A 115343-nucleotide genomic window follows, 5' to 3' on the forward strand; every position below is an offset into this window, starting at 1 on the left:
AGGAGGCGGGCGGCATCCACGCTACCCTTGAGGCGGTGGCCGGCCACCTCGTCCAGGTGGCTCTCGAGCTCCAGGATGGGCAGGGGGGCTACGTCGATACTTCTCATGAGCTGATCCTGCACCACATGCGTGTGATGCGAGGCACTTTCGAGTGTGGTGTGTCGCGTGATCTGAGGACTTCGCCCACATCTGCCCTCAGGGGAGGGCGACCGATGTTTGCGTTGAGTGCTTTGAGGAGTAATGATGCAGTGACATCCCAGGGCCGACTCCCGAGGCCCGCTATCACTGGAGGACCTGAATGAGCACCCCATCCCCTTACGGCCAGCCCGGATACCCCGATCCCGGTCAGCAGCCCGGTTACCCCAACGCCGGCTACGGCCAGCCCGGATACGGCACCGGCGTCGCCCCCAAGTCCAAGGTAACCGCAGCGCTGCTGGCCTTCTTCCTCGGCGGAATTGGCGCCCACAACTTCTACCTCGGCCAGAAGGGCCGCGCGGTCGGGCACATTGTGCTTGCGGCCGCGGTCATTATCTTGTCGATCGTTTTCGTTGCCACGACGATGAATACGGCGATGGACGCTGCAGCTTCTGGTCGCCAGATTTCTGACTCCCAGGCCGGTGGCTTCGCCGGCGGGATGCTCCTCGTGTGGCTGATTGCCATCGTGAACAGCATCTGGGCCCTCGTCGAGTTCATCATGATCCTCGTCAACAAGGACGGCTCGCTCCAGTAAGCTCATTAATCCCAGCAAGCAAGATGTTGTTGTCGGCCCCTGGCCTGGCTCTCTGGGATTGCCGAGCCCCACGGGCCTGGCCGGTGATAATTCGATGGTAATGGCGCGTGCCCGCAGCGGAATGCCTGCGCGGGTGCGCGCCATTGCTGTGTTTCGGGGTGCCCGGGGTGCCCGGGGCGCCCGCGCCGTCTGTGGCCTCTATGCCGTCTGCGCCGTCTGCGCCATGCTCGCCGGATGAGTCGTGCCTGGCCGACGGTGCCCCGCGTCCTCGGCCCGGGTATCCTCGCGCATGGTCCCACTCCGCACCCACTCAGGAGCATCCATGGCCGTCGAGCCCACCGCGCCCACGACATCCGCGAGCTCTGCCGACAGTGCTGGCAGCACAGGTAGCGCCGGCCGGCCCCGGCCCGTCGAGCATCCAGATACCGTCGCCGACGCCGCCGCCACCCCCGAGCGTGAGATGCCCTATGCCGAGCTCGGGCTCAAGGACGACGAGTACGCCTCCATCAAGAGCTTGCTGGGTCGTCGTCCCACCAGCGCCGAACTCGCCATGTACTCCGTCATGTGGTCCGAGCACTGCTCCTACAAGTCCTCCAAGATCCACCTGCGCCAGTTCGGGGAGAAGACGACCCCCGAGATGCGTGAGCACCTGCTGGTGGGCATGGGTGAGAACGCCGGCGTCGTCGACATCGGGGACGGCTGGGCGGTCACCTACAAGGTCGAGTCCCACAACCACCCCAGTTATGTCGAGCCCTACCAGGGCGCTGCCACCGGTGTGGGCGGGATCGTGCGCGACATCATCTCCATGGGCGCGCGGCCCGTGGCCGTCATGGACCAGCTGCGCTTCGGCGCGCCCGAGCACCCGGACACCGCTCGCGTGGTCCACGGCGTCGTGGCCGGAGTGGGCGGCTACGGCAACTGCCTGGGCCTGCCCAACATCGGCGGCGAGACCGAGTTCGACCCGTCCTACCAGGAGAATCCGCTGGTCAATGCCCTGTGCGTGGGCGTGCTGCGCCACGACGACATCCACCTGGCCAACGCGAGCGGGACGGGCAACAAGGTGGTGCTCTTCGGCGCGCGCACCGGCGGGGACGGCATCGGCGGGGCCTCCATCCTGGCCTCGGAGTCCTTCGAGGACGGCATGCCCGCCAAGCGGCCGAGCGTCCAAGTGGGCGACCCCTTCATGGAGAAGGTCCTCATCGAGTGCTGCCTGGACCTGTTCGCGGGCGATCTCGTGCTCGGCATCCAGGACCTGGGGGCGGCCGGCATCTCCTGCGCCACCAGCGAGCTCGCCTCCAACGGCGACGGCGGCATGCACGTGGACCTCGAGAACGTCCTCCTGCGCGACCCCTCGCTGACGGCCGGCGAGATCCTCATGAGCGAGTCCCAGGAGCGCATGATGGCCGTCGTCGCCCCCGACAAGCTGGACGCCTTCATGGAGGTCATCGACACGTGGGACGTCGAGGCCGCCGTCATCGGGGAGGTCAACGGCTCGGGGCGCCTGACCATCGACCACTTCGGGGAGCGGATCGTCGACGTCGACCCGCGCACCGTGGCCCACGAGGGCCCCACCTACGAGCGCTCCTACGCCCGCCCCGCCTGGCAGGACGCCCTCAACGAGGACACCACGGCCTCACTGGAGCGGCCCGGCACCGCCGCCGGGCTCGATGAGCAGGTGCGCGCCGTCGTCGCCAATCCCAACCAGGCCTCGCCCGCATGGGTCACCGACCAGTACGACCGCTTCGTGCGCGGGGGGACTGCCCTGGCCCAGCCCGACGACGCCGGCGTCATCCGCGTGGATGAGGAGACCGGCCGCGGCGTGGCCATCGCCACCGACGCCAACGGGCGCTTCACCAAGCTCGACCCGGCCGCCGGTGCCGCCCAGGCGCTGGCCGAGTCCTACCGAAACGTGTGCACCGTGGGCGCCCGGCCCCTGGCCGTCACCGATTGCCTCAACTTCGGCTCGCCGGAGGACCCCGACGCCATGTGGCAGCTCGTCGAGGCCATCACCGGCCTGGCCGACGCCTGCAAGACCATGGGTGTGCCCGTCACCGGCGGCAACGTCTCCCTGTACAACTCACACGGGAAGGTCAAGGGCAGGATCGACTCCTCCATCAACCCCACGCCCGTCGTCGGGGTCCTCGGCGTCATGGAGGACGTGCGCCGCGCCAACCCGTCGGGCTGGTTCGAGGAGGGGCTGGCGATCGTCGCCCTGGGGGAGACCCGCGATGAGCTCGACGGCTCGGCCTGGGCGCGCGTCGTCCACGACCACCTCGGCGGCCAGCCCCCGCGCGTGGACCTGGAGGCCGAGATGGCGCTCGGGCGCGTACTGGTGGCCCTGAGCGAAGCCGACGGACCGGATGCGCCCGATGGCGGGCGGCTCGTGCGCGCCGCCCACGACTGCTCCGCCGGGGGGCTCATTCAGACCCTGGTGGACGCCGTCCTGCGGCACGGGGTGGGGGCCAGCATCGACCTGACTCAGCTTCAGGGGCGCGACGACGTGGACGATTTCACGGCCCTGTTCTCCGAGTCCGGGGCGCGCGCACTGGTGGCGGTGCCCGAGTGGGCCGTGGAGGCCGTCGTTGCCGCGGCCGAGGCCGAGGACGTCGCCTGGGCGCGTCTGGGCACCACCGGCGGCGACATGCTGGTCGTCTCCGGTGGGGACGTCCTGTCCGATGGCGGGGCCGGGCGGCCTCTGGTGTTGGACCTGGCCGAGCTGCGCGAGGGCGCTGAGGCGACGCTGCCCGAGCTATTCGGCTGAGCTGTTCGGCGGGGGGGGGGCATGGGGGCGTCATACTCACAATCCCACCTCCCCCGCTCGGGCTCCGATGCTGCCCGGTACGGCGGCGAGGCGCATATTGCCGTTGATTGCTGACACGGTCGCGGTGGCTATGCGGGAGCGGTTGGAGCGATCAGAGGAGATGGCAAAGGCTGGGCGCAGGTAGCCGGGTTCTGAGCCGAGTGGATCGTCGAAGTCGATCCACCAGATCTCGCCGCGGGCTACTACCCCCGCGCTCCCCGCGCTCCCTGCACTTCCCGCGCTCCCCGCGCTTCCCGCGCTTCCCGCGCTCCCGCTTGAATCAGTGCGCGCCCGGTGAGGGGTGCGTTCTCCTGGGGCGTGTCGTCCGCGAGGGCGTCGAGCACATGCTCCTGTGTTCGCTATCACTTCGCGATAGCGTGAAACTGGCGTCAATCGAAGGAGGTTCATCGAGGAGGTATTGAGGAATATTCATTATTATTATTCAGGCCACGACCATCGGAATGATCAGATCCCATCACGTGCACTCGGCATCGGAAGGAATACCTGATGAAAGCCCGAAAAAAAGGCCCGATCTCGATAGTCGCCGCTACTATTTTCTCACTGTCCGCAATTGTTGAGCCAGTTGGTGCTGCTCAGGCGAAGGATTCTGCTGACGCTAGCGTCGGAGGGCTCCCCGATAAGAGATATGATGGATTCATTGAGAGTGGGTGGAACTAATGGGGGAACAACAGGATGTCGCACTGCGTGGAGCGATCGTTGCCGTTCTAGTGGTGCTCAATATGAGTGTCGTTTGCTTCTACGTGCTGTGGGAGGTGGCGGATACGATCGCTGTCAATCGCGTTGAGGAGCACGGTTTCGATCCGCAGCAGCTGCTGCCTCACAATATTTTGTTCTGGCTCGCCGCGCAGGCTTCGCTGCTCAGCCTCCTGGCTCTTGATGTTCTTGCGATTGTCGCGTGGCGCCGACGGCGGCGTTGGCAGAAGCCGCAGACCGCCGTCAACGATTCGCCTGAGCCGGTGAGCCGGGTGGGCCAGCAGCGGGTCTCGGCGTCACCGCGGTCAGAGAGTGACCGGATCGGCAATCCTGAGCCGTCGATGCGCTGAGCCCTATCGGGGCCTACCGGGTGGCTCCCCACCAGTAGGGCCCCGCACGGACCGCCGGCGTCCGCCCCCGGCGGTCCGTGCGGTGCGCAGTCTTCGGAGTAGAGGTACGACCGGTATGCGGGGCTGCTCTTTCTGTCTGCTGGCGGTGGTGCGCTTGTGATTCTTCCTGCCGCCCGAGTCCCAGCTCTCACTCATACAGGGCTGGGGGCAATGTCACGGATTCGCTGCGGAACCGGACCGATCTCGGTGCGGATTACGACCGATCTCGGGCCGGAGTTCGACCGATCTCGCGGCGGAATGCGACCGATTTCGGCGCGGAGTTCGACCGATCTCGGTGAACGAGGAGGGCGGCTGGGACGGCTCATCGCAGCGGTCGCCTGCGGCGGACCTGTGCCTACTATGAAGTCATGTGCCCGTCGTCCTCGCGGTCGCCGCGGCGGCCCGTCCGCTCGTCGTCGGCATCGACCGGCCGCTATCGCACGGATTCAGCGGATTCAGAAGCTCGCACCACCACCCGTATGTCTGGCGGAGGTGCGCGCCGGCGTCGTCGTCTCGTGCTGACCGAGCCGTGGAAGCTAATTCGCGCTCTCGTCATTCTCGTCGCCGTCGTCGCGCTCGTCGGCCTGGGCGCGCGCATGTGGGCCGGCCGTGGTGCGGGCGACCAGGCGGTCCCCGCGTCCACTCCGGGGCAGGAGCTGGCTGCGGACGCCGAGGCCCCGGCGTCCGCCGAGTCGGATGCCGAGGCCGGCACCGGGCCGTCGCAGACCCCCGCACCGCGGGTTGATGATCAAGGCTTCGCCCACAGCGACGTCGTCGGGGATGACACCTGGACGGTCGCCGACCCGGTGGCCCCGTCCCGGCCGGGTGCCGACACGGTTTACCACTACGTTCTCCGGGCTGAGAACGGCACCGATGTCGATGCGGCCGCCGCTGCCTCCGCGGTCGAGAGCGTTCTCAACGACGACCGCGGTTGGCGCACTGCCGAGGGGGTCTCCTTCGAGCAGGTCAGCGACCCCGATTCGGCGGACTTCGTCCTGTCCATCGCCACGCCGCCAACGGCGGATGCGCTGTGCTCCCCGCTGGAGACGGCCAGCATGTGGAACTGCCGCAGCGAGGAGAACGTCGTCCTCAACTCCGACCGCTGGACTTACGGCAGCCCTACCTTCTCCAGCCTCGACGCCTATCACATCTATGTGATCAATCACGAGGTCGGGCATTTCCTCGGGCACGAGCACGAGTACTGCGCCGGCGCCGGCCTCAAGGCGCCCACCATGGCGCAGCAGAGTCGCACCCGCGATGGCGGCTGCACGGAGAACGGCTGGCCCACCGAGGATAACCAGGGCCCCTGAACGGTTGCGACGGCCGCCCCCGACACGGCCGCCCCGGCTGCTGCGGCTGCTGCCGAGATCGGTCGAGTTCCGCGTCGAGATCGGCCCGCTTCCGGCTCGAGATCGGTCCAGTTTCGCGTCGAGATCGGTAGTATTTCGGCTCGAGATCGGTCGGAGCTGCCGCGGCCATTGGCTTGATGCTCAGCATCATGAACGACATCATGATGTGCTGTTTGGTGTAGGGGGATGCTGTGCGCACGACGGTCACACTGGATGACGAGCTTGTTGACAAGGCTGCTGCTTTGACGGGGATCGAGGAGCGTTCCGCCTTGCTCCGTGAGGCGATGAAGGTGCTTGTTCGAGTCGAGAGCGCCCGTAGGCTCGCCGCTCTTGGAGGTGCGGATCCTCATGCCCAGGCGGCGCCGCGCCACCGGAATGCGCACGTGTGATCCTCGTCGACACCAACGTCTGGATCGATCACCTTCATGCGCGAGAACCGGTACTCGCCGCCATCCTTGAACAGGACGAAGCGGCGAGAGTTCCCGGGGGCGCTTGACGATATGAAGAGGTTTCGGCCTGTTGGCGACGGCGACGTGCGTTGGTTGGTCGAGAAGCGTCGGCTATGGGGGAAAGGTCTTTCTGCAGTGGATGCCCATCTGCTGGCGTCAGTCCTGAGCACGGCCGGTTCTCTGATGTGGACGCGGGAGAAGCGGCTTATGGCGGCGGCGCGTGAACTCGACGTGCTGTTCATCGAACGACCTGCGTGACCGACGACAGCCGCAGCGCGGCGGGTGAGATCTGTCCGCCGTCGGCAATTGGGGGAGTGGGACCGATCTCGTGGCGGAAGCGGACCGATCTCGGCACGAAGTACGACCGATCTCGTGGCGGAAGCGGACCGATCTCGGCGCGGAGTGCGACCGATCTCGGCGCGGAGTGGGACCGATCTCGGTGAAGGAGCGGCGAGGCTGTGAATATGCTTAGGGCGTGGGATCGAATCCCGCAGACCGGCTCCGGGTACGGCTCCCTCATCACGGGGGAGGTGTCGGCATCGGAGAACTCGTCACCTACGGCAAATCCCCATCACATCTTGAGAAGGTTGATCGTGCCTCCCATACCTCCCACGCCCGCCGAATCCGTCTCCGTCTCCTCGGAATCTCCCTCCGGCCCTCCCGCCGAAGCCCGCATGTCGCGCCTGCTCGCCTGGGCCGTGCACGCATTCACCATGTCGGGACTGGTCTTCGCGACCCTGGCGGTGCTCTCCATGGTCCACAACGAGATCGGCTGGATGTGGGTGTGGCTCGCCATCGCTCTCGTGATCGACGGCATTGACGGCACCTTCGCCCGCGGCGCCCGCGTCAAGGAGGTCATTCCGTGGTTCGACGGCAGCGTCGTCGACATCGTCATCGACTACCTCACGTGGACCTTCATTCCAGCGCTGTTCATGTACCTCTGGGTTCCGATGGGGCCGAAGCCGGTCGCCAGCACCCTGCTCGTCGTGATCCTGGTCTCCGCAATGTTCTGCTACGCCAACGAGGGCGAGAAGTCGAATGACAACTACTTCGTCGGCTTCCCCGCAGCATGGAACATCGTGGCCGTCATGGTGTGGGTGCTCCAGACCCCGGCCTGGATCAATATCGCGGCGACCATCCTCATGACCATCCTCACCCTCGTACCGACCCACTACGTCCATCCGGTCCGCGTGAAGCGCTTCCGCGCGCTCAATGTCACCGCGGTGGGCGTATGGATCGCAGCCACCGCCTGGCTCCTCGTCGTGCACCCCGTGCGCCCGCAGGTGGCCGCGGTTCTATCGGTCGGAAGCGGACTCTGGCTCGTCGGCGTCGGCGTGCTGCGCTCCGTCCAGGGGGAGGCGCCTCAGAGCCCTCAGTCGTCCCAGTCGTCGGAGGCCTCCGCCAAGCCCTGAACGATCAGCCGCTCGCGCCACCAGCGCAGCGCCTCCAGGCCGGCGCTGCCCACGATCATCGCCATGACGACCGTGATCACCCATGGCGGGTAGTCGCGCCCCGTGATCCAGAAGTAGACGTAAGGGGCCAAGAAGCTGACGAGCGTGGTCGCCAGCCCGAGGAGCCGGTAGCGGATGCGACGGCCGGCCACCATCTCCACCAGTCCCCATGTGTAGGGAATGGCGGTGAGGATATCGATCGTCCACAGCACCCACACCTGGCCGTGGAAGCCGGGGACGAAGGCCACCGGGATGGCCCGCAGGGACGAGTACACGAACACCAAGAGATAGGCCAGGGCCACGGGGTTCCACAGCAGCCGCAGCGCTCGCGAGCGCGGTACCACCTCGACACCGCTGCGCTGCAGCGCCACGATCGCCCGGGACGAGCAGCGCAGGGTGTCCACGCCCGCGAGCACGGTGCGCAGGTAGCGGCGCGAGTCGTCGTCGCCGTCGGTCAGCGCCATGAGGAGTGCGAGAGGGCTCAGGGCGATGACGACGGTGCCATCGGGCGCGGGCGAGGCCGTGGCCGGAACGTCGGGCTTGTTCTCCGGCTCGGCCTCGGGTGCGGCTGCGCCATCGGAGTCATCGGCGGCCGGCACGGCGATGGGCTCGGGCAGGGAGACGATGTGAATGAGGTCGTCGCCGATGGCGCGGCTGATCAGCGGTACCGCTTCGGCCGTGACCTCGCACAGCCACAGGCGCACGCCCTGCTCGATGGCGTGTCCGAGCGCCTGACCGATTCTCCAGCCGGCGCCGTCGGGCAGACGCAGTTGCGACGCCGTCGTCGTGGCGAGATCGGCGAGCGCGGGCAGCTCGACCACCTGTCTGACTCCCAGGTCCCCGCACCGCGTCACGCCTGCCAGCTCGCGGATCCGCGCCGCGTCGATACGGCGACGTCGGGCGAGCGGGCCGTCGAGGACGGAGCGCGCCGTCAGGGCCCGCGTCGCGACGACGCTTGGAGAGGAGACCACAGGCGCAGATTGCCAGATCAACAGCGTTCTCGGCGACTCGGGGCCGGGGTGTCGTTGTTGTGCATGGCGGGGCTCAGAGGTCCAGAGGCTCAGATGCTCCCAGGAGCTCGTGGTCCCTGATCCGGATTGTCGGCAGGGGCCCGAGCATGCGCCGACTCGATAGGACTTCAATGGGGAAGAGCTCGGAGTGATAGCGCATGATGGTGATGTGAACCCCGCGGAGTCCGACCAGCGCACCACAGACGCCAGTAGTGTCGGCGGCATGACCGATGCGACCGCCGCCGATGCCGGCAGTGCCGGTGGCGCTGGGAGTGCTGGGGGTGCTGGGGGCGCTGCCGGCGTCAGCGAGGTCAGCGACATCAGTGAGGCCAGTGAAGTCAGTGAGGTTGTCGACGTCATCGTCATCGGGGCGGGTCAGGCCGGGCTGGCCGTGGCGGGCGAGCTCGCCCGCCGTGGGCTGATTCCGGGACAGGAGCTGCTCGTGCTCGACGCCGAGGATGGTCCCGGAGGCGCCTGGCGCCACCGCTGGGACTCCCTGACGATCGGTCGGGCGCATCGGATCGCCGACCTGCCCCAGTTCCCCGCCAATGATCTGGATGAGGGATCGCCCAGCAACATCGCCGTCCCCGGGTACTACCGACGCTATGAGGAGGCGCGCGGGCTGCGCGTCCTGCGTCCGGTGCATGTCACCGCGGTGCGATCCACGGAGCTTGCCTCGCCTCCGCTGTCCACCGGGGGCGTTCACGCGGCCGTGGGGGCCGCGGCCCGCAGCGGCCGTACTCGCATGAGCCGCCGGCATGATCCCGTGCGCCGTGACACTCTTCTGGCGGTCGAGGCCCGCACGCGGGAGGGGCGGCGCACCTGGCTGGCGCGCATGGTCGTTTCCGCGACCGGCACCTGGAACCATCCCTACATCCCGCACATTCCGGGGAGGGACCGTTTCGCCGGCCAGCAGCTCCACACCGCCACCTACCGCCGGGCCGAGGAGCTGGCCGGGCAGCGCGTGCTCGTCGTCGGCGGTGGGCTCACCGCGGTGCAGATGCTCCTGGAGGTCGCCCCCTATGCCGCCGCAGTGACGTGGGCCACGCGACGTCCGCCCAGTTTCACCACCGGTCTCGATGACATCTGGGGTGCCGCGATGGAGCGGGCGGTCAGCGCGCGCACCGTCGGGCCGTTCCCGGAGAGCGTCGTGCGGTCCACGGGCGCCCCCACTCTGGCCAGGCATGTCGACGGCGTTGAGCGGGGGATCCTCGTCTCCAAGGGGATGATCAATCTCATCGGCGAGCGCGCGGTGCGCTTCTCTCCCGCGGCCACCGGTGATCATCCCGACGGGTTGGGGACCGATGCGATCACGGGTGGAGGGCTGGCGGTTCCGGACTCCTGGAATCCTTATCCTGAGCCCACCTGGGTCGAAGTCGACACCATCTTCTGGAATACGGGCTTCAGGGCGGCGCTGACGCATCTGGAGCCCCTGCGATTGCGCGATCGAGACGGCGCGGCCACGGCTGATGCCCCGACCGATGGCGGTCGTCGGTATGAATCGGGAATTCGTCTGGAGGGGCGCACCGGCGTGGCTAAGGATCCGCGCGTGCTGCTGGTCGGGTACGGGGCCAGCGCCTCGACTCTTGGCGCGTCCCGGGCCGGCGCGGAGGCGGCGCGCAGAATCTGGCGGCGTCTGCGGCATCAGGAGTGAGGGGAAGTCCGGCGGGGCCCGGCCTCAACCCCTCAATCCGGCTCCAACCTGGGCCCCTCAATCCGGCCCCAGCCTGGCCTCCCGGCGGCGCCGCACCTAATCTGATCTGGCAGTCGGTAACCGTCTTTCGAAGGAGCAGTCATGACCTCAACGACCGATGAGTCCCTCTTCATGGTCGCGAACGTATTCGGCAAGGGCGAGCCCAATACCGCCTTCGCCCAGTACTTCACCGGGAAGAGCTTCCTGAAGAATCTGGTGGCCGATCCCGAGTGCGCCGTCGGGGTGCACAACGTGACCTTCGAGCCGGGATGCCGCAATAACTGGCACATCCACCATGCCACCAGCGGCGGTGGTCAGGTGCTCATCTGCACGGCGGGCTCCGGCTGGTATCAGGAGGAGGGCAAGGACGCCATCTCGCTGAATCCCGGTGACGTCGTGTTCACGCGGGCCGGCGTCAAGCACTGGCACGGCGCCAAAGCCGATTCCTGGTTCTCTCACATCGCGCTCGCGGTTCCGGGCGATAACACGTCCAACGAATGGCTCGAACCGGTTGACGACGCCAGTTACCCGGCTGCGTGACCTTCGTGAGTCTTCGACGAGGCAGACATTTTCGGACGAGATGACGGCGCCACCGTCGATCTCGTTCGACAATGTCTGCTTCGTCGGGGCGCGTGCAGTGGGGTGTGTGTGCCGGGGGAGGCACGCGTCGGGGCGCAGGTTGCGCGGCCCGCTGCCCGGCCTACCGGCGGGCGAGGATCTCGCCGTGGACGACGACGAACCAGCCGTCGTCCGCCTCGGCCCACTCGTGCCACGCGCCGGCCATCTCCTCCAACTCGGCCGGGGTGGTCAGTCCCAACTCGACCGCTTGCGGGCCGAATGAGGAGCGGCAGCGCTCCGCCCAGGTCCCGCCCCACCAGGACCGCAGTTCCGGCGTCGCATAGCACCACGTCGATGTCGAGGCCTCCACATCGCTGAATCCAGCGGTGCGGAACCAGGACAGCAGGCGACTGCCGGCGTCGGGCTCGCCGCCATTGGCTCGCGCCGTCGCCATGTAGATCTGGCGCCAGCGCTCCAGGGCGGGCGGCTGCGGGTACCAGGCCTTGGCCGAGTACACGGCGTCGCGCGCCGCCACGATTCCGCCCGGACGCACCGCCCGGTGCATCTCGCGCAGTGCGGCCACGGGTTCGGCCACGTGCTGGAGCACCTGGTGGGCGTGGACGACGTCGAAGGAGGCGTCCGCGAAAGGCAGGGCGTGCACATCGCCGTCGACCGGCTCGACGGCATCCGTCAGCCCCCGTGCCTGAAGAGTCGCCCGCGCCGCCTCGAGCGCGGCGGGGGCGCCGTCGAGTGCGACAACGCGGCCGGGGGCGACGGCCTCGGCGAGATCGGCGGTGATGGTCGCGGGACCGCAGCCGACGTCGAGCAGATCGAGGCCCGCCCGGAGATGGGGGAGAAGATAAGCGGCGGAATCGGCGGCGGTGCGGTGAGCGTGACTGGCGAGGACGGCGGGGGAGTGCCCGTGGGTGTAGCGGGTGTGCTGGGCAGTGTTCTGGGTACCGTTCTGGGCATCGCTCATGGTCGGGAGCATACGGGCCGGGGGTGCTGGGTTGCCGAGGTGTGAGTGGCGTGAGTTCTGGTGAGAGAGCGATAGATCAGTCACAATTCAGCCATGGGGGCGAATGAGACGGCTGACCACGCGGATGCCGCGAATGTCAGCAGGAGTAAGAACGGGTCCGCGCGCGCCCCGGCGGGCGCCCGGCCGCGATTCGATGTGCGGCACCACGATCGCCTGCTGATCGTCCTGACTGCGATCCTCATTCTTATAGCGGCGGCGGGGCTGGTGCTGTTCGGCATCGGCACCGCCGATCCGAATCACCCCGCTCATCCTCAGGCGGTTGAGGACCTGCTGCCGGTGCGGACATATCTGCGCCCGGCCGCCTCATGGGCTGTCCTGGTGGTTGTTCTGCTGGCCTCGGCGTGCCTTGCCGCGATCTGGTTCATTCGCATCCTGTCGGGAGTTCGGCGTCGGATCATGAGGCTGATACTCGGCGGCCTGCTGCTCGGTGGTGCATTCGTGGCATTCCCGGTCCTGCTCTTTCCCCTGGTCATGACGCTGGACGTGGGTACTGAGGTGTCGGCGGGGCAGCCGATGTATGACGAGAGCACCGGTCCTGATGAGGTCACGGTCGCGTGGTCGACCTTTCTCAGCGATGCGCAGGAGGCGGTCGTCTTCCGAACGCACGGTCCCTGGCTCATGACTCCGGTGCGGTTGGGGCCCGTCGGGTGACTCCAGTGTGGCGGGGAGATGCCGGCGTCGTCCGTGCTGGGTTGCGACCGATTTCGGCGCGGAAGTGGACCGATCTCGATGCGGAGTGGGACCGATCTCGAGCCGGAAGCGGACCGATCTCGGCGCGGAGATGGACCGATCTCGCGGCGGAAGTGGACCGATCTCGGCGAATGTGACAGGCATGAGTCGCCGGAGGGCGAGATGTTTCGTCTCAGTTTCCGGTGCGGTGCCAGTGTTGTGTCCTGACGAGGGCGACGTGCGGCTTGCGAATGCGGCCGTGCGCCTCGCACAGTCCTCGCACAATACGGAATGAAGGAGTCCCCTATGCAGGGAGTTGTCGAGAAGGTCTACGAGCAGGTCGTGGCCCGCAACCGTGGCGAGGCCGAGTTCCACCAGGCGGTCCGTGAGGTTCTGGAGTCCCTGGAGCCCGTCATCGCCAAGCACCCCCACTACGCAGATAATGCGCTCCTGGAGCGCATCGTCGAGCCCGAGCGCCAGATCATCTTCCGCGTGCCGTGGGTCGACGACGCCGGAGCGGTTCACGTCAACCGCGGTTTCCGCGTCGAGTTCAACTCGGCCCTGGGCCCATACAAGGGCGGCCTGCGGTTCCACCCGAGCGTCAACGTCGGCATCATCAAGTTCCTCGGTTTCGAGCAGATCTTCAAGAACGCCCTGACCGCTCAGGGCATCGGCGGCGGCAAGGGCGGGTCCGACTTCGACCCGCACGGCCGGTCCGACGCCGAGGTCATGCGCTTCTGCCAGTCGTTCATGACCGAGCTCTCCCGTCACATCGGCCCGAGCACCGACGTCCCCGCCGGCGACATCGGCGTGGGCGGCCGTGAGGTCGGCTACATGTTCGGGCAGTACAAGCGCCTGCGCAACTCCTACGACGCCGGGGTGCTCACCGGAAAGGGCCTGGCCTGGGGCGGTTCGCTGGTGCGTACCGAGGCCACCGGGTACGGCACGGTGCTGTTCGCGCAGTCCATGCTCGCCACCAAGGGCGAGACCCTGGAGGGCAAGAAGGTCGCGGTCTCCGGTTCGGGGAACGTCGCCATCTACGCCATCGAGAAGGCCCAGCAGCTGGGCGCCACCCCCATCACCTTCTCCGACTCCTCCGGCTACGTCGTCGATGAGGCCGGTGTCGACCTCGACCTGCTCAAGCAGATCAAGGAGGTCGAGCGCGGTCGCGTCAAGGACTACGTCGAGCGCCGCCCGGGCGCGCGCCTGGTCGCCGAGGGCCGTCCGTGGGACGTCCCGGTCGACGTCGCCCTGCCCTGCGCCACTCAGAACGAGCTCGACGGCGATGCCGCTGCCACCCTGGTGCGCAACGGCTGTACCGTCGTCTCCGAGGGCGCCAACATGCCCTCCACCCCGGAGGCCGTCGAGGCGTTCCAGGCCGCGGGCGTCCTCTACGCCCCGGGCAAGGCCTCCAATGCCGGTGGCGTGGCCACCTCCGCCCTGGAGATGGAGCAGAACGCCGGCCGGACCCGCTGGGACTTCAAGACGGCGGACGCCAAGCTGACCGGCATCATGGCGGACATCCACGACTCGTGCGTGGCCGCGGCCGAGGAGTACGGCCGTCCCGGCGACTACGTGCTCGGCGCCAACGCCGCCGGCTTCACCCGCGTCGCCGACGTCATGATCGCCCACGGCATCGTCTGATCCTGCGGGCGCTTCAGCGCCCGCCCACGGCGACGGACGGCGCCCGAACAATCCTGCTCCGGGATTGTTCGGGCGCCGTCCGTCGCTGCTGTGGGTCGCTGTGGGTCTCAGTGTGGTGTCGAGCCGGGGACAATCGCGTTCTGCGGGCGACGCGCCCGCCGTCGCCGCCTATCCTTGGGATACCTCCCCATTCCCCCTCCCGACCAGGATCGTCATGCGACCGAATCCCTGTGTGAAGGCGATCGCCGTGCTCGCGGCGCTGACCTTCGGCGGGCTCGCCCCTGCCATCCCGCCTCCCACGGCCGCGGCCGATGACGCCGCGGCTGCTGCGACTGCGACTGCTACAACTGCGGCGACGCCGGCTGAGACTGCGATTACCGTTCTCGGCGTCACCGACCTGCACGGTCACATCGAGAGAACCACCGATCCCGCGACCGGGGCGGTCGCCGACCCCGGAGCCGTCACGCTGGCCTGCGAGATCTCCCGGGTCCGCGAGTCGAGCCCCGGTGCCGTACTCGTCTCGTCGGGTGACAACCTCGGCGACTCGCCCCCGGCCTCTGCCCTGCTCGAGGACCAGCCCGCGCTGGACGTGCTCAACGCCATGAGCACGGACGTCTCCGCCCTGGGCGCCCACGAATTCGACAAGGGCCTGGACGACCTCACCGGTCGGATCCTGCCGTCAGCCGCCTTCCCGTACCTGTCGGCCAACCTCACCGGTTCGGCCCTGGACTCCGAGGGAGAGGGCGGCGGCACCTTCATCAAGGACGTCAACGGCGTCAAGGTCGGCTTCGTCGGCATCATGACCGACGACTTCCCCGCCCTGGTCGCCCCCGCGACCGCGGGCGCCCTGTCCCCGGCGCCGGCCGCCGCCACCGCCAACGCCAAGGCCGCCGAGCTCAAGCGCACCGGCGCGGCCGACGTCGTCGTCGTGCTCGCCCATGCCGACGCCGACGGACTGGCGCCCCGGCTCACCGGGGACGTCGACGCCGTCCTGGGCGGGTACAGCGATGTCGGGCATCCCGGGGCGGGCGAGTCCGCCACCATGACCTCGACCGACGGCCAGGACATCGCCGTGGTTCAGGCCGACCGCTACGGCCGGGGGCTCGCCGAGGTCTCGCTGGCCTACAGCGCCTCCACCCATGAGGTTTCCGTGATCAGCGCGGCCGATAGGGACCTGCGGACCTCCGACTGCACCACTGACGCATACGGCGTCGAGGGGATCGTCTCTCAGGCCTCCGCCAGGGCGGCTGCGGGCGACAGTCAGCGGGCCGCCGCCCTCGGCACGGACTTCCTGCGCGGCTCCTCCGACGGCGTCACGCCCGGCACCAGCCTCGGCACCGAGTCCACCGCCTCCGACCTCATCGCCGATTCGTACGCCCACTGGGCCTCCACCAACGCGCCCCGCGGCGACGCCGCGCGCATCATCGGCCTGGCGAGTCCCGGCGATGCGCATGCCGATCTCCTCTACGCCAAGGACCCGGCCAACGGTGAGACCGGCGACGGCGCTCTGACCAAGGGCGAGGCGCGGGCTTTTGAACCCCTGGGCAATGGGATGAGCTATGCAGTGCTCACCGGCGCTCGGCTCAAGGCCGTACTCGCCCAGCAATGGCGGCCCGGCGACGATCGGGGCGTGCTGACTCTGGGAACCTCCGCGAACCTCTCGGTGCGCATCGATCAGGATGCCGCGGATGAGCTCTACGCCATTCATGACGAGGTCGCCAAGGGCACCGCCACCGCGGCTGCCAAGGCGACTCCCATCGCCGATGCTCGCAGCCGGGTCATCGCCTCGATCGTCATCGACGGCGTCCCCCTGGCCGACGACGACTCTGTTCTGGTGGCCTCGAGCTCTCCGCTCATGGCCGGTGGGGACGGCTACGCCGCTCTGTCCGAGGTCTCCGCAGTCGCCACCGACTCCGTGGACCGCGATGTTCTCATTGAGTACCTCACCAGCTTCGGGGGCGGTGGGGCGAGCGCCTCGTACCTCAAGCATCAGACCGGCCTGGCGAGCACGATCTCACAGGCGAACCCGCGTGCGGCCACCCTCAGCCTGACCGGGCTGGTCCACTCCAACGACTCCGAGAAGCCCCGGGGCGTGACGGGCGTGCGCTACTCCTATCAGGAGGCGTCCGGTGTCACGGTGACCTCCGAGGCGGTCGCCGTGGATACCACCACGGTGGCGAATCGCCCCGAGACCGGACGGGCGACCCTGCAGGTCGTCTTCGGTCAGGACGCCGCCGCTCAGAAGTGCTCCTTCGGCGACGCCCAGGACACCTCCTGCTTCCTGGCCACGATCGAGCTGCTCGACGCCTCGGGCGCTGTGCTCAGCACCTACGGCTATGAGCTGGCCATCGACGGTTCAGCCGCCATGGGCATCGATTCCAAGGCCGGTGCCGGAGGGGCCGCCTCCATGCGTGCGGAGGAGGTCGTGGTGGCTCCCACGCCCGTCGGCCGGTCCGACCGCGGTGCCGGCATGGCCCGCACCGGCGCCACCATCGGGATCGGCGTCATCGCCCTCGGGCTGCTGATCGGCGGAGCCGTCCTGCTCGTGCGCCGTCGCGGGGGCGCTGATGCTGGTGATACTGGCGATGTTGATGATGAGGGCTTCGCCGAGCCGGGCGGTCATACCGAGGCGGGCTCGCCCGAGGAGCCGCCCGAGCGCTGATGGTGGCTCGTGTCATGACGATCGCCTCGTACTCCTCGTACTCCTCGTTCGGCTCGGGGCAGTTACGGACAGGGGGCACAAAGGGCAAGACATCATGCCCGCAGCAGCTGGCCGGGCCTCGGACCAATCAGGGCCGCCGGCTGGCCGCCAACTAAGGTAACGGGCGAGGAGAGCCGATACATGTCGGAGGTACTTGGCATCCTTATATGGGCTTGGGACCGCTCGCCTGCTGTTTCGGTGACAAGGCTGGCGTTCCGATACCCTAGAGACAGATCTACCTTTCAGCGGTGACGCGAGCAGAAGGAGGAGGCGCGACGGTGACGCGTTCCAAGGAACAATCGACTGCGAAGAGTATCGAGCTTGCCGAAGAGCAGATCGTTGAGCAGTCCAAAAGAATTGAATTTTACCTCACGGAATATTCCGTCGAAATGCTGGCTCAGAAGATTCACGACGACGAATACGTCGTACCCCCGTATCAGCGTGAGTTCACCTGGGAGGAGCGTCGTAAGTCTCGTTTTATCGAGTCTTTGATTATGGGGTTGCCGATTCCGTTCATCTTCTTCTGGGAGAGGCCGGACGGGCGGCTGGAGATTGTTGATGGCTCGCAGAGATTGCGAACTATAGAAGAGTTCATTTATGGCGATTTCCGGCTCGGTGAACTCGACTCTCTGACGCGTCTGTCGGGATTCCGTTTTGATGATCTTCTCGACTCTAGAAAGCGAAAGATCAAGAACCGATCAGTTCGTGGCATCGTTTTGAATGACCGTACTGATGAGGAAGCGAGACTCGACATGTTTGATCGCATCAACACCGGCAGTAAGATCGCCAATAACGCTGAGATTCGGCGTGGCGCGCTCGCTGGTCCTTTCCTGAAAGTTGTGACTGAACTCGCAAATAATCCGCTTCTTTTTCAGCTTGCGCCGATGCCAGAGAAGACCCAAAGAGAGCGTGGTTACGAAGAGCTCGTCACACGGCTCTTCGCGTACGGGGACGGCTTGGAAGGCTATCGAGACCGACCTTCTCAATTTCTTTTCATGTACTCAAAGAAGATGAACCAAGAGTTCGCCACGAACCCTGTCTTGGCTGACGAATATCGTCGGCGGTTCGATGCTGTTCTAGATTTTGTATCACGCAACTTCCCCTTCGGCTTTCGGAAGACTGAGAAGAGCAAAACGACACCCCGGACGCGATTCGAGTCGATCGCCATCGGTGTTGATCGTGCCCTAGTGGAGATGCCGGAGCTCGCTGAGCTTTCTTCAGAACAGATCGATGTGGGTTCTTGGATCAACTTGCCGGAGTTCAAAAAGATCACCAGTTCGGACGGGGCGAATGCGATCGCTCGTCTTCGTGGACGTATTGATTTCGTCAAGCACAAGCTGGTGGAACGTGGCGACGACTGATCTTTTCTCGTTCTTTAATGAAAGGTACGCAGAGATAGAGGCGTATCTCTCGTTTCTGCAGAATGTCGACGATGCTGCCCGCGAGGGCACGCCTCGACTCCGCAGAACTGACGCTCCAATCACCGCTGAGCAAAAAAAATTCTAAACTCAAGTCTCTACTTGCAGCTCTATAACCTCGTAGAAGCGACTGTGCTCCGCTGTTTGGAAGCGGTTGTTGTCGCGGTTGAGGAGGCGGAACGACGTCCGAACGAGCTGAGCATTGATCTCCGAAAGGAGTGGGTGCGTTCCATCGCTCGGACTCATAGCGATCTGGGGCCAGACAAGCGTCTTGAAGCGGCACTCGACCTGTGTGAAAAGCTGTTACAGCAGATGCCCGTTAAGGGGTTCACGATTGAATCCGGTGGGGGTGGAAACTGGGACGATTCTTCGATTGAGAAGGTGTGCGGAAGAGTCGGTTGTGTCCTGACGTTCTCACCTAACGTCTCCCAAGCGGCAAAGCGCCACATACGGGATGATATGGGTGCCCTAAAACTTGTTAAGGATCGTCGCAACGGACTTGCTCATGGGGCGCTGTCGTTTGTTGACTGCAGTGACGGCGTGACGGTAGTCGAGCTCAAAAAACTCGCAACCGCGGTCGGCGATTATTTGAAAGAAGCGGTTGAATGTTTCGTGAAGTTCATCCAATTTGAGATTGCTAATAATGTAGAGAAGAAAGAAGCGGAAGAGGTGATAGTTTGATGGGCGAAGATAAGAATGCTCCGACGATTCGCGCCGTCGATCTTTTCTGTGGAGTTGGCGGCCTAACATGCGGTCTCGTACGGGCGGGTATTGAAGTTGTAGCAGGTATCGATATCGACCCGGCGTGCAGGTATCCTTACGAAGCTAATAACAGGGCCAAGTTCATTGAAAGCGATGTCAATGAGATCCCTGCTTCTGATGTTGCCGAGATGATTGATGGCGCGGATGTTAGCATGATTGCTGGATGTGCGCCGTGTCAACCGTTTTCAACATACAGTCGCTCAGGTAGGAGTAAGAAACGCGGAGGCGACTGGCAACTTGTTGAGACTTTCGGCAAGTTCGTGAAGGAGATCCAACCCGATCTTCTCACGATGGAGAATGTTCCTCAGTTACTCGATCATCCTGTCTTTGGGCGGTTCTTGAAGAACTTGGATGGCTATTCGGTTGAGTGGTCTGTAGTTCAAGCGGTCCGTGTTGGTATCCCTCAGACGCGTAAACGTCTGGTTCTTATCGCCTCGAGGCTGGGTTCTGAAGGCCTCACGCTGACGCAAGACGGTGAGCGAGTGAGGACCGTTCGGGAGGCCATCGGTCAGCTTCGTCCGATTAAGGCTGGCGAGTCCGACCCGAAGGATCGTCTGCACGTTGCATCAAGATTGAGCAAAACCAATCTTGAACGGATACGTCACTCGAAGCCAGGTGGCACGTGGCGTGAATGGCCCGATGAGCTCCAGGTGGCCTGTCATCAGAAGAGTACTGGCGCCACGTACCCGAGTGTGTATGGTCGGATGTCATGGGACGACGCGAGCCCGACCATTACTACTCAGTGTTTCGGGTATGGAAACGGGCGGTTCGGCCACCCCGAGCAGGATCGGGCCATCTCCTTGCGAGAGGCTGCGATTTTGCAGACCTTTCCGCCCAAGTATAAGTTCGTACCTCCGGATGAGCCTGTGCGGTTCAGCGTGCTGGGCCGTCTCATTGGCAATGCCGTGCCTGTACGTCTTGGCGAGGCCGTTGGGCAGACGATCGTCGCGCACGTTTCACGTCTCAGGCAATCTGAGAATCTGGCTGGGGCCACGTAAGGACTGGGATCGAAGCACGTGGCGCTCATCATGCGCAGCCGCAGCAGAAAGATGTCGCAACCATACGATCAAGAAGTGCGATGGACTCGCCTGCGCTGCAGAAATTACGCAGAAAACGAGGCTGAGCAACGTCTTTGGACGTCCCTGGATTATCTACGGACGGGGGCGAACCATCATGCCGGTCGCCGTCGGCCCAGTCATGGAACCATCTTCGCAATCACCAACAGGGTGACAGGGCCGGCGGGCGAGGAGAGCGCGGTTTTCCTATAACCGTGCCCAGTCGTGCCCTAGTCTTGCCCCATGCCAGCCCGACGCCGGATCGATCCCGCCGCAGGCGCTCTGGCCGTGCGCCGATGGGCTGCTGCCGGTGATCCCGCCGACGGCGGGGCTCCCGGTCCCGAGGGCGCCGAGGGCATTGAGAGCATTGAGAGCTCAGAGGGCGCCGAACGCGCCGGGGGCACTGAGTGCTCCGGGGGCGTCGGGGACGCCGAGAGTGCTGAACGCACTGGGCGCTCCGGGGGCGCCGAGCGTTCCGAGCGATCTGAGCAATCCGAGCGCGCCGGGGACGCCGAGCGCCCTCAAGACGCTGACCGCACCGATGCGCTCGATCGGCGCACGCTGGCCACCGCCGTCCGATTCGCCTTGGAGGAGCTGGCCGCCTGCGCGCCCGGTCGGGCCGTCGAGGTGCGGGTCCCGCCCTACGGCGTGACCCAGGCGGTGGCCGGGACGGTGCACCGGCGCGGGACGCCGCCCTCGGTTGTTGAAACGGATGCGGAGACCTGGCTCGCCCTGGTCACCGGACGACTCACCTGGGCGGATGCCGTAGCCGGCGGGGCACTGCGAGCCTCCGGCGAGCGCTGCGACCTGTCCGCCTACCTCCCGCTGCTGCGGACCTGACCGGTCTCTTCCCCCTCTTCCCCTCCCCGGCGATTCAGCGGCCCTTCCCTTCATGCCCGATCGGTCGTACAGTGATGCCTTGTTCGGGCGTTCTAGTGCCCGAACGGACGCTGTGGTCGAGGGGGTGCGCATGAACGTCGAGCAGCGTCAGCAGTCGATCGTCGATGCTGTCGCCCGTGACGGGCGCGTGTCCGTCACCGAGCTCGCCGCTCGTTACGACGTCACCGTCGAAACCGTCCGCCGCGACCTGACCGCGCTCGACCGTCTCGGGGCGCTGCGCAAGGTTCACGGAGGCGCGGTGCCCGCCACTGTCCTCGCCCTGCCGGAGACCGGCGTCGCCGAGCGCGAACTCGTCGGCTCCACCGCCAAGCAGGCGATCGCCCAGGCGGCGCTCCCGCGCCTCCATCTGCGTCATGACGCCACTGTCCTGCTCGACGCCGGCACCACCGTCGGCGCCCTGGCCCGGCGTCTTCCCGGCGGGCTCGACCTCACGGTCATCACCGACTCGGTTCTGACCGCCGCTCTCCTGGCCGGCCGCGACGACATGAGCGTGCGCATACTCGGCGGTCAGGTCCGCGGCATCACGCAGGCCGCCGTCGGGCCCGAGGCCCTTGCGGCGCTCGCCGTCACCCGTGTGGACGTGGCCGTCATGGGCACCAACGGCCTGACCGTCGAGCACGGCCTGTCCACGCCGGACCCGGACGAGGCCGCCGTCAAGCGCGCCATGATCCGCGCTGCCAAGCATGTGGTCGTGCTCGCCGACGCCACCAAGGTCGGGCAGGAGCACCTCGTGTCCTTCGCCGACCTGGCCGACATCGACCTCCTGGTCACCGACTCGCCACCACCCACCTCCATCGCCGCTCATCTCGCCACCCTAGGAACCGAGGTCATCACGTCATGATCGTCACCCTCACTCCGAACCCCTCCCTGGACCGCACCGTCGCCCTCCCCGGCCCCCTTATCCGCGGCGGCGTCAACCGCTTGAGCGGTGTCGTCGTCGAGCCCGGGGGCAAGGGCGTCAACGTCGCGCGTGTGCTGGCCTCCGCGGGGCAGCCGGCCACCGCCGTGCTGCCCGCCGCCGCTCACGACCCGCTCCTGCTCGCCCTGGACGCAGCTGCTTCCGCCGGTTCCGCGGGCTCTACTGGTTCCACCGGCTCGACCGGCTCATCGGTCCTGAGCACGCGTGCGGTGACCGTGGCCGCGCCCGCCCGCGTCAACACCGCGGTCACCGAGCCCGACGGCACCACCACCAAGCTCAACGAGCCCGGCGCCTCGCTGAGCCCGGAGGAGATCGACGCCGTGGAGATGGCGCTCCTCGAGGCCGTCGCCGCCGCGCGGCCGTCCGAGAGAGCTGAGAGCGCCGAGAGCGCCGGCGCCCGCCACTGGGCGGTCCTGTCCGGCTCCCTGCCCCCCGGCGCCCCCGCCGACTGGTACGCCCGGCTCGTGCGCCTCCTGCGCGGCGCCGCCCCCGACCTGCGCATCGCCGTCGACACCTCGGACGCGCCCCTGGCGGAGCTCGCGGCCGGTCTTCCCGACTCCGCCCCCGACCTGGTCAAGCCCAATGGCGAGGAGCTCGGTCAGCTCGTCGGCCTGCCGGCGGATCGCGCCATGGCTCTGGAGGAGGGCGCCGTGCGCGGAGAGCTCGCCCCCGTCGCCGACGCCGCCCGAATCCTGGTCGACCTGGGCATCGGCGCCGTCATGGCCACCCTCGGTCCCGCCGGCGCGGTCCTGGTGACCGGTGAGGGGGCCTGGCACGCCACCGCGCCCAAGGTGCCGGTCGTCTCCACGGTGGGCGCCGGCGATTCCTCCGTCGCCGGCTACGTCCTGGCCGACGTCCGCGGCGGCGATGAGGCCGAGCGGCTAAGAACCGCTATGATCTACGGCTCCGCGGCGGCTTCGCTGCCCGGCACGACCTTGCCATCACCGAGCGACTTGCCCGCCCAGGGCCCTGTCGTCACCCGGCTCGTCTGAGCCAATGTCCCTGACCATCCGGCGCCCCGGCCTTGAGCCGGCGCCCCGACCCAGATCCGCTGACGCGCCATCCGGCCCCAGCACCCATCGGACAGCGAGGTAGCATCATGTCCCCGAACGCAGCGCCCTCCGCATCGAGGAGGCTTACGCCGAGGACGGGGCACCATCATGTCCCCGAACGCAGCGCCCTCCGAGGCGTCCACACCACTGATCATCCCCGAACTCGTGCGGCTCGACGCCCTTCCCGGCTCCAGCAAGAAGGACGTCATCGAGTACCTGGCCGAGGTCGTCGCCTCCGCGGGGCGCGCCGACACCCCCGAGGGCCTGGCCGGCGACGCCATCGCCCGCGAGGAGACCGCCCCGACCGGCATCCCCGGCGGCATCGCCATCCCGCACTGCCGCAGCCCGCATGTGCTGGCGCCGTCGCTCGGCTTCGCCCGACTGGCCGAGGCGGTCGATTTCGGCGCCGCCGACGAGCAGGCGGCGGACCTGGTCTTCATGATCGCCGCTCCCGCCGGGGCCGACGACGTCCACCTTCAACTCCTGGCCAAGCTCGCGCGCGGCCTGATGAACGCCGAGTTCACCGACGCCCTGCGCAAGGCCACCACCGCTGAGGAGGTCGCCCGCCTCGTCACCGAGCAGGTCGAGCCCGACCCCGCCGACGGCGAGCAGGCGGCCGCCGAGCCCGCCGTCGCCGACGACGCCTCCGCGCCCGCCGAGGGCGGGACCGTCATCGTCGGCGTTTCCTCGTGCCCGACCGGTATCGCCCACACCTTCATGGCCGCCGAGGCCCTCGAGCAGGCCGGCAAGGAGCGCGGGGTCACGGTGAGGATCGAGGGGCAGGGATCGGGGAAGATCGACTGGCTCGACCCCGCCCTCGTCAAGCGCGCCGACGCGGTCGTCTTTGCCCACGACCTGCCCATCAAGGGGCGCGACCGCTTCGCCGGCAAGCCGATGGTCGACGTCGGCGTCAAGGCGGCCGTCAACGACGCCGGGGCGCTCGTCGACCAGGCCCTGGCGGCCATGGAGGACCCGAACGCCGCGCGCGTGCCCGAGGGCGGAGACGCGGCCGATGACGCCGAGGAGGAGAACGTCCACTGGGCCCGCCGGCTGCAGCGCTCGGTCATGACCGGTGTGTCCTACATGATCCCCTTCGTGGCGGCCGGCGGTCTGCTCATCGCCCTGGGCTTCCTCCTGGCCGGCTACGACGTCGCCAGCCTCTACGAGAAGATCTCGATCTCGGACTACTCGTTGTGGAACCTGCCCGGCAGTGAGTTCGTGCATGAGATCAAGGACTCCTCGGACACGGTCGTGGCCACGGAGACGATCTCCGTGTCCCGGTCCGGGATGCTCCTCTACCTCGGCTGGGCGCTCTTCCTGCTGGGCAAGGCGGCCATGGGCTTCCTGGTCCCGGCACTGGCCGGATACATCGCCTTCGGCCTGGCCGGGCGTCCGGGCATCGCCCCCGGATTCGTCATGGGCATCATCGCCGGCGAGGTGGGCGCCGGATTCATCGGCGGCCTGGTCGGCGGGATCCTTGCCGGATACTTCGCGGCCTGGCTCGCCGGCATGAATGTGCCCCGGTGGCTGCGCGGGCTCATGCCCGTGGTGGTCATTCCGCTGGGAACCACGCTGGTGGTCGGATCCCTGATGTACATGCTTCTGGGCAAGCCGCTGGCCGCCCTCATGACGTCCATGCAGAATGGGCTGACCTCCATGTCCACCAGCGGTTCGGCCGTGTTCCTGGGCATCATCTTGGGGCTCATGATGTGCTTCGACCTGGGCGGTCCGGTCAACAAGGCCGCCTACCTCTTCGCCACGGCCGGCTTGTCGGCTGACACTCAGAGCGCCCACGAGATCATGGCGGCCGTCATGGCCGCGGGCATGGTTCCGCCGCTGGCGCTGTCCGCGGCGACCTTCCTGCGTGCGCGCCTGTTCACCAAGGCCGAGGTCGAGAATGGGCGCAGCGCCTGGCTGCTGGGCCTGTCCTTCATCACCGAGGGCGCCATCCCCTTCGCCGCGGCCGACCCGCTGCGCATCATCCCGCCCTCCATGGTGGGCGGGGCCGTGACCGGGGCGCTGTCCATGGTCCTGCACGCCGGGTCCAAGGCCCCGCACGGCGGAGTCTTCGTGTTCTTCGCCATCGACAACTTCCCGGGCTTCCTCATCGCGATCCTCGCCGGTGCGATCGTCACCTGCGCCGGTGTGCTGGCGCTCAAGCAGATGTCTGCGAACAAGAAGGCCGCCGCCGGGGACGTCTCCGAGATCGCCGCACCCGCGGCCGCCTGAGGACGAAGATCACGGCGTCCGCCCTCCGCCGGACGCGTTGCCGGACGCGTTGCCGGACATAGTCCGACGCTGTCTGACGCCCTCAACTCGCCCGCCCGGGCACGAGGATCCGATCCTCGTGCCCGGGCGGTCTGCGTGCAAGGGGTATCGGGACGCGTCAGGGGGTAGTCGGGACGTATCGGGGGATAGTCGGAGGACCGGGGGCGATGGCTCGCTATATGCCAGCCCGCAACGGCTCTCCCGTGGCTCTAATTGCTCAGAGGAATCGTTGGGTTCCGCGGCGGCGAATGGCGAGAGTCTGCCGGCCTCTAAGGCGATCCGGCGTGCGCGATGCTGCCGCCGGGAATGTTTTCAAGTGAAATATCAAGGAAATACGCGGGCCGCCCCAGAAAGGGGTCTATTGCGTTTCGCACCACCCTCCACGTACACTCCTGCAAGTCCTCAGAGGAGTTAGGGGGAGAGGGAAGTGGGCCGGAGCCGCGTCGACGCCGCCGTCGAGGAGCTGCTGAGTCGTGTTGTCAGCGGCACCTATCCGGCCGGTACGGCCCTGCCCGGTGAGGCCGCCCTCGCCTCCGATCTGTCCGTCTCGCGCCTGACCGCCCGTGAGGCCACCAGGGTCCTGGTCACCCGCGGCGTCCTGTCCTCGCGCCAGGGCTCGGGCACCTACGTCAACGAGCCCGAGGCCTGGCAGGACCTCGGCAGCCTCGTCGCCCTCGCCCGTCGCGACGGCTCCGAGCGCGAGGTCGGCCTGGCACTGCTCGAGGTGCGCCGCATGCTCGAGGTGGGCTCCGCGGGACTCGCCGCCGCGCGCATCACCGACGATCGGCTGCAGGGCATGGAGGCCGCAATCGCCGAGCTGCGCCGGGCCGACGCCGCCGACGACGTCGATGCCGCAGCCGCCGCGGATCTCGACTTCCACAACCACATCATCAAGGCCGCCTCCAACCCGTTCGTCAGCGTCACCTTCGCCCCGCTGCGCGACGAGCTCGTCGTGGCGCGCCGGATCACCTCGTCCTGCCACAAGGTACGAGCCCACGCCGTGACTCAGCACGAGCACATCCTGACGGCGCTGCGCCTCGGCTCCCCGGACGCCGCCCAGGCGGCCATGCGCGCCCACATGGACCAGACCACCAACGACTTGCTGGAGTACATCACCTGATGGTCCTGATCGCCCCGCCCCCGGCGATTCGGTGATCCGAGGAACCGACGCATCCGCGAACACAGCAGATACAAGAAAACAAAGACACGAAGGAGTGCACTCATGAAGACCCTGGACGAGCTCACGGCGGGCCTGCCCGCGGGCCCCGTCGTCGACCCGGCCGCCGTGGCCGCGTCCCTGACCCGCGCCCTGGTCGTCCTGGACGACGACCCCACCGGCACCCAGTCCGTCGCCGACCTGCCCGTCGTGACCGGATGGAGCGTCGAGGACCTCACCTGGGCCCTGTCCACCGGGGCGCCGGCCGTCTACGTCATGACGAACTCCCGCAGTCTCGACCCGGCGGACGCCGAGCGGCTCAACGTCGAGGTGGTCACCAACGCCCTGGCCGCAGCCGAGCGCGTCGGCCGCCCGGTCTCCTTCGTCTCCCGCTCCGACTCCACCCTGCGCGGCCACTACCCCCTCGAGCCCGCCACCATCGCCGACCTCCTCGAGCGCGCGGGCACCCGCGTGGACGGCGTCATCCTGTCCCCGGCCTTCCCCGACGCCGGCCGCATCACCGTCCACGGCACGCACTACGCGGGCAGCGCGGAGGCCGGCTTCGTCCCCGTCGGGCAGACCGAGTTCGCCGGCGACAAGACCTTCGGCTACTCCGCCTCGGACCTGCCCGCCTGGGTCGAGGAGAAGACCGACGGCGCCGTGAGGGCCGAGGACGTCACCGTCATCGACCTGGCCACTCTGCGCACCGACGAGGACGCCGTCGTCGCCACTCTGTCCGCCGCCCACAATCGCGCCCCCATCGCCGTGGACTGCGTCGAGGAGAACGACCTGCTTCTGCTGGCCCGGGCTCTCCAGCGCGCCGAGGACGCCGGCTCGACCTTCGTCTACCGCGTTGGTCCACCCTTCGTCCGCGCCCGCATCGGCCAGTCCCCCCGCACTCCGCTGACCGCGGCCCAGGCCCAGCCCGCCGACTTCGCCCCCGCCTCCGACGCCGTCGGCGGACTGGTCGTGGTCGGCTCCCACGTGGGGCTGACCGGCCGCCAGGTCGACGCCCTGCGCGCCGCCACCTCCACCCCCGAGATCGTGCTCGACGTGCCCACCGTGCTCGACCCCGACCGGCGCGACGCCCATGTGCTCGCCGTTGCCGAGCAGGCCGTCGAGGCCCTCGCCACGGGCAATGTCGTGGTGCGCCGCGGCGGCGCCTTCGTCGCGGGCAGGGACGCCGAGGAGTCCCTCGACTTCGCCCGGCGCGTGTCCGCGGCCGTCGTCGAGGTCGTTCAGCGGATCGTCGCCGCGCGCTGCCCCCGCTTCGTCATCGCCAAGGGCGGCATCACCTCCTCCGACGTCGCCAGCCGCGGCCTGGGCGTCAACCGGGCCATCGTGCGCGGGCCGATGCTGCCCGGCATCGTCTCCCTGTGGGAGCCGCAGGACGGGCCCGCCGCCGGTGTGCCCTACATCGTGTTCGCCGGTAACGTCGGCGACGACGACTCCCTCGCCCGGGTCGTCGCCACGCTCAACAGCTGATCGCGCCCGCCGGGCCCGTCGGCTCGAACGATCGCAGGAGGCCAGATGACCACCGCCGCAGCCGTCGCCGTCCTCGGACTGGGCGCCATGGGGCTGCCCATGGCCACGAACCTGGCGGAGAGGTTCCCGGTCCGCGGCTTCGACGTCGTCGCCGAGCGCCGCGCCCTGGCGGAGCGGGCCGGTGTCGTCCCGACCGGGACCGCCGCCGAGGCCGTCGCCGGCGCCGACGTCGTCCTGATCGCCGTGCGCGATCGGGCGCAGCTCGAGCAGCTCCTCTTCGGCGAGACCGGCATCGCCCCGCACATGGCGCGCGGTGCCGTCGTCCTGCTGACCTCCACCGTCGGCGATGCCGGGGTTCGCGCCGTGGCCCCCCGCCTGGCCGAGGCGGGCCTGAGATTCGTCGACGCCCCCGTCTCCGGCGGCCCGGCGCGCGCGGGCGCCGGCGATCTGCTCGTGGTGGTCGGCGCCGACGACGACGCCTGGGCGGCAGCCGAGGACGTTCTGGACGCCATGGCCTCCACGCTTGTGCGCGTGGGCGATGCGCCCGGCGACGGCCAGGCCATGAAGACCGTCAACCAGCTGTTGTGCGGCGTCCACATCGCCGCGGCCGGCGAGGCCCTGGCCCTGGCTCGGGCCCTCGGCCTGGACGCCGAGGTCGCCTTGAAGGCCCTCATGTCCGGGGCGGCCTCCTCCTTCATGCTGGGGGATCGCGGCCCGCGCATGCTTCAGGCCTACGACGAGGACGCCGGCGGCCCGCATGACGTCGAGGTGCGCGCCACTCTCAACACCTTCGTCAAGGACATGGGCATCGTCTCCTCCGCCGCCAAGGGCGCCGGACTGTCCACCCCGGTGGCGGCCGCGGCCGAGCAGCTCTATCTCCAGGGCGCGGCCCACGGCCTGGGCGACCGCGACGATTCGAGCGTCATCACCGTCGTCGCGCCGCCCGAGAAGGACTGAGGGGGGCATGTCCTCCCATCTGTGCTCGCCGTGCTCGGTCCGTTGCCGCCTGAGCAGGCTGCGCGCGGACGTGTGTGGAAGACTGGTCGCGTGAGCCCCGGCGACAGCACCCTGACCAACGCCCGCCCCGTCCCGCTCGACGCCGTCGTCTCAGCCGACGGCGTCGCCCCGCTTCAGGAGCCCGCACCGGTGGACCGCACGGCCGAGCTCGAGCCCGACCCGGCCGAGGAGTGCGGCGTCTTCGGCGTATGGGCCCCCGGCGAGGAGGTCTCCCGCCTGACCTACTTCGGGCTCTACGCCCTCCAGCACCGCGGCCAGGAGGCCGCCGGCATCGCCTCCACCGACGGCTCCAACATCCTGGTCTACAAGGACCTCGGCCTGGTCTCCCAGGTCTTCGACGACCGCTCCCTGTCCTCCTTGACGGGGCACCTCGCCGTCGGGCACGTCCGCTACGCCACCACCGGGGCCACCACCTGGGAGAACGCTCAGCCCATGCTCGGCCCCGTCGCCGGCTCCACCCTGGCCCTGACCCACAACGGTAACCTCACCAACACCCGCGAGCTCATGGCGGCGGTGCGCGCCGCCACCGGCGAGGACCTCACCGGAGAGCTCGGCCGCGGGTCCTCGACGGATACCGCCGTTATCGCCGCACTCATGAATCTCGTCTCCGAGCGCGGGCGCCTGGCGACGCGTGACGACTCGCTCGTCGGCGACGCCGCCACCGATGCCGACTCTGATCTCTACCTCGAGGCCGATCCGGTCGAGGCGGCGCGCCCGGCCCCGCTCACCGTCTCCCAGACGGCCCGTCGCGTCCTGCCCATGCTGCGCGGCGCCTTCTCCCTGGTGTTCATGGACGAGCACACCCTGTACGCAGCCCGCGACCCGCACGGCGTGCGGCCCCTGGTCCTGGGGCGCCTCGAGCGCGGCTGGGTCATCGCCTCGGAGACCGCGGCCCTCGACATCGTGGGGGCGAGCACGGTGCGCGAGATCGAGCCCGGCGAGATGATCGAGATCGACGCCGACGGCGTGCGCTCGACCCACTTCGCCCGCCCGCGCCGCTCGGGGTGCGTCTTCGAGTACGTCTACCTGGCCCGTCCCGACACCAAGATCGCCGGCCGCAGCATCATCGCCTCCCGCAACGCCATGGGGGCGGCCCTGGCCCGCGAGCACCCGGTCGAGGCGGACCTGGTCATCGCCACCCCCGAGTCCGGCACGCCCGCCGCCATCGGCTACGCCCAGGCCTCCGGAATCCCCTACGGCCAGGGCCTGGTCAAGAACGCCTACGTCGGGCGCACCTTCATCCAGCCCACCCAGACCCTGCGCCAGCTCGGCATCCGCCTCAAGCTCAACCCCGTGCGCGAGGTCATCGAGGGCAAGCGGCTCGTCGTCGTCGATGACTCCATCGTGCGCGGCAACACCCAGCGCGCCCTGGTGCGCATGCTGCGCGAGGCCGGTGCGACCGAGATCCACATCCGCATCTCCTCCCCGCCGGTCATGTGGCCATGCTTCTACGGCATCGACTTCGCCACCCGCGCCGAGCTCATCGCTACCGGCATGAGCGTGGAGGAGGTCCGCGAGTCCATCGGCGCCGACACGCTCGGCTACCTGTCCGTGGACGGCATGGTCGAGGCCACCGGGCAGCCCCGAAGCGAGCTGTGCACCGCCTGCTTCACCGGCGACTACCCCATCACTCCGCCCGCCGAGGGAGCGGCGGTGGGCACGCTGCCCATCTCCCGGGTCCCCGCCGTCTACCGCCGCCGTGCCGACGACGCCGGCGCCGCCGGCGGGGCGCCCCGCCCATCGCCCGTCGCCCCGGAGCGGATCACCCGCCCGGATCTGGACTCGGGCAGCCCGCTCCCCGTCGCCCGCCCTGCTCCGCCGCGCCCGGACGCCGCATCCGCCGTGCCCGCCGCAACCCCAGCACACGATCCCGCTGAAGGAAGCAACCGATGAGCTCTCACCCCCAGCCCGTGCCCGAGTCTGCGCCGGCCGCTGCCGGGACGACCTATGCGGCCGCCGGCGTGGACACCGCCGCCGGCGACCGCGCCGTCGAACTCATGCGGGCCTCCGTGGCCGCCACCATGACGCCGGCCGTGGTCGGGGAGGTCGGCGGCTTCGCCGGTCTGGTCGATGTCTCCGCATTGCGCGACTACCGCCGCCCCCTGCTGGCCACCTCCACCGACGGCGTGGGTACGAAGGTCGCGATCGCCCAGGCCCTCGGCGTCCATGACACCATCGGCCAGGACCTGGTCGGCATGGTCGTCGACGACATCGTCGTGGTCGGGGCCCGGCCGCTGCTCATGACCGACTACATCGCCTGCGGGCGCGTGGTGCCCGAGCGCATCGCCGATATCGTCCGCGGCGTCGCCACGGCCTGCGCCGCCGTCGGCACGCCCCTGCTGGGCGGGGAGACCGCCGAGCACCCCGGCCTGATGGAGGCGGACGAGTACGACCTCGCCGGCGCCGCCACCGGAGTCGTCGAGGCCGATCGGGTGCTGGGCCCCGAGCGGGTGCGCCCCGGCGACGTCCTGATCGCCTTGGCCTCCTCGGGCCTGCACTCCAACGGGTACTCCCTCGTGCGGCGCGTGATCGCCGACGCCGGCTGGGGCCTGGAGCGCCAGGTGCCCGAGCTCGGCCGGACCCTCGGCGAGGAGCTGCTCGAGCCGACCCGTCTGTACGCCAAGGCGTGTCTGGCCATGATCGGAGCGCTCGGTTCGGAGGCTGCGCCCTCACCGATCCACGCGCTGTCCCACGTCACCGGCGGAGGGCTGGCGGCGAATCTCGCCCGTGTCCTGCCCGCCGGGACCATTGCCGACGTCGACCGCTCCGGCTGGGTCGTTCCGCCCGTCTTCGACCTTGTGCGGCGCCTCGGGTCCGTCCCGTGGGAGGACCTGGAGGGCACGCTCAACCTGGGGGTGGGCATGGTCGCCGTCGTGGCCCCCGACTCGGCCGAGGCCGTCCTGCGCGTGGCGCAGGGGAGCGAGATGTCCGCCTGGGTGCTCGGAGGTGTTCACGAGGCGCAGGCCTATGAGCCGCAGGGGCGGGTGGTGGCCGGTACCAAGGGCGTGGACGGCGGCGCCGTCGACGTCTTCGGGCGGTATCGCACTGCCTGAACTGCCTGAGTGCGATACCGCCCGGGTGGGTCGGGGAGGGGTCAATAGGGCTCAGTGCGCCGTGGCGGGCTGGAGCGCCGGATCCTCATCCTCACTGGCCTCGCGGGCCGGACGGATCTCGCGCAGGCCCCGGGACATCGAGATCGGGATCAGTGTGATCGCGCCCAGGCCGCACAGGGCGATCAGGAGCGTTGTCCCGCGGCCCTCGCCGATGCCGATGGCGCTTCCGAGGAGTTCGACGAGCGGCCCGTCGGGGCGCAGCAGCGGCTCGAAGACGTGATCGGCCAGCGGGCCGGAGGTCGCATAGGCCAGGAGGAAGCCCGTCTGGGTGATCAGTGAGATGAGTCCCCAGGCGCGCCCCTGGTGATCATCGGCGACGCGCGTGCGCACGACGACGTCCGCACCCGTGTTGCACCAGGCGAGCGAGGCGAAGACGACGAAGCAGCACGCTCCGACTCCCACCAGTGAGTGCATCAGGGGGAAGAGGGTCATGCTCGCGCCCAGGCCCGCCAGCCCGGTGGCCAGCAGCGCCCACGACGGGACCTTCCCCAGCAGCCCCACGATCAGGGCGCCTGCCAGCATGCCGAAGGCGGCCACGGACTGGACGGTGCCGACCTGCGAGACGGGGTAGAGGGGCAGGAGCACGGGCGGCAGGAGAACCTGGAGCGTGCCGAGGACGACGGTGAGCAGGCTGCCGAGCAGGACGACGGTGCGCACGGGGGCGTCCCGGTGCAGCAGGGCGGCGGTTGCGCGCAGTTGCGCCACCAGGGAGCCCGGATCCGCCGCGATCGCCGGGGAAGTGGCCCGCCTGCGCACATGGAGCGTGCAGATGAGTGTGACGACGAAGGTGGAGGCGTCGATCAGCAGCACTCCCGCCACGCCGATGCGGGGCATGAGCGCGCCGGCGAGGAAGGGGGACAGGAGGAACTTCGAGGAGGAGGCCATCTGCAGCATGCTGGAGGCCCGGGTGTAGAGCTCGGCGGGAACGAGTTCGTTGACGGTGGCCCGCAGGGCCGGTTCGGTCAGCGCAGCCAGGCAGGAGCTCACGGTCACGCCCGCCAGGACGAGGAGCAGACTCGGCTCGGGGCGGGTGACGGCGATGAGGACCGTGGCCAGGCCCAGGGCCGAGCCGCCGTCACCCAGCAGCATCATGGTGCGCCGATCGTGCCGGTCCGCCAGGACGCCGGCGAGCGGGCTCAGCAGGACGATCGGCGCGAGGGCGCACAGTTCGATCATGGCGACCGATGAGGCGGTGCCGAAGGTGGTGAAGGCCCAGGTCGCCAGGGCGAAGGCGGTCATGCCCGAGCCGATGGAGCTGACGAGGGAGCCGATGACGAGGACGGATAGCAGGCGCATGGTGTCTCCAGACATTTCAACCGACCGTCGGTCGGTACTGGTCTGAAGTATGCACGACGCGCCCGCTCTCCGCAAGAGCCCCGGCTGGTCCCGTCATGCCCCTATGGGCCGGGTGGGCCGGGCGAGCCCGAGTGCGCTCAGACGAGCCAGAAGAGGCCCGGACGCGCCCGGCGCCCGGCGTCCGGACACGCGAGAGGGTCGGCAGGCGATATGCCTGCCGACCCTCTCGCTTATTCAGTCTCAGTCAGCTCCGACGACTCGTTCCCGCATCGTCTATATCCGAGTCGTCCCAGTCGTCATCGTCGACCGCGTATTTGGCGGCCAGTTGCTCGTAATCGACCTCGTCGTCGGACTCGGTGCTCGACGACCTGGAAACGAGCTCCCGCTCGAGTGCCGCGTAGTCGGTCGCCGGGCTGAAGTACTTGAGCTTACGGGCGACCTTGGTCGCCTTGGCCTTCTGACGGCCGCGCCCCATAGGCTCGACCCCCTCCAACAATCTCTGGGCGCGCACGTAGTCGCGCTTCACTTGGGCAAATGTGTCGTGGGGCAACCGTACAACGAGCGCACGTGTTGACACCATTCCGTGTCGCCCCTGTGGCCGTGGCACCGCACACGCCTGAGACGCCGTGCCGGGAGCCCCGGCCGGGAGCCCCGGCGAACTTCAGCGTCGCAGGAGCCGACCGGCGATCAGGGACACGGCGAACGCCCCGCCGGCGACCGCGGCCACTCGCTTGACGGCCTCCGAGTCGCCCGCTCGCGCGTCCTCGATGGTCCGGCGGGCTCGCCCGACCAGGTCCGAGGCGCGGGCGCGCAGCTCTGCGGCGGTGGTATCGGCGCGGTCGCGCAGATCCTCCCCGGCCTGTCGCGCCTGGGTCCGCGGGTCCACCCGCGCGACCAGCTCATCGACACTGGCCGACAGCGCCTCGCGCTGGGCATTGAGCCGCGCCTCAATCGTCTCGGGCGTCTGCGCCGCGTCCGCCCGCGGCGCAGACCCGGGCCGGCGCTCCGGCCCTGTCCCCGTCCCCTCGCTCATCGTCGCACCGCCTTGACGACGGCGACAACGCTGCACCCCGCCAGCACCACGATGGTGCCGGTCACGATGGCGAGCGAGGCGGGGTCGCCGTCGCGGGCGTCATCGATCAGGCGGGACAGCCTGCTGCCGACCGCGGCGGGGAGTCCTGTGACTCCGGCACCCGGAGCTCCGCGGCTCGCGGACCGGACGCCGGGCCCCGCCGCGTCAACCGACGCAGCCGAATCGGCTGAGCCCACCAGCGGATCGTCCTTGACCAGGCCGACGCGCGCCTTGAGGCGAGCCGTTCCCACGCTGGCGCGACTGCGCCATTCCGCGGCGGTCGCCTGCGCGGACCTGCGCGCCATCGACGTCAGCGCCTGGGGGGCCAGCCGGGCGCTGAGCGCCTCGACATCACCGATCAGCTGGGCGCGCTGCGCGGCCAGAGCGGACTCGATGGCCTCCGGGGACTTCGCGGAGTTCCGCTGATTCTGCTTCGACTGCCGCGGGCTCACTGCCGGCCGCCCTTGTCCAGACCGGAGGCGACGGCCTTCTTCACGGCGTCGACATCCTCCCGCAGCCGCACCTGCGGCTCGGGCTTGTCGGCCTTGGCCTCCCGCAGTTTGTCCCTGCCCAGCAGCGCTGTCGCCACGGCCACCGCGAACAGGATGATGGCGACGAGGAGCTTGGCGGCCCATACCGGCATCACCATGGCCAGCAGATCCACGATGGTGCTCAGGAGGAAGCCGAGGCCGAACAGGGCGGCGATGGCGGCCACTGTCAGGAGGGCCGCACCGACGCCGGCAGTGTTGGCCATGCGCAGGGCCTTGGCCCTGGCCAGCTCGATCTCGCCCTTGACCAGTCCCGTGATGTTCTCCGAGATGCGGTTGATCAGCTCGCCGATGGAGGGCTGACCGGGGCGTGACGCGGCTGCGGGTGGTGTTCGAGGCGGTTGAGGCTGTTGGGTCATAGGATCGACCTTCGTCCGGGGCGGGCGCTCATGGCGGGAGCGTTGTGCATGAATCTACCGCGCACAGAATCTCACATGGCGAGCCTCGGCGTGGTACTGCGCGGACGGCGAGTGGGTTTCGGACGCTTACTACGCTTCTTCTCCCCTTGCTGTACGGGGGTAAGAAGCGTAGTAAGCGGGGAAGGGGCGTAGTAAGCGAGGTGATGAGCGAGGCCGGCGTGACCCGCCTACTCCTGGCTCCACGCCTCCCACAGGCCCGCATACTCCCCGCCGAGCGCCACGAGCTCGGCGTGCGTGCCCAGCTCCACGATCCGCCCGTCCATGACGACGGCCACACGATCGGCGTCCTGGGCCGTGTAGAGGCGATGCGCCACCTCGATGACCGTGCGCCCCGCCAGCGCGGTCAACAGTGTCCGCTCCAGCGTGCGCGCGGCGCGCGGATCGAGCAGGGAGGTCGCCTCGTCCAGGATGAGGGTGTGCGGATCCAGCAGCACCAGGCGGGCCAGGGCCACCTCCTGGGACTGGGCCGGGGTGAGTGTCAGATGTCCCGAGCCCACCATCGTGTGCATTCCGTCCTTGAGCCCGTCCACCCAGGCGTCCGCTCCGATGGCCTCGATGGCGCGTCGGATCGTGGCGTCATCGGCGTCGGGGCGCCCCAGGCGCACGTTATCCGCGATCGTGCCCACGAACACGTGATGCTCCTGGGTCACCAGGGCGACGTGGCGGCGCAGCTCGGCCTCGGTCAGGTCTGTCAGCGGCACCCCGCCCACCGTCACCGAGCCGGAGGTGGGCGGGTTGATACCCGCCAGCATGCGCCCCAGGGTGGACTTGCCCGATCCCGAGGGGCCGACGACGGCCAGCCGCTCGCCCGGCACGAGGTCCAGGTCGATGCCGTGGAGCACCTCCGCGCCCTCGCGGTAGGAGAAGCGGACGTCGCGCAGGACCATGCGGTGACCGTCGGGGGCGGCGCCGGTGGGGGAGCGGTCCTCGGGGACCTCCTCGACTCCCAGGATGCGTGACAGCGACGCCTGGGAGACCTGGACGAGGTCGATCCAGAACATGAGCTGGGCGATCGGCTTGCGCAGCTCCATGGCGTACAGGGCGACCGTGGTGATGGCCCCCAGGCCCGCGTGCCCGCCGGCGGCCAGGAAGGCGCCCCACAGGAGGATGACCACGACGGGGGCGCGCCAGGCGATGTCCAGGACGAGGAGCAGGCGCAGTCGCAGCCCGGCGGTGTACCGCTCCAGGCTCCAGGCCTCCTTGACCGAGGCGGCGATGACGGCCTCGCGGTGCGCCCCGATGCCCAGGGCGTCGACCGTCTCGGCGTTCTCCACGGTTTCGCTCACTGCGCCGTTCAGGCGGGCGGAGGCCGCCGAGCGTGCCCGGTAGGCGGGCACCGAGATCGGCAGGTACCAGCTCATCATGGCCCAGACGGGAGGCACGACGACGAGCAGCCCGGCCGCCAGCAGCGGGTCGCTGACGGCGGCTGCGACAATGGTGAACACGATCGTCACCGTGCACACCATGATCTGGGGGATGCCCACGCGCACGAGGAACTCGATGCGCGAGACGTCGTTGGTGGTGCGGCCCACGAGATCGCCGGTGCCGGCGGATTCGACTGCGCTCAGCGGCAGGTGGACGACGCGGTGCATCATGCGCTCGCGCAGGTCGGCGAAGACCGACTCGCCGAGCGTGCGGGCGTGCTTCTGGGCGAAGCGGTTGATGACCGCGCCCACGATGGTGACGGCCGCGATGAGCAGAACGATGCGATCGACGTAACCGGCCGTTCCGGTGCCCGAGGCCACGCGCGTGACCAGACGGCCCAGCAGTTGCGGGGCGACGAGCGTGGCCAGGACGGCGATCACCTGCACGGTCAGGACGCCGGCGAACCGCCACCGGTAGGAGGCCATGATCCGGAAGGTCTTGCGCATGGCGACCTTGCCGGGCGCGACGGGGAGCGCCATCAGGGGGTCACCTCCCGGCGGTCGGTGTCGCAGTCGTCGTCGCCGGCGTCCGCGTCGCTGGGCGGGCAGTCGTCCGGCTGCTCGCCGTAGGCCCGGGCGACGACGGCCCGGTAGTCCAGTGCGCTCGGGTCGCCCCGGCGGGCGCGGGCGAGCAGCTCGCGGTGAGTGGAGCGTGCGCGCTCGCGGCCAGCGTCATCCAGCAGGATCACCTCGTCGCAGGCCTCCAGCACCAGCGGCGATTCGGTGGCGATGACGGTGGTGCGCCCCCGTCGCGCGGCGTGCAGGCGACGGGCCACGCGCGACTCGGTGTGGGAGTCCAGGGCGCTGGTGGGCTCGATGAGCACGAGGGCGGGAGCCTCGGTGAGCAGGGCGCGGGCCAGGGCGACGCGCTGGCGCTGACCGCCGGACAACGAGCGCCCCTTCTCCGTGATCATGCCGGCCAGGCCCCGATCCAGCGAGGTCAGGACGTCCCGGGCGTCGGCGACCTCCAGGGCGGTCAGCAGCCGGCCGTCCCCGGGCAGCCGGGCTGCGGCGGAGCGCACGTCCTGGTCGACGGCGTCGATGCCCGCGCGCTCGGCCTCCGCAGCCACGAGCGCGCCCACGCCGACGGGCTCGGGTGCGGCGGCGCGGCGCACGTCGAGGGCCTCGCGCAGGGTGCCGGTGAACAGTTCGGCGGTGGCGCCGGAGACCACGATCGAGGCGCGCACGTCGCGCAGCGGCATGTCGGTCAGCGGCCGGCCCTCCAGGGTCACCACGGGGGCGTCGTCGTCGAAGCGGCCGAGTCGGGTGGCCAGCGCCGCGGAGGCCCCCGGATCGGCGGCGACGACGGCGGTCATGCGGCCCGGTGCGAAGCGCACCCCGGAGGCCGTGTCGATGATCCGCCCGTCCTCGGCGGTGCCGTCGGCGGGGGACAGGTCCAGGCGCTCGGCGGTGGTGCCGGCGGCCGGGACGACGTCGAGCAGTCTGCCCAGGCGCCGCAGCCCGACCATGGCCCGCGTGTAGTCCTGCACCGAGTTCGAGAACACCATGAGCGGCCACGACAGGTAGGCGGTGTAGCCGTAGAAGGTGACGAGCTCGCCGGCGCTGATGTCCCCGGCGATCGCCATGCGGGCGGCGGCCCACACGACGACGGCGACGAACAGGCCCGGCAGGAGCACCTGCAGGCTCATGAGCACCGACTGGGTGCCGGCCACTTCGACCCCGCGTCGGCGCAGCTCCTGGGAGGCCTCGCGGTAGCGGCGGGCGAAGACGTCCTCACCGCCGATGCCCCGCAGGATGCGCAGTCCGGCGACCGTATCGGTGGTGATGGTGGTGACCTCGGACTGGGCCTCGCGCTGGACGGCCTGGCGCCGCTGGAGGGGCTTGATGACCAGGGTGACGATCCAGGCGACCAGGGGCATGCCGATGAGCACGATGAGGCCGAGGCGCACGGAGACCGAGACCATGAGCACCGCCACGACCGCGAAGGACACGGCCGAGCCGATCAGCGGGGGCAGGCGCTCGAACAGGTTGCCGATGTACTGGGCGTCGGAGGCCACGATCGAGGCGACCTCACCGGTGGATGCCTGGCGGGACAGACCCGCTCCGGTGATGGAGACCTGGCGCCCCACGAGTCGGGTGACATCGAAGTTGGTGCGCATCCAGGCGTACATCCCGACATAGGACTGAGCGGTGTCTCCAATGGCGTAGACGACGAACAGGAGGAGCAGGCTCAGGCAGATCGCCCACAGGCGCGCGTTGAGGCCGTTCTCGATGCCGGAGTCCAGGGCTGCTCCCACGAAGGCCGGCACGATCGCCTGGATGGTGTTGGCCACGACGGCGGCCAGGCCCGCGATCGTCAGCGGCCCGGCGGCGCGGCGCGCGAGCCAGCCCAGCAGCGAGCGGGTACGGGTCGATGGCGGTTCGGGCAAAGGCGCGTCGGGGGCGGGAATGAGCCGTTCGGCGGTTCGCAGCAGGGGCATCGGCATGATGCTGCGAGGTTATCGGAGCCCGTCGGGACAGGACAGGGCGTCTCTTCAACGCGTGAGGTGAGAAGTGCCGCGCCTGGGGCGGGAATAGCGGGAGTAGACGGTTTCGCGGTGGTCGGCTCTGCGTCTCCTCTGCATCCTGCGAGGTTTGGAATCGGTCGTCTGATCCGCGCCATTGCAGTCTTCGGAGGCTTTCTGGGCGGCGTATACCCGGTCAGGAGAGGTGAAGGCTGCTGTAGAGTGCGATCCCAGAGGTCTTCTGGAAGGTTTCCCATCTATGGATCCTGAACAGCTCGCTGCAGCGGCGGATCAGGCCGATGAGGCCCTGGCCGCGCAGACGAACGATTACGCTCTCCAGGCCGCCATTGCTGAGCGCAGGCCCGACCTGCACGCCGCACTGGCTGCGAACCCTGCGTCCTACTCCGATCTGCTGGCGTGGCTGTCCAAGGTGAAGGATCCGGCCGTGCAGGCCGCATTGGAGGCGCGCGGTGCCGCATCGCGAGGGGCGTCGTCCCCGCAGGAGGCCGCGGCCGATGAGCGGGATGACGCTGAGGCTGCCGAGTCCGCCGAGGTCGCTGAGGCTGTTGAATCCGCGGAGCCCGCTGAATCCGCTGAATCTGCAGAGCCTGCCGAATCACCGGAATCCGTTGAGTCCGCCGAATCGCCTGAGTCTGCCGCGTCTGCTGACCCCGCCGAGGCTGCCGAATCCGCCGAGTCTACCGACGTCGCTGAGGCTGTTGAGGGCGCAGTGAGCGACGACGTCGGGGCGGCCCAGGCCGCTCGGCAGGAGGATGAGGCGCCGTCGGCCGAGTCGGCTGGATCTGCCGGGGCCGCCGGGTCTGCTAGCGCCGCCGGGGCCGTCGAGACTGCTGAAACTGCTGAGACTCCTGAAACCACAGACCAGCAGCCGGCCGATGCTGTCGAGGAGGACGCGTCCGAGGACGAAGCAGCGACGCCGGACGAACCTGCACCGCAGGACTCCGCTGACTCCACTGCGCCTGCTGAGCCCACTGCGCCTTCGGCGGATGCGGTGCCGCAGACGGAGGCGGTGCCCGCGATCGGGGCCGCGCCGGTGGGGGCCTCCGTCGATGCCCATACGGGAGCAGTGCCCGTGACGGAGGCCGCATCCCAGGCTGTGCCTCAGAGCATGCCTCAGCTCATGTCCCAAGGCGTGCCGCAGGCCATGCCCGCCCCCGCCGCGCAGTTCATGCCGGTGCAGGGACAGATGCTTGCGGCCCAGCCGCTTCCGACGCCCCGGCGCTCGAAATCCCGCACGATGGTCGTGGTCCTGATCGTTCTGGGGCTGCTGCTCATCGGCGGACCGGGCGGGTGGTACCTGATGCGCTTCTTCGACACCCACAGCTCCGTTGCCTCGACCGATACCGGTAAGGGCGGCAAGTCCCGCCTCGACAAGCGCAAGGCGTCCCCCTCGGCCTCCGTCACGAGTGCCAGGACGGCGAACTACGTGACGGCGTGCGGGAGCGCTCCCACCCTCACCCCCACCTCCCTCACGAACGGAGACGGCGAGCTCAAGGTGGAGGTCAAGATGACCGCTTCCTGCGCCGACGGCGACGTCCTGAGCGGAGCCGCCAACCACATCGAGGTGAAGGGGCCCTCGCGCACCGACGGCACCGGGTCGGCCGATGCGGTCATAGCGTCGGGCGACTTCGACTTCTCGAGCTCGCCGCTGGTGCTCTCGGGCGCGGAGACGACGCTCACGCTCCATTTCGGCAGTGGGCACTTCTTCCGTGCGGCCGATGACGTGGACGTCAAGAACGTCGTGGCGGCATGCTCGCCGGACCGCGATTCCGGGCCGAGCGGGGCGACGCCGGATTCCACGAGCTCCTCCGGCCCGTCGTCGGCGACGGCGTCCACGACGAGCAAGGACCCGGCCTCCGAGGAGAGTGCGGCGGGCGGTTCTCTGCGTTGGCAGGTCGACCATGACCGCCCCTCCGTGACCACGGACCTCGTCGGCAAGTGGGTGCCGCAGCTGTCCTCCAAGAAGCCGGGGCTGGTCGCTGACGGCATCACCTGGGACAACCGGACCACGCTGGAGGAGTTCCTCAAGCTGCGTCAGAAGTACTCCAACGCGAAGCTTCTGTTCAGCGACGAGTGGCCTGTCTTCGACTCCGGCGGATCGTGGTGGGTCACGATCGTCGATACCCCGTACAGCAGCGCCGAGGAGGCCAACGCCTGGTGCGATGCGCAGGGCTTCGACGCCGAGCACTGCTTCGCCAAGTACATCGACACCAAGGGCCCCTCGGAGGGGACGACCGTCACCAGGTGAGCTCACATTCCGTCGGGATCCCGTCGAGGTCGACTTTCTGGAACGAAACAGGCGGTGTCACCGTCGATCTCGTTCTAAAAAGTCGACCTCGACGACGCTTCAGGAACCGGCCTTGAGCGAGATCACGCGGGTGGCCGATTCGTCCACCCGCTGGGCGAAGGCGGGGTCGGCTTGCGCTTCGGCGATGAGCGCGTCCGCCATGTCGGCCACCATCGTGGCGTCCCCCGAGGCCAGGACGATGTCGCAGCCGGCCTTGACGGCCCGGACGGCGCGCTCGGCGGGCGTCCAGGCCTCCACCTGGACCGCGGCCGAGACGTCGTCGGTGATGACGACTCCCGTGAAGCCCAGGTCCCCGCGGAGCATGTCGGTGACGACGACGGTCGAGAACATGGCCGGCGCGGAGGAGTCGATGGCCGAGTAGATCGCCGAGGACACCATGATGACCCTGGCTCCGCCGGTGATCGCCTCGGCGAAGACGGAGACCGCCGGGTCCCCGGAGCGCGTCGTGATGGAGTCGGTGACGCCGTCCGCGGTGTCCGTGTTGGCGGTCACCCGCCCCAGGCCCGGGAAGTGCTTGTAGGTCGGGATGACGCCCGCGGCCTCCATCCCCCGGGCGAAGGCGATGGCGCGGTCCTGCGAGGTCGTGGCGCTCCGGCCGTACTCGCGGCCCCACCTGCCGATGGGGGCGTTGCTCGACGGGTCGGGGATGTCGACGAGATCCGCCACTGGCGCCAGGTTCATGGTCACCCCGACGTCGGCGAGCTCCTGTCCCCATGTCCGGGCGCTGGCGGTGAGATCGTCCGCGGACATGGTCGCCTGCTCGGAGGCGGAGGGGATGTCGGAGAAGCCGCTGCCTCCCAGGACCTGGACCTGGCCGCCCTCCTGGTCGGTGGCCACGAGCAGCGGGGTGTCGTGGGTGGTCTCGGAGCCGACCAGGTCGGTCAAAGTGGTGATGACCCCGCGGACGGAGTCGGCTCCCGAGCGGGTCTGCCGGGCGATGAAGACGTTGCCGACATGGTGGGTGGCCACGGCGTCGATCGAGACCATCTGAGGGCCGGAGGTGTCGGCGCCCACCATGAGGAGCTGGCCGACCTTCTGCTCGAGGGTCCATCCATCGAGCGGATTCGGGGTCGCGGAGGCGCTGGCCTCCGGGGCGGATTCGGTGGAGGAGTCCTCCGAGGCGGCGGTGGGGCTCATCGTGCCCGGGTCGTCAGTGGAGGCGGGGCGGGGCTTCGAGCTCAGCGAACCGCATCCCGCCAGGGATGCGACTCCGAGCAGGCCGGTGAGGACCACGGGGCGCCGTCTCACGGCTCGATGTGCGATGGAGGGCGATGGACTTGCGGAGGAGTGGTCGTCCATGTTTTGCAATTCTGCACCCTTATTCCACATTTTCCGCGTCCGACTTCCTGGATCCCGCTTCCGACTTCTGCCGTTTCTGCCATGAGGGGCGTGCGGGGCCGGGCGAGTCGCTCCCGGTCACTCCCAGTCGCTCCCGGTCACTCCCAGCCGAGCTCGTGGAGGCGGTCGTCGTCGATGCCGAAGTGGTGGGCGACCTCGTGGATGACCGTCACCCCGATCTCCGCGGTCAGCTCCTCGCGGTTCGCGCACCAGCGCTCCAGCGGGCCCTTGAAGATCAGAATCCGATCGGGCAGGACCACCGACCAGGCGTCGTCGCGCTCGGTGAGGGGGACGCCGTCGTACAGGCCCAGAAGGGTCGGCAGGCCGTCCTCGTCGTAGTCGGCCTCCGTGAGCAGCTCGGGCTCGGGCTCGTCGCGGACGAGGACGACGACGTTGTCCATCTGGTCGGCGAGTTCGCCGGGGATGGCGTCCAGGGCGTCGCCGACGGCGGCCTCGAACTCTTCGTCGGACAGGTGCACCGGGCTCATGGACCATGAGCCTCTCATGGTTTCTCGGGGTGTTTCGCCCATGACGCGCGTGTGGTGGGCATGCGGTGGGCATGTGGCGGTTACTGATGGTCGCGGGGTTCGCGCCGCGGTGAGGAGGGTCACGCCCGGGGGATTTGCGCGGGGGTGGCCCCGACCCATACTGTTCTACCCGGTTCAAGGCGCGACGACGCCAAGGGCAGTGGGCCCCCATCGTCTAGCGGCCCAGGACCCCGCCCTTTCACGGCGGTAGCACGGGTTCGAATCCCGTTGGGGGTACTGACTCGTGCGAGTGATGCGACTCGCGTAGAGTCTGGCTTCGTGCCACACGAGGCCTCGTGGCGCAGTTGGTTAGCGCGCCGCCCTGTCACGGCGGAGGTCGCGGGTTCAAGTCCCGTCGAGGTCGCGGAAGGTCGGTCCGGTCTAGCAAGGCCGGGCCGATGCCATCCCGAGGCTCTGTAGCTCAGTTGGTAGAGCGTTCGACTGAAAATCGAAAGGTCACCGGATCGACGCCGGTCGGAGCCACTGCGAAAGGCCCGGAACTCACAAGGTTCCGGGCCTTCGCTCTTTTCTCTCTTCTTTCTCTCTTCGCCCCCCTCGCCGAGATCGGTCGTACTCCGCGTCGAGATCGGTCGTACTCCGCGTCGAGATCGGTCGAGTTCCGCGCCGAGATCGGTCCAGAGCTCGACCCCGATGTCGGAGCCGGGTTAGGAGCGCGTGTGGCCGCCCGGGCTGAGCATGGAGACAATGCCCGAGAGTCCGGCGAAGAGCACAGCGGCGATCGGCAGTACGATCCAGCAGATCGTCCACCCATCAGCCAGGAACCCCCAGGCCAGGAATATCATGGTGACCACGGGCCAGTAGATGGGGGCGATGGCGCCGGCGAAGTTGTTCGGGCTGCGCCAGCCCGGACCGGCGCCGACCGGAAGTCCTCCCGCCGTGAGGGTCTCGTGAGCCGAGGAGGCCCACGAGGCCGGTAGGACGATGCACAGGCCCGCGGCGATGAGCGCGATATTGATGACGACGCCGAGAACCATGTACAGGTTCTGGTCGGTCAGCGCGCTGAGAATGCCGGCGACCACGATCGGGACGGCCGCGAGGATCCACAGTCCGATCGCGATCATGAGGGCATGGGACCGCGAACTCTCATGGTCGGCGCGCAGGCGCGCGGCCCAGGAGGAGACGACCGGGTTCTGCATGAACCGCCCGTCGGTCAGGTGCTTGAAGTTTGCGAAGAACCTACGGCGCCACAGGAGGATGAGCGCTCCCGCGGCGAAGAGGCCCAGGTTGAGAAGAAATCCGATGAGGGTCGCCCAATAGTCGCGGGACCCGTCGATGGCGCCGCTCAGTCCCGCTCCGATGATCATCGGAGCGGGGGCGATAACGCACAGGGCGACGCCCCAGCCGAGCAGCCGCCCGGTCTGGCGTCGGGCCTCGGCGAACTGCTGCGCCTCGGGAAGGGTGACGACGGGGTACACGGATGGGGTGGGCGCTGGCGCGGTCTGGGACGCGGCGGCCCCGCTGTCGGCCTGCCCGTCCTGGGCGGAGCGCAGGTCGGGGAGGATGCCGAGGGTGGGGGCGAGCTCCTCAAGGTTGCCGAAGTCGGTGATGACCTGGCCGACGGCCTCGTTGTGGGTCTTACCCTTATTGATGGCGTCGTTGTAGGCGTCCTCCATCATGGTGCGGAGCTCGCCTTTGGCTTCCAGAAGGCGCGGGGTCGTGGGGTAGGGGGCGAACATGGCGTCGAGGAAGGTGTCGATGGCGTCCATCAATGGCGTCCTTGTGTGAATCGGTCGATAAGGGTTTTGGTGCTCTCCCACTCGGCGAGCTTGGCAGCGAGGTAGGCAGCGCCGTCGTTGGTGAGGCGGTAATAGGTGCGGGGCTTGCCGGAGGCGGAGGTGTCCGCGTAGGAGGAGGTGAGTCCGGCGGCCTCCAGGCGTTTGAGCGCCGAGTAGAGGGTGGTCTGCTTGATCGCGTACTCACCGGCGGTGACCTCGGTGATGGTCTTGGCGATCTCGTAGGCGTAGGAGGGGCGGTCGCGCAGGAGCGTCAGCACGATGAGGTCGATATAGCCGCGGATGGCGTCGGCACTGATCACTCGAAGTTTCTTCCAGTCGGTGGTCGGGCGCGTGTCATGGTAGCAACGTACTACGACACACGTAGTACGTCTAGCGTTCTTCTGTGGGGTCGCCGCTCCCAGTGATCATGTTCGGGGTGGGGAAGGTGAAGGCCGGTGCAACGAGTGTCATCAAGGGGTTCTCGCGCCTTCGGCGGTCGTTCTGAAGGGGGGTGTGCGGGGTTCCGGGTGCGGCAAACATAGAGATGCAAATGTGGGAATCTGGGTGGGTGCGGGTTCCTGGGGTGCGTCGTCATTGACTGCCGGGTTGCCTTTTGATAGCTGATTAAAATATGTTTCCATATTGCATGGAGCGTTCGATATATTCTGCCTCTGGATTTATTGGGCGCTCTTGCTTTTATGGGCGCCACGAGCCATCTATAATTGTATTCCAGTGCAATCGCTCGTGCAATCGCTCGAATGGATGTCCACTGGACGATGTCCGTCGATCGGTGGACATGAGGTCGAGGTTGTGGCGCCCCTCCTCGAGATCGACATTGTCGTATGAGATCGACGGCGGCACCGTCGCCCTCGTTCGAGAATGTCGATCTCGATGGCTTGAGTGGCGCGCAGACGTGGCGGTGCGTAGACGGGGTGGTGCGTAGGAGAATTGTGAGGCCGTCGGAGAACTGGCTGGCCGGCGCGAACGTGCTTCCAGTGTTTCCGACACCTGCGGCGCTTATAACGCTTACAACGCTCTTTTACCCTTTACTGTACGGCCGCAGGAGGCGTAGCAAAGGGTAAAAGAGCGTTGTGAGCACCGTAAGTATCCTGGCCTCGCTGGGTCCGCTATACCGAGAGGCGCCATCGTCCGGGAAGGAGGAGGCGGACCGATCTCGGCACGGAACCCGACCGATTTCGAGCCGGAAGTGGACCGATCTCGGCACGGAACCCGACCGATCTCGCTGCGGATTACGACCGATCTCGGCGCGGAGAGCGACCGATCTCGACGTGCGCCCCGCCGCCCGGCCTTGCACAGCCGTCTCCCAGGACCGGGTCCTAGGGTGCCGCCATGACCCTCCTCCCTCTCGCCGCACTGGCGAGCACGGCTCTTGCACCTGCAGCCCATGCCACTGCTACTGCCGATCCCTCCACCGATCCCTCCGCTCCTTCGACCACCGACGTCACCCAGACCGTTGAAGCGGTCGCCGCCACCACGGTCGATGTCTTCTCCATCGCCTGGCGGGCGGGCCTCGGGACCCTCGTGGGCATCGCCCTTGCCTTCGTGGGCGTGGTCGTGCTGCGTGCGCTCGGACGCCGCCAGACCATGTACGCGGAGGTCAGCCGCTACACGCGCACCGCCCTGTACGCCCTGGGCGGACTCATCGGCGCCTACCTCGGCGTGCAGGTGGCCATCGTCTCGGTCGTCACGCCCGACTGGACCCAGTACGCCATGCAGGCGCTCAGCATCTGCATCATCCTGTCCGTCGCATGGGTCATCGTCGGCCTGATCAAGGCGCTGGAGGCCACCATCGTCAGCGGCGTGCGCGCCGGGGGCGATCCCGGCCGCGCCAACCGCGTCACCACGCAGGCGCAGATCCTGCGGCGTGTCGCCGAGGCCATCGTCGTCATCTGCGGCCTGGTCGGGGCGATCATGACCTTCCCCAGCGCCCGCTTCGCCATGGGGTCGTTGTTCGCCTCCGCCGGTCTGGTCTCGGTGATCGCCGGTCTGGCCGCGCAGTCCATGCTGAGCAATATCTTCGCCGGTCTCCAACTGGCCGTCACCGACGCGATCCGCGTTGACGACGTCGTCGTTGTGAAGGAGGACCAGGGCTATATCGAGGAGATCACGCTCACCTACGTGGTCGTCCGCGTCTGGGACGACCGCCGACTGATCTACCCCTCGACCTACTTCACCCAGAACCCCTTCGCCAACTGGTCGCGGCGCGGTACGCAACACACCGGCACGCTCACCCTCGACCTGGACTGGCGGGTGCCGGTCGCCTCGGTGCGCGCCGAGCTCGCCCGCATCGTCGCCGCCTCGTCCGTCTGGGATGGCCGCACCGCCAACCTCGACGTCACCGACACCTCCGGCGGCACGGTCACGCTGCGCATTGCGGTGTCCGGCCGAGACCCCTCCGACGTCTTCGCCCTCCAGTGCTATGTGCGCGAGGAGATCGTGGCCTGGCTCCAGCAGGAGGCGCCCTACGCCCTGCCGCGCACGCGCGTGGAGGTCGAGCAGGTCGCGGTCACGCACGACCCCCAGCCCGAGCAGGTGGCGCGCCTGGCCGAGGAGCTCGTCTCCCTCCAGCACGACGACGGCGCCGGTGCCGCCCCCGGTGCTGAGACGACCGCCGTGCGACGGCCGATGGAGGGCGACCCCATTGAGGACGCCCGGGTGCGGGCGGCCGCCAAGGGCCGCTCCCTCCTGCGTCGCACGCGACGCGAGAAGGTGCGACGGCGCCGGATCCTGGCGCGCGATGCCGAATGGCGCAGCGACGAGGGCTCCCTGCCCCAGCGTCAGGAGGACACCACGACCGGGCAGTCCACGAGCATCATCTCCACCAACGAGCAGAAGAAGTACCTCGAGTGATCGGGCACCGGTCGGTCCGGCGGAGGCTCGTCCGCCGGACCGACCGGATCGCGCGTTCCCGGTGCGTGAACTCCGCTCGCGCCCGTCCCGGCAACGGGTCACCATGGGTCCGTGAGCGATGACAACACCGAGAGCCGTGCCGACAGCGTCGACAGAGTCGGGAGCGCCGGGAGCGCTGAAAATGCCGGGAGCGCCGGGAGCGATGGCGAGGCGGCGGAGTCCCGATCGGCGCCGCGGCTCGACCCTGCGGCGATCGCCCGCACCGATGCCCAGTGGCGCGCCCTGCTCGACCCGCTCGAGTACCACGTCCTGCGCGAGGCTGGCACCGAGCGCCCCTTCACCGGCCGTCTGCTGGACGAGAAGCGCGAGGGCGTCTACCGCTGCCGCGGCTGCGGTGCCGAATTGTTCCGCTCCACCACCAAGTTCGACTCCGGCTGCGGCTGGCCCGCCTTCTACGACCCCGCCGATTCCGAGGCGGTGACCCTGCTGACCGACACCAGCCACGGCATGGTGCGCACCGAGGTCCGCTGCGCCGCCTGCGGATCTCACCTCGGTCACGTCTTCGACGATGCGCCCCGCACTCCCACCGGCCAGCGCTACTGCATGAACTCCGTATGTCTGACCTTCGACGCCGATACCCCGGGCGCTGCCGGTGCCGGCGGCGCGGGTACTGCCGGCGCTGGCGCCCAGGAGGCCTGACATGCTGCGCCTGCTGAGCCTCAACCTCCAGCACGCCCTGCCCGGGGCGGGCGCCGCCGACGCCGCCGGCTCCGGCTCCGGCGCCGACAGGGCCAACACCGCCGACGTCGCCAATGCGGACATCACCGACCCCGAGGCCGCCCGCACCGTCCTGGTCGTTCTGGCCGACCAGATCGCCGAGCTCGCCCCCGACGTCGTCGCCCTCCAGGAGGTCGACAAGGGGCAGGCCCGCTCCGGTTACCTCGACCAGGCCGCCGTCCTGGCCGAGCTGCTCGGCTGGGAGCACTACCGTTTCGCCGCCACCTGCGCCGGCCCTGTCGCCGGGCTGCGCCGCCGCCCTCGGCGATCCGCCCTGGCCAATTCCTCCGACGACGTGCTCGGCCTGGGCCGCGCCCTGCTGGGCCGTCCGCCGGCGGGCTTCGGCAACGCCCTGCTCAGCAGGCATCCGGTGACCGCCTGGCGCGTCCAGCGCCTCGGGCGCGGACCGGCCACCCTCACCCGGCGCGTCACCGACCGCCCCGCCTGGGACCCCCGCGGCTACGAGTTGGCGACCTCCACCATGCGCAACCTGCTGACCGCAACCCTGACCCTGACCGACGCCGCGCTGACGGGCGTGAGCACCCTGTCGGTCGGCACCACCCATCTGGCCACCCGCACCGACACGGCCACAGGTCAGCTCGCCGCCGCCTGGGGCGCGCTCGCCACCTTGCCCGGTCCCCACCTGCTGGCGGGCGACTACAACCTACGTACCGAGGAGGTCGCCCCCCTCGGTATCGGCCGTCAGGTGGGGGACGGCCCCACCTTCCCCGCATGGGGGCCCGACCGGCGCATCGACCACGTCCTGACCGACCCATGGCCCACCGGCGTCAACGGTGCGCCCGCCTTCCCGGTGGTGGGCGCACCGGCCTGGAACGGGGCTCGCCACCCCCTCCTGCAAGCCGCCTCCTGGGGGACCCGCACCTTCGTCGTCTCCGACCACGCCGGTACGTGGGTGGACCTCGAGCCGGTCGGCTGAGGCCCCGTGGGCGAGGTCGTCGGCGGGCTGGCCGTCTTCGCCGTCGTGATCGCGGTCGGATGGCTGCTGGTGCGCACCGGCGCCGTCCCCCGTGACGCGGACGCCGTGCTCACCCGCGTCTGCTTCTTCGCCGCCACCCCGGCCCTGCTGGTCCTCACCCTGGCCGACGCCGACCTGGGAGCGGTGGCCAGCGCGGGCACGCTCGCCGCGCTCGCGGCCGAACTGCTGGCGATCCTGAGCGCTTGGGTCCTGCACCGCCTCGTCCTGCGTCGCACGACGGCGGAGGCGACCATCGGCGCTCTGGCCTCCGGCTATGTCAATGCCGCCAACCTCGGCATACCCGTCCTCGTCCTGGTTCTGGGCGACGCCGCCCCGATCGCGCCGGTTCTGCTCCTCCAGCTCCTGGTCATCACGCCTGCGACCTTCGCGATCCTCGACACCGTCACCCGTCGCGGCAACCCCTCGCGCCTGGCGACTCTTACCATTCCGCTGCGCAATCCCCTGCTGCTGGCCGTGGTCGCCGGGGTCGCGGTCAATATCAGCGGGGCGGACCTGGGCGGCATCGTCGGCGGGCACCTGCGTGAGACCCTTGACATCCTCGGGCGCATCGCCGTGCCGCTCATGATGCTCTCCCTGGGCATGAGCCTGGCGGCCTCGCGCATGCGGACGCCGCCGCCCGACGGCGCTGCCGCGGTGCCGCCCGAGCCGACTCACGACGCCGCCAGCCGGGTCGCCCTGCGCTGGGCGGTGGGCTGGAAGCTGCTGGTCGTACCCGGGTTGGCGGCGCTGGCGGGGCTCGGCCTGGACCTGCGTGGACCGGAACTTCTCGTGCCCATCACCACCGCTGCACTGCCGACCGCCCAGAACGTCTTCATGTACGCCTCGCGCTACGGCGCGGCCAAGCCACTGGCCCGTGATGCGGTGCTGATCACGACCGCCGGATTCGTCCCCATCGTCCTGATTGCCGCCGCGGCGCTGGGATGAAGGCGGGGCCGGGCACTCGCCGGCTGCGGTTTCGCGCGCTGACGGCCGGACCCCGACAATGTCGGCGTGATGAGCCATGAATCCAGCGCCTTGACCCGCAGCGATCCGGGAATTCTGGCCCGGGTGAGTGCGGGAGGCCGCTCCGCGGCGGGCCGGCTTCCGGCCCCGTTGATCTTCGTGGCCTCCTCCCTGTCCCAGTATCTCGGGGCGGGGCTGGCAGTCTCCCTGTTCTCGCTCATGCCCTCCATGACAGTGGCCTGGGGGCGCCTGGTGGTCGGGGCCGCCGTGCTGGTTGCCCTCAGACGTCCCTGGCGCCGTGCATGGACCAGGAGGACACTGCTCGTGGCCACCGCCTTCGGAGTGGCCACGGCCACGATGAACGTCATCTTCTACGCGGCGATCTCGCTGCTGCCGCTCGGGACGACCGTCTCCCTGGAGTTCCTGGGGCCGGTCGTGGTCGCGCTGGTGACCGGCCGCGGATGGCGGCCGCGCGTGGCTGCGATCCTCGCCCTTCTCGGCGTCGCCTCCATCTCCGGGCTCGGGGTGAACCTGGGCGATCCTGACCAGAGGATCGGCGTCCTGCTCGCATTGGGCGCCGGTGTCGCCTGGGCCGCCTACATTCTCCTGGGCAGGCGCGTGGCCTCGGACGGAGCGGGCACCGATTCCCTTGCGGTGGGCATGGTCGCCGGTGCGCTCGTCTACGCGCCCCTCGCCGTGGGAACGGCGGACACCATCCTCGCCTCGCCGACTGCTGCTGTCACGGTGCTGGGAGTCGGCGTGCTGTCGACCGCGGTGCCCTACGGGCTCGAGCAGGTGGTGCTCAGACGACTCGGCACGGATGCCTTCGCACTCCTGTCCTCCCTCATGCCGGCCGCGTCATTGCTCGTGGGGGTGGTCGTGCTGCGTCAGCTGCCCAATGTATGGGAGATGACCGGACTGGTGCTCGTCTCCGTGGCCGTCGCCCTGACGGCGGGGACAAGCGGCCGGGTTCCGTTTCCGCCGAACCGTGCCCGCGGCTGACCCGTGCCATGCGTCGAGATCGACATTCTCGAACGAGATCGACGGTGCCACCGCCAACCTCGTTCGAAAAAGTCGATCTCGATGAGGTGGGGTGCGGTAGGTGTGAGGCGGTGCGCGACGGGGGAGGGCGAGGCCGGCCCCGCCCCCAGGGAGATCAGGTGTCGAGGAAGCCCCGCAGCCCGCGGTCCAGCAGCACCTGGCGCACCTCCGCGACCAACTCGCGCATGGAGGTCTCCGCAGTTGCGGCGTCCCCGGTCGCGATCGCGCGGGCGACGCGCACGTGGAGCTCCAGCGCCTCCGCCACGGGGACCTGAACCTGCCCGGTGAGCCGGGCGCGCCCGGAGAGCACTTCGGCGATGACTCCGGTGAGCGCCTCGAACGTGTCGTTGTGACTGGCTTTGAGCACGAGGCTGTGGAAGGCGATGTCCTCCTTGAGGTAGGAGGCCACCATTCCAGTGGTGCCCTTGGACCGGATCGAGGTCGCCAGCGTCAGCAGTGCGGAGCGCTGGCGCTCCGTGGCGCGGCGAGCCGCTGCCGCGGCGGCGACCGGTTCGATGGCGGTGCGCAGCTCGGTCAGGGCGCCGAGCTTGGGGCCCTGCGGGTCGACGTCGAGCTGCCAGCGCACGACCTGGGGGGCCAGCGCCGACCAGCTCTCACGGGGCCGCACCACGATGCCCACACGACGGCGCGGCTCGACCATGCCGAGGGATTCCAGGGCGCGCACGCAGTCGCGGGCGAGGGTGCGCGAGATGCCGTAGCGGGACTGAACGCCCTCCAAGGTCAATGATTCATCCGGCGCGATCTCGCCGGCGACGATGGCCCGCCCGATCGCATTGAGAACATCGTGGCGTCGGTCGCTGGAGGACATGTTCAAAACATACTACAAATCGGTTAAAATGATCGCACTCGTGACCGACAATGATGTCATCAAGGAGAGCGCATGAACCGCCCTGTTGAGCACCTCGTCCTCATGGGCGTGGCCGGCTGCGGCAAGACCACCGCCGCCGACAACCTTCACCGGGCCCTCGGCTGGCCCGTCGCCGAGGCCGACGAGTTCCACCCCGCCGCCAACATCGCCAAGATGAGCCGGGGCGTCCCCCTGACCGACGAGGACCGGTGGCCGTGGTTGGAATCCATGCGCGATTGGATGAGCGCGCGCGCCGCCGAGGGCGTCAAGACGATCGTCACCTGCTCCGCGCTCAAGCGCTCCTACCGGGATCTCCTGTCCCGCGCTGATGGTCGAGTCTTCTTCATCCACCTGATCGCGCAGCCCGACGAACTGCGTGAGCGCATGTCCCAGCGCGAGGGCCACTTCATGCCCTCCGCGCTCCTGCCCTCCCAGTTCGCCGACCTCGAGCCCCTGGCCGACGGCGAGGACGGCGTCACCGTCGCCTCGCGAGCCACCCCCGAGGAGACCTTCGACGCCATCCTCGCCGCGCTCGAGCACGCCTCGACCGCAGCCTGAGTCGCTGAACCCTTCCATAGCCCGCCCGTAGTCCTGCTGCAGTCCCGCTGCCCTACTTCGACCCGCCCCCTGACCCCGCTGAATCTCTGAACCTCGAACCCGCTGAACCCGCCCGCCACCCGAAAACCTGGAGACGACAACGATGTCCGCCCTCATGCTCGCTCTTCCCGCCGCCGACCCGGCGCCGGTGACCCATGCCGACAGCCCCACCCGACTGATCATCGCGGCTATCCTCGGCATCGCCGCCATCATCGCGCTCATCGTATGGCGCAAGATGCATCCGTTCCTCGCCCTCACACTCGGCTCGGCGGTGCTCGCCGTCGCCGCCGGCATTCCGCTGGCCGACACCTTCACGGCCTTCACTACCGGCCTGGGAGCGACGATCGGCAGCGTGGGCACGCTCATCGCCTTCGGGGCGATCATCGGCAGGCTGCTCATCGACTCCGGCGGGGCCGACCAGATCGTCGATACCATCCTGGCGCGCATGCCCGGCTCCCGTTTGCCCTGGGCCATGGCGCTCATCGCCTTCGTCGTGGGGATCCCCCTGTTCTTCGAGGTCGGCATCGTCCTGCTCATCCCCGTGGTCATGATCGTCGCGCGCCGCGCCCACCAGCCCCTCATCCTCGTCGGCGTGCCGGCGCTCGCCGGCCTGTCCGCCCTCCACGGGCTCGTGCCCCCGCACCCCGGTCCGCTCATCGCCATCGAGGCCGTGAACGCGAACCTCGGGATGACGCTCGGCCTGGGCCTGCTGGTGGCCGTGCCCACCGTCGTCATCTCCGGTCCGATCGCCGCTCGCATCATGGCCAGGTGGGTGCCGATCGAGGCGCCCGACCCCCTCGGCGGCTCGGACGAGGCCCATGAGGGGCCGCGCCCCTCCTTCACCGCCTCGATCGCCGTCGTCCTGCTGCCCGTGGTGCTCATGCTGCTGCGCACCCTTGTCGAAACCCTTGTGCCCGAGGGGGCGACCGGTCTCGCCGTGCAGGCGGCGCTGTTCATCGGCCAACCGCTGGTCGCGCTGCTGATCACGGTCCTGGCCGCGATGTATCTGTTCGGCACGCGCCTGGGGCTGCGCGCCGACGACGTATCCGGTCGGGTGGGCGCCTCCCTCGGGCCGATCGCCGGGATTCTGCTCATCGTGGGTGCCGGGGGCGGCTTCAAGCAGACCCTGGTCGACTCCGGCATCGCCGATATCATCGCCGCCTGGATCCAGCAGGCGGCGGTCCCGGCGCTTCTGGCCGGCTGGCTCGTCGCCGTCGCGGTGCGGCTGGCCACCGGCTCGGCGACTGTCGCCACCATCACCGCTGCGGGGATCATGGGGCAGGTGGCCGAGGGCATGCCCCCGATCGAGGTGGCCCTCCTCGTGCTGGCCATCGGCGCGGGCTCGGTGTTCCTCTCCCACGTCAACGACGCCGGTTTCTGGCTGGTCAAGGAGTACTTCGGGATGACGGTGGGGCAGACCTTCAAGACCTGGTCGCTCATGGAGACGCTGCTGTCGGTGACGGCCATGGCGGTCATCGGCGTCATCGCCCTCGTCCTCGGGGTCCTCTAGCTCCTCACCCTGCCGAGATCGACATTTTGGGATGAGACCGACGGCGCCACCGTCTACCTCGTGCGGGAAAGTCGACCTCGACGCCGCACGGCTTGGTAGGTGACGCCGGCTCGGGAAAGGCGTGGAGTGCTGGGGCAGTGCAGGTCGCAACGAGGCCGGTCGGATCCCGCACCTCAGATGGCGGATCGCCCTCCAGGTGCCGGTCGGAGTTGGTGAGGCTGGGGACAGAGCCGTGACCGGCCTGTAACAAATAGGGTCCACAATGACTGCATTTTGCGATAAATAGGACTTGTATTAGTGCGGGGGGGGTAATGTAAAAACATCTCTCCCTTCTATGTGGCAAAGGAGCTTGCCGTGTCCCAGCCTGTGCATCCTTATGGGGGGGCAGCCGCCGCAGATGATGTACGCTCCACCTCCTCGACCGAAGAAGCCCCTGTGGAAAAGATGGTGGTTCATTGCTCTTGCGATTTTCCTGGCCCTTGTCGTCGTTGGTTCGGCGACGGGCGGTGGGAATAAGAAGGCCGCCGCTGGGGCCTCCACGGCGCCGGGTAGTGGCGGAGACGCTGCGACTCAGGAGGAGCAGGCCGCGTCTGCGTCCACGATCGATTCTGGTGGCTCGGGGGACTCGGGTGATCCGACATCGACCACCACGTACAACGGAATTCAAAAAGGCGATGTCGCCGTTAATGCCGGCGAGTCCATCACCGCGAAGGGGGTCACTATCACCTCCTCCGCGCTGGCGTCGGGAAATGATGTGCTCGGTCCTACTGCCTGTACTGGCGTCACCATTCAGAATAATTCTGGAAAAGAACTCGACTTCAATATCATGGAGTTCGAGCTCCTATCACCATCCGGAGCTATCGTTAATGTCGGGCTCACCGGGTCGGACAATATGCTTCAGCCGGGAAAACTCATTGACGGCGGTAGTACGAGCGGTGATGTCTGCTTCGACGCCGATCTCGCCGCCGGCGGTCAGTTCGTGGTCCTATACAAGCCGCTGAGCTTCTACTCCAGTCATCGTGAGGCATGGGTCAACAACCTCTGATGGTCAGACAGTCCGCCCGCAGAGGTCTCAGGATGCACGAGATCGGCTCGAACTGAGGCTTGAGACGGGCCTGAAGGCATCACTTCGGGGCGAGCTGCACATTCGCCTGTGGCCCGCGCCGAACAGAACCGTGGAATCGCGCGAAATCGCCGCACTGCCCGCAGCGGATGACGCGCTCCCATGTGCGCAGACCCCCTCTGTGCCCATGGGAGCGCGTCAGCTCATTGTGACGGACGTTGAAGATCGGCGGAATATCAATGAATAACGGCAACCGCTCCGCAAAAGGCCCTTTCTCCCATGTGCGGATCCGACCGGCTTGGTGATCGCAGGCCCGGTGACGCAGAAGATCTTTGAGGGCCCGGAGGCCGTGTTCACGATTAGCGGCCTGAGCAGCACATTCGAGGAAGATCTTTGAGCGTGCGGAGGCCGTGGCCGGTTGCGGGGCGTTGCCGGCGGGCGCGAGCGGGATGTGAGGCTCGTATCGTGGCGTTGCCCGGTGGGGCGTGGAAGGATGGGGGCCTGGCCCGGCGATCCGCCGCGGCCCGGCTGGTGCCTCGGCTCCGGCGCGCACGTCCGATGACGTCATCGCGCCGTCGAGCCCTGAACGCCGGCACCTCAACGCACCGACGCGCGCTCCGGCCGATTCGCGTCCGACGTGCGCCCGGTCTCGAACGACAGGACTTCTGTGCCCACTGTGCCCACCACGCGCACTGCCTCACGCTCTGCTCACTCCACTCACTCTGCTCACTCCGGCTCCACCTCCCGTTCCAAGGCGGGTGGGGCCGGTCGCGGCCGTGCCGCCTCTCACCGGAGGACGACTCCGACTCGCGCGTCGGATCGCCGCGCCGGCGGGCGCGGACACACCGATGCTGGCCATAGCGCTTCTACCGCTTCTCGCGCCCCTGAAGCCCCCGCCGCCCCTGACGCGCCTGCCGACCCGACCGCCGCTCCCGCCCCGACTGTGCCGGCTGCCGCTCCCGAGGCCTTCGCCTCCCTCGGCGTCGACGCCGATCTCGTGGCCGACCTCGGCGCCCGCGGCTTCACCGAACCATTCCCCATTCAGACCGCCACGCTGCCCGACACCCTCGCCGGACGCGATGTGCTCGGGCGCGGTCGCACCGGTTCCGGTAAGACCCTCGCCTTCGCCCTGCCGCTCGTCCAGCGCCTCGCTGAAGAAGACATGGCCCGCCCCGGCCATCCCATCGGCCTGGTCCTGGCGCCCACCCGCGAACTCGCCCTCCAGATCACCGAGACCATCAAGCCCCTGGCCGACGCCCTCGAGCTGAGCGCGACCACGATCTTCGGCGGTGTCTCCCAGAAACCGCAGGAGAAGGCGCTCGCCAAGGGCGTCGATATCGTCGTCGCCTGCCCGGGGCGCCTCCTCGACCTCATGGGGCAGGGCGTCGTGAGTCTCGACGACGTGTCCATCACGGTCCTGGACGAGGCCGATCACATGGCGGATCTCGGCTTCCTGCCCGGAGTGCGCCGAATCATGCGCGCCACCCCGAAGCGCGGCCAGCGCCTGCTGTTCTCCGCCACCCTGGACAACGGCGTCGACAGGCTCGTCAAGGAGTTCCTCCACGACCCGCTCCACCACGCCATTGATCCCTCGACCTCGCCGGTGGCCGCCATGGAGCACCGTGTGTGGATGGTGGCGGACAAGGCCGCCAAGGACGACGTCGTGCGCCGGCTCGCCTCCGGCACGGGGCAGCGGATTCTGTTCACCCGCACCAAGCACCTGGCTCGGCGCCTGGCGCGCAGGCTCACCCGGGACGGCATCCCCGCCGTCGAGCTTCAGGGCAATATGAGCCAGAACGCCCGCGAACGCGCCATGCGCGCCTTCTCCTCCGGGCAGGCGCATGTCATGGTCGCCACCGACATCGCCGCCCGAGGTATTGACATCTCCGGAGTGGAGCTCGTGGTCCACGTCGACCCGCCCGCCGAGCACAAGGCCTACCTGCACCGTTCGGGCCGCACCGCCCGCGCCGGGGCTGCCGGGGCCGTCGTCACCCTCGTCCTGCCCGAGCAGAGGGACGATGTCCGGGCGCTGCTGGGGAAGGCCCGGATTCGTGCGGATATCGAGCGCATCCGGCCCACCGACGAGGCCGTGACCGCGCTGGTCGGCCAGGTTGCGCCCCCGGTCGCCGCGGAGGACATGCCCGAGGGCGTGGCTGTCAAGGGCGGTAGCCCGGTCGGGCGCGATGCGGGGGAGCGCGCCGGCAAGTCGGCCGCGGGGCGGGGTGCGGCCCGGGCCGGGCGTGGCCCGTCCCGCGCTGGGAGCCCTCGTGGCGGCGGGCGCGGGCGCTCCGCCCGGGGGCGGGCCGCGTAGAGCGGCTTGGTCGGGGCGGTCGCGGTTGACGGCTCGGGATCGCCGGGCCGGCACCGGACTGCCCCGGGCCGGGCGGCGTAGGGGCGGGCCCGCCGTGTCCCGAGATGGGGGCGGGCGCCTCGATCAGCGGGAGCGCTTGATGTCCTCGACCTGCCGCATCGCCGCGTCGGCGGTCTGCTTGAGGAAGTCCTGACGCCGCTGCGGGGTGTCGTTCTCGCCCTCCATCGAGCCCAGGACGAGGCGCTGGGTGACCCGCACGCCGCAGTAGCCCAGGACGGCGCGCCCCACGCGGAACACCGACCCCCACGGCGTCAGGCGGGTCCACAGGCCCGGGGCGTGGGAGGTCGTGATGATGGTGCCCGTGCGGCCGTCGAGCAATCGTTCGGGCATCAGCTTGCCGGCCCGGTATCTGTAGGCGATGCCGGGGGTCAGGACCCGGTCGAACCATCCCTTGAGGAGGGATGGCTCGGCCGACCACCACGTGGGGAAGGCGAGGGCCATGTGGTCGCAGGTGACGAGTGCGTTCTGCGAGCTGGCGATGAAGGGGCTCTCCGGCATGCGGTCCCGGTAGCCCATGCGCAGCACCGGGTCGAAGTCGGTGGCTGCCAGGTCCACGAAGGTGATGGCGGCGCCGGCCTGCTGCGCGGCGTTGGCGTAGGCGTGGGCCAGTGCGTGGGAGTAGCTCTGCGGGTCGGGGTGCCCGGCGACGACGAGGAAGCGGGGCTGTCGAGCGGTTGATCGCGGCGTCGTAGTACTCACGCTTAACCAGCGTAGGGAAGAGTGCTGAGTGCCGGCATCCGGACACCCTTGAGCTTGCCGTGAGCTTTCCCGGATTCGTCTTGAAATGTGAAGCTTCCTCGACATCGAGGTTAAGGAAGCTATACATTTTCGCGCATGGACAACTCTTCGGATTCCGCTGATATCGCCCTTGATGCCCCCGGTGCCCCCGATGCTGCCGACGCCGCGGATGTTGCGGATGTTGCGGCTCCCGTCATCGGCACTCCGTGGTCCCGCCTGGCCCTGGCCGTGGGGGCCCGGCCCGGGCTCATCATCGCCATCGGCGCCGCGCTCGTGGCGATGGGGCATTCGCTGCTGTGGATGAACGTCGTCATCGTCGTGGTCGACGTTGTCACGCTCGCGCTGGTCCATCGCCTCCTGCGTGCCGAAGGGCGCGGACTGGCGGACCTGCTGCGCTTCCGGGGCGCCGACGTCGGCTGGGGCCTGCTGTGCGGTCTCATCGTCCTGGTCGCGTGGATGCCCGCGTCCTTCGTCGGCAACCTCATCGCATATCAGGGTGCGCCACCCGCGTCGTCGTACCCTTCGGTGCCCCTGTGGCTCGGACTGCTCAGCGTTACGATCATGCCGGTGACCATCGGCCTGGCCGAGGAGGCGCTCTACCGCGGCTACCTCCAGCCCAGACTGCAGGGGCGCATCGGCCTGGTCTGGGCCGTGCTCGCGGCCTCCGCCGTCTTCGGCCTCCAGCACATCGGCTTCGCCCTGCCGGGCGCTCCGGCCATGGTTGCCAGTGTGGTGCGGACCTTCCTGGCCGGGCTCGTGTTCGCCGGGCTGCTCATGTGGCGCAAGCGCGTCATGCCGCTGGCCGTCGGGCACTGGCTGCTCGATCTGCTTGGACTGGGGCTGCCGGTGCTGCTCTGGTCGCTACAGTGAGACGGATGAAGGGGGTGTCGCACATGGAACCAGCAACCCGCCGCTACCTCGTCCGCTTCTCAGTGGGGATGGCGTCCTACTGCGTGCTGCTTGTGGCCGCCCTCCTCATCGGACGTGCGATGGCGCCGTGGCGGGCGCTCAGTGCCCTCGTCGTTCTCCCCGCGGTTGTGCTGATCGTGCGTGCGATCATGCTGCACTGGCGGGATGTGGACGAGCTCGCCCGCAGCCTCATGGTGGAATCCCTCGCCGTCGGTTTCGCCATCGGGACGCCGATCATTCTGGTGATCGGGCTCTTCCAGGCCTTCGGTCTGGCCGACCTGTCCTTCTTATGGGCCTATGGGATCCTCATGGGCGGTTGGTTGCTCGGAGCGTTCTTGGCCCGACGCCGATACTTCTGAATCTCTGATCTCTAGGGCGGCCTCTGATGTGGAATCGTGTGCGGAGCCTTCGCCGGGATAGGCGCTGGACCCAGGCGGAGCTCGGTGAGGCCCTGGGGGTGTCGCGGCAGACGATCATCGCCATCGAGAACGGCAAGTACGATCCGTCGCTGCGGCTGGCATTCGCGATCGCCTCGGTGTTCGAGCTGCGCATCGACGAGGTCTTCAATCCCGACGGCGGCGACGTGCCGACGGGCTGATCGGCTGGCGGGCCCTCGTCCCGGTCGGCTCCTTCTACGGTGGGGCCGACCACGGCACCGGGATACTGTCACCGCTCGGCTGCCGCCGACTCCTCCTGTGGTGGGGCCGCCCCAGAGCCCTCGCGCCAGCTGGGCCGACGAAGGGGGGGAGCTCCTTCGGCGGCGGGTCGCCCATTGCGTCCCGCTTTATCCGCCCCCGCTCGCCCCGCCCTCGCCCGCTCCGCTCGAGTGGCGAGCATTCGGCCCGCCTCCGGGGGCGAGCGGCTTTCTGGTGCCGTCATACCTGTGCCCGGTGGGGCGTCGGGGTGCGCGCTCCTCGCCCCTGAGGCCGCCTGATATCCTATGGGGGCGCGATCATTGATCGCCGGCGCTTAGCGTGCGGCGCTGTCGTGCGGAGCGCCTCGCCACTGCATCTCAAGGAGAGCACCTCATGATCGCTCAGGTCATCGCCATGATCATCGTCGGCGGCATCGTCGGCGCCCTCGCCCGTCTCTTCCTCAAGGGGAACCAGCAGATCTCGGCTCTGTGGACCGTTGTTCTTGGCGCGGGCGGTGCGGCCATCGGCGCCTGGCTCGCGGGGCTGTTCGGCGTGGCGTCCACGGCCGGCATCGACTGGATCCGCTGGATCTTCTCCGTCATCGCCGCCATGATCCTCATCAATATCTTCATCGCCGTGAAGCGCAAGTGAGCGCCGGCGGGTGCGGGGGAATGTATTGGGGATGCCGTCTCCGGCGGCGGTCCCGCGCTGTGGTTCATCGGCTGCGCAGGATCTGACGGCGACGGCGGGATCAGAAGACCCGGAAAGCCCGGATAGCGAGGCCTGGATGGCCCGGATCAGGCGAGCGATACTTGTGAAGATGACGCTTGCCTTCCGGGCCGTCTCCCTAGTCCCTATTGACCTTTTAGCTTGGGGGTGGCTTGTTGGGTACGGTCTCCCCGGCGCGTCGGGGCTGTGGTTAGGGCTGCCCGGAATCGGCGCATTGCGGGCACCTCGACTATGCCTGGACAATTCGTGTCGGTCCCTAGCGGTACTATTGCGTCATGGAAATCAGACGCACTGAACCATCCCCTATCCCGTTCGCCGAATCGACCTACAAGGACTGGCGCGGAACCTCATGCGCCGAGAACAGCTTGGTCAACACCAGCGGCGACCTGTACGAACTTGCCGGCCTCGACCATGAACGTTGGACGATCCTGGCGATCGATATCGACGCCTACAGCCACGGCGAGCCCCCTAACTGGGATATCCGTGTCTACGCCGCCGACCACCGCGCCCTCGGCGTTGGGCGTTTCGAGGACTGGCAACGCGCTGCGGACGATCACGGGGGCTCCATCCCCGTGGTCGACGTCCTTCTGCACGATCTGGAGTTCGAGGACATCATCCGGTGCATGAAGATCATCGGCATTCAGCTGCGATTGGGAAGCCTCGACATCCCTCTGACGCGCACCGCCTACGCGGACCATCCCGAGCAGGGCTAAACGACTGGAATCAAAAAGGGGAGGCGGGTAGCACTCGGGCTGTCCGCCCCCTATATGCTCACCCCGTCCCCATACATCCCATGAGGATGCCATGATCGGTAAGACTCTTTGCATGCTCGGCTCTAACGTCTTCTGCAAGGCGGGGCGACATCTGGCTGCGGGGGAGCGTGAGGGTGGTGAGGTCGCATGACCAGAGCGAAACTGCTTGCAAACCGCCTCGGTGATGTCGGACTGAGATCCTGCCAGCAGGATGGAGAGACAATCGCTGAGGTTGTCCCCGGTTACGGCGGCGAATGGTGGACACTGCTGTGCGACTCCGGGCGCAAGCAGTTCGCGGAGGAAGTAAGCGCCCTGCGCAGTACCTGCTCCAACAACGAGTGGATGCTGCTTGTAGCAGATTTGGCGGAGCTTTTGGAGGCTGCCCAGAAAGGCCTCCTCATCTTCGACACCACCAACACCCGCGGCGAGGTCTGCCGGCCGCGCGGATTCAAAAATTGCGAGGACGACAACACCCGCCTGGACGTCCAAGAGGTGCTCGAACTGCGCATCGAACGCACCTTCAACCTCGATGACCGGCGCAGGCATCTGCGCCTCTACTACAGCGAACCCAGTGACCAGCCGGGGATGCTGCTCCATCTGCACTTGGCGCATAAGGCGGATCGTGCTGACGGTCTGGCAGAGCAGGACTGTCAGATCATTGAGGCACAGCGGAGGTTCAACACCTGGTGGCCCGGCAGGCCCTACGGTGCTGAGTTCATGCTGCCATTGTGATCATAGGCTCAGCACTTGGCCTCAGACACCAGAGCCTCTAGTATGTCGTTGGCGACATATTGCTACGCAGTGATGAAGGAGGATTGACGTGGATCTCTACGAACTCCTCGGCGAGGATAAGAATGCCCCTGAACACAAGTTGGCGCGCGCCCTGCGCGACGCCGACGGTCAGCTCTTCAAAGATCTCGTTGCTGCTCGCAAGAGCCAGGGGCTCACCCAGAAGCAGATGGCGCAACGGATGGACACCACCCAGGCCGCCGTCTCCCGCTTCGAGTCGGGCCGCACCGACCCTCATCTGTCTACCCTGCGTTCCTACGCCATGGCGCTGGGCGTCGTCGTCCGTCATGAGGTCTTCAGTCAAGAGACTCTCCTCACTTGGGGGCGTGCGCCCGGTCAACACTCCACCTGGGACACCGCAGAACATGCCGCGCGCCTGGCCGGCAGTAGACCATCGCAGACCAAGAGTCTGGCATGACCAAACCCACCGCCCCCAACGATCTCGTCAGCAGGACCGCGCTCATCGGCGGCCTGGAGGTTTTGCGCGTCGTCTGTCAGCCCACCGATGCTGACGACGCCCCATTGCGGTGGGCTATTGGTTCCATCCCGGTGCGCTTAGCCGATCCTGAGGGGGCTGACAGTCCGGCTCCCCTTGGACTGTTCGGAGACCTCCTCACCGTCCAAGATGGGCAGCTCGTCGGAGCCACTGCCCGTATCATGTTTGCGCCGGACACCACGACATGGGACGACGAAACCCCCGAGGGTCTCAATGAGATCACCGAGCAATTCGCCGGGTGGGCCACCCATATGCTGTGGGACGCCGCATCCTCCGCGGCACGGACCGTTGTCGCCTTGTGCGGGACCGCCGGCTCTGTCGCGCTTCCCCGCGCCACGCCGCCTCACGATCTCATTCTCGTGCAGGCCGACGAGAACTGACACCGCCCGCCTCCTTGAGGTGCGGCCATCAAGAGCAGCCATACTGCGGCGGAAATGGAAAACACAGACGCCTCTACGGTCTCAGTAGATCGATACCTTTCGCTGCAATCGAAGCGTTTTCCCCGGTACCCCCTGTGGGGCTCGAACCCACGACCTTCGGATTAAAAGTCCGCAGCTCTGACCAACTGAGCTAAGGGGGCGTCGCGGGCGCGGGGCGATCCGTGCCGGGCGACGCGCCCCAGCATAGCGGCCATTGCCGTCGTCGTCGGCATCATGTCGCCGCCACCGCTCGTTGCGGGTGCTCGGCTCCTGCTGACTGGGCGGCTCGGCCCCGCATCGTGAGGGGCGGCCGCACTGCTGGAATCCCAGGTGCGGCGGACGGCTTCGGCTTGGCGCGCGACGGGCGGCGAGGGCCGGCGGGCCCGGACGGCCGCGGGCGGGGCGCCCACGGCCTCGGGCACTCGACACCCCGAGACACCGCGAGACTCCAGCCTTGACGGAATTATACATACATGTTTGTTTGTATCTCGTGAGACGAACTGCCGCCGATGCCGCGCTGACCCGCGAGGCCATCACCCGCGCCGCCCTGCACTGCTTCGCGCGCGACGGGTGGGAAGGGTGCTCGCTCGTCGACGTCGCCCGCGATGCGGGGGTCACGCGCGGAGCCGTCTATCACCATTTCTCCGGTAAACCCGACCTGTTGACCGCCGTGCTCGCCGAGCAGTGGGAGCTCCAGGCGCGCGACCTGCTCGCCGTGCTCGATGCCGAGCAGCCGGCTGCCGACCGCCTGACAGCCTTCCTCGCCGACTACCTGCAACGCCTGCAGGAGGAGCGTCCGTTCCGCGACCTCGCTGTCGTCTCGACACTGGTCGCGCCTCGGGCGCTGCCGCTTCAACCGGGTCTGAGTGCCAAGCGCGACAACATGCGCCCCTGGACCGAGCGCATCGACCGGGCCCTGGGCGAATGCGAGGACGTTCTGCGCGCCCCGCTCAACGCCAGTCGTTTCACCATCATGACCTTCATCCACGGCGCCGCGCTCACCGCCGCCATCTCGCCCGCGGGCCTCCATGGGCCCGAGGAGGGACGGCGGGTCGCCGAGTCCGTCGTCAACGGGCTCATGCGCTCCCGCTGACCTGGGACCGCGTCCGGCCCCCACGGGCCCCGATGTCTCCCACGGGCCCCGAGAGCCGCGCCCCCACCACACCTCAAGGACCACACATGAATACCCCCGCCCCGACGACGCCCCGGACGAATCCGCGCATGGCGGTCGCCGTCTCCTGCATCGCCCTGTTCACCGACATGCTCATCTACGGAATCCTCATCCCGCTCCTGCCGCTCATGCCGGCGGTCGAGCGCGCGGGCTCATCCGCCACCGGCCTGCTGTTCGCGGCCTACGCAGCCATGATGATCGCAGTCACGCCCCTGGCCGGGCGGCTCGTGGACCGCAAGGGTCCCCGCGGCCCGCTGCTCGCCGCCCTCCTGGGTCTGGCCGCAGCCTGCCTGCTGTTCGCCGTCGGCGGCCCCTACTGGCTGCTGCTGATCTCACGACTGCTGCAGGGCGCCGCCGCGGGCCTCGGCTGGGTGGCGAGCCTCGCCCTGATCGCCGCTTCGATCCCCCTGGAAAGGCGCGGGACCTACCTCGGACTGGCCATGAGCATGGTGTCGATCGGGACGCTCGCCGGGCCGCCCCTGGCCGGGTGGCTCGCTCGCGATCACGGGCATGCGGCGCCCTTCGCCCTGGCCGCGGCCGTCCTCATCCTCGACGGCGTCCTTCGCGTCGTCTTCGTCAGGCCCACTCCGCCGTCGGCCGACGACCCGGCGACCCCTCTCGATGTGCTCCGCGTCGGAGGATCGTGGCCCGTTGTCATCCTCATCGCCGTCGGCTCGGCGGTCACGAGCGCGATCGAGCCGATCCTGCCGGTCCGTCTCGCCGTCGGCCTCGGCCTGGACACCGCGGGCATCGGACTGCTGTTCGCCCTGCTGGTCATCATCGGGGCGGTGCTCAATCCGATGGTCGGTGCGATTCTCAATCGGGTGTCCCCGAGGGTGCTCGCACTGATCGGTGCGGCGCTCGCGATCGCGGGCCTGCTGCTTCTGGGCGCCGGCTCGCGTCTGCCCGTCGTCATTGCGGGCATCGTCTGCCTCGGCGGGGCCATCGCCTTCCTGGTCGCCCCGGCCGGCACGCTCATAGGGGTGCAGGGGGCGCGCACGACGCCGCCCGCCCTCGGCGGCGCCTACAGCCTCTACAACCTCGCCTACGCCGCGGGCCTGACCCTCGGGCCCGTGACGGCGGGGGCGCTCACCTCCGCCCTCGGGTATTCCGCCGCCTGCGCCGTGCTTGCGGGCGCGGTCGCCGTAGTGGCCCTCGGTGGATTCAGCCGGCTGCCCCGCAGTCTGTCCAGTTCGGAGGTTTAAACCCTCGAGTCAGGGAAGGGTCGGACTAAACGACGGCGGAATCATGCGGAATTCTTCTCTGCTCACAGCAGCTGACAGCGCGGACGGCGCTTCTAAACCTCCGCGGTGGACAGCACTTACGAGCACTCACGGCGCCTCCCGGCCGGTTAGGTCGAGCAGTTCGCGACGCAGCTCGAGCGCGGTGATGGTGGTGCGCATCTCCTTGATCTCGAACGATTCGGGTGGCGCTCCCCGCAGTATTCTCAGTGCATCGTCGACCGCCTCCGGCGCGCAGCGGCCCGGCAGCAGTTCGGATGCGGTGCCCAGTGCCGCTGCCGAGGGCATCGGCCCTTTCGGGGCGCTCGCCCTGACCAGGTAGCGGGCCAGGGCGACAGAGTGCCTGGGCGAGAGGGTGAGCGGCCACGTATCGCGGGCCTCGCTCCAGTGGATGGCGCGTTTAAGGGCAACGGTCCGCTCAATGAGCGCGTCGCGCTGCGGGGGATCCAGCAGATTGAAGACCGTCGCGGCGGTTCTCGGGTCGGCCTTCGCGGCTATGGCGGCGGCCAGCGCGGTGTCCCTCCAGCGGACCGCGGCTCTGACCAGTTCCGCGGATAGGTCGACTTCTTCGCCCTCGCTGCGCACCTCCGCCGTCAGCAGGTCCGCGGCCGTCATCCCGATGAGATCGGGCCAGTGCTGCGGAGGGACCCTGGCGACCATCTCCCGCGCCCGCCAGAGTGAGGCCGATGTCAGACGAGGGTCGGCCGGGTACTGGTCGCGCTCGAGCTCGTCGGTCAGCTCCACGGGGATCAGGTCTACCCGTGGCGCCCGGATGAGGCGCCTGGTGACCACGACGTGCCTTCTGGCGAGCTCCTCGGCCCGCTTGACGAGGTCGGAGGCGGGGAGGCGGAGCAGCAGATCGGCGGCGGCGCGGCGCACGTCCCGGGCCCGATCCTTCAACCGAGGCGTGATCAGGGGCTCATCCTGCGGACTCAGACCGGTCGCCAGGGCGGCGAGGATCTGTGCGCGCTCGGGCGCCTTCCGCGTGAGCCATGCGCCATCGGCCAGGAGTGCGCGTCCGGCGGCCGGGTCCGTCGCTCGTACCGACGTCATATAGGCCGCGCGCTCCCGGCCTCCGCCGGCCTCCCAGACCGCCGGATCGGGGGGAGCGGTCCGCGTGTCGATTCTGCGAAGCCGTTCGGCCCAGCGCTCGTCCATGGCGAAGATGGCGCGCGACCGCGGATCCATGAGGTCGATGATCACCTCGTGATCCCTGTCGGTGACTCGGGGCGCGGCTCGATCCAGGAGCCTGGGCGGCAGGCGCAGTCCCCGACTCCGTATGAGGCGCAGCGTCCGGACGACCAGCTCCGTCTGCCCATGCAGGTCCAGCATCCGCGCCAGTAGGTCGGCCAGATCGTCGGAAATGACCGGACCAGTGGGCGCGGGCGGCAGCTCCAGGGCGGTCACGGGCGCGGAGGGGATGATGCTGCGCCGCGCGACGGCGCAGGCCGCGGCCGCCTCAAGGGTGAGCTCGGGGCCTGATGCCCCGCTGAGCGCCCCCGCCACCGGCCCCGGCAGAGCCGCAGGGGTCAGGGGGCGGCCGCGCGTGGTCAGGGTGGTGGAGTGTGCGATGGCGGTGCTGCGATCGGTGTTGTTGATCCTGTCGGAGCTGTTCACAGTGGGACCACCGTTCCCCCGGTCACCAGGCTCAGGGGCTGCAGCCCCTTGGGCGATAGCAATCCCGCCACGACGGCGTCGTCCGAGGCGATGCTCAGCGCCAGTCGCCTGTGCTGCTCGGTTCCGCCCGTCAGCGGCAGCATGGAGGAGCGGTCGGTCAGCGCGAGATGCCCGGCCTCATCAATGGCGAGCCGTCCGGCCACGATCGCCGGGCGGGCGTCCGCCCACGGATCGGCGGACAGGGCGTCGCGCCAGGCCTTGCGGGCGCCGGTGATCGGCGCGGGGGTGGGGGTCCAGCCGGTGACCGCCCCCGTTGAGGGGTACTCCTGCCGTGACAGTGCGCGCAGGGAATCACCCGGGTAGAAGTGCAGGCGGGCCTCGACCTGGGTGCCGGCGGTATAGGTCCGTGGAAGCTCGTCGCGCTCGCGCGCATAGGCGATGACCCGTGCCCAGCGGTGCGTCTTCCTGCCGTACAGCCAGGAGTGCCGGGCCACGCCCCGCCCCTCGCTGCGGTCCTGCGAGCCCACGACCACCCAGTGGTCCTTGACCTCCGGTTCGGTGAGGACGACCTCGGTCCGGACGCTCATGCCCAGTTGATGGCGCATGGCCGTCGCCAGGTCGGACGGCAGGTGCGTGCGCTCCCTCCAGGCGCGCACGAGCAGATGGATGGTGCCGAGCTCATCGGTGGCGGTCTGCACCCAGGCGGGGTCCTCGTCGTCGGCCGCGGCCGTCTCGGTCAGCTCGGCTAACTCGTCGGCCAGCTCGTCGGCCAACTCCGTCAGGCGCGTGGCCAGTGCGGGCGCCTGCGCCTCGACCATGCGAGCGGCTAGTCGACGCAGAGCTGTCGGCAGTCCCTCGCCGGATGCGGCGATGCCCTGCTCGACCTGCTCCGCCATCCAGTGGTCGAGTTCGTCCAGGCCATCGGTCATGCGCTGCTCGCCGTGGGAGGTAGGTGCGTCGGCCGGGCGACGGTCCGATCCGCTGGGCGAGGAGGTGCGCGCAGCCGCCTCTGTGGATGCAGCGGACTCGGTGGACTCAGCGGGCGTGGTCATCACCATGGTGCCCTGCTCGGGTGATCGGTCGGGTGGGCATGTGCCGTGGTCATGAGCCAGAGTTCCTCAAGGACGTCATTTGGATTGTGAAGGACCGCGTGGCGCCGGAAGCAGGGTTCATCACGGTTGGCAAAGCCTCCAGAGGCCTCCAACGACCTCCAAAGGCCTCGGTGTAATGAACCGATACAATCCTATGGCGCAAAATTACGATTCGGCAACGAATCGTATGTCCCTGAGATGAGTGCGTCCCGGAAGCGCGCCGGAGTGGCGTGGCGATAGATTTTCTGAACGGCGCATAAAAATGCAATGATACTCATTCTCGCTCGATGGGCTTTGAATCGTTTGCGGGACCGCTATGCCTGCGTCTCCACACAGTCGATGCGGCCGCACTGACGCCCTGAGACCGTGCCGCCCTGAGACCGTGCCGCCCTGCAGCCCTTGGGCTCTGGACAGGATGCGGCTCGGTTTCGAGCGACTGCGCAGGGATGTTGCACATGGGAGGACGAGGTTTTCTCCGAGCGTTCAGTGTCGTGCGAAAATACCTGCCTTGTCGGGGTAGGAGCGCGGATGCCTGCGAGTGAGCGCTCCCAGCGCTCGGCACATGTCAGGAGTGGAGTAAGGAGGCCGTATGACTCGCCAGTTCCATCGCCCCGCCCGTCTTGATCCCGAGACTGCCGAGAGCATCGAGGGCGCCGCTGATACCGCTTCCTCCTCCGAGCTCGCCCATCGGGCGGCTCAGGCGCTCATCGGCGGCCGACCGTCTGCTGGCGGGCACTCCGGCGATCCCGACGTCTCCAGTGACGCCGGCGCACCCGACGACCCGGGGGAGTGGATCACTCGTCCCGGCGTCGTGGCGGCCGTCGCCTCCCATGGCGTCGACACCGTGGCCGAGTTGTGGGCCGACTCCCCGGCCACCACCCTGCCGGGCACGTTGTGGCGCCTGTTCCTCGTGCGCGAGTGGATTCGCCGCGATCCGGCGCTGGTCGCCCGGCGCTACGCCACCGTCATCGACCTGAGCGCCCTCAGTGCAGATGCTGACGGCACCGACAGCACCGACAGCACTGACAGCACCGACGGTGGAGCCCTGTCCCGCTTCGAAGCCGCCCGCGCCGAGGCGCGACCGGTCCCCTCTCCCGAGGATCTGCGCGCCGCCCTGGACCGGGTGCTGGCCGGACAGACGGCCGACGTCGTCTCTCTGACGCCGATTCTTCGCACGACCGCCGCCTTCCTGCGGGCGCTCGCGGTCGGCTCGGATGCGGTGTGGATCGACGACGACGCCGATGAGCTCGCCGATCGGGTCACCCGCCGGGATTCGGCGCTCCTGGCCACCGCCGCCGAGCTCGCCGAGGCCTCGCGCAGAGCCGCCTCCGGTCGACTCGATTGACGGCCTTATCGCCCATGTCCGGCGCATTTCCCCTCTGAAGAGCCGAGCAAGGGCGGAATGGGGCAGATTTCTCGGCCAACAGACTCCTCACGGAGGCCGGGACGTGGGATCATGCCCTCATGACGACGCCTGACCCCGACGAGACCCCCCAACCCAGCCGTGCGCTGCTGTCAGCCTTCCTCGGGGGCTGGGCGCGATTCCAGTCCAAGAACGGCGACAAGGACGGCGACTCGGCCCCCGAGGCCGAGTCCGGCGCAGAGAGCTCCGCCCCGGATGCCGAGTCCGGCGGGGAGCCCGACGGCCGGGCAGGGGTTGAGGACGTGCAGGCCGCTGCTGACGCCGACGACGCCGAAGGCTCAGCCGCCTCAGCTACCTCAGCCACAGAGGCCGCCACGGCCAATGAGGCCGCCTCGGATGGGGGTGCCGAGATTGATACCGGCGATGAGGCCGATGCCGGCGACGAGGCCGATTCTTCCGCTGCGGACGCTCGTGCCGACGAGGACGGTCACGACGACTCCGTCGACGAGCTGGCCGAGCTGGACGACGAGGACGCCGATCTGGACGACCACGTCATCGAGGTCGCCGACCCCCGCGATTTCGCCGACGATGCCGGGCCTCTGTACGAGGACGAGGACTTCGATGAGGATTTTGGGCAGGAGGCCGAGGTCGCCGACCCCGATCGATCCTCCACCGGGCAGGCGGAGGCCGCCGTCGACCAGACGGCCGCGGGCACTGCGCAGGAGCAGCCGACCACCGGTGCAGCGGCATCGGCCGATGAGGGGGCGGCCGAGCAGACGGACCCGGACGAGCGTGTCGAGCGTGCCGAGGGGACGGAGTCGGAGGCACGGGCCGGCCAGGCCGGCCGGGCGGATTCCCCCGCCTCCCCCGCCTCCCCGGCCGCTTCCGAGGACGATCTGCCTCCGTTGGAGTCCTTCACGAGCCGTTACACCGACCGCGAGCTGACCTGGATGGACTTCAACGAGCGGGTCCTGGAGCAGGCCGAGGATCGGGACCTCCCGCTGCTGGAGCGGGCCTGGTTCCTGGCGATCTTCTCCTCCAACCTCGATGAGTTCTACATGGTGCGCGTGGCGGGGCTCATGCGGCGCATCAAGGCGGGCATCACCCCGGTGCGCGCCTCGGGCCTGGACGCCAACCAGGTCCTGGCCGAGGTGACCCGCCGCGCCAAGGAGCTCACGGCTCGTCAGGCCGCCCTCTTCGAAGAGGACATCCGTCCCGGACTGGCCGAGCACAACGTGGACATCCTGGGATGGGGCGACCTCAACCTTCAGCAGCAGGAGCGCCTGACCCGCTACTTCCGGCATCACATCTACCCGGTGCTCACGCCCCTGGCCGTGGACCCCTCCCACCCCTTCCCCTACATCTCGGGCCTGTCCCTGAACCTCGCCGTCATCCTGCGCAATCCGCGCAGCGGCAAGGAGCACTTCGCCCGTGTCAAGGTCCCCGACTCCCTGCCCCGCCTGGTGACCGTTCCCGGCCGTGAGCTGGGCACCACCGACAAGGGCGCCGGCTCCGCCGTCATCCCCCTGGAGGTGGTCATCGGCCAGCACCTGGACCACCTCTTCCCGGGCATGGACATCCTGGAGCACCACCTCTTCCGGGTCACCCGCAATGAGGATCTCGAGGTGGAGGAGGACGACGCCGAGAACCTTCTCAAGGCGATGGAGAAGGAGCTGGAGCGCCGTCGCTTCGGCGACTGCGTGCGCCTGGAGGTGGAGAACACGATCTCCTCCTTCGCCCGCCGCTACCTGGTGCGCGCCCTGGGGCTGCGGCCCGACGACGTCTTCGAGCTCCCGGCGCCCCTGGACCTGACCTGCCTCAACCAGCTTCACGATCTGGACATCCCCGCTCTGAAGTATCCGCGCTTCGTGCCGGTCACCGCCGCGGGTCTGGCCGCCCACGAGTCCTCCACCGCCCCGAACGTCTTCGCCGCCATGCGCGATCATGATGTTCTGCTACACCACCCCTACGACTCCTTCTCCACCTCGGTGCAGGAGTTCATCTCCCAGGCCGCCGCCGACCCCAAGGTGCTGGCCATCAAACAGACCCTCTACCGCACGTCCGGGGACTCCCCGATCGTGGACGCCCTCATCGAGGCCGCCGAGGCGGGCAAGCAGGTGGTGGCGATCGTGGAGATCAAGGCCCGTTTCGACGAGGAGGCCAACATCTCCTGGGCGCGCAAGCTCGAGCGCGCCGGCGTGCACGTCGTCTACGGCATGGTCGGGCTCAAGACCCACTGCAAGTTGCTGCTCGTCGTGCGTCAGGAGGGCGACGGCCTGCGCCGCTACTGCCATGTGGGCACCGGCAACTACCACCCCAAGACTGCGCGCGGATACGAGGACCTGGGACTGCTGACATGCGATCGCGACGTCGCCCAGGACATGACCACGCTGTTCAACATGCTCTCCGGCTACGCTCCGCGCGCCCGCTTCCGGCGCCTGCTGGTGGCTCCGCGCACCGTGCGCGACGGCCTGCTCGAGCGCATCGAGCGGGAGATCGAGAACAAGCGCGCGGGCGGGCCCGCCTGGATCCGCATCAAGGTCAACTCCATCATCGACGAGGCCTGCATCGACGCCCTGTACCGCGCCAGCCGTGCCGGGGTGGAGGTGGACATCGTCGTGCGGGGCATCTGCGGTATTCGCGCGGGTGTGCCCGGGCTCAGTGACAATATCCGGGTGCGCTCCATCCTGGGGCGCTACCTGGAGCACTCGCGCGTCTACGCCTTCTGCAATGACGGGAGCACCGAGCTGTTCATCGGGTCGGCCGACCTCATGCATCGCAACCTGGATCGGCGCGTGGAGGAGCTGGTACGCATCACCGACCCGGCGATGGTCGATGAGCTGGAGTGGCTGGTGACCCATGCCGCTTCCGACGCCGTCTCCTCCTGGTGGCTCGAGCCCGACGGCACGTGGGTCCGGCACGCCTACGGTCCCGATGGGGAGAAGCTGGAGGACATCCAGACCACTCTCATGGCCCGGGCGCGCTCGCGCGTCAAGGGTCGCCACTGAAGCGCCCCTGAGGAGTGCAGGCCCATGTCATCATCATCGCGTGCCAAGCACGTGGTGCGCGCCGCCGGCGCGCTCGTGTGGAGGGAGCGCCGCGGCCGCCTCGAAGTGCTCCTGGTGCACCGCCCCCGGTACGACGACTGGTCGTTCCCCAAGGGGAAGGTGGAGCCGGGGGAGTCGGTGCGCACCTGCGCGGTGCGGGAGGTCGCCGAGGAGACCGGTGCTCGTATCGCGCTCGGCCAGCCGTTGGAGACCATCCGCTACAAGCTCTCGGACGGACGGCGCAAGCGCGTCCACTACTGGGCCGCGCGCGAGCTTGACGACGACGAACCGGGCGCCCGCGCCCGTGCGGCGGTGGCCCCGGCGTCGGCCCGCGAGATAGACGACGTGACGTGGGTGCGCGTCAAGAAGGCCCGGGGCATGCTCACGCACGCGGTGGACCGCGACCTACTGGGCAGCCTGGTGGACCTGTGGGAGGACGGCAAGCTCGATACCTGGACCTTCGTGCTGGTGCGGCACGCCCGCGCCGTCAAGCGGTCGGTGTGGAATCGCCCCAAGACGCGCGACAAGGAGACCAACGAGGCCACTCGCCCGCTCACTGATGATCAGGGCGAGGTGCGCGCCCGGGCGCTCGTGCCGGTGCTGGCCGCCTACGGCGTGGGCCGGGTCGTGTCCAGCCCGTGGAGGCGCTGCATGGACACGGTGGCGCCCTATGCGAGGGCGGCCGGGATCGACATCGTGGCGGAGCCGGCCCTCACGGAGCTGGCGCACGCCGATTCCCGCAAGGCGGCGCGCAAGGTCGTCTCCGATGTCCTGCGTCATCGGGATGTGCCGGTGGCCCTGTGCACTCACCGGCCCGTACTGCCCTCCGTCATGGAGGTGATCTCCCGGTACGCGCCGGGCAAGTTGCTGCGCTCAGTGCCGGACCGGGACCCGTGGCTCAAGACGGGGGAGATCATGGTGGTGCACCTGGCGCGCCGACCGCGCGGCAGGATTCGGGCCGTGGCGATTGAGAAGCAGCGCCCGGTCCTGTCAGAGGGCCGCTGAGGCGTCGAGGTCCGCGTCCCGGCATCAACAAGGCCGCCTCCTTCGTCGAGATCGGTCCGGTTCCGCGTCGAGATCGGTCGCAGTCCGCATCGAGATCGGTCCGCTTCCGGCTCGAGATCGGTCGCAGTCCGCCGCGAGATCGGTCCGAGGCGCGCACCGGGCACTGCTCAGGACGGGGCCTGGCCGACTGGGCCCTGGTGGCAGACCGCTTCGATGTTGTGCCCGTCGGGGTCCAGGACGAAGGCGCCGTAGTAACCGGGATGGTAGTGAGGGCGTTCACCGGGTGCGCCGTTGTCGGTGCCTCCCGCTGCCAGGGCGGCCTCATGGAAGGCGTCCACCTGCTCGGTGGAGTCCGCACTCAGGGCGAGGTGGACGGTGGTGGGATTCTGACTTGGGACCAGCCAGAGATCTGGACCGGCGCCCTGGGGCTTGGCCACCCCCATGCCGCACACGTCTCCGAACACCATGAGGACGGTATACCCCAGCGGTTCCAGGGCCTGTTCGTAGAAGGCTCGAGAGGCCGCAGGATCATGGACAGCAAGCGATGCGTGATCAATCATGCTCGGCAATCTAAGGCTTGACACCGTGCGAAGGTCCAGCGCTTCGTGTCGGCTACCCGTTAAGCCCCGTTAAGCGTCGTGCCGGGAGTCGGGCGCGGTTGCTGCGGAACAGGACGCAGCGCGCCCCGCTCCGCGCCGGTTGCGCCGACGGCGCCGACTGCGCTGGCTGGGTCCGGGCTCAGTGATCCATCGGGCTCAGTGATCCATGCGCCGTCGGCTCACCAAGACGCGCCCTGCCGCCGGATCTCGAACGGCGTGCGCAGCGCCGTCACCGGATTCTCCTCGCACAGGCTCTGCGGCAGGACTCCGCGCAGTCCGGTGAGGAAGCCCTCGCCATCGGCGACATCCGCGGGCGTCGCCCGTTCCACATGAACCCCGGCAGCCTCTATCGCCGTCTCGCGCCTGTACTGCGCCGAAAGCGCGGCGTCGGCGTCCTGCAAGTACTTGATCTCGCCGTCGATCTCGTAGGCGAGCATCGCCGCCCGCCAGCCGAGATCGGCGTAGAAGACGCCGGCCTCAGTGTGCACGGGCATCTGGGGCTGCGGCGCCGCGATCCCGTCGATCAGGCACAGTCTGCGCGCCTCGGTCTCCCACACCGATTGGCTCCACGGCGTCGCGGCCATGACGACGGCGCGGGCCCGCCGCACGCCCCGCTCGTGCGGCCGGGCGTCAAGCCGCTTGAGGAGCGCTCGGCGGAACCGCGCGGCCTCGGCGTCGATTTCGGGGCGATGATCCCAGGGGCGGTCGCCGGCCCCGGCCGCGATCGCGAACAGCGAGTCGACGACGGCGAGCGCACGGTTGGGCGGCAGGAACCGGGCGCAGTCCTCGGCTGTGCGCTCCAACGAGGTCACGCGCAGCCCATCGAGCTCGACGATGTCGGAGTCGGCAAGGTCGTAGCGATGCCGGATGAATGGGCGGGCCCCGAGCGCCCGACGGCGGTCGCGCGGCCCGAGCGCGCGCGAGGCCGGCCGATTGGGCGGACGCCTCCGAGAAGCGCGTCTGAGGCCGGCGGCGTTCCAGCCCACGATGAGGTGAACCGCCGCCGGCTCGTAGAGCGCGCGCCCACCGTGGAGGAGCGCGGCGGTCTCGAGGGCGACGACGCCGTCGAGCCTTTCAGTGCGGACGACGCGCAGGAGGACTTCGCGGATGGTGCGGTGGGTGGTGAAGTCGGGTGCGTCGGGGCTGGCCGGTATGTAGGTGCTGCGGCGCACTCGTCGGATCTCGCCGGTGGCCAGGCGGCTCTCGATCTCGCGCGGATTGCGCTGATCCTGGGGAATTCGCGGGGTGGGACACGTCTTCGGGCTCATGTACCGACAGTGCCCGATGACGCAGCAATTCGCCAGGTGGCGGCAGGCGCCTGTGGATAACTGCGGTGCCCGGCAGGGCCGCAATCGGTTATCCACAGGTCTGTGCTGCGGGAGGTGCCGATCTCGGTGCGGAGTACGACCGATCTCGGTGCGGAACCGGACCGATCTCGAGCCGGAGAGCGACCGATCTCGGCGATCAGCCGGCGATGAAGCTGCCCATGAGGCGCGCGATCGTGTACACCGGTGCGCCCAGCGCCAGGATCGGCACGATCGCGCTGGCTACCGCGGCGCGCCCGCCCGGCACCCAGCGGTGCGTCCACAGCACTCGGTTGGAGGACGCCATGAGCACACCGGCGACGAAGCCGACGATCACGCACGCGGCCGCCGACTGGAGCTCCTGCTGAAGCCCGACATGGCTCGGCCCGAAGAATCCCGCCGCCGCCAGGATGCCTCCTGCCACCCCGGCCACGAGCGCGGGAACCGTCAGGGTCAGCGCCTCCAGAACGGTGGCTCGCACCTCGAGCACCGTCAGCAGCGCCCCCGAGAACAGCGCCAGCGCGCAGGGGACGATGACCGCCGGATCGGCCAGTCCCGGGGCCAGGGCGCACCAGGCCGCACCCGAGACCGTGATGAGGCCTCCCGCGACTGTGGCGGACAGATTCTCCACGAGATCCTGACGGCCGTCGTGACGGGCCATCTGGGCGACGAACGCCGCCAGCACGCTGAAGGCCATCACCACGCCCGCGGATCCGTAATCTCCGCGCAGGGCGACGACGACGGCCGCGGCCAGACCCGTCAGGGCGACGACGCCGGTGGCGCCCTGGTCGTGCTCGGAGCGGACGAGGGCGGGCCAGCCCTGCGCAGTCAGCGGCACGAGCAGGCAGATGACGATGAGTCGCACCCACCCCGGCAGCGCCGCGGACACGGCCAGCAGTATGGGCACGATGCCGGCCATGGCCAGACGCGTCCAGGCCGGATCGACCAGTCCGGGCTCGATCGGATGGTGCCCGCCGCGTCGAGTGCCGTACGCGCCGGGCTCGGCCATCGCCCCGGAGGACGGCGCGGCGACCGGGGAAATCGGGGAGTCGATGGAGCCCTGGGCGTTCTCCTGGTGGTTCACAGAGGCATCGTCCCACACCTGAAACGGGCGCATGTGGTTCACTGACACCCGGAACCTCACCGGAGCGCGGAAGGAGTCCGGAGCATGCGCGTCATCATGTTCACCCATGAGGGTGAGGTTGCCAACGTTCTCCCATCTGCCTGCTTCCTTGATGCCCACGTGGAGTGCCATCCCCCCACGCCCGCCTTCTACAGCGCGATCGATGACGCCGACGTCGTCATGATCGATGGCCGCGGGGATCTCATGCGAGCGCGGGCACTGTGCCAGCTGCTGTCCGGTCCGATGGACTGCCCGCCGATCATCCTGGTGATGGAGGAGGGCGGGGCCGCGGTCGTTCAGCCGGACTGGGGCGCCTCCGACTTCGTCATGGCCGGTGCGACGCCGGCCGAGCTCTCCGCGCGCCTGCGGCTGCTGCGCACTCGGGCGATCGCCCCGGAGCCCCTCGGCGATGACCAGATCGAGGTCGGCGACCTGGTCATCGACGCGACCGCCTACACCGCACGCATACGCGGCACGATCATCGACCTGACGTACAAGGAGTTCGAGCTGTTGAAGTATCTCGCGCTCAATCAGGGGCGGGTGCTGACTCGCGAGGTGCTTCTGGACGAGGTGTGGGGCGAGGACTACATCGGCGGCTCGCGCACGGTCGATGTCCATATCCGCCGCCTGCGCGCCAAGCTCGGCACCGAGCACGACCATTTGATCGGCACGGTCCGCAACGTGGGCTACCGTCTCGACGCTCCCGACGAGGAGTAGGCGCCGGGGCGAACGGGGCGGATCCGGAGCGCCCGTTCGGTCGGCGGCTTCCCAGGAGGGACGCCCCGGTGGATTGCGCGCTCAGCGGACGGCCGGTAGCCGGGCCGTTCGTGGCTGCGCCGTCGTGGACCGCATGCCCGAGAGCCGCGCAGTCGGGGGCGAGTCGGGGTGACGGCGCAGTGACGGCTCGACTGCTCGGCGGTCGCGGGGCCGACTTCCGGCGGACTGCGACGCGCCTGTACTGTGGGGGCGGCGTCGGGCCGTGACGGGCCCCGGGCTCCACCTCAAGCCGCCGCGAGCGGCATTCGCGCCGACTGGCGCTCTCCGGCCCGACGTCTTTTCTCCTCCCCGCCACCTCCCGCCGGTGCGGGTCCTTCTACCGTGTGGTCGCTGTCGTGCTGCACTGTGCGGACGGACCGATTTCGAGCCGGAAGTGGACCGATCTCGATGCGGAACTCGACCGATCTCGGCGCGGAGTCGGCGTTGTACCCTGCGGGCATGGCTTTCACGCTTCCCGATGACCTCGCGCCCGAGATCTACCCGCTGGCCTGGCTGGTGGGAACCTGGCGCGGCTACGGCATCCTCACCTACGGCGAGACGGTGCCCGAGCAGGCCGTGCTCCAGGAGATCACCTTCGATCACGACGGCGGCCCCTACCTGCGCCAGACCACCACCATCTGGACCGTGGACGCCACCCGCTCCGCCGACCTCGACTTCGAGATGCCCGGCCTTGAGGGCGCATCGCGCCTGACGCCGGCTCAGGTCTGGTCCACCGAGACCACGTACTGGCGACCGGTCGGGCAGGAGGCCCCGGAGCCCGACGGTGCGGATGCTGCCGACGGCGCGGACGCCGGTAAGGGCGCGGCCCCCAGCACTCCGGTGACTCGGCTCGAGCTCGTCTCCGCCGATCCGGCCGGGCACGTCGCCGTATGGGAGGGTTGGATTCAGGGGCCTCGCGCCCAGGTCGGCACCCAGGCCGTGGGCCGCACCCGCACCGCTGCCGACCTCACCGAGATGACTCGCATGTTCGGGCTCGTCAGCGGCGATCTCATGTGGACCCAGGACATGGCGGCCTTCGGAGTCGAGGAGCCGCGGACCTACGCCTCGGGCAGGCTCGGCCGGGTCGATGACCCAGATGACCCCGATGACCCCGCCAACGCCCCCGGTGCCGCGCTGCGCGCCGCCATCGCCGCCGACGAGGCCGGCAAGAGTGCGGCCGGATCGGACGCCGAGGCCGCCGGCAGTCCCGAGAATCCTGACGGCCCAGCCGACGCCGAGACCGACGGGACCGCCTGATGCGACGCTCCCCGCTGCTGGACCGGGCCGGTGCCGTTCCCAATGCCGTCGGCGACCCCGACGAGCTCGTCCCCGCCCACTACGGCGACCCCTTGCGGGAGCAGCGTCTTCTGGAGTCCGCGGCCGCGGTGACCGTTCTGGCCCGCGATGTCGTCGCCGTGACCGGTGCGGACCGGCTCTCCTGGCTCACGACCCTGTCCAGCCAGGTGCTCACGGATCTGACGCCGGGCGACGGCGGTGTGGAGACGCTCGTCCTGGACGCCAAGGGGCGCATCGTCCATGCGCTCGCCGCCCTGGACGACGCCGAGACCCTCTGGCTCGTCACCGAGGCGGGGCGCGGCCCCGCACTGGTCGAGTTCCTCGAGCGCATGCGCTTCATGCTGCGCGTCGAGGTGAGCGTGCGCGACGACGTCGCCGTGGTGGCGGCCCTGGGGGAGGGGCTGGAGCGTCTGGAGACGGCGATCTCGGCGTCTCCGGCCGTCTGCCTGGGCGTGTGGCGGGACCCGTGGCCCGGTGTCGTCGAGGGCGGCACCAGTTACGACGTCGGGCTCACCCGCGCCCACCCCGGCTCGAATTACCGGGCCGGGCTTGCGCTCGTCGCCGAGGATGCGCTCGGCGCCGTCGTCGATGCCTTCCTGGCGGTCGCGCCGGAGCGCGGGCTGGCGGGATCGTCGGCGTGGGAGGCGCTGCGGGTCGAGGCGGGGCGTCCCCGGTGGGCCCGCGAGGCCGATGAGCGCGCCATCCCGCATGAGCTCGACTGGCTGCGCACCGCCGTCCATCTGACCAAGGGCTGCTACCCGGGGCAGGAGACGGTTGCGAGGACTCTCAATCTGGGCAAGCCTCCGCGCCGTCTGGCCATCCTTCAGCTCGATGGGCTCGCCGGCGCGCTGCCCGAGCCCGGCGCCGTCGTGAGACTGGGGGAGCGCGCCGCAGGGGTTGCGACCTCGGTGGTCCGGCACCATGACTTGGGGCCGATGGCTCTCGCCCTGCTGCGTCGGGGCGTGCCCGCGGATGCGGCGCTTGCCGTGGAGGTCGCTGAAAGTACTGAAGGTGCTGAAAATACGGAAAGTGACGGGCCCGCGGTGCTCACGTGTGTGGACGCCGCCCAGGAAGTACTCGTCTCACCGGAGGGCAGGGCGCAGGCCAGTCCTGCTGAGCGCCCGGGGGCGGGGCTGCGCAAGAGTCTGCTGCACTGAGCCGCGCCACTGACAGCCACTGCCACTGAGCCGCGCCACTGACCGCCCGCTGATGACCGACTCCCCGGCATCCCCGCTGTTCTCGAGTTTCTTTTCATGTTCTCCAAGGCCTTCTTCACTGCGGTCCGCTGCACGACCGGTAGGGTGGGCATGTGACCGCTCTTGTCCTGACCGATTATTACCTGGACCTCGCAGTGGCGGGGATCTGGTATCTGACTTGGATCGTTGCCATCGTTCTGGGCGTTTGGGCTCTCATCGACACCGGGCTGCGTCCGAGCCAGAACTTCATCGCAGCGGACAAGCGCACCAAGGGCTTCTGGCTCGGTGTCAATGCCGTCGGAGTGATGGTGGTCGCGCTCATGGGGGTGAGCTCGATGTTCGGACTGCTCGGCGTGATTGCCAACGCCGTCTATCTGGCGGATGTTCGCCCGACCCTCAACTACTACCAGCCCGTGCATGTGCGCACGCGCATCCGCCGGCGCGGCCAGGGAGGTTCGGGCTTTCAGGGACGCGGCGGCTGGCGGCGCTGATGCGCGCTGTTCTTCAGCGGGTCAACCGCGCTGCTGTCCATGTGGATGGCGAGGATGGGCCGGTGACCGTCGGGGAGATCGCCCGTCCCGGGCTGCTTGCGCTCGTGGGCGCCACCCACGACGACGGTCCCGCCCAGGTCGCCACGATCGCCCGCAAGATCGCCGAGTTGCGCCTGTTCGACGGCCCCGGCGATGACGGCGGCGCCCCCGGCCGCGAGGTCTCGGTGAGCGATCTCGGGGCGCCGGTGCTCGTCGTCTCCCAGTTCACGCTCTACGCCGACGTGCGCAAGGGGCGCCGGCCGTCCTGGAACGCCGCCGCGCCGGGCCCCGTGGCCGAACCGCTGGTCGATGCCGTCGTCGAGGCGCTGCGCGGTCGCGGCCTGGAGGTGGCCACCGGGAGCTTCGGAGCCCATATGAGGATCTCCATGGAGGCCGACGGTCCGGTGACGATTGTGGTGGAGGCGTGAGGCGTGGGGTGTGTCAGCGGTGAGGAGGCCGACGGTCGGGTGCTGAGGCCGACGGTCCGGTGACGATTGTGGTGGAGGCGTGAGGCGTGGGGTGTGTCAGCGGTGAGGAGGCCGACGGTCGGGTGCTGAGGCCGACGGTCCGGTGACGATTGTGGTGGAGGCGTGAGGCGTGGGGTGTGTCAGCGGTGAGGAGGCCGACGGTTGGGTGCTGAGGCCGACGGTCGCTACCGCTTACTACGCTCCTTTCCCTCTTCCTACGCTCCTTCTCCCCGTGCAGTAAGGGGGAAAGGAGCGTAGTAAGCGTTGAGGAAGACGCGTTGACCTCGATAACCACATAGCGCTACGCTACGTAGCGTATTAAGGAGATCGGAGGTGATGCCGTGTGCGGCCGGCTGGGAGGAGGGGCGATTCCGCGCGCGCCCGCGCTCCCGTGGGGTGGCTGCTCCTTGCGGTGGGCTGCGGTACTGCACACGCGGTCTTCTCCGCGATCTGGGCGACGGGCAGTGATCTTCTACTCGTGACGGTGGGAGATGTTGCTGATCGGGTGGCCGCCATGGGGGAGTGGCGGCGGATGCTTCTGCTTGGCGGCATCGCCCTGCTCAAAGGCGGGGTGACGCTTGGTCTTGTGCTCGATTCCCGCGGTCTGCTCGGCAGGGGCCGTGTCCGCGACCTGGTTCGCAGCGGTGAATTCGTGGTGGGCGCCGGACTTCTCGCCTATGGGCTGGTGACGATGGCGGTCAGTGGTCGTCGACTCGTCGTGGCGCTTGGGGCCTCCGAGCCGGAACCGGCGGCGGTGGCGGCCTCGTGGGGGCATCTGCTGATCTGGGATCCGCTCTTCGCGCTCTGGGGAATGGGAACCGCTGCTTACGTCGTGAGAGCGTCACGGCGTCCATCGGGTCTTAGGCGCCCTGTGTGACCAGAAGAAGAAGGTGGTCGGTGAGCTGCTCGATAATGTGATTCTTGTCGGTCTCGTTGAGTACGTGGATCTGGAAGTAGGGGACGCCCAGAAGGGTGGCATGGAACTCATTGATGTCAACGGCGTTCGAGGTAATCAGGCTGAGGGTGGAGGCGATGTCCTGCTGGGCCTTCTTGACGAAAAGACTGTTCATGGTGGACCGCAGTCCTTCATTTCCCTGCATGTCCGCCAGTAAGCCGGGAATAATGGCGAGGCCGGATGGTGAGGAGATCATCTCGATGGCGTTCTCCGCGAGCTCCCTGAGGCCGTCCCGCATGTTGTCAGAATTGTTGTCCTTATTTTTTCTTCCGCTCGGGAGGTGAATCATGAGTTCGAAGACCATCTCGGCCTTGGAGCTCCAGCGCCGGTAGATGGTGGTCTTCGCGACCCCCGATTCCCGTGCGACGCTCTCGATGGTCAGGGCGGCGTAGCCCTGCCGGGCCAGGAGGTGGTTGACGGCTGTGGTGAGTTTGGCGTCTGTTCGGGCGCGTCGTGAGGCATGGCGGTCGCCGGGGCCCGTCGTCTGGCTGTCCATGACTGTATATGGCTCCTATGACTCCGCTCGGTGGGTGAATGGAAGATCATTCTAGCGTACGACAATAATGAAGAGGTGTCGGATATGCCTCTGGTTCTTGTTGAAGGAGAAGAATGCTATGAGCGTGATGAAAGCTGTTAGATTCGATGAATACGGGGACTCCTCGGTGCTTCAGGTCCGCGATGCTCCTGTCGTGCCGCCCGGCCCTGGTCAGGTGTGCGTCGAAACCGCTTATGCGGGAATCAATCCGGGGGAGATCATTATTCGGGAGGGGGTCATGCATGATTTCTTCCCGGGGAATTTTCCCGATGAGGGGCAGGGGAGTGATTTTTCCGGCACCGTGGTCGAAGTCGGTGAAGGGGTGAACGACGTCAAGGCGGGGGATGCGGTCATCGGCATGAGCGACGAGCGCAGCGCTCAGGCGGAGTATGTCACCATCGCCCAGGAGCGCCTCGTGCCCATGCCCGAAGGGCTCGATCCTGCTGTCGCCGCCTGCCTGTACGTCGCCGGGACCACGGCGTGGGCCGCCGTCGGTGCGGTTGCTCCCCAATCGGGCGAGACCGTGGCGGTCTCCGCCGCTGCGGGCGGCGTCGGACTCCTGGCTGCGCAGTTGGCCCGGCGCGCTGGAGCCGACGTCATCGGCATTGCCGGCCCCTCGAGTGCGCAGGTTTTGCGCGACATCGGGGTCCGTCCGGTCGAGTACGGCGACGGGCTGGTCGAGCGCCTGCGCGCTGCGGCGCCCAGTGGTATCGACGCCTTCATCGACTGCTACGGCAGCGGATACGTCGAGGCGGCGCTCGAGCTCGGTGTGAGCACGAAGAGGATCAACACGATCATCGACTTCGAGGCGGTGCAGCTTCACGGCGTCCAGATGGCCGGCATGGCGGTCATCAAGGACCCTGCGCCTGTGGTCTCGCGGATCGCCGAGCTCCTCGCCTCCGGGGAGATCGTCCTGCCCATCCGCGCCGTCTACCCGTTGAGCGAGGTCCGCTCGGCCTATGAGGATCTTGCCACTCGACACGGCGTGGGCAAGATCGCCCTGCGCACGGGGCGGCATGCCGTGGTTCCGACGGCTTAGTACGCTCCTTTCCCCCTTTCCGTACGAGGAAAAGGGGCGTAACAAGGGGGAAAGAAGCGTACTAAGCGCTGGGGCGGCGGGTCAGGCCGCCTCGGTGAGGCTCGCTGCTCCGGCCTGCCCGGCCTGCCCGGCCAGCCCGGCCAGCCCGGCCAGCTCAGCCAGTTCGCCGTCGTCGGCATTGCCACCGGTGCAGATGACGGCGCAGGGGCCGCCGGGCGCGGAACCGCGTGCGGAATCGGCCATGAGGCCGGCCAGGCTCGCGGCGCCGGCCCCTTCGGTCAGGGTGTGGGCATGGGTGCTCATGAGTCCTACAGCGCGCAGGATCTCGTCGTCGCCCACCAGAATGAAGTCGTCCAGGTTCCGGCGCAGAATCGACTGCGTCAGTGCGAAGCTCGCCCCCACCGCGAGACCCGCAACCCGCGTGCGACTGGGGTCGCTCGTCGGCTTTCCGGTTCGCCAGGCACGGTGCGCGGCGGGTGCGGCGCTGGACTGCACCCCGACGATCCGGCAGTCGGGGGCCAGCGCGTCGCGCACCAGGCAGGCCCCTGCCGCTCCGGATCCGGAGCCGACCGGCACGTAGACGGTTCCCAGATCGCGATGTCGGCGGAAGAGCTCCAGATACACGGTGGCGTGCCCGAGGATGATCGCCGGCTCGTCGCCCGGCGACACCAGTCGCATCCCCTCCGCAGCGGCCAGGCGGCCGGCATGGGCGAGGGAGTCGCACATGGTCTCGCCCTCAACGATCACCCGGGCGCCCAGGGCGCGAACCGCGGAGATCTTGCGGGCCGGGGCGCTCGTCGGCACGACGACGGTCACCGGCGCGCCCCAGCGGGCTCCCGCCCAGGCCAGGGACTGGGCGTGGTTGCCAGTGGAGGCGGTGACCACGCCGCGGCTCCGCTCCTCCTCGCTGAGAGTCGCCATGAGCGCCACTCCGCCGCGTACCTTGAAGGCGCCGGTCGGCTGGACGTTCTCATGCTTGACGACGACGTCGACTCCAGCCGCCATGGTGAGGAGGGGGTATGACCAGGCGGGCGTTTCGGGCAGAACCGCGGACAGGGCGTCATGAGTGCGCACCACGGCGTCGAAGTCGAGGCTTGGCGGGGCGGGATTCGGGTCGCCGGTGTTGGGAGCCTGGTGGGTGTTGGGAGTCCGCCGGTGGGTGTTGGGAGCCTGGCGGCAGTCGAGCGCGGGGGTGGTCCCGGCGGGTTCAACGGATGCGGTAGGCGCAGTCGGCATAGTAGGCGCAGTGGGCGTAGCGGGCACAGTCATGTCATTCATGATCGGTGCCATCGGCATATCGGTCCAATGAATGTTTTGTCGAATATCTATCGATCTGGAGCATAATATGCGGCGTGATCGATGTGCATCAGCTCCGCGCTCTTGTGGAGCTCTCCCGCCTGGGAACCGTCTCGGCCGTCGCCGAGTCCCTGGGCTACAGTCAGTCCACCGTCTCCCATCAGCTGGCCGCGCTATCGCGGACAACTGGCGCCGTCCTGCTCACCCGGGCGGGGCGCGGAGTCCGTCTCACCGAGGAGGGGCGGGCGCTGGCCGACCGCGGTCAGGAGGTTCTCGACCTGCTGGAGCGGACGGAGCGCGAGGCGATCGCCATGGCGCATGCCGAGACCGGGCGCATTCGTCTGGCCGCCTTTCCGTCGGCGGTGGCCGCCCTCGTCCCGGGAGTACTCGATGTCGTCTCCCGGCAGTATCCGGGCCTGGAGGTCGAACTGGTCGACGCCGAACCGCCCGAGGCGCTGGACGCTCTGCGACGCGGGCGAGTCGATGCGGCCCTGTCCTTCTCCTACATCGACGACGACGCCGGCCCGGAGCTCCGGACGGTCCGCCTCCTCGACGACGTCCTCTACCTCGTGACCCATCGCGGCGGCATCGAGAACATCGCCGATGGTGCGCAGTGCCGCTGGATCACCGGTTGCGCGCGCTGTCATGAGGAGCTGATCGCTGTGGGGAGGGCCAACGGATTCAGCCCCGAGACCGCCTACGCCAGCGATGACTATGTGGCCGTTCAGGCTCTGGTTGCTGCCGGCGTGGGTGCGGCGCTCCTGCCCGGAATGGCGCTGTGCGCCTATCGTCATCCGGCGGTGGAGGTGCGTCCGCTGGCCCAGGAGCACCGTCGGGTCGAGATCGTCACCCGGAGTGAGCGGCCGCGCCCCGCCGTCATCGATGTGATCGTCGAGGCCTGCCGCACGGCTGCGCGGCATACGGACATCTCCCGGCCCGCCCTGAGGATTGCCGGGGCCGGCGCCTGACTGGCTCCCGACTGGCCTCCGACGAGATTGACGCAGGAGCCCTGCCACACCCAGCCCCTCGCGCCAAGCCTCGCCGAGATCGGTCGCTCTCCGCGTCGAGATCGGTCCGGTTCCGGCTCGAGATCGGTCGTACTCCGCGCCGAGATCGGTCCGCTTCCGTGTTGAGGTTGTGGTGTGTCAGGGCATCTGGGACGGGTGTGTGTTTGGGGTGTGGTGGTGTCCGGTGGGGTGGTTTTCGGGGTTGGGGGTCGTGTGAAGTGGGTTGGATGGCCGTGGGGTGGCTCTGCCGGTGTCCTCGTGGCACCCGTGTGCAACACCGAAAACAACCGACGCCCATGGGGTGGTTTTCGGGGTTGGGGGTCGTGTGAAGTGGGTTGGATGGCCGTGGGGTGGCTCTGCCGGTGTCCTCGTGGCACCCGTGTGCAACACCGAAAACAACCGACGTCCACCAGGTATCACCCACCACGCCCCGCACTGAGATCGGTCCGGCTCGGCCCGGCCAACCCGACGTCGAGGCGCGCACGACGAGCTCGAGAGCGAAAGCTGCATGCCACGCACCTCAGAACCATCAACACACAGCAGACCCGCGGAACCTGACCGATCTCGATGCGGAGATCGACCGATCTCGGTGCGGGTTGCGACCGATCTCGATGCGGGTTGCGACCGATCTCGATGCGGAGATCGACCGATCTCGGCACGGGTTACGACCGATCTCGAGCCGGAGTGCGACCGATCTCGGCGAAGGGGGAGGCTAGGCGGGCCGAAGAAAAGAGGGACGCGACGGGCGTCCACCGATCGGTGGACACCGCTGTCGCTCGGCCGGTTGTCGCAGGTATCGTACCTCGTTCATAAAATTGAGACCCGTGGCACATTCTCCTGCGATCCAGATCAATAACCTCACTAAGTCCTACGGGGACAAGCACGTCTTGACCGGCTTGAACCTCGATGTTCCCACCGGCACTGTTCTGGCTCTCCTGGGCCCCAATGGTGCGGGCAAGACCACCACCGTCGAGATTCTTCAGGGTCTGCGACGGCCCGGCTCCGGCACCGTCTCCGTCCTGGGGCAGGACCCCCAGAGCGGCTCGCGCGCCTGGCGGGCGCGCATAGGCGTCGTGTCCCAGTCGTCGAAAGATATGGAGAAGCTCACCGTCACCGAGGCCATCACCCATGTCGCCCGCTTCTACTCCTCACCCGCCGACGTCGCGGCCACCATCGAGCAGGTCGGCCTGAGCGACGATGCCCGCACCCGGCTCTCGCGCCTATCCGGGGGCCGGCGCCGGCGGCTCGACGTCGGGGTGGCGATCGTCGGCCGTCCCGCCCTCCTCTTCCTGGACGAGCCCACCACGGGATTCGACCCGGAGGCGCGTCGCGAGTTCTGGGACCTGGTGAAGAATCTGCGCTCCGACGGCACGACCGTGCTGCTGACCACTCACTACCTCGACGAGGCCGCTCACCTGGCCGACGACGTCGCCATCGTCCTGGGCGGCAAGATCGTCACCCGCGGCACCCCCGAGGACCTCACGCGGCAGGCCGGCAACGAGCGCACCGTGAGCTGGATCGAGGGCGGCGTCAGGCGCTCCGAGCAGGCTGCCGCTCCGACCGCCGTCGTGCGCGACCTCATCAACCGCCTGGCCGGCCCCGACGGCGAGGTCCCCGGCCTGGAGGTGACCAACCCCTCGCTCGAGGACTTCTACCTCAACCTCGTCTCCCGCCACCACGCCGCCTGAGTGCGGCCACCGGACCCCGCCCCTCACTGGACTCGAAGGACTCCCTCATGACGACCGCCAATCCCACCTCTCCGACTGCGCCGGCCGGCGCCAAGCATCCCGTCTCCACGCATCGCTCCCAGGCGCCCGGTTCCAGTCTCGCCGCTGTTGCCGCTCTGACCCGGTCGAGCCTGATCTCCTTCGTGCGCGAGCCGGTCGCCTTCATCATGACCATCTTCTACCCGCTGCTCATGCTGATCATCTTCGCCTCCGTCTTCAGCAACGACATCGTTCCCGGCGTCAGCTATGCCGACTACATGCTGCCGGCCATGATCAGCACCGGAACCATCATGAGCTGCCTGCTGACCCTGGCCATCGGGGTGGCCAGTGAGCGGGAGAGCGGTGAGCTCAAGCGCCTGGCCGTCCTGCCGGTCCCCACCTGGGCGTATGTGGCGAGCAAGTGCGTCTACAACACCATCCTCGCCGTGGTCAGCGCCGTTCTCCTCCTGCTCGTCGGCCACTTCGCCCTGGGCGCCTCACTGCCGGCCGATGGTCGCGCCTGGGGGCTGTTCGTGGGCGGACTCGTTCTCACGGTCGCCGTCTACACCCCGTTGGGGCTGGCCGCGGGGCGCCTGTCGCCTTCTCCAGGTGCCGCTTCTGGCGCGCTGCTGCCGGCGGTTATGGTCTTCCAGTTCGTCTCCGGCCTCCTCCTGCCCCTGTCCATGCTGCCATCCTGGATGGTCCACGGCTTCTCGGTCTTCCCGGTGCGCTGGTCGGCGGGGCTCATGCGACAGGCATTCCTCCCCGACTTCTTCGCCTCCACTGAGCCGACCGGCACGTGGGAGACCGGCAAGGCGCTGGCCGTCATCGCCGCCTGGATCGTGGGCGGGGTTGTGGTGGCCTTCATCGTCTCCCGCCGCGATACGGTGGATCGGTGACTGACGACGCGGAGGTCCCCTCCCGCTCTTACCCGCGCGAGGAGACCTTCGCCGCCTTCGTGGCCCGTGGGGTCCGCGGCTCCCGGCCTCCCCGCGGCGTGCATCCGCCTCTTGATAAGAGCGGTCTGCCCGGATGGGCCTGGCGTCTTATTGCCTGGGCGCTTGCTGTCGTCACCCTGGTGCTGATGGCTCATAACGGCTGGACCGCTCTCCTGCTCTTCCTCGTCGTCCCACTGCTATGGCTGGTTCATCCCAGGTTCTGGGTGGCGACGACGGTGCAGCTCATCTTCGGCTTGGGCGTCGGTGCCGCCGCCTTTGCCAAGGGCGATAGGTCTTGGTGGGTGAGCGCCATGGTGGAGACTCTCGTATCTCTTTTCGGCGGGACCTGGCTGACCTGGGTCCAGGCGGCCCGTGTCGATGTCGTCAGGGTGCTTGCGGACAAGGAGAAGGTGCTCACGGCGCTGGCTCACACCCAGGGCGAGCTCGCCGCCGCTGAGCGTGCCGCCGGAATCGCGGCCGAGCACGAGCGCTGGTCCCGCGAGGTCCACGACACTCTGGCGCAGGGGTTCATCTCTGTCATCACCCTTGCGCAGGCTGCTCGTGGCGAGCTGGACAGCGGTGAGATCGGAATGGTCATTCGCCGTCTGGATCAGCTGGAGGCGGTTGGCCGTGACAATCTCGCCGAGTCCCGTGCGCTCGTTGCCGGTGAGGGTCCCAGTGCTCTCAAGGACGGAGATCTCGCCCAGGCGCTGCGGCGCCTCGTGAGCGTCCAGCGCGAGCGCGGACTGAACACTGGTCTTGAGCTGGATCTGCCGGTGGGCCTGTCCTCGGCTGTGCAGGTCGCGATTCTGCGCACTGCCCAGGAGGGACTGAGCAATGTGACCCGTCATGCTCATGCCGAACGTGTGGAGGTTATTGTGGGAGTGGAGAGCACGGGCCTGGGTCGGGAGCTCGTCGTCACCGTGGCCGACGACGGCGTCGGCACCGGGGGTCGTCCAGAGGGAAAGGGGCTGACCGGGATGCGCTCGCGGGTGGAGGCCCTTGGCGGAACGCTGACGGTCGATCCGCTCCACTCGCCGGACGAGCGCAGGCGTGTCGGAACCGTGATCGAAGCCAGAATGCCCCTGTGAGCACAGCCGTTCTTTCGTCTAGTTCTTCGACAGGCCCGGGCGCGCGCCGGGTCCGCCTTCTGGTGGTTGATGATCACCCGGTGGTGCGGTCCGGAATCGTCGGCATGTTCTCCTCCGAGGCGGATCTCGCCGTCGTCGGGGAGGCTGCCGACGGCGACCAGGCCGTCGAGCTCGTCGCCGAACTCGCCCCCGATGTCGTGCTCATGGATCTGCGCATGCCCGGCGTCGACGGCGTGGAGGCCATCCGCCGTATTTCGGCTGGGGCGGGCACGGCGCATGGTGCTGCTGGGGCGGGCACGGCGCATGGTGCTGTTGGGGCGGGCACGGCGCATGGTGCTGTTGGGGCGGGCACGGCCGCTCATGCTCCTGCTCCCCGCATCGTGGTTCTCACCACCTACGACACCGACGGTGACATTCTGCGTGCCGTCGAGGCCGGCGCCATCGGCTACCTGTTGAAGGATTCTGCGCGCGAGGACATTCTCGCGGCCGTGCGGGCCGCCGCCGTCGGGCGCAGCGCGTTGAGTCCGACCGTCACGACGCGTCTGCTGGGGGCTGCGCGCGGTGCGGGCCAGAGTGCCGCCGGCGCTCCCAGAGGCGCCCGTGTTCCGGTGAGCCTGTCGCCGCGTGAGCGGGAGGTGCTGGCGGCGGTGTCGCGGGGGCTGTCCAATAGTCAGATCGGAGTCGAGCTATACATCACTGAGGCGACCGTCAAGACGCACTTGCTGCGCGCCTACGCCAAGCTCGGCGTCGACTCGCGCGCGGCGGCGGTTACTGAGGCCTTGCGTCGTGGTCTGCTGGAGCTGGAGTAGCCAGTGGCCAGGCCGTTGCAGCGTCCTGGTCCTGACGGGCCTTGACGGGCCTTGACGGGACTTGATGGTCCTGACGGCCCTGACGTCGAGATCGGTCGTACTCCGCCTCGAGATCGGTCCACTTCCGCGTCGAGATCGGTCGAAGCCCGCATCGAGATCGGTTCGGGGCGGGGCGCGCCTCTTTCTTCTCGGGTTCTCGGAACTTCTCGATTTCGAGGTATCTCGGCTTGCGCGGTCCGCAGATCTGAATGTTGACGTGCCCGAGCGACCATCCGTCGGGGTGCATGGGCGGCTTTGAAGGTGCCCGTTTCGATGGGACTGCAGGAGGCCGGCAGCTTCAGGCGCTGAACGGACAATACTGACAATGTTGCACATTCGTCCGCGATCTGTGCCGATAGAAACCTTGGAATCACGCGAAAAGAGATTCTGGTGAGTGCGGTTGTCCTTACTCCCATGTGTACAGACCCCCTCAGTGCACATGGGAATGTGATGACTGGTATTGACGCGTCTTGAGAATCCCTGGAATCTAAGCGAAAAACGGCTGTCGCTTTTTGAGGGGATCTTCCTCCCGTGTGCAGCCCCGTCTGAGCCGTCTGAGTCGGTCGACCGATCCGAAGGGTGAACGAGATGCGCTCCTCACGTTGACGGCGGCTGGCCGTAAGAACGGTTCTCTCTGACTCTCGTGTTCTCGTCTTCGGATTCCTGTCCTCGGAAAGATCGGGACGAGGGCGGAACGCACTGTCGATGTGTGGTGGTGCTGGGCGCCTTTCGTGCTCTCAGACCTTGAGGCGGCACTTCGAGTCGCCTTCTCTGAGCGTCCTGAACTCGGTGTGGAGTGCGACCGATTTCGATGCGGAACTCGACCGATCTCGACGCGGAAGTGGACCGATCTCGCGGCGGAGTGCGACCGATCTCGAGCCGGAAGTGGACCGATCTCGCGGCGGAGTGCGACCGATTTCGACGCGGAACTCGACCGATCTCGAGCCGGAAGTGGACCGATCTCGGCGGGGAGGCTCCTCCGCCCGCCATGGCGCCGATTCGCGGCCTGCGGACCTTGCCCTGAGCGTCCTCGACTCAACTCTTGCTCACGCCCACTGCGAACAGGGGCATGAGTGTCGTGCCGGTGCCGTTAGCCTTGTCAGCACGTGCCAGCGCCCCATGTGTATCTGCACCATTCCCGGACGGGCGCCCTACCGACCGCACGTGCCGAGGAGATACCAGCGATGTTCGAACGCTTTACCGACCGCGCCCGCCGCGTCGTCGTCCTGGCTCAGGACGAAGCGCGGGCGCTCAACCACAACTACATCGGCACCGAGCACCTCCTCCTCGGCCTCATCCATGAGGGCGAGGGGGTGGCGGCCAAGGCCCTGGAGTCGATGGATGTCTCCCTGGACGCCGTGCGTGCCCAGGTCGTGGACATCATCGGCGAGGGCCAGTCCGCCCCGAGTGGCCACATCCCCTTCACCCCGAGGGCCAAGAAGGTCCTCGAGCTCTCGCTGCGCGAGGCCCTCCAGCTCGGCCACAACTACATCGGCACCGAGCACATCCTGCTCGGCCTGCTGCGCGAGGGCGAGGGAGTTGCCGCCCAGGTCCTGACCAAGCTGGGCGCGGATCTGTCCACTGTGCGCCAGACCGTCATGCAGATGCTCTCCGGCTACGAGGGCAAGGAGACCGTCACCGCCGGCGGCTCGTCCAAGGAGGGCGTCCCCTCCGGCTCGGCGATCCTCGACCAGTTCGGCCGCAACCTCACCGCGGCGGCGCGCGAGGGCAAGCTCGATCCGGTGATCGGCCGCCACAAGGAGATGGAGCGCGTCATGCAGATCCTCTCCCGGCGCACCAAGAACAACCCGGTCCTGATCGGCGAGCCCGGTGTGGGCAAGACCGCCGTCGTTGAGGGCCTGAGCCAGGCCATCGTCCACGGAGACGTCCCCGAGACCCTGCGCGACAAGCAGCTCTACTCCCTGGACATGGGGAGTCTGGTGGCCGGCTCGCGCTACCGCGGCGACTTCGAGGAGCGCCTCAAGAAGGTTCTCAAGGAGGTGCGCACCCGCGGCGACATCATCCTGTTCATCGACGAGATCCACACCCTCGTCGGGGCGGGCGCCGCGGAGGGCGCCGTCGATGCCGCGTCCATCCTCAAGCCCATGCTGGCGCGCGGCGAGCTCCAGACCATCGGCGCCACCACCCTGGAGGAGTACCGCAAGATCGAGAAGGACGCCGCCCTGGAGCGCCGCTTCCAGCCGGTCACGGTGGACCAGCCGTCCATTGAGGAGACCGTCGGCATCCTCACCGGTCTGCGGGACCGCTACGAGGCCTTCCACCGCGTCGTCATCACCGACGACGCCATCCAGGCGGCCGCCAAGCTCGCCGACCGCTACATCAACGACCGCTTCCTGCCCGACAAGGCCATCGACCTCATCGATGAGGCGGGCGCGCGCCTGCGCATCCGCCGCATGACGGCCCCGCCGGAGCTGCGCGAGATCGATGACCGCATTGCGAAGGTCAAGCGCGAGAAGGAATCGGCGATCGACGACCAGGACTTCGAGCGCGCCGCCGCACTGCGCGACGACGAGCGCCGTCTGAGCGAGGAGCGCGAGGACAAGGAGAAGGCCTGGCGCTCCGGCGATCTCGACCAGGTCGCCGAGGTCGATGAGGGCCTGGTCGCCGAGGTCCTGGCCATGTCCACCGGCATCCCGGTGGTCAAGCTGACCGAGGCCGAGTCCGCCAAGCTGCTGGGCATGGAGACCGAGCTCCACAAGCGCATCATCGGCCAGGACAAGGCCATCGAGGCGCTGTCGAAGTCCATCCGGCGCACCCGTGCCGGCCTGAAGGACCCCAAGCGCCCCGGCGGCTCGTTCATCTTCGCCGGCCCCACTGGAGTCGGCAAGACCGAGCTGGCCAAGGCCCTGGCGGAGTTCCTCTTCGACGACGAGGACGCCCTCATCCAGCTCGACATGTCCGAATTCGCCGAGAAGCACACGGTCTCGCGGCTGTTCGGAGCGCCCCCCGGCTACGTCGGCTACGACGAGGGCGGCCAGCTCACCGAGAAGGTGCGCCGTCGGCCCTTCTCCGTGGTCCTGTTCGACGAGGTCGAGAAGGCCCACCCGGACATCTTCAACTCGCTGCTCCAGATCCTGGAGGACGGGCACCTCTCCGACGCCCAGGGCCGCGAGGTGGACTTCAAGAACACGGTGATCATCATGACCACCAACCTCGGGAGCAAGGACATCGGCAAGTCGGTGGCCACGGGCTTCCAGTCCACCGAGGGCGGCACCATGGACTACGAGGAGATGAAGGCCCACGTCAACCGGGAGCTCAAGCAGCAGTTCCGCCCGGAGTTCCTCAACCGCGTGGACGACCTCATCGTCTTCCCGCAGCTGACCAAGGACGAGGTGCGCCAGATCGTGGACCTCATGATCACCCGCCTGGCGGGGCGCCTGGTCGAGCAGGAGATGACGATCGAGCTCACCGACGCCGCCAAGGAGCTCCTGGCCGAGCGCGGCTTCGACCCGGTGCTCGGGGCTCGCCCGCTGCGTCGCGCCATTCAGCGCGACATCGAGGACGCCCTGAGCGAGAAGATCCTCTTCGGGGAGATCGAGCGCGGCCAGAAGGTCGTCGTCGATGCCGAGGGGGAGGGCATCCTCGGCGAGTTCACCTTCCGCGGTGAGCCCTGGGACCCCAAGATCGGGTCGGATCCGCTCAGTGCCGAGGCCGCTGCCGAGAAGGAGGCCGAGGCGGTCATCGACGCCGTGGGTGCGGACGCCGGCGCGGGGGAGTGACCTCTCGCACGTGAGCTCCGCGCCGGGGCGCGGCACCTCTGCGTCCGCAGCTGGGAGAGCCGAGAGAGCATCGTTACGGTAGTGTGATCTTGCTGCCGGGTGGGCGGGGATGCGTCCCCGGTGCCGGCCGGTTCCTGGCTCGTTGACGATGGATCTGAATGATGCGACGACCCTTGAATGAGGCAATCGCGGGCGCTCCCGCCGATACAGAGATCAGTTCCCGGCATGCCGGTGCGCGCGCCCGCTGGATATCCGTCTTCCTGGCGGCTGCGGCCGTGGAGGCGGTGATCGTTCTGGCGTTCCTGGGCGCAACGCGCGCGGCCGTCATCGTTGCCCTCATCGCGCTCTCGGCCACGGCGCTGATGCTGATCACCGCGCCTCCTGCGAGCGCGGCGGTCGGCAGCGCCGAGGAGCTCGCATCCTCCCCCGCCAGAATTGCCCTCACCGGGGTCGCCCCCGTGCGCCTGCGCACGCGCGCGACCATGGCGGTCGGCGGGCCGCGGGATCGCTCCGCCCGCGCCCGGGCCGCGTCGTCGTGGAGCATGCTGCAGGCCATGTCGCCCGCCATCCTCCTGGGGGCCGGCTACCCGATCGTGGGCTCCCAACTCGGCAGCCACAGCATCGGGGGCATTCCTCTGTTCTCCTTGGTCGTCAGCGTCTCCGTGGCCGTGCCGTGGCTCAGCCAGGTCGCCGGCACGCCCGTTTACCGGCTCATCGGCGACGTCCCGTACAGGGGCGACGACGGCGCCGCCCGCCGCTTCGCGCGCATGTGGCCGGCTCTGCTCGTGCTGATCGCGCCCCCGGTCCTGGTGGTGACCGCCCTGGTCGCGGTCACCACCGGCTGGTCGGCGACGGCGCTGGGCGCCCATGTCGTGCTGACACTGGTGAACATGCTCTTCGTCCAGTCCCTCGTCGTCGCCGACATCGCGGGCAGTCGCGGGCGCTGGGCTCTCGGCTGGGTCGCCTACGCGGTCGCACTGCTGGCCGCGCCCACGATCTGGTTCCTGCCGCCGTTGGCGGGCCTGGTGAGTCAGATGCTTCTCATGGGGCGGGCGCTGGGCGGTCTCATCCATCCTGTGGGGGTGCCCATGCGGTCCTTCACCGCCGACACCGCTCGAGGACTCGTTCTGGGCGGCGTCCTGTGGTCGGACAAGCTCCTCCTGTTCCTGGTCAACGGGACGAACTTCGATATCGCCACCGTCTACCTCTGCCTCCAGCCCGCAGTGGTCGCCTACTCCTACTACTTCGCGATCACCGCGCCCAGCATCAACCGCGCCGTCGCGCGTTTCCGCATCCAGCTCGCCGACTCGAGCATGAACAGGCTGCGCGATCAGGGGCGTTTCCTGCACGGGACCGTGAGCGCCTCACTGCGGCGCACGACCGTCGTGGGCATCGTGAGCGTGGGCATCGCCGTTCTCGTGGCCGCTCTGCTGGACGGGGGCGGGGAGTCCACCTGGACGCTGAGCGCCTCCGGAGTGCTCACGGTGACCGTGATCGCCGGCGCCAGCCTGCTCTTGACCCTGCTCACGCTTCTGGCCTACGAGATCGAGCACGTCGGGGACCGTACCGCCGCCATTGTGCTGTCGGGGGCCCACCTGGCCGCCGCGCTGCTCCTGTTCATCGGCCTCGGCACGATCCCCGTGCGAGCGTACGCCGCCGTCGGTATCGTTGACCTGGCTCTGGTAGCGGTGGCGGTGGCCGTGTACCGGTCCCGGTGGAGCTCACCGGAGTACGCGTTCTTCTGGGGGAAGGCACTATCGTGGTAGGCAGCGCGGGCGGCAACCAGGGGGGTGCGCCCCGCGGCTACGGGTACCCGGCTCCCGCCACCGGTGAGGGCGGTGACACCATCCACCCCGATGGAGTTCCCCTGGACGGCTCCTACGAGGATGTCGACGTGGCCATTGTCATGGAGTCCACCTACCCGTACCTGAAGGGCGGGGTGAGCGCGGTCATCCACGACATCGTCACCGGCAACCCCGACCTCACATTCGGCATCATTCACATCGCCTGGTCCTCGACTTCTCCGCTGACCGACCTCTATCACATGCCCGACAATGTGGCGTGGGTGCGGGTGCTCTACCTGTCGATGGACGAGCACGAGGAATTCCTGCGCACCAGGCCGCAGGTTCTTCGCATGGGTAAGCGGGGACGCCGGGCCCTGGCCGAGAGACTCGTCGCCGCCCTGCGCTCGCTGGCCGAGGACGCGGACAGCGAGCCGGTGTGGGACCTCATCGCCGATGGCATGGCCGCCTCGACCCGCCGCTACCCGCTGTGGGCCCTGCTCGGCACCCGGGAGTTCATGGAGGTCTATCGCGACTCCATGCCGGGCCTGGGCATGAGCATGGCCGACCTGTTCTGGCTACTGCGCGACTTCTTCTCCCTCGCCTATGCGGTGCTGTCCGAAACCATGCCGCGAGCCGCCGTCTACCACGCTCACACCACCGGCTACGCCGCGCTTCTGGCCGCCAACGCGGCCCGTGAGCATGGCACCTCCTACCTGCTCACCGAGCACAATCTCTACGTGCGCGACACCGTCAACACGCTCCTGGACCGCCGGATGGACCAGATCGTCACGCTGACGGACTACCGGTTCTTCGACGTCACGCCGCGTGAGCGCATGTGGATGGCCTGGTGGCTGGAGATGGGGCGCATGTGCTATCCGGGCGCCTATGCCACCACCTACCTCTACCCGGCCGCCATCGAGGAGGCCCGGGCGCTGGGCGGCGACCCCTCCAAGGCCATCGTCATCCCCAACGGGATCTCCATCGAGGAGTTCGACGCCGCTTTCGCGACGCGGCGCCAGAAGACCGGGCGGATCCGCGCCGAGGGCGCGGGCAACCATCTGTGGCGACTCGCTTACATCGCCCGCGTGGTTCCCATCAAGGGGCTCATGGATCTCATCGAGTCGATACGGATCCTGCGCGAGCGGGGCCGCTCGATCCACCTGGACGTATGCGGTCCGACCGAGCACGTGCCCGAGTACTACGAGCGCTGCCGGAAGCGCATCGCCGAGCTCGGCCTGGAGGACACCATCACCATCCGCGGCACGGTCAAGGTCCGCCAATGGCTCACCGAGTTCGACCTCTTCCTCCTGCCGTCCTACAACGAGGGATTGCCCGTCGTGTCCCTGGAGACCATGGGGGCCGGCATTCCCACTGTGAGCACCGACGTCGGGGCCGTGCGCACCGTGGTGGAGGATCGGATCGTGGGGCCGGACTCCAGGGCCTGGGGGCCGTGCGGCCTGGTCATCGCGCCGGGGGATCCCACGATCATGGCGGACGGCGTGGATCGGATCATCGGGGACATCGACCTGTACGAGAACCTGAGCCTGGCCGCCAGGGGCAGAGCGGAGGCCGCATACGACCTTCGTCGTGTCAACGCCGCCTACAACGACCTCTATCGGCGGGGCGGTGCTGGTCGCGTGGGCGCCGAACGGAGAAGCGCTGCCGCGTCGCGAGCTGCCAGGACCGGGCCGCCGACGGCGCCCCAGCCCGCCGCGGGCTCGCCTCCCACGGGTCCTCCTCGGCCGGCTGCTGCGGGTGGAGCTCACGCAGCGGGGGCGCCTCGTCCCATGACTACTGCCGAGCCGGCTGCCGCGGCCCGTCCCGCCGGCGCGCATGCCGCGGGTGCGGCCCGCCCCGCCGGGGCGCATGCTGCGAGCGCGGCCCGTCCCGCCGGAGCCCATGCTGCGAGCGCCGCTTATCCCGCCGGCGCTGCAGTTCCGCCGTCCGAGGCGCGGCCGGTGAGGCGATCATGACGCCGAAGCGGGGATCGGGCGCCTGGATCCGCTACGGCGAGCGGCTGGCCGATGGCGAGATCGCCTTCGCCGCGGCCCACTACCGCACGGCGATCCTCCAGCCGTGGGAGACCGAGGCGGCGGCCCGGCTCAAGGACCTCCGCGATGACATGGTGATCCTCGCCTACCGGTGCCTGTCCTCGGCGCGCGACTTCGAGCCCGCCCACCGACGCGCCTCGGGCCTGGGCTTCGCCGAGGCTCAACGTCGCGGTTGGTTGGCGCGGCGCGCCTCCGGGCGGACTCTCGAGTGGAGCACCTATCCGGGCCACTACCAGATGAGGGTATGGGACGAGGCCTACCGGCGACGGTGGATCGAGCGGGTGCTGGAGGCCACCGCGGGCACCCCGTTCGACGGCATCATGGCGGACAACGACGTCTTCGACGACTACTACGGCCTCGACCTGCGCTCCCTGGCTCCCGATGACGCCGCCGCGCCCCACGACCTCGCCGGACTGCGCGCCGCCCTGGGTGATTTCGTCGATGACGTCGGGCGCTCCCTGACGGATGAGGGGCTGTTGCTCGTGCCCAATATCGCTGAGGCGCGCCGCGAGGCGGGCCGCTGGGAGCGTCACGCCGCCTGGGGCGGAGGCTTCGACGAATGCTGGCTCGGTTGGGGCGACAAGGCCCTGTTCGATGAGGAGACCGCGCTCGCGCAGGCGCCGCAGCTCGACGGACCGGGGCTGTGCATTGTGCGCACGCCATCGGGCGGGGTCGGTCCGCGCTTCGACCGCTCTGCGTCGGCCCTGTACGGGCTCGCCGCATTCTGGGTCTTCGGGGGCGGGCCCGACCATATCGATGATTCGGCGGGTGACAGCGAGTCGGCCGGCTTGGCCGGCTCAGCCGGCTCAGCCGGCTCAGCTGACCCGGCCGGCCCGGTTAGCTCAGCCGGCCCAGCTGACCCGGCCGGCCCGGTTAGCTCAGTCGGCCCGGCCAGCCCTGCCGGCTCGGCCGAGGCGCGCTCACGGGCCGCCGGCGCGCTGCGGCTTCCGCGCGGCGCCGCCCTGCGCACCTATGCGGCTACGGGGGCGGACGACTATTCGCGAACTCCCTGGTTCCCCGCACTGGACGCCGACCTCGGCGCCCCTCTCGGCGAGGCCTCGAAGGAGGACGGCGTGTGGCGCCGCGACTTCGAGGGCGGAGTGGCCGCCGTCGTGCTGGGTGAGGGGCGGGGTGGCACCGTGCGTCTTCCCGCCGGTCTCAGAGCGCCGGGGCCGGCCGGCGATCCGGACGGCAGGGCACTGGGATCTGAGATGCCCCTGGCTGCTGGCAGTGGGATAATCGCCCTGCGTGCCTGAGGCGCGCTCGGATTCGGCTCGCGCGAGATTCTTTAGGGACTAAGGTCCTGTCAAACGTCGGCCAGGTCGGGGAGATCATGGTGCCGCTTGCTCCCCTGAGAATCCCGCCGTCCCGTACAGCGCCCTCTCAGGCTGGAAGCGCGGCGTCCGCTTCGGGCGGCGCCGGTCACCCGCAGGGCTCAGGACAAGGACGACCTATGGCACAGACCTCCCAGAACGGCGCGGTGGATCTCGCGCATAAGCCCACGATGAGTACGGCCCAGATCCTGCTGATGAACGTCGGTTTCTTCGGCATCCAGTACTCCTTCGGCATGCAGCAGAACATCATGTCGCCCATTTACCAGTTCCTCGGGGCCTCCCCCGACGAGCTGCCCATCCTCAACCTGGCCGGACCCGTCACCGGTCTGCTCATCCAGCCGCTCATCGGGGCGCTGTCGGACCGGACCTGGAGCGATAAGTGGGGCCGCCGTAAGCCCTTCTTCCTGATCGGGGCCGTCGGCTGCTCCGTGTTCCTGTTCCTCATGCCCTTCGTCACCGCCGTGTGGATGGCGGTGCTGTGCCTGTGGCTGCTGGACGCCTCGAACAACACGGCCATGGAGCCCTACCGGGCCTTCATCGGCGACCGCGTGCCCGACAAGCAGCTCGCCAAGGGCTTCCTCGCCCAGTCCCTGTTCATCGGCGCCGGCTCGGCCCTGGCTGGCGGCACCCTCGCCGTCCTGGAGAAGATCCTGAAGGGCGCCACCGCCGCGGGCATCCCCTACTGGGTGTTCGGGGCCTTCATGGTGGGCTCGGTGTGCTCCATCGGCTCCGTGCTCATCTCGGTGCTCTCCACCAAGGAGCTGCCGCCCACGCCGGAGGACCGCGCCGAGCTCGAGCGCAAGAAGAGGGAGGAGGGCCCCTTCGGCTTCCTCAAGGACATCGGCGTCGCCATTGTCGAGATGCCCCGCGGCCTGAAGAAGATGGCCCTCGTCTACCTCTTCCAGTGGTACGCCATGAACGTCTTCTGGCAGTACCTCGGGCTCATGTGCGCCGTCGCCTACTTCGGCGTCAATCTCGAGGAGGCCGGCTACGCCGAGACCGATGCCTTCAGTGACGCCTCGGGCTTCGCCACCGGCCTCATGGTCGTCTACTACATCGCCTGCACGATCGTGGCCCTCTTCCTGGCGCGGCTGGCCAACAAGGTCGGCCCCAAGCACGTCCACACCGCGGCCCTCTTCCTGGCCGCCATCTGCCTCTACCTGCTGACCCACATCGGCGGCCCCGACAACACGACGGTCCTCTACCTGCCGATGATCGGCATTGGTGTGGCCTGGGCCTCAATCGTGGGCATACCCTACGTTATGGCCACCGAGATGATCCGCAAGGAGCGCCGGGGCGTCTACATGGGCGTCATCAACATGATGATCGTCGTCCCCCAGCTCCTTCAGACCCTCACCTTCGGCTTCATCTACAAGAACCTGCTCGGCAACCACCCTGTCAACGCCCTGCTCTTCGTCGCAGTCTTCCTCGTCATCGCCGGCCTGCTCATCGAGTGGATCGACACCGACAAGGACGCGGACCCGCTGGTGCGTGCCGCCATCACCACGACCGAGACCGCCGTCGCCTGAGCGGGCGCCACACGAAAGGATGACATCCGTGACCTACAGCACCATAGTCGCCGGAGTCGGAAACCTTGAGGAGAACACGCACGTCATCGACCGGGCCTGTGAGATGGCGCGCCTGTGCGATGCCACGCTGCTTCTCGTCGCCGGTTTCGACCCCGTCTCAGCCCGGGATAAAGCCCGCCTCGCCGGCCCCGCGCAGGTCGCCGATGTGCGCGTGGCCGAGGTCCAGCTGACCGAGGACGAGGCCTACGCCGTCGTCGAGAGGGCGCGCGACATCGCCGTCGAGCGCGGCGTCGGCCTCGCCCAGGGCGTCGTCGTCGAGGGGACGGCGGTCTCCGCTGTAACTCTTGTCACGCTGGAGGCCGAGGCGGACCTCGTCGTCGTCAGCTCCCAGGGCGTGGACTCCCTGCTCGGTCGCATCTTCGGTGCCGTGTCCGTCCAGGTGCTGCGCAAGGCGCAGTGCGACGTCCTCGTTGTTGTTCCCTAGACGCCGGATAGGGGCAGGATAGGCGCCGGGCCTGCTCGCCGGAGTCGCGCGTCGGATCCTGTGCGATCGGACCAGCGGCGGACGCTCGCCATGCGGAAGTGTGGGGAGCGTCCGCCGCTACTGTTTTCAACAGTTGCTGCACCCCTGTGGTGCCTGAGGCCGTGCTGGACGCGTGGTGGCGCAGCGCCTGCCGGGAGGCCGCGCGCGCCGACCCGCTCCAGGGCGCGGCGCTCGGCGTTCCCTGAATCCCCTCCCCTCGACGTCGGCCGCTCATGCCCGCCGAGCTCCACGGCATCGGCGGGCATTGAAGCACGAGGGGCCCTGGCTCCAGGGGGTGCGCGAGGACCGGAACGCAATGGACTGCACGTCCACCACGCGGGACGAACGACTCGACAGGCGCTCATCCGGGCACGGCATTGGGCTGGCGCGCGCGGAGCGCGAGGTCGAGCGGATCCGCCGGGAGCAACGACGGCTGGCGTGGATGCGGCGACGTCGCCGGTTGCGCGCGGATGACGTCACCGTCGTCGAGGAGTCGGCGCTCCGCAGGGCGATCATGGGCTCGGTCGTCGGCAACATCATGGAGTGGGTGGTACGACGTCGGCGTCTACGCCTACGTCGTCGTCCTGATCGGCAGGGCCTTCCTGCCCTCCGCGTCCCCCTCGGCCCAGACCTTGTCCGTCCTGGGCGTCTTCGCCGTCACCTTCGTGGCCCGACCGCTGGGCGGGGTGATCCTGGGGCGGCTCGGCGACCGCCTCGGCCGCAAGAAGGTCCTCGCCTTCACCCTCATGATGATGGCGCTGGCGACCTTCGGAATCGGTGCACTGCCGCCCGCTTCCGTGCTCGGCATCTAGGCGCCCATCCTGCTTATCTGCCTCAAGCTCGTTCAGGGCTTCTCCACCGGTGGCGAGTACGCGGGCGCTACGACCTTCGTCACCGAGTACGCCCCCGACAAGCGGCGCGGCTTCTACGCGGCCATGCTCGACTGGGGCTCGTACGTGGGCAACGCCCTGGGCGCGGGCTTCGTCACGGCCCTCATGCTGACGCTCCCCGCTGATGTCATGGAGACCTGGGGATGGCGACTGCCCTTCCTCATCGCCCTGCCCATGGGCGGCATCGCCCTCTATCTGCGAACCCGTATCGAGGACACGCCCGCCTTCCGCGATGCGCAGGCCGAGAGCGATGACGAGGAGCCCGCCGACCTGGCCGCCGCCGAGACCGACATCATGCTGCCCGAGGAGGGCCCGCTGGGGGTCTGGGACATGCTGCGCACCTACTGGCGCGAGCTCCTCATCGCCATTGTGCTGGTTACCGGGGCCAACACGGTGGGTTACGCCCTGACCTCCTACATGCCGACCTACCTGACGACGACCCTGGGTTACGACGCTGAGCACGGCCCGCTGCTCACTCTGCCGATCCTGGTACTCGTCGCCTTCCTCGTGCCGACGATGGGCTGGGTCTCGGATCACCTGGGGCGCAAGCCGGTCCTCTTCTCGGCGGCGCTGAGCACCGTCGTCCTGGCCGTGCCGTCCTTCCTGCTCATGGAGCACGGAGAGCTGTGGTCGACTCTGCTGGGCCTGACCCTGTTCGCCTACCCGACGGCCGCCTACGTCGGCAACCTGGCCTCCTCCCTGCCCGCGCTGTTCCCGACGGCCTCGCGCTACGGCGGCATGGGCATCTCCTACAACGTCGCCGTGGCGCTCTTCGGCGGTACCGCCGCCTTCATCATGGAGGCGCTGGTCACCTACACCGGAAGCAAGCTCGCGCCCGCCTTCTGGCTCATGGGGACCTCCGGCGCCGCCTTCATCGCGCTGTTCAAGCTGCGTGAGACCGCGCGGCGCCCGTTGCCCGGCTCCATGCCGTCGGTCGCCTCCCAGGAGGAGGTCGTCGAGCTCGTCGAGACCCAGGAGGACAACCCCGACCTGGACGTTGAGGAGATCTTCGCCGTCGCTCCGGCGCACCTGGTGGACACCGAGCCGACCGTCGCCGAGGCGCAGGCCGAGGTCGAGGTCGCCCTGGCCAATGAGGCCGAGGCGCGCGAGCACCTGGAGCGGGCCGAGCGGGCAACCGCCGCGGCGCAGCAGGCCGTGGCCGCCGCCCAGAAGCGTGAGGACGTCTCCGGGAACGTCACGTACCTCTCCCAGGGGTCGGCCGCCGCCTAGGAGCGTGAGGAGCACGAGTCCGAGTCTGACGAGGCGGACGAGGCGGACGAGGCGGACGAGGGCGACCGGGCCGGTGAGGCTGACGGGGACGCTTAAGGCAGCGGCCGGCCCTGCGACCCCTCCCGCTCCCGTCTGAATAGACATTTTCGGACGAGACCGACGGTGACACCGTCGGTCTCGTCCGAAAATGTCTATCTCGACGGAGCGCGGCGCGCTGGCACCGATGAGTGCTGATTGAGTGGTATGAGCACTGATGAGTTTGGCCTAGGACTGAAGTCACACTAGAGTGCGGTGAGGAACGACGCGTCGACGCGTCACGCCTGTATCAGGACGACCTGAGGCAGATCCGAGACAGATTCAGATCAGAATCAGAACAGAAAGAGGCATCGATGCCCAAGTACGTGTATCGCTTCAGTGAGGGAGACAAGGACCAGAAGGACCTCCTGGGCGGCAAGGGGGCCAACCTCGCCGAGATGACCCGCCTCGGCCTGCCGGTTCCTCCCGGATTCACCATCACCACCGACGCCTGTCGCGCCTACCTGGCCGACGGCGCCGTCCCCGACGAACTCGCCGTCCAGGTCACCACGGCGCTGCGGCAGGTCGAGGAGGAGCTGGGCCGCGAGCTGGGAGTCGCGAAGAATCCGCTCCTGGTCTCCGTCCGCTCCGGAGCGAAGTTCTCCATGCCCGGCATGATGGAGACGGTGCTGAACATCGGCCTCAATGACGAGTCGGTCGAGGGTCTGGCCGAGGCGTCCGACGACGAGCGCTTCGCCTGGGACTCCTACCGGCGTCTGATCCAGATGTTCGGCAAGACCGTCCTGGACATCGACGGCGAGCACTTCTCCGAGGCCCTGGACGCCAAGAAGGCCGACCGCGGCGTCGCGCTCGACTACGAGCTGGACGTGGCCGCTCTCAAGGAGCTCGTCGATGAGTACAAGCAGATCGTGCTCGAGCAGGCGGGCATGGAGTTCCCCCAGGACCCGCGCGCCCAGCTCGACATGGCCACCGAGGCCGTCTTCCGCTCGTGGAACACCGAGCGCGCACACATCTACCGGCGTCGTGAGAAGATCCCGCACGACCTGGGCACCGCCGTCAACGTGTGCACCATGGTCTTCGGCAACATGGGCCAGACCTCCGGCACCGGGGTGTGCTTCACCCGCGACCCCTCCACCGGCCGCAGCGGCGTCTACGGCGACTACCTGGTCAACGCCCAGGGGGAGGACGTCGTCGCCGGTATCCGCAACACCCTGTCGCTGGCGGACCTGGAGCGGTTGGACAAGAAGTCCTACGACGAACTGCGCGCCGCCATGCGCAAGCTCGAGACCCACTACCGGGACCTGTGCGACATCGAGTTCACCATCGAGCGCGGCAAGCTGTGGCTCCTGCAGACCCGCGTGGGCAAGCGCACCGCGGCGGCAGCCTTCCGCGTGGCCACTCAGCTGGTCGATGAGAAGCTCATCACCATGGACGAGGCCCTCACCCGCGTCACCGGCGAGCAGCTCACCCAGCTCATGTTCCCCCAGTTCGCCGCCACGACCAGCCGCGACCTGCTGACCCGCGCCATGCCGGCCTCTCCGGGTGCGGCCGTTGGCTACATCGCCTTCGACAACGACGAGGCCGTCGAGCGCTCGGAGGCGGGCGAGTCCGTCATCCTCGTGCGTCGCGAGACCAATCCGGACGACCTGCCCGGCATGGTGGCCGCAACCGGCGTGCTCACCGCCCGCGGCGGCAAGACCAGCCACGCCGCCGTCGTCGCCCGTGGCATGGGCAAGACCTGCGTGTGCGGCGCCGACACCCTCGAGATCGACGCCGCCGCCAAGACCGTGCGCGTGGCCGGTCGCGAGGAGGTGCTCACCTCGTCCTCGATCATCGCCATCGACGGGCAGTCGGGTGAGGTCTTCCTCGGCGAGGTCCCCGTCGTCGACTCTCCCGTCATGACCTACCTGCGTCGTGGTCTGGAGACCGCTCTGGACACCGCCGGCGACGTCGATACCCGCGAGCTCGTCACGAGCGTGGACCGCATCATGCGCCACTCGGACGCGGTCGGTCGCCTGCAGGTGCGCGCCAACGCCGACACCCCCGACGACGCCCGCCACGCCATCCACCGCGGCGCTCAGGGCGTGGGCCTGTGCCGCACCGAGCACATGTTCCTTGGCGAGCGCAAGCAGTTCGTCCAGAACCTCATTCTGGCCGAGTCCGATGACGAGCGCGAGAAGGCCCTGGCGGCCCTGCTGCCCTTGCAGAAGGGCGACTTCGTGCAGATGTTCGAGACGATGAACGGCAAGCCCATGACGGTGCGCCTCATCGACCCCCCGCTGCACGAGTTCCTTCCGGATCTGACCGAGCTGAGCGTCAAGGTGGCGGTGGACAGCGAGCGCGGTGAGCTCGATCCCGCCGACGAGGAGCTCCTGGCCGTGGTGCGCAAGAGCCACGAGTCCAACCCGATGCTGGGTCTGCGCGGCGTGCGCCTGCTGCTGACCATGCCGGGCCTGATCGAGCTGCAGGTGCGCGCCATCGCGGAGGCCGCCGTCGAGCGGCTGCGCTCCGGGGGCGACCCGCACCCGGAGATCATGATTCCGCTGATCGGATCGGTCCGTGAGCTGCAGATCGCTCGCGATCGCGCCGAGAAGGTGCTCGCCACGGTGTCGGCCGAGTCCGGCTACGAGCTGAACTTCCCGATCGGCTGCATGATCGAGCTGCCCCGCGCGGCGGTCACGGCCGCCCACGTGGCCGAGGAGGCGGACTTCTTCTCCTTCGGCACCAACGACCTGACCCAGACGACCTGGGGCTTCTCCCGGGACGACGTCGAGTCCTCCTTCGTGGGGCGCTACATCACCCAGGGCATCTTCGGCACCTCGCCGTTCGAGTCCATCGACATCGATGGCGTGGGCGGCATGGTGCGTCTTGGTGTTGAGGGCGGGCGCGAGACCAAGCCTGGCATGAAGATGGGCGTGTGCGGGGAGCATGGCGGCGACCCGGAGTCCATCCTCTTCTTCCACAAGGCGGGGCTGGACTACGTGTCTTGTTCGCCGTTCCGCGTTCCGGTCGCCCGGCTGGAGGCCGGTCGTGCGGCGGTGCTCTCGCCGGTTGAGTGAGAGTGAGCTTGAGTGAGCCGGTGGCCGGCAGGCGTCGGTAGGCGACTGAGCAACTGACCAACCGACCAGAGGCCCGGGCGGGTGCTGTTGAAGCTCCGCCCGGGCCTCACGTCGTCGAGATCGGTCTGAGGAACCGATCTCGGTGCGGAACTGGACCGATCTCGGCACGGAGTACGACCGATCTCGCGGCGGAAACGGACCGATCTCGAGCCGGAACTGGACCGATCTCGAGGCGGAAGCGGACCGATCTCGGCGCGGAGTGCGACCGATCTCGGCGAGAAGGGGAGGGTGGCCGTGCGGCAGGATGTGCTCATGAGTCCCGCCTCCTTCGGGCCCGACGCCCTGCGCGCGCTCGTCGACACCTTGCGCTCGCGCATCGAGACCGTGGTCGTCGGCAAGCCGAAAGCGGTTAACGCCACCATCGCCACCTTCCTCGCCGGCGGGCACCTCCTCATTGAGGACGTGCCCGGAGTCGGCAAGACGACTCTCGCGCTGAGCCTGGCCCGCTGCCTGGACCTGTCCGCCTCCCGCATCCAGTTCACCGCGGACCTCATGCCCACCGACGTCACCGGACTGTCCATCTACGACCAGTCCACCCGGGAGTTCCAGTTCCATCCGGGTCCGGTCTTCGCCGGAATCGTCATCGCCGACGAGATCAACCGCGCCACCCCGCGCACCCAGTCCGCACTCCTGGAGGCCATGGGGGAGGGCCGAGTCAGCGTGGAGGGGCGCACCCTCGATCTGCCCGACCCCTTCATGGTGGTCGCCACCCAGAATCCCCTCGACATGGAGGGCACCTTTCGCCTGCCCGAGGCCCAGCGCGACCGCTTCATGACCCGTCTGTCCATCGGCTACCCCGATTCGAAGGCGGAGTCCGCCATGCTCCTGGCTCGCTCGGGCGCTGATCCGGTCGATTCGCTTGTGCCGGTTGCCGTTGCCGACGACGTCATCCGCGCGCGCAGAACCGTGGCCGGCCTGTATGTCGATCCCGCCGTCGCCGCCTATGTCGTCGCCCTCGTCTCAGCCACGCGCACCGACCCGAATCTGGCCCTGGGGGCGAGCCCGCGCGCCGGACTGCATCTGCTCGCCATGGCCCGGGCCCGTGCGGCTATGGCGGGCCGCGCCTACGTCTCTCCCGACGACGTCGCCCGGGCCGCTCCGAGAGTCCTGACCCATCGACTCGTGCCCGCGGGTCGTCAAGCCTCGGACGCCTCCGCCTCCAAGGCCGCAGCGCGCGCCCTGGCCCGTCACATCAAGTCCATCCCGGTGCCCGGAAGTTAGCCGGCGTGAGAACCACGACGACAACGGCTCCTCGCGGACTCCCGGAGGCTCGTCGCGTCCCGTTCCGGAGCGGGGCGATGCGGAGGTTCCGCTTGCCGTGGATCGCCCCGACCGCGCACGGGGGATGGCTCCTCGTCATCGTCGCGGCGCTGATCGCGGGCGGCCGCTATCTGGGCCTCCACCTCGTGCGCGATGCCGGACTCCTGCTGGCCTGCGTATCGGCGGCGGCCCTGGCGGCGGCCCTCCTCAAGGTGGCGATCCGCATCGCGACGTTCGTTCGCAGCCGCCCGCGGCTGGTCGGCCCCACACGGGTCCGGGTCGGTGAGACCGCCCGTTGGATCCTCGCCGCCGGCCGTACGGGCCGCTACTATCCCGCCTGGGTTCTGTGGCGCACTCCGGAGAGTCGTGAACTGCAGATCCTCGTCGAAGGGCGCAGCGATCTGCTGTTCGCGCCGTCGCAGCGCGGCCCGTGTCGTCTGAGGGCGGGCAGTCTCCTGTTCACCGACCCGCTCGGCCTGTGGCGGGCGCACGTACCGCTGAGAGCGGAGCTGGAGGCGCTCGCCCTTCCGCGACCCGTGATGGTGGGCGATCTGCCGATGGGCGGCGCGGTCTCCGCGGACCGCCTGCGCGCCGACCGCGGTGACGATCTCGCAGGACTGCGGGACTACCGGCGAGGTGACCACCTCTCCTCGGTGCACTGGCGTCAGTCCGCCCGCCTCGACCGCCTCGTCGTCGTCGACGCCGAGCGACCCGCCCGCGTACGGCGCACCGTCCTGCTCGATACCCGTGCGGGCTCGTACGGCACGGCCCCGGCGGCCCCGGCGGCCTCAGGGACACCGGGGGCACCGGGGGCACAGCCCGTGCGGCGGTCGGGCCGGTCGGGGCGGGCGGAGGCCGGCGCCTTCGAGACGGCCGTCAGTCTCGCCGCCGGTGTGCTGGGGGCGTGGGAGTCCACCGGTGCGGATCTGCGCCTGGTGATGGGCCGACGGGTGCTTGAGGCGGACGCCGGAGGGCACGAGGGGATCATGCCCCTGCTGGAGGCCCTGGCGCTGGTGGGCCTGACGGCGGAGTTCGAGAGGGCCGGATCCGAGGAGCCCGGATCGCCGGACGGCGATCCGCCCGATGTGGTGATCACCGGAGCTGCTGCGCTGGCCGGACTCGGACGGGAACTGGCCGCGCCGCGGGCGACGGGCGATCTGCTCGTCGTCGGGTCGGCTGCGGATGCGCGGGCCGGCGCTGCGCTCGGAGCGTGGGGGATGCGCACCGTCCCCGTGGGCGCCGAGCGCTTCGGGGACGCCGCTGCCGTCCGGGGTGATGCGGCGTGACCAGTCCCGCGCCCACGGGCCTCGACCCCCTCGACCCTCCCGGATGGACGGGCGCGCGCATGTCGCCGCCGTCCGATCCCGTCCGCTGGCAGCCGCTCCTGGCCGCCGTCCTCATCGTCGTCCTCTGGGCGAACGGCCTGGGCGCTCTGGGAGCGGTCCTGGTCCCCGGCGCCTGGATCGTCCAGAGCACGCTGATCGCAGCCCTGACCCTGGTGCCTGCCGGGGCGATGCGCACCATCTGGCCCCATCGCCTTGTGAGCGCCGTCGTCGTGGGGCTGGTCGTCGGCTTCATCCCCACCGTGCTGGTGCTCCGCTCCACGACGGGACTGGCGCCCTGGTACACGGCCCCCGTCACGCAGTTCGGGGAGGCGGCCGCCGCCGTCCGCCAGGGCGTCGCGCCGCTGGAGGTCACGCCGGCGATGGCCGCCGTAGTGGCGCTGACCGGCCTCCTGCTCGCCTGGGCCTGCGTTCTCATGAGCGCGGGAAGCGGGGACGTGACCGGGTCCAGCGGGTTCGTACCGGCCGGCGCTCTCCTGATCCCCGGCCTCGTGTCGGGACAGTCCCCGCCCGCGAGGTCGGTTCTCGTGGCGGCGGTGTGCCTGGTCCTGCTCGTGGGCTCCACCGCGCCCGCCGTGGGCCAGTACGCGGTTCTGCCGCGCAGAACCCGCCTGTGCCGGGCCGTTGCGCGCGCCGGCGCTCGCGCCTGCGTACTCGCCACCGCGTTGTGCCTGGCGGCGAGCGCGCTGTGGCTCGCCCCGACCCTTCCCGACCGCTTGCGCCAGCCTCCGGGACGGCCCGCCGCCGATACCCCCGATACCAGCCTCGCTCTGAATCGGGATCTCGTGCGCGGTTCGGCGGCCACCGCCTTCGACTACGACGACACCGGCTTTCCGGAGAATACGAGTCTGCGCTTCACCCTCGCCGTCGTCCGCGATCTCGATGGATCGGACTGGGAGCCCCTGGCGACGACCGAGGGCGTCACCGCGCTCTCGGATCCGCCGACGTCGTCCGGTCCGAATGCCCTGACCGCGGGCGGAGCCGTGAAGGCGGCGGCCGGCGTCGATGCCGATGCCCCTGATAGTGCTGATAGTGCTGCCTCCCACGAGTCGCTTCCCCGGGTGCGTGTGCATGTTCGCGCCCTGTCTAGTCGTCGGCTGCCCCTGCTGCAGGCGACCGTTCGGGTGGAGTCCGCGGCGGAGAGCGCCGGTGATGGGGCGTCAGAGTCTGCCACCGCCGTCGAGCAGCCGCTGAGCCCGACGGACTGGCAATGGGTCGTCGGGACGAGTACGGCGATCTCCTCCGGCGCCGAGACTCGGCCCGGCACCTCCTTCACCGCCTACGGCTGGTCCGCCGTCGCCGATGCGACCGGTCGCCCGCAGCTGGCCCCGCCGGTGGCTCCGGCCACTCCCTCCGCCGAGCTGCTCGCCCCCTATGTCGCGGTGCCCGAGCAGGACCGGGCTGTTCAGGACGCCGCGACCGAGGCGATCGAGACGGCGGGCGCGGCCGGCGCCGACGACGCCACTCGGGCCGCCGCCCTGGCCGCATGGTTCCATGGCAACGGCTTCGTCTACGACGAGTCCGCTCCGGGGAGCTTCGACGGGGCCGATGGCGGTAACGGCGCGTCGAGCGCTGCCGCGTCCGAGGGGCCGACGGCGACGGTGAGCGCCTTCCTGACCGAGCGCCGCGGCTACTGCATCCACTACGCCGCCGCCTTCACGCTCATGGCCCGCAGTCTCGGCATCCCCACGCGCATCGCCATCGGCTACGCCTCGCAGGCGGCGGGGGGCGACGCCGATGCTGATGCAACGGACGCGGCCGCGAGGACCTTCGTGTCTGGCCAGGATCTGCACGCCTGGCCCGAGGTCTGGATCGACGACGTCGGCTGGGTGGCCTTCGAGCCGACGCCCGGGGGAGCCGGAGCGCGCGCGGACGCGGCCCCCGCCCCGTCGGACTCCTCGTCTTCCGCCTCCCCGACGGCTCCCACCGGGAGCCGGACGGATGCCGCCCCCTCGGCCCCGGCGTCGTCGGGAGCGCCGGGAGCACCGGGAGTCCCGAATGGGCAGGCCGGTTCCGCCGAGGAGTCCGGGCTGCGCCCGGTGCCGCTGCTCCTCGCCCTGATCGCGGCGGGCGCGCTCGTCCTGGCCCTGCCCGGCGCACTGCGATGGCGGCACCGCCGTCGTCGCCGCCGGCTGGTGGCCGTCGGGGGTGCGCCGGCCGGGGCCGCCTGGGACGAGGTCATGGCCACCGCCGTGGATCTGGGTCTGCTGGGGCGCCCGGGCGGGTCGCCGCCGATCGACGAGGCGGAAGAAGGGCCGACCGGTTCCCTCGGCATGCGGCCCCGGGCGCGGACGCCGGAGGCGATCGCCGAGTACCTGTGCGGCTTCATCGCCGACAGCGGAGCAGGCGGAGTCGGTGAGGCCGGCGCGGTTGATGGAGCCGGCGCGGCCGGTGAGGCCGGTGGAGCCGTTCCGCAGACGCAGGAGAGCGGCGGCAGCGGGCGGCAGTCGCATCGTTCGCCGGAGGCGGTCGGGGCGCTGGGGACCCTCGCAGCACAGGTTGTCGCCGAACGCTTCTCGCTCAGCGCGGAACTCCCGGGACAGGTGGGGAGAGAGTGTCGCATGGGGCATGTGAATCCTAGTTCTCCCAACGAACGCCTCCATGACCTCGACCTGATTCGGGTGGCGCTCATCACATCTGCGTCTCGTCGTCGGCGCCTCATAGCACTCCTCGCGCCGAAGTCCGTGATGCCGCACCGGTGGCGGTCGTGAGAGGATGACAAGCGGACGGCGCCACCTCTTCGTGAGTCGCCGTGAGGACCGAGATGATCCAGAAAGGCACGTCATGGCGCTGTTCGAGCTCTCCGGTACCCGACTTGAGGCCGCGGTCTTGGGTGAGCCCGCCGAGGCCCCTCAACGCCAGACGGTGCTGGGGGCCGTGCGCAGTCAGCTCGTCGATGTCCTGCGGCGTCCCGTCTTCCCCGTCGCGTGGGAGCGCGAGGGCGAGACCGATGTGCTCACCGCCCTGGACGCCTCCAGTCAGGTCATGTGCATCGAGCTGCTCGACAGCCTCGACGCCGATGCGCTCGTCGCGGCAATGGCGCGCACCGCAGTGGCGGCGCAGAGCGGGTGGTCGGAGCTCGCCTCGCGCTATCCGGGCGGGAGCGCGGCCTTCCGGGACGACTGGGACGAGTTTCGCGAGGCGGTTCCGATCAACGCCGGGCAGGGCCCGCGGCTGACGCTCATCGCCCTGGGCGTGCACGAGGAGGTTCGGGCCGCCCTCGCCATGCTGCTGTGCTCCGGCATTGAGGTTCAGGAGGCGCAGGTTCGCACTGCCCCCGACGGGCGCCTCCTGGTCGGGCTGGAGCCGGTGCGTCATGACGTTCTGGGAGGCTCCAGTGCGGTCCTCGTGGCCAGGGCGTCGCGCGCGGCTCTCGGCGGGTCGGACGAGGGCCGGGATGGTCGCAACAGCCAGGACGGCGGGGACGGCCAGGACGGTCAGGAAGACCCGGACAGTCGGGACGGCCGGAACGGCCGGGACGGTGAGGAGGGGGACAAGCCCGCTCCCACCATTCCGGTGCCGAACGTCAGGCGGGGGAATCGGGCCTCTCGGGCGGTGAAGAAGGAGCACGCGGCCGTGCCGCCGGGCGGGCGCGTCGAGTCGACCGGGCATGTCGAGGCGGCCCGCGTGCGCGCTGCGGGAGTACGTGCCGGACGGTCGCGGGCCCCCCGGGGCGTTCCCGCCGGCCCCGCTGCCGCCGTCGTCTCCGCCGCCACGGCGATCGTCGAGCCGGGCCCCGTTGAGACGGTTGCGACGGCAGCAGTGCCCAACGACACGGCCGCGTCCACGGTGCGGATGATGGAGTCGCCGGAGCTCGTGGGCACGGACACCGCTGGAATCGACCGCAATCACCGGGCCGCGGGTCCTGTCCTCGGCGCGCAGCCGACGGTGCCCTCCGGCGGGAAGTCGGCGGCCGCGCTCGCCTCCGTCGCCTCTCGGATCAACACCCCGGCGACGCTCGTGTGGCAGCGCGTGCGCCGCGGCATTCATCATGAGGCGGTTCTCAACGCCGACGGCATCATCACTCTGTCCAATGGCATGCGGTTCCGCGATCCTTCGGCCGCCGCCAATGCCGCGCAGCACACGCAGGACATCGATGGGTGGCGCGTGTGGCGCATCGGCGCGCAGGGACCGGCTCTGCGCGACTTCATCGACGACCAGGGCTGATCCGCGGGTCCTCCGGGCTCTCTGATCTCTCCGCCTCTCCGCCTCTCCACCGCGAGATCGGTCGTACTCCGCGTCGAGATCGGTCCGGTTCCGCCTCGAGATCGGTCCGATTCCGTACCGATATCGGCGACAAGAGGGGCGGGGCGAGCCGGTCGTCGTCCGGCGCGCATCCTTCCTCACAACCAGGGGCGCGGTCCGCTCCTCCGCTAGGCGGAGGCTGTCCCCGGGCCGATCCGCAATGATGTGTCCATGTCGACCCAGGACGCCTCCCACTCCGCCCGATACACAATGCGTTTATCGCCGCGCATGGCCGCCAGTGCCCGCACCACCCTCACCTGGTTGCGCAGCGGACGCGTCTCCTCCGCACTCGCGGCTCTCCTCATGCTCAGCACGGCAGTACTGGCCGCTATCGGCCACGCCTCGCCTCTGCATGTCCTGAGCAACCCTTTTGCGGCCGACCTCTCCCATCCGCTGCGCCTGTGGAGTCTGCTGACCGCCTGGGCGGGCGCGACCCGCCTCAGCCCCCTGATAGGGGCCCTCACCCTGCTCACCGCCGGCATCGCCCTCGAGCGGTTCATCGGTCGCCGACGCCTCGTCCTGGCAGCCTTCCTTCCGCATGCGATCGGCGTCGGCATCGCCCTTGTCGCCCACCCTCTCATCAGCGCCGTCGCACCCACATGGGGCCACGCCACGAACCACTACCAGATCTCGGGAGCGCCGCTCCTCCTCCTGGGCCCCCTGCTCGCCTCGACGGAGCTGATGAACCACACCTGGAGCCGCCGCACCCGCGTGGGCGTCCTCGTCTTCCTCGCCGTGGAGACCGCCGTCACCGGGACTCCGGGCGCCCTCGCCCGCCTCGCCACCGCCGTCGCGGGTCTGCTCCTGGGAATGGTCGCCTGGCGCAGGTCGGTCTCCGCGGTGCGGTTGGCGCGCACGCGCAGATCGTCCCGGAATCTCCTGTCGCTGCTCGTCGCCTGCTGGACGCTCACACTGACGCTGGCCACCGTCACGCACACGGACTTCGGTCCGCTGGCCAGCGTCCGCTACGGCGTCGTCCCGGGGCCCGAGGGCCCGCAGCCGGCCACCGGAGCCGTCATCCTCAGCCTCATGCCGCTCC

Annotated in this window: 95 protein-coding genes, 4 tRNA genes and 1 pseudogene (2 of these 100 running past the window's edge); 74 read left to right on the forward strand and 26 right to left on the reverse strand. The window is 69.0% G+C overall.

What is annotated here, in order from left to right; translation table 11 throughout:
* A protein-coding gene (locus W5W_RS0104430) for a glycosyltransferase (RefSeq protein ID WP_017194502.1) crosses the window boundary here: on the reverse strand, positions 1 to 107 show its 5' portion. The gene continues 1324 nt to the left of window position 1, outside the view; 107 of the gene's 1431 nt are visible here — the first part of the coding sequence; the start codon lies at positions 105 to 107; its stop codon lies off the left edge, out of view.
* 191 nt (positions 108 to 298) lie between these two features.
* On the opposite strand from W5W_RS0104430, the gene W5W_RS0104435 reads away from it, so the two are divergent.
* Both W5W_RS0104435 and purL read left to right on the forward strand, forming a co-directional pair.
* On the forward strand, positions 299 to 730 hold the full coding sequence (locus W5W_RS0104435; protein ID WP_017194503.1) for a TM2 domain-containing protein: 432 nt from the start codon (positions 299 to 301) through the stop codon (positions 728 to 730).
* Positions 731 to 1052: 322 nt separating this feature from the next.
* Entirely contained in the window at positions 1053 to 3491 is a 2439-nt protein-coding gene (gene purL / locus W5W_RS0104440) for a phosphoribosylformylglycinamidine synthase subunit PurL (RefSeq protein WP_017194504.1), read from the forward strand.
* A gap of 36 nt (positions 3492 to 3527) precedes the next feature.
* Here the strand turns inward: purL and W5W_RS16920 are convergent, their stop codons facing one another.
* Entirely contained in the window at positions 3528 to 3938 is a 411-nt protein-coding gene (locus W5W_RS16920) for a type II toxin-antitoxin system PemK/MazF family toxin (protein ID WP_081486199.1), read from the reverse strand.
* A gap of 269 nt (positions 3939 to 4207) precedes the next feature.
* Here W5W_RS16920 and W5W_RS0104445 point away from each other — a divergent pair, with 269 nt between their 5' ends.
* The 4 genes from W5W_RS0104445 to W5W_RS0104465 all read left to right on the forward strand — a co-directional run bounded on the left by W5W_RS0104445 (position 4208) and on the right by W5W_RS0104465 (position 7843).
* Positions 4208 to 4594: a hypothetical protein gene (locus W5W_RS0104445; RefSeq protein WP_050980340.1), complete on the forward strand. Its 387-nt coding sequence runs from the start codon at positions 4208 to 4210 to the stop codon at positions 4592 to 4594.
* A gap of 518 nt (positions 4595 to 5112) precedes the next feature.
* Complete coding sequence (locus W5W_RS0104450) at positions 5113 to 5943, forward strand: DUF3152 domain-containing protein (protein ID WP_238533249.1); 831 nt, start codon at positions 5113 to 5115, stop codon at positions 5941 to 5943.
* 230 nt (positions 5944 to 6173) lie between these two features.
* On the forward strand, positions 6174 to 6371 hold the full coding sequence (locus W5W_RS0104455; RefSeq protein WP_008730551.1) for a type II toxin-antitoxin system VapB family antitoxin: 198 nt from the start codon (positions 6174 to 6176) through the stop codon (positions 6369 to 6371).
* 647 nt (positions 6372 to 7018) lie between these two features.
* Positions 7019 to 7843 (forward strand): CDP-alcohol phosphatidyltransferase family protein, encoded by an 825-nt coding sequence (locus W5W_RS0104465; RefSeq protein ID WP_017194508.1) that lies wholly within the window; start codon positions 7019 to 7021, stop codon positions 7841 to 7843.
* Here the strand turns inward: W5W_RS0104465 and W5W_RS0104470 are convergent.
* Together W5W_RS0104470 and W5W_RS16800 are read right to left on the reverse strand one after the other, a co-directional pair.
* The gene (locus W5W_RS0104470) at positions 7804 to 8853 is read right to left on the reverse strand and encodes a hypothetical protein (RefSeq protein WP_017194509.1); all 1050 of its coding nucleotides are present in this window, start codon (positions 8851 to 8853) and stop codon (positions 7804 to 7806) included. The two genes, W5W_RS0104465 and W5W_RS0104470, sit on opposite strands and share 40 nt — an antisense overlap.
* Positions 8854 to 8926: 73 nt before the next feature.
* Positions 8927 to 9052, reverse strand: coding sequence for a hypothetical protein (locus W5W_RS16800; RefSeq protein ID WP_274517137.1), 126 nt, complete (start codon positions 9050 to 9052; stop codon positions 8927 to 8929).
* Between the two features lie 63 nt (positions 9053 to 9115).
* Here W5W_RS16800 and W5W_RS0104475 point away from each other — a divergent pair, with 63 nt between their 5' ends.
* Positions 9116 to 10546 carry an NAD(P)-binding domain-containing protein gene (locus tag W5W_RS0104475; RefSeq protein WP_238533250.1) on the forward strand — a complete coding sequence of 477 codons (1431 nt, stop codon included), beginning with the start codon at positions 9116 to 9118 and terminating at the stop codon, positions 10544 to 10546.
* A gap of 141 nt (positions 10547 to 10687) precedes the next feature.
* Positions 10688 to 11125 (forward strand): cupin domain-containing protein, encoded by a 438-nt coding sequence (locus W5W_RS0104480; RefSeq protein WP_008730549.1) that lies wholly within the window; start codon positions 10688 to 10690, stop codon positions 11123 to 11125.
* Between the two features lie 160 nt (positions 11126 to 11285).
* On the opposite strand, the gene W5W_RS0104485 is transcribed toward W5W_RS0104480, so the two are convergent.
* Complete coding sequence (locus W5W_RS0104485) at positions 11286 to 12122, reverse strand: class I SAM-dependent methyltransferase (RefSeq protein WP_017194512.1); 837 nt, start codon at positions 12120 to 12122, stop codon at positions 11286 to 11288.
* 93 nt (positions 12123 to 12215) lie between these two features.
* Here W5W_RS0104485 and W5W_RS0104490 point away from each other — a divergent pair, with 93 nt between their 5' ends.
* From W5W_RS0104490 to purM, 15 genes are all read left to right on the forward strand, one after another.
* Positions 12216 to 12833, forward strand: a complete 618-nt coding sequence (locus tag W5W_RS0104490) for a hypothetical protein (RefSeq protein WP_017194513.1) — start codon at positions 12216 to 12218, stop codon at positions 12831 to 12833.
* A gap of 324 nt (positions 12834 to 13157) precedes the next feature.
* Positions 13158 to 14495: an NADP-specific glutamate dehydrogenase gene (gene gdhA, locus W5W_RS0104495; RefSeq protein WP_017194514.1), complete on the forward strand. Its 1338-nt coding sequence runs from the start codon at positions 13158 to 13160 to the stop codon at positions 14493 to 14495.
* 214 nt (positions 14496 to 14709) lie between these two features.
* Positions 14710 to 17157: a bifunctional metallophosphatase/5'-nucleotidase gene (locus W5W_RS14605; protein WP_238533251.1), complete on the forward strand. Its 2448-nt coding sequence runs from the start codon at positions 14710 to 14712 to the stop codon at positions 17155 to 17157.
* A gap of 317 nt (positions 17158 to 17474) precedes the next feature.
* Positions 17475 to 18557, forward strand: coding sequence for a DUF262 domain-containing protein (locus tag W5W_RS0104505; RefSeq protein ID WP_017194516.1), 1083 nt, complete (start codon positions 17475 to 17477; stop codon positions 18555 to 18557).
* 138 nt (positions 18558 to 18695) lie between these two features.
* Positions 18696 to 19295 carry an MAE_28990/MAE_18760 family HEPN-like nuclease gene (locus W5W_RS16040; RefSeq protein ID WP_274517141.1) on the forward strand — a complete coding sequence of 200 codons (600 nt, stop codon included), beginning with the start codon at positions 18696 to 18698 and terminating at the stop codon, positions 19293 to 19295.
* Positions 19295 to 20374, forward strand: a complete 1080-nt coding sequence (locus W5W_RS15595) for a DNA cytosine methyltransferase (RefSeq protein WP_081486202.1) — start codon at positions 19295 to 19297, stop codon at positions 20372 to 20374. Before W5W_RS16040 ends, W5W_RS15595 begins: the two co-directional genes overlap by 1 nt.
* A gap of 300 nt (positions 20375 to 20674) precedes the next feature.
* Positions 20675 to 21271, forward strand: coding sequence for a sterol carrier family protein (locus tag W5W_RS16925; protein WP_017194518.1), 597 nt, complete (start codon positions 20675 to 20677; stop codon positions 21269 to 21271).
* Between the two features lie 130 nt (positions 21272 to 21401).
* On the forward strand, positions 21402 to 22172 hold the full coding sequence (locus W5W_RS0104515; protein ID WP_029574075.1) for a DeoR/GlpR family DNA-binding transcription regulator: 771 nt from the start codon (positions 21402 to 21404) through the stop codon (positions 22170 to 22172).
* Positions 22169 to 23242: a 1-phosphofructokinase family hexose kinase gene (locus W5W_RS0104520; RefSeq protein WP_017194520.1), complete on the forward strand. Its 1074-nt coding sequence runs from the start codon at positions 22169 to 22171 to the stop codon at positions 23240 to 23242. Before W5W_RS0104515 ends, W5W_RS0104520 begins: the two co-directional genes overlap by 4 nt.
* Before the next feature lie 168 nt (positions 23243 to 23410).
* Positions 23411 to 25531 (forward strand): PTS fructose transporter subunit IIABC, encoded by a 2121-nt coding sequence (locus W5W_RS0104525; protein WP_017194521.1) that lies wholly within the window; start codon positions 23411 to 23413, stop codon positions 25529 to 25531.
* 466 nt (positions 25532 to 25997) lie between these two features.
* Positions 25998 to 26690, forward strand: a complete 693-nt coding sequence (locus W5W_RS0104530; protein WP_017194522.1) for a FadR/GntR family transcriptional regulator — start codon at positions 25998 to 26000, stop codon at positions 26688 to 26690.
* A 102-nt stretch (positions 26691 to 26792) separates the two neighbouring features.
* Complete coding sequence (locus tag W5W_RS0104535; protein WP_017194523.1) at positions 26793 to 28211, forward strand: four-carbon acid sugar kinase family protein; 1419 nt, start codon at positions 26793 to 26795, stop codon at positions 28209 to 28211.
* A gap of 45 nt (positions 28212 to 28256) precedes the next feature.
* The gene (locus tag W5W_RS0104540; RefSeq protein ID WP_017194524.1) at positions 28257 to 29168 is read left to right on the forward strand and encodes an NAD(P)-dependent oxidoreductase; all 912 of its coding nucleotides are present in this window, start codon (positions 28257 to 28259) and stop codon (positions 29166 to 29168) included.
* Positions 29169 to 29258: 90 nt separating this feature from the next.
* Positions 29259 to 31121, forward strand: coding sequence for an amidophosphoribosyltransferase (gene purF / locus W5W_RS0104545; protein ID WP_017194525.1), 1863 nt, complete (start codon positions 29259 to 29261; stop codon positions 31119 to 31121).
* Positions 31118 to 32281, forward strand: coding sequence for a phosphoribosylformylglycinamidine cyclo-ligase (gene purM, locus W5W_RS0104550; protein WP_017194526.1), 1164 nt, complete (start codon positions 31118 to 31120; stop codon positions 32279 to 32281). The genes purF and purM overlap by 4 nt, the downstream gene beginning before the upstream one ends.
* 51 nt (positions 32282 to 32332) lie before the next feature.
* On the opposite strand, the gene W5W_RS0104555 is transcribed toward purM, so the two are convergent.
* The 7 genes from W5W_RS0104555 to W5W_RS0104585 all read right to left on the reverse strand — a co-directional run bounded on the left by W5W_RS0104555 (position 32333) and on the right by W5W_RS0104585 (position 39547).
* A complete protein-coding gene (locus W5W_RS0104555; protein WP_017194527.1) occupies positions 32333 to 33637 on the reverse strand; it encodes an MFS transporter in 1305 nt (434 codons plus the stop codon).
* Between the two features lie 244 nt (positions 33638 to 33881).
* Positions 33882 to 34112, reverse strand: a complete 231-nt coding sequence (locus tag W5W_RS0104560; protein WP_008730933.1) for a DUF3073 domain-containing protein — start codon at positions 34110 to 34112, stop codon at positions 33882 to 33884.
* 186 nt (positions 34113 to 34298) lie between these two features.
* Positions 34299 to 34670, reverse strand: a complete 372-nt coding sequence (locus W5W_RS0104565; protein WP_017194529.1) for a DUF3618 domain-containing protein — start codon at positions 34668 to 34670, stop codon at positions 34299 to 34301.
* A complete protein-coding gene (locus W5W_RS0104570; RefSeq protein WP_017194530.1) occupies positions 34667 to 35161 on the reverse strand; it encodes a hypothetical protein in 495 nt (164 codons plus the stop codon). Before W5W_RS0104570 ends, W5W_RS0104565 begins: the two co-directional genes overlap by 4 nt.
* On the reverse strand, positions 35158 to 35616 hold the full coding sequence (locus W5W_RS0104575; protein ID WP_017194531.1) for a phage holin family protein: 459 nt from the start codon (positions 35614 to 35616) through the stop codon (positions 35158 to 35160). The genes W5W_RS0104570 and W5W_RS0104575 overlap by 4 nt, the downstream gene beginning before the upstream one ends.
* Before the next feature lie 227 nt (positions 35617 to 35843).
* Entirely contained in the window at positions 35844 to 37580 is a 1737-nt protein-coding gene (locus W5W_RS0104580; protein WP_017194532.1) for an ABC transporter ATP-binding protein, read from the reverse strand.
* Positions 37580 to 39547, reverse strand: a complete 1968-nt coding sequence (locus tag W5W_RS0104585; protein WP_017194533.1) for an ABC transporter ATP-binding protein — start codon at positions 39545 to 39547, stop codon at positions 37580 to 37582. Before W5W_RS0104585 ends, W5W_RS0104580 begins: the two co-directional genes overlap by 1 nt.
* A 277-nt stretch (positions 39548 to 39824) precedes the next feature.
* Between W5W_RS0104585 and W5W_RS0104590 the strand changes: the two genes are divergently transcribed.
* Entirely contained in the window at positions 39825 to 41834 is a 2010-nt protein-coding gene (locus W5W_RS0104590) for a variant leucine-rich repeat-containing protein (protein ID WP_017194534.1), read from the forward strand.
* 99 nt (positions 41835 to 41933) lie between these two features.
* On the opposite strand, the gene W5W_RS0104595 is transcribed toward W5W_RS0104590, so the two are convergent.
* Together W5W_RS0104595 and W5W_RS0104600 are read right to left on the reverse strand one after the other, a co-directional pair.
* The gene (locus tag W5W_RS0104595; protein ID WP_029574077.1) at positions 41934 to 43193 is read right to left on the reverse strand and encodes a glycoside hydrolase family 3 N-terminal domain-containing protein; all 1260 of its coding nucleotides are present in this window, start codon (positions 43191 to 43193) and stop codon (positions 41934 to 41936) included.
* Positions 43194 to 43330: 137 nt separating this feature from the next.
* Positions 43331 to 43720 carry a metallopeptidase family protein gene (locus tag W5W_RS0104600; RefSeq protein ID WP_017194536.1) on the reverse strand — a complete coding sequence of 130 codons (390 nt, stop codon included), beginning with the start codon at positions 43718 to 43720 and terminating at the stop codon, positions 43331 to 43333.
* A gap of 203 nt (positions 43721 to 43923) precedes the next feature.
* Here W5W_RS0104600 and W5W_RS0104605 point away from each other — a divergent pair.
* From W5W_RS0104605 to W5W_RS0104615, 3 genes are all read left to right on the forward strand, one after another.
* A tRNA-Glu gene (locus tag W5W_RS0104605) sits at positions 43924 to 43996 on the forward strand.
* Positions 43997 to 44049: 53 nt separating this feature from the next.
* A tRNA-Asp gene (locus tag W5W_RS0104610) sits at positions 44050 to 44123 on the forward strand.
* Positions 44124 to 44169: 46 nt separating this feature from the next.
* Positions 44170 to 44242, forward strand: a tRNA-Phe gene (locus W5W_RS0104615).
* A gap of 182 nt (positions 44243 to 44424) precedes the next feature.
* Here W5W_RS0104615 and W5W_RS0104620 read toward each other — a convergent pair.
* Together W5W_RS0104620 and W5W_RS0104625 are read right to left on the reverse strand one after the other, a co-directional pair.
* The gene (locus W5W_RS0104620) at positions 44425 to 45486 is read right to left on the reverse strand and encodes a permease prefix domain 1-containing protein (protein WP_017194537.1); all 1062 of its coding nucleotides are present in this window, start codon (positions 45484 to 45486) and stop codon (positions 44425 to 44427) included.
* Positions 45486 to 45815, reverse strand: a complete 330-nt coding sequence (locus W5W_RS0104625) for a PadR family transcriptional regulator (RefSeq protein WP_017194538.1) — start codon at positions 45813 to 45815, stop codon at positions 45486 to 45488. Before W5W_RS0104625 ends, W5W_RS0104620 begins: the two co-directional genes overlap by 1 nt.
* A 1030-nt stretch (positions 45816 to 46845) precedes the next feature.
* On the opposite strand from W5W_RS0104625, the gene W5W_RS0104630 reads away from it, so the two are divergent.
* The 5 genes from W5W_RS0104630 to W5W_RS0104650 all read left to right on the forward strand — a co-directional run bounded on the left by W5W_RS0104630 (position 46846) and on the right by W5W_RS0104650 (position 52084).
* Entirely contained in the window at positions 46846 to 48366 is a 1521-nt protein-coding gene (locus W5W_RS0104630) for a mechanosensitive ion channel family protein (RefSeq protein WP_017194539.1), read from the forward strand.
* 111 nt (positions 48367 to 48477) lie between these two features.
* A complete protein-coding gene (gene msrB, locus W5W_RS0104635; protein ID WP_017194540.1) occupies positions 48478 to 49065 on the forward strand; it encodes a peptide-methionine (R)-S-oxide reductase MsrB in 588 nt (195 codons plus the stop codon).
* 1 nt (position 49066) lies between these two features.
* Positions 49067 to 50080 carry an endonuclease/exonuclease/phosphatase family protein gene (locus tag W5W_RS0104640; protein WP_017194541.1) on the forward strand — a complete coding sequence of 338 codons (1014 nt, stop codon included), beginning with the start codon at positions 49067 to 49069 and terminating at the stop codon, positions 50078 to 50080.
* 6 nt (positions 50081 to 50086) lie between these two features.
* The gene (locus tag W5W_RS0104645; protein ID WP_017194542.1) at positions 50087 to 51064 is read left to right on the forward strand and encodes an AEC family transporter; all 978 of its coding nucleotides are present in this window, start codon (positions 50087 to 50089) and stop codon (positions 51062 to 51064) included.
* A 69-nt stretch (positions 51065 to 51133) separates the two neighbouring features.
* Positions 51134 to 52084, forward strand: a complete 951-nt coding sequence (locus tag W5W_RS0104650; RefSeq protein WP_017194543.1) for an EamA family transporter — start codon at positions 51134 to 51136, stop codon at positions 52082 to 52084.
* Positions 52085 to 52238: 154 nt separating this feature from the next.
* On the opposite strand, the gene W5W_RS0104655 is transcribed toward W5W_RS0104650, so the two are convergent.
* On the reverse strand, positions 52239 to 52952 hold the full coding sequence (locus W5W_RS0104655; RefSeq protein WP_017194544.1) for a FadR/GntR family transcriptional regulator: 714 nt from the start codon (positions 52950 to 52952) through the stop codon (positions 52239 to 52241).
* Between the two features lie 72 nt (positions 52953 to 53024).
* On the opposite strand from W5W_RS0104655, the gene W5W_RS0104660 reads away from it, so the two are divergent.
* From W5W_RS0104660 to W5W_RS0104680, 4 genes are all read left to right on the forward strand, one after another.
* A complete protein-coding gene (locus W5W_RS0104660) occupies positions 53025 to 53549 on the forward strand; it encodes a gluconokinase (RefSeq protein ID WP_008730902.1) in 525 nt (174 codons plus the stop codon).
* Positions 53550 to 53691: 142 nt separating this feature from the next.
* Positions 53692 to 55098: a GntP family permease gene (locus W5W_RS0104665; protein ID WP_017194545.1), complete on the forward strand. Its 1407-nt coding sequence runs from the start codon at positions 53692 to 53694 to the stop codon at positions 55096 to 55098.
* A gap of 397 nt (positions 55099 to 55495) precedes the next feature.
* The gene (locus W5W_RS16045; RefSeq protein WP_034498651.1) at positions 55496 to 56143 is read left to right on the forward strand and encodes a DUF4352 domain-containing protein; all 648 of its coding nucleotides are present in this window, start codon (positions 55496 to 55498) and stop codon (positions 56141 to 56143) included.
* A 961-nt stretch (positions 56144 to 57104) separates the two neighbouring features.
* Positions 57105 to 58472, forward strand: coding sequence for a DEAD/DEAH box helicase (locus W5W_RS0104680; protein WP_017194548.1), 1368 nt, complete (start codon positions 57105 to 57107; stop codon positions 58470 to 58472).
* Positions 58473 to 58595: 123 nt separating this feature from the next.
* Here the strand turns inward: W5W_RS0104680 and W5W_RS0104685 are convergent, their stop codons facing one another.
* Complete coding sequence (locus W5W_RS0104685; protein WP_008730672.1) at positions 58596 to 59231, reverse strand: NAD(P)H-dependent oxidoreductase; 636 nt, start codon at positions 59229 to 59231, stop codon at positions 58596 to 58598.
* Positions 59232 to 59366: 135 nt separating this feature from the next.
* Here W5W_RS0104685 and W5W_RS0104690 point away from each other — a divergent pair, with 135 nt between their 5' ends.
* The 8 genes from W5W_RS0104690 (at position 59367) to W5W_RS0104725 (ending at position 63960) form a co-directional block, all read left to right on the forward strand.
* A complete protein-coding gene (locus tag W5W_RS0104690) occupies positions 59367 to 60140 on the forward strand; it encodes a CPBP family intramembrane glutamic endopeptidase (RefSeq protein ID WP_017194549.1) in 774 nt (257 codons plus the stop codon).
* 23 nt (positions 60141 to 60163) lie between these two features.
* Positions 60164 to 60538 carry a hypothetical protein gene (locus W5W_RS0104695; RefSeq protein WP_017194550.1) on the forward strand — a complete coding sequence of 125 codons (375 nt, stop codon included), beginning with the start codon at positions 60164 to 60166 and terminating at the stop codon, positions 60536 to 60538.
* Positions 60539 to 60564: 26 nt separating this feature from the next.
* Positions 60565 to 60777, forward strand: coding sequence for a helix-turn-helix transcriptional regulator (locus W5W_RS0104700; protein WP_017194551.1), 213 nt, complete (start codon positions 60565 to 60567; stop codon positions 60775 to 60777).
* 430 nt (positions 60778 to 61207) lie between these two features.
* On the forward strand, positions 61208 to 61465 hold the full coding sequence (locus tag W5W_RS0104705) for a GlsB/YeaQ/YmgE family stress response membrane protein (protein WP_017194552.1): 258 nt from the start codon (positions 61208 to 61210) through the stop codon (positions 61463 to 61465).
* A gap of 353 nt (positions 61466 to 61818) precedes the next feature.
* Positions 61819 to 62256, forward strand: coding sequence for a hypothetical protein (locus tag W5W_RS0104710; RefSeq protein ID WP_017194553.1), 438 nt, complete (start codon positions 61819 to 61821; stop codon positions 62254 to 62256).
* A gap of 186 nt (positions 62257 to 62442) precedes the next feature.
* Positions 62443 to 63027 (forward strand): hypothetical protein, encoded by a 585-nt coding sequence (locus W5W_RS0104715; protein ID WP_017194554.1) that lies wholly within the window; start codon positions 62443 to 62445, stop codon positions 63025 to 63027.
* An 88-nt stretch (positions 63028 to 63115) separates the two neighbouring features.
* The gene (locus W5W_RS0104720) at positions 63116 to 63502 is read left to right on the forward strand and encodes a helix-turn-helix domain-containing protein (protein ID WP_017194555.1); all 387 of its coding nucleotides are present in this window, start codon (positions 63116 to 63118) and stop codon (positions 63500 to 63502) included.
* Positions 63499 to 63960 (forward strand): hypothetical protein, encoded by a 462-nt coding sequence (locus W5W_RS0104725; protein WP_017194556.1) that lies wholly within the window; start codon positions 63499 to 63501, stop codon positions 63958 to 63960. Before W5W_RS0104720 ends, W5W_RS0104725 begins: the two co-directional genes overlap by 4 nt.
* Positions 63961 to 64086: 126 nt before the next feature.
* Here W5W_RS0104725 and W5W_RS0104730 read toward each other — a convergent pair.
* Positions 64087 to 64160, reverse strand: a tRNA-Lys gene (locus W5W_RS0104730).
* Between the two features lie 329 nt (positions 64161 to 64489).
* Between W5W_RS0104730 and W5W_RS0104735 the strand changes: the two genes are divergently transcribed.
* A complete protein-coding gene (locus W5W_RS0104735) occupies positions 64490 to 65092 on the forward strand; it encodes a TetR/AcrR family transcriptional regulator (protein ID WP_017194557.1) in 603 nt (200 codons plus the stop codon).
* Between the two features lie 86 nt (positions 65093 to 65178).
* Positions 65179 to 66375 carry an MFS transporter gene (locus tag W5W_RS0104740; protein WP_029574082.1) on the forward strand — a complete coding sequence of 399 codons (1197 nt, stop codon included), beginning with the start codon at positions 65179 to 65181 and terminating at the stop codon, positions 66373 to 66375.
* Between the two features lie 126 nt (positions 66376 to 66501).
* Here the strand turns inward: W5W_RS0104740 and W5W_RS0104745 are convergent, their stop codons facing one another.
* A complete protein-coding gene (locus tag W5W_RS0104745; RefSeq protein ID WP_017194559.1) occupies positions 66502 to 68028 on the reverse strand; it encodes a DUF5691 domain-containing protein in 1527 nt (508 codons plus the stop codon).
* Complete coding sequence (locus W5W_RS0104750) at positions 68025 to 69086, reverse strand: hypothetical protein (protein ID WP_017194560.1); 1062 nt, start codon at positions 69084 to 69086, stop codon at positions 68025 to 68027. The genes W5W_RS0104745 and W5W_RS0104750 overlap by 4 nt, the downstream gene beginning before the upstream one ends.
* A 622-nt stretch (positions 69087 to 69708) precedes the next feature.
* Between W5W_RS0104750 and W5W_RS0104755 the strand changes: the two genes are divergently transcribed.
* From W5W_RS0104755 to W5W_RS0104765, 3 genes are all read left to right on the forward strand, one after another.
* Positions 69709 to 70464: a hypothetical protein gene (locus tag W5W_RS0104755; protein ID WP_017194561.1), complete on the forward strand. Its 756-nt coding sequence runs from the start codon at positions 69709 to 69711 to the stop codon at positions 70462 to 70464.
* Positions 70465 to 70583: 119 nt separating this feature from the next.
* The gene (locus W5W_RS0104760; protein ID WP_017194562.1) at positions 70584 to 73490 is read left to right on the forward strand and encodes an RNA degradosome polyphosphate kinase; all 2907 of its coding nucleotides are present in this window, start codon (positions 70584 to 70586) and stop codon (positions 73488 to 73490) included.
* Positions 73491 to 73514: 24 nt separating this feature from the next.
* Positions 73515 to 74534, forward strand: a complete 1020-nt coding sequence (locus W5W_RS0104765; protein ID WP_017194563.1) for an NUDIX hydrolase — start codon at positions 73515 to 73517, stop codon at positions 74532 to 74534.
* A gap of 167 nt (positions 74535 to 74701) precedes the next feature.
* Here the strand turns inward: W5W_RS0104765 and W5W_RS0104770 are convergent, their stop codons facing one another.
* The 3 genes from W5W_RS0104770 to W5W_RS0104780 form a co-directional block, all read right to left on the reverse strand.
* The gene (locus tag W5W_RS0104770; protein WP_008730451.1) at positions 74702 to 75094 is read right to left on the reverse strand and encodes a VOC family protein; all 393 of its coding nucleotides are present in this window, start codon (positions 75092 to 75094) and stop codon (positions 74702 to 74704) included.
* Between the two features lie 218 nt (positions 75095 to 75312).
* Positions 75313 to 76401 carry a hypothetical protein gene (locus W5W_RS0104775; RefSeq protein ID WP_017194564.1) on the reverse strand — a complete coding sequence of 363 codons (1089 nt, stop codon included), beginning with the start codon at positions 76399 to 76401 and terminating at the stop codon, positions 75313 to 75315.
* 196 nt (positions 76402 to 76597) lie between these two features.
* On the reverse strand, positions 76598 to 77554 hold the full coding sequence (locus W5W_RS0104780) for a hypothetical protein (RefSeq protein ID WP_008731943.1): 957 nt from the start codon (positions 77552 to 77554) through the stop codon (positions 76598 to 76600).
* A gap of 51 nt (positions 77555 to 77605) precedes the next feature.
* Between W5W_RS0104780 and W5W_RS0104785 the strand changes: the two genes are divergently transcribed.
* The 6 genes from W5W_RS0104785 (at position 77606) to W5W_RS0104810 (ending at position 82682) form a co-directional block, all read left to right on the forward strand.
* A complete protein-coding gene (locus W5W_RS0104785; RefSeq protein WP_017194566.1) occupies positions 77606 to 78277 on the forward strand; it encodes a response regulator transcription factor in 672 nt (223 codons plus the stop codon).
* Between the two features lie 498 nt (positions 78278 to 78775).
* Entirely contained in the window at positions 78776 to 79573 is a 798-nt protein-coding gene (locus tag W5W_RS14610; RefSeq protein ID WP_050980372.1) for a heme-binding beta-barrel domain-containing protein, read from the forward strand.
* Positions 79573 to 80769 (forward strand): CAF17-like 4Fe-4S cluster assembly/insertion protein YgfZ, encoded by a 1197-nt coding sequence (ygfZ, locus tag W5W_RS0104795; RefSeq protein ID WP_017194568.1) that lies wholly within the window; start codon positions 79573 to 79575, stop codon positions 80767 to 80769. Before W5W_RS14610 ends, ygfZ begins: the two co-directional genes overlap by 1 nt.
* A 152-nt stretch (positions 80770 to 80921) precedes the next feature.
* Positions 80922 to 81299, forward strand: coding sequence for a DUF2516 family protein (locus W5W_RS0104800; RefSeq protein WP_017194569.1), 378 nt, complete (start codon positions 80922 to 80924; stop codon positions 81297 to 81299).
* A complete protein-coding gene (dtd, locus tag W5W_RS0104805) occupies positions 81299 to 81766 on the forward strand; it encodes a D-aminoacyl-tRNA deacylase (RefSeq protein ID WP_017194570.1) in 468 nt (155 codons plus the stop codon). The genes W5W_RS0104800 and dtd overlap by 1 nt, the downstream gene beginning before the upstream one ends.
* A gap of 382 nt (positions 81767 to 82148) precedes the next feature.
* The gene (locus W5W_RS0104810) at positions 82149 to 82682 is read left to right on the forward strand and encodes a DUF3995 domain-containing protein (protein WP_238533252.1); all 534 of its coding nucleotides are present in this window, start codon (positions 82149 to 82151) and stop codon (positions 82680 to 82682) included.
* Here the strand turns inward: W5W_RS0104810 and W5W_RS0104815 are convergent.
* Positions 82666 to 83256 (reverse strand): TetR/AcrR family transcriptional regulator, encoded by a 591-nt coding sequence (locus tag W5W_RS0104815; RefSeq protein ID WP_017194572.1) that lies wholly within the window; start codon positions 83254 to 83256, stop codon positions 82666 to 82668. The genes W5W_RS0104810 and W5W_RS0104815 overlap by 17 nt on opposite strands.
* 118 nt (positions 83257 to 83374) lie before the next feature.
* Between W5W_RS0104815 and W5W_RS0104820 the strand changes: the two genes are divergently transcribed.
* A complete protein-coding gene (locus tag W5W_RS0104820) occupies positions 83375 to 84334 on the forward strand; it encodes an NADP-dependent oxidoreductase (RefSeq protein WP_008731953.1) in 960 nt (319 codons plus the stop codon).
* An 81-nt stretch (positions 84335 to 84415) separates the two neighbouring features.
* Here the strand turns inward: W5W_RS0104820 and W5W_RS14615 are convergent, their stop codons facing one another.
* A complete protein-coding gene (locus W5W_RS14615) occupies positions 84416 to 85603 on the reverse strand; it encodes a threonine ammonia-lyase (protein ID WP_238533253.1) in 1188 nt (395 codons plus the stop codon).
* Between the two features lie 83 nt (positions 85604 to 85686).
* On the opposite strand from W5W_RS14615, the gene W5W_RS0104830 reads away from it, so the two are divergent.
* The 18 genes and pseudogenes from W5W_RS0104830 to W5W_RS0104915 all read left to right on the forward strand — a co-directional run.
* The gene (locus tag W5W_RS0104830; protein ID WP_017194574.1) at positions 85687 to 86598 is read left to right on the forward strand and encodes a LysR family transcriptional regulator; all 912 of its coding nucleotides are present in this window, start codon (positions 85687 to 85689) and stop codon (positions 86596 to 86598) included.
* A gap of 863 nt (positions 86599 to 87461) precedes the next feature.
* Complete coding sequence (locus W5W_RS0104835) at positions 87462 to 88325, forward strand: ABC transporter ATP-binding protein (RefSeq protein WP_017194575.1); 864 nt, start codon at positions 87462 to 87464, stop codon at positions 88323 to 88325.
* Between the two features lie 47 nt (positions 88326 to 88372).
* A complete protein-coding gene (locus tag W5W_RS0104840) occupies positions 88373 to 89242 on the forward strand; it encodes an ABC transporter permease (RefSeq protein ID WP_017194576.1) in 870 nt (289 codons plus the stop codon).
* A complete protein-coding gene (locus W5W_RS0104845; protein WP_017194577.1) occupies positions 89239 to 90372 on the forward strand; it encodes a sensor histidine kinase in 1134 nt (377 codons plus the stop codon). The genes W5W_RS0104840 and W5W_RS0104845 overlap by 4 nt, the downstream gene beginning before the upstream one ends.
* On the forward strand, positions 90369 to 91181 hold the full coding sequence (locus W5W_RS0104850; protein ID WP_081486203.1) for a response regulator: 813 nt from the start codon (positions 90369 to 90371) through the stop codon (positions 91179 to 91181). Before W5W_RS0104845 ends, W5W_RS0104850 begins: the two co-directional genes overlap by 4 nt.
* Positions 91182 to 92404: 1223 nt before the next feature.
* A complete protein-coding gene (locus tag W5W_RS0104855; protein WP_017194579.1) occupies positions 92405 to 94960 on the forward strand; it encodes an ATP-dependent Clp protease ATP-binding subunit in 2556 nt (851 codons plus the stop codon).
* A gap of 173 nt (positions 94961 to 95133) precedes the next feature.
* Positions 95134 to 96726, forward strand: coding sequence for a hypothetical protein (locus tag W5W_RS0104860; RefSeq protein ID WP_017194580.1), 1593 nt, complete (start codon positions 95134 to 95136; stop codon positions 96724 to 96726).
* Entirely contained in the window at positions 96720 to 98717 is a 1998-nt protein-coding gene (gene pelF, locus W5W_RS0104865; RefSeq protein WP_017194581.1) for a GT4 family glycosyltransferase PelF, read from the forward strand. Before W5W_RS0104860 ends, pelF begins: the two co-directional genes overlap by 7 nt.
* The gene (locus W5W_RS0104870; RefSeq protein ID WP_017194582.1) at positions 98714 to 100051 is read left to right on the forward strand and encodes a putative glycoside hydrolase; all 1338 of its coding nucleotides are present in this window, start codon (positions 98714 to 98716) and stop codon (positions 100049 to 100051) included. The genes pelF and W5W_RS0104870 overlap by 4 nt, the downstream gene beginning before the upstream one ends.
* Positions 100052 to 100248: 197 nt before the next feature.
* Positions 100249 to 101658, forward strand: coding sequence for an MFS transporter (locus W5W_RS0104875; RefSeq protein ID WP_017194583.1), 1410 nt, complete (start codon positions 100249 to 100251; stop codon positions 101656 to 101658).
* A gap of 28 nt (positions 101659 to 101686) precedes the next feature.
* Positions 101687 to 102142 (forward strand): universal stress protein, encoded by a 456-nt coding sequence (locus W5W_RS0104880; RefSeq protein WP_008732632.1) that lies wholly within the window; start codon positions 101687 to 101689, stop codon positions 102140 to 102142.
* Positions 102143 to 102651: 509 nt separating this feature from the next.
* Positions 102652 to 104301, forward strand: a pseudogene (locus W5W_RS14620) (MFS transporter).
* Positions 104302 to 104690: 389 nt separating this feature from the next.
* Positions 104691 to 107396 (forward strand): pyruvate, phosphate dikinase, encoded by a 2706-nt coding sequence (gene ppdK, locus W5W_RS0104890; RefSeq protein WP_017194585.1) that lies wholly within the window; start codon positions 104691 to 104693, stop codon positions 107394 to 107396.
* A 312-nt stretch (positions 107397 to 107708) separates the two neighbouring features.
* Positions 107709 to 108677, forward strand: coding sequence for an AAA family ATPase (locus tag W5W_RS0104895; RefSeq protein ID WP_017194586.1), 969 nt, complete (start codon positions 107709 to 107711; stop codon positions 108675 to 108677).
* A gap of 92 nt (positions 108678 to 108769) precedes the next feature.
* Positions 108770 to 110002, forward strand: a complete 1233-nt coding sequence (locus W5W_RS0104900) for a DUF58 domain-containing protein (RefSeq protein ID WP_161603437.1) — start codon at positions 108770 to 108772, stop codon at positions 110000 to 110002.
* Complete coding sequence (locus W5W_RS0104905; protein ID WP_029574088.1) at positions 109999 to 112770, forward strand: transglutaminase-like domain-containing protein; 2772 nt, start codon at positions 109999 to 110001, stop codon at positions 112768 to 112770. The genes W5W_RS0104900 and W5W_RS0104905 overlap by 4 nt, the downstream gene beginning before the upstream one ends.
* Before the next feature lie 73 nt (positions 112771 to 112843).
* The gene (locus W5W_RS16625) at positions 112844 to 114226 is read left to right on the forward strand and encodes a restriction system modified-DNA reader domain-containing protein (RefSeq protein WP_017194587.1); all 1383 of its coding nucleotides are present in this window, start codon (positions 112844 to 112846) and stop codon (positions 114224 to 114226) included.
* Between the two features lie 249 nt (positions 114227 to 114475).
* Positions 114476 to 115343, forward strand: partial view of a bifunctional lysylphosphatidylglycerol flippase/synthetase MprF gene (locus tag W5W_RS0104915; protein WP_017194588.1) — the 5' portion only. It continues 1655 nt past the right edge of the window; only the first 868 of its 2523 coding nucleotides appear in the window; it begins with the start codon at positions 114476 to 114478; its stop codon lies off the right edge, out of view.

It is taken from the genome of Actinomyces massiliensis 4401292 (assembly GCF_000269805.1).
Taxonomy (GTDB): domain Bacteria; phylum Actinomycetota; class Actinomycetes; order Actinomycetales; family Actinomycetaceae; genus Actinomyces; species Actinomyces massiliensis.

Excerpts from the sequence above, each read along its gene's own strand:
- W5W_RS0104435 (WP_017194503.1), top strand. The coding sequence starts at position 299 with ATGAGCACCCCATCCCCTTACGGCCAGCCCGGATACCCCGATCCCGGT.
- purL (WP_017194504.1), top strand. The coding sequence starts at position 1,053 with ATGGCCGTCGAGCCCACCGCGCCCACGACATCCGCGAGCTCTGCCGAC.
- W5W_RS16920 (WP_081486199.1), bottom strand. The coding sequence starts at position 3,938 with ATGAACCTCCTTCGATTGACGCCAGTTTCACGCTATCGCGAAGTGATA.
- W5W_RS0104445 (WP_050980340.1), top strand. The coding sequence starts at position 4,208 with ATGGGGGAACAACAGGATGTCGCACTGCGTGGAGCGATCGTTGCCGTT.
- W5W_RS0104450 (WP_238533249.1), top strand. The coding sequence starts at position 5,113 with ATGTCTGGCGGAGGTGCGCGCCGGCGTCGTCGTCTCGTGCTGACCGAG.
- W5W_RS16800 (WP_274517137.1), bottom strand. The coding sequence starts at position 9,052 with ATGCGCTATCACTCCGAGCTCTTCCCCATTGAAGTCCTATCGAGTCGG.
- W5W_RS0104475 (WP_238533250.1), top strand. The coding sequence starts at position 9,116 with ATGACCGATGCGACCGCCGCCGATGCCGGCAGTGCCGGTGGCGCTGGG.
- W5W_RS0104480 (WP_008730549.1), top strand. The coding sequence starts at position 10,688 with ATGACCTCAACGACCGATGAGTCCCTCTTCATGGTCGCGAACGTATTC.
- W5W_RS0104485 (WP_017194512.1), bottom strand. The coding sequence starts at position 12,122 with ATGAGCGATGCCCAGAACGGTACCCAGAACACTGCCCAGCACACCCGC.
- W5W_RS0104490 (WP_017194513.1), top strand. The coding sequence starts at position 12,216 with ATGGGGGCGAATGAGACGGCTGACCACGCGGATGCCGCGAATGTCAGC.
- gdhA (WP_017194514.1), top strand. The coding sequence starts at position 13,158 with ATGCAGGGAGTTGTCGAGAAGGTCTACGAGCAGGTCGTGGCCCGCAAC.
- W5W_RS14605 (WP_238533251.1), top strand. The coding sequence starts at position 14,710 with ATGCGACCGAATCCCTGTGTGAAGGCGATCGCCGTGCTCGCGGCGCTG.
- W5W_RS15595 (WP_081486202.1), top strand. The coding sequence starts at position 19,295 with ATGGGCGAAGATAAGAATGCTCCGACGATTCGCGCCGTCGATCTTTTC.
- W5W_RS16925 (WP_017194518.1), top strand. The coding sequence starts at position 20,675 with ATGCCAGCCCGACGCCGGATCGATCCCGCCGCAGGCGCTCTGGCCGTG.
- W5W_RS0104515 (WP_029574075.1), top strand. The coding sequence starts at position 21,402 with ATGAACGTCGAGCAGCGTCAGCAGTCGATCGTCGATGCTGTCGCCCGT.
- W5W_RS0104520 (WP_017194520.1), top strand. The coding sequence starts at position 22,169 with ATGATCGTCACCCTCACTCCGAACCCCTCCCTGGACCGCACCGTCGCC.
- W5W_RS0104525 (WP_017194521.1), top strand. The coding sequence starts at position 23,411 with ATGTCCCCGAACGCAGCGCCCTCCGAGGCGTCCACACCACTGATCATC.
- W5W_RS0104535 (WP_017194523.1), top strand. The coding sequence starts at position 26,793 with ATGAAGACCCTGGACGAGCTCACGGCGGGCCTGCCCGCGGGCCCCGTC.
- W5W_RS0104540 (WP_017194524.1), top strand. The coding sequence starts at position 28,257 with ATGACCACCGCCGCAGCCGTCGCCGTCCTCGGACTGGGCGCCATGGGG.
- purM (WP_017194526.1), top strand. The coding sequence starts at position 31,118 with ATGAGCTCTCACCCCCAGCCCGTGCCCGAGTCTGCGCCGGCCGCTGCC.
- W5W_RS0104555 (WP_017194527.1), bottom strand. The coding sequence starts at position 33,637 with ATGCGCCTGCTATCCGTCCTCGTCATCGGCTCCCTCGTCAGCTCCATC.
- W5W_RS0104560 (WP_008730933.1), bottom strand. The coding sequence starts at position 34,112 with ATGGGGCGCGGCCGTCAGAAGGCCAAGGCGACCAAGGTCGCCCGTAAG.
- W5W_RS0104565 (WP_017194529.1), bottom strand. The coding sequence starts at position 34,670 with ATGAGCGAGGGGACGGGGACAGGGCCGGAGCGCCGGCCCGGGTCTGCG.
- W5W_RS0104575 (WP_017194531.1), bottom strand. The coding sequence starts at position 35,616 with ATGACCCAACAGCCTCAACCGCCTCGAACACCACCCGCAGCCGCGTCA.
- W5W_RS0104580 (WP_017194532.1), bottom strand. The coding sequence starts at position 37,580 with ATGGCGCTCCCCGTCGCGCCCGGCAAGGTCGCCATGCGCAAGACCTTC.
- W5W_RS0104585 (WP_017194533.1), bottom strand. The coding sequence starts at position 39,547 with ATGCCGATGCCCCTGCTGCGAACCGCCGAACGGCTCATTCCCGCCCCC.
- W5W_RS0104590 (WP_017194534.1), top strand. The coding sequence starts at position 39,825 with ATGGATCCTGAACAGCTCGCTGCAGCGGCGGATCAGGCCGATGAGGCC.
- W5W_RS0104595 (WP_029574077.1), bottom strand. The coding sequence starts at position 43,193 with ATGGACGACCACTCCTCCGCAAGTCCATCGCCCTCCATCGCACATCGA.
- W5W_RS0104600 (WP_017194536.1), bottom strand. The coding sequence starts at position 43,720 with ATGAGCCCGGTGCACCTGTCCGACGAAGAGTTCGAGGCCGCCGTCGGC.
- W5W_RS0104620 (WP_017194537.1), bottom strand. The coding sequence starts at position 45,486 with ATGGACGCCATCGACACCTTCCTCGACGCCATGTTCGCCCCCTACCCC.
- W5W_RS0104630 (WP_017194539.1), top strand. The coding sequence starts at position 46,846 with ATGACCCTCCTCCCTCTCGCCGCACTGGCGAGCACGGCTCTTGCACCT.
- W5W_RS0104640 (WP_017194541.1), top strand. The coding sequence starts at position 49,067 with ATGCTGCGCCTGCTGAGCCTCAACCTCCAGCACGCCCTGCCCGGGGCG.
- W5W_RS0104650 (WP_017194543.1), top strand. The coding sequence starts at position 51,134 with ATGAGCCATGAATCCAGCGCCTTGACCCGCAGCGATCCGGGAATTCTG.
- W5W_RS0104655 (WP_017194544.1), bottom strand. The coding sequence starts at position 52,952 with ATGTCCTCCAGCGACCGACGCCACGATGTTCTCAATGCGATCGGGCGG.
- W5W_RS0104660 (WP_008730902.1), top strand. The coding sequence starts at position 53,025 with ATGAACCGCCCTGTTGAGCACCTCGTCCTCATGGGCGTGGCCGGCTGC.
- W5W_RS0104665 (WP_017194545.1), top strand. The coding sequence starts at position 53,692 with ATGTCCGCCCTCATGCTCGCTCTTCCCGCCGCCGACCCGGCGCCGGTG.
- W5W_RS16045 (WP_034498651.1), top strand. The coding sequence starts at position 55,496 with ATGATGTACGCTCCACCTCCTCGACCGAAGAAGCCCCTGTGGAAAAGA.
- W5W_RS0104690 (WP_017194549.1), top strand. The coding sequence starts at position 59,367 with ATGGACAACTCTTCGGATTCCGCTGATATCGCCCTTGATGCCCCCGGT.
- W5W_RS0104695 (WP_017194550.1), top strand. The coding sequence starts at position 60,164 with ATGGAACCAGCAACCCGCCGCTACCTCGTCCGCTTCTCAGTGGGGATG.
- W5W_RS0104700 (WP_017194551.1), top strand. The coding sequence starts at position 60,565 with ATGTGGAATCGTGTGCGGAGCCTTCGCCGGGATAGGCGCTGGACCCAG.
- W5W_RS0104705 (WP_017194552.1), top strand. The coding sequence starts at position 61,208 with ATGATCGCTCAGGTCATCGCCATGATCATCGTCGGCGGCATCGTCGGC.
- W5W_RS0104710 (WP_017194553.1), top strand. The coding sequence starts at position 61,819 with ATGGAAATCAGACGCACTGAACCATCCCCTATCCCGTTCGCCGAATCG.
- W5W_RS0104715 (WP_017194554.1), top strand. The coding sequence starts at position 62,443 with ATGACCAGAGCGAAACTGCTTGCAAACCGCCTCGGTGATGTCGGACTG.
- W5W_RS0104725 (WP_017194556.1), top strand. The coding sequence starts at position 63,499 with ATGACCAAACCCACCGCCCCCAACGATCTCGTCAGCAGGACCGCGCTC.
- W5W_RS0104740 (WP_029574082.1), top strand. The coding sequence starts at position 65,179 with ATGAATACCCCCGCCCCGACGACGCCCCGGACGAATCCGCGCATGGCG.
- W5W_RS0104750 (WP_017194560.1), bottom strand. The coding sequence starts at position 69,086 with ATGGTGATGACCACGCCCGCTGAGTCCACCGAGTCCGCTGCATCCACA.
- W5W_RS0104755 (WP_017194561.1), top strand. The coding sequence starts at position 69,709 with ATGACTCGCCAGTTCCATCGCCCCGCCCGTCTTGATCCCGAGACTGCC.
- W5W_RS0104760 (WP_017194562.1), top strand. The coding sequence starts at position 70,584 with ATGACGACGCCTGACCCCGACGAGACCCCCCAACCCAGCCGTGCGCTG.
- W5W_RS0104765 (WP_017194563.1), top strand. The coding sequence starts at position 73,515 with ATGTCATCATCATCGCGTGCCAAGCACGTGGTGCGCGCCGCCGGCGCG.
- W5W_RS0104770 (WP_008730451.1), bottom strand. The coding sequence starts at position 75,094 with ATGATTGATCACGCATCGCTTGCTGTCCATGATCCTGCGGCCTCTCGA.
- W5W_RS0104775 (WP_017194564.1), bottom strand. The coding sequence starts at position 76,401 with ATGAGCCCGAAGACGTGTCCCACCCCGCGAATTCCCCAGGATCAGCGC.
- W5W_RS0104780 (WP_008731943.1), bottom strand. The coding sequence starts at position 77,554 with ATGCGCCCGTTTCAGGTGTGGGACGATGCCTCTGTGAACCACCAGGAG.
- W5W_RS0104785 (WP_017194566.1), top strand. The coding sequence starts at position 77,606 with ATGCGCGTCATCATGTTCACCCATGAGGGTGAGGTTGCCAACGTTCTC.
- W5W_RS14610 (WP_050980372.1), top strand. The coding sequence starts at position 78,776 with ATGGCTTTCACGCTTCCCGATGACCTCGCGCCCGAGATCTACCCGCTG.
- ygfZ (WP_017194568.1), top strand. The coding sequence starts at position 79,573 with ATGCGACGCTCCCCGCTGCTGGACCGGGCCGGTGCCGTTCCCAATGCC.
- dtd (WP_017194570.1), top strand. The coding sequence starts at position 81,299 with ATGCGCGCTGTTCTTCAGCGGGTCAACCGCGCTGCTGTCCATGTGGAT.
- W5W_RS0104815 (WP_017194572.1), bottom strand. The coding sequence starts at position 83,256 with ATGGACAGCCAGACGACGGGCCCCGGCGACCGCCATGCCTCACGACGC.
- W5W_RS0104820 (WP_008731953.1), top strand. The coding sequence starts at position 83,375 with ATGAGCGTGATGAAAGCTGTTAGATTCGATGAATACGGGGACTCCTCG.
- W5W_RS14615 (WP_238533253.1), bottom strand. The coding sequence starts at position 85,603 with ATGACTGTGCCCGCTACGCCCACTGCGCCTACTATGCCGACTGCGCCT.
- W5W_RS0104840 (WP_017194576.1), top strand. The coding sequence starts at position 88,373 with ATGACGACCGCCAATCCCACCTCTCCGACTGCGCCGGCCGGCGCCAAG.
- W5W_RS0104855 (WP_017194579.1), top strand. The coding sequence starts at position 92,405 with ATGTTCGAACGCTTTACCGACCGCGCCCGCCGCGTCGTCGTCCTGGCT.
- W5W_RS0104870 (WP_017194582.1), top strand. The coding sequence starts at position 98,714 with ATGACGCCGAAGCGGGGATCGGGCGCCTGGATCCGCTACGGCGAGCGG.
- W5W_RS0104875 (WP_017194583.1), top strand. The coding sequence starts at position 100,249 with ATGGCACAGACCTCCCAGAACGGCGCGGTGGATCTCGCGCATAAGCCC.
- ppdK (WP_017194585.1), top strand. The coding sequence starts at position 104,691 with ATGCCCAAGTACGTGTATCGCTTCAGTGAGGGAGACAAGGACCAGAAG.
- W5W_RS0104895 (WP_017194586.1), top strand. The coding sequence starts at position 107,709 with ATGAGTCCCGCCTCCTTCGGGCCCGACGCCCTGCGCGCGCTCGTCGAC.
- W5W_RS16625 (WP_017194587.1), top strand. The coding sequence starts at position 112,844 with ATGGCGCTGTTCGAGCTCTCCGGTACCCGACTTGAGGCCGCGGTCTTG.